Annotated in this window: 92 protein-coding genes, 4 pseudogenes and 2 riboswitches (1 of these 98 running past the window's edge); of the genes and pseudogenes, 51 read left to right on the top strand and 45 right to left on the bottom strand. The window is 61.0% G+C overall.

What is annotated here, in order from left to right; genetic code table 11:
• Both cobN and cobW read right to left on the bottom strand, forming a co-directional pair.
• Positions 1-2,945, bottom strand: partial view of a cobaltochelatase subunit CobN gene (gene cobN / locus AC07WT_RS30140; RefSeq protein ID WP_494949786.1) — the 5' portion only. Its footprint begins 856 nt before the window's first position; the window shows 2,945 of its 3,801 coding nt (coding positions 1-2,945); its start codon is at positions 2,943-2,945; its stop codon lies off the left edge, out of view.
• A 6-nt stretch (positions 2,946-2,951) separates the two neighbouring features.
• Positions 2,952-4,073 (bottom strand): cobalamin biosynthesis protein CobW, encoded by a 1,122-nt coding sequence (gene cobW / locus AC07WT_RS30135; RefSeq protein WP_494949785.1) that lies wholly within the window; start codon positions 4,071-4,073, stop codon positions 2,952-2,954.
• Between the two features lie 215 nt (positions 4,074-4,288).
• Positions 4,289-4,569: riboswitch (cobalamin riboswitch) on the bottom strand.
• A gap of 92 nt (positions 4,570-4,661) precedes the next feature.
• A riboswitch (cobalamin riboswitch) is annotated at positions 4,662-4,902 on the top strand.
• A 222-nt stretch (positions 4,903-5,124) separates the two neighbouring features.
• Between cobW and cobA the strand changes: the two genes are divergently transcribed.
• From cobA to bluB, 5 genes are read left to right on the top strand one after another with little or no spacing between them, the layout of a single operon-like run.
• Positions 5,125-5,877, top strand: a complete 753-nt coding sequence (gene cobA, locus AC07WT_RS30130) for a uroporphyrinogen-III C-methyltransferase (RefSeq protein WP_494951079.1) — start codon at positions 5,125-5,127, stop codon at positions 5,875-5,877.
• A complete protein-coding gene (locus AC07WT_RS30125) occupies positions 5,874-6,317 on the top strand; it encodes a cobalamin biosynthesis protein (protein ID WP_494949784.1) in 444 nt (147 codons plus the stop codon). The genes cobA and AC07WT_RS30125 overlap by 4 nt, the downstream gene beginning before the upstream one ends.
• Positions 6,314-6,916 carry a cob(I)yrinic acid a,c-diamide adenosyltransferase gene (gene cobO / locus AC07WT_RS30120; protein ID WP_492594290.1) on the top strand — a complete coding sequence of 201 codons (603 nt, stop codon included), beginning with the start codon at positions 6,314-6,316 and terminating at the stop codon, positions 6,914-6,916. Before AC07WT_RS30125 ends, cobO begins: the two co-directional genes overlap by 4 nt.
• A gap of 3 nt (positions 6,917-6,919) precedes the next feature.
• Positions 6,920-8,245, top strand: a complete 1,326-nt coding sequence (locus tag AC07WT_RS30115) for a cobyrinic acid a,c-diamide synthase CobB (RefSeq protein WP_494949783.1) — start codon at positions 6,920-6,922, stop codon at positions 8,243-8,245.
• A complete protein-coding gene (bluB, locus tag AC07WT_RS30110; RefSeq protein WP_494949782.1) occupies positions 8,229-8,885 on the top strand; it encodes a 5,6-dimethylbenzimidazole synthase in 657 nt (218 codons plus the stop codon). Before AC07WT_RS30115 ends, bluB begins: the two co-directional genes overlap by 17 nt.
• 10 nt (positions 8,886-8,895) lie before the next feature.
• Here the strand turns inward: bluB and AC07WT_RS30105 are convergent, their stop codons facing one another.
• The 5 genes from AC07WT_RS30105 to AC07WT_RS30085 form a co-directional block, all read right to left on the bottom strand.
• Positions 8,896-9,495 carry a DUF4136 domain-containing protein gene (locus AC07WT_RS30105; protein WP_494949781.1) on the bottom strand — a complete coding sequence of 200 codons (600 nt, stop codon included), beginning with the start codon at positions 9,493-9,495 and terminating at the stop codon, positions 8,896-8,898.
• Between the two features lie 71 nt (positions 9,496-9,566).
• Entirely contained in the window at positions 9,567-12,047 is a 2,481-nt protein-coding gene (locus AC07WT_RS30100) for a CHASE2 domain-containing protein (protein WP_494949780.1), read from the bottom strand.
• Positions 12,048-12,116: 69 nt separating this feature from the next.
• Entirely contained in the window at positions 12,117-13,571 is a 1,455-nt protein-coding gene (locus AC07WT_RS30095) for a FecR family protein (RefSeq protein ID WP_494949779.1), read from the bottom strand.
• A complete protein-coding gene (locus tag AC07WT_RS30090) occupies positions 13,568-14,329 on the bottom strand; it encodes a response regulator transcription factor (RefSeq protein ID WP_494949778.1) in 762 nt (253 codons plus the stop codon). Before AC07WT_RS30090 ends, AC07WT_RS30095 begins: the two co-directional genes overlap by 4 nt.
• Positions 14,330-14,933: 604 nt before the next feature.
• The gene (locus tag AC07WT_RS30085) at positions 14,934-18,383 is read right to left on the bottom strand and encodes a DEAD/DEAH box helicase (protein WP_494949777.1); all 3,450 of its coding nucleotides are present in this window, start codon (positions 18,381-18,383) and stop codon (positions 14,934-14,936) included.
• Positions 18,384-18,590: 207 nt separating this feature from the next.
• Between AC07WT_RS30085 and AC07WT_RS30080 the strand changes: the two genes are divergently transcribed.
• Positions 18,591-18,740, top strand: coding sequence for a hypothetical protein (locus AC07WT_RS30080; RefSeq protein WP_494949776.1), 150 nt, complete (start codon positions 18,591-18,593; stop codon positions 18,738-18,740).
• Here AC07WT_RS30080 and AC07WT_RS30075 read toward each other — a convergent pair.
• From AC07WT_RS30075 to AC07WT_RS30065, 3 genes are all read right to left on the bottom strand, one after another.
• Entirely contained in the window at positions 18,737-19,276 is a 540-nt protein-coding gene (locus AC07WT_RS30075) for a cytochrome b (RefSeq protein ID WP_494949775.1), read from the bottom strand. The genes AC07WT_RS30080 and AC07WT_RS30075 overlap by 4 nt on opposite strands.
• Positions 19,273-20,373, bottom strand: coding sequence for a catalase family peroxidase (locus AC07WT_RS30070; protein ID WP_494949774.1), 1,101 nt, complete (start codon positions 20,371-20,373; stop codon positions 19,273-19,275). The genes AC07WT_RS30075 and AC07WT_RS30070 overlap by 4 nt, the downstream gene beginning before the upstream one ends.
• A gap of 115 nt (positions 20,374-20,488) precedes the next feature.
• Positions 20,489-20,761, bottom strand: coding sequence for a DUF4148 domain-containing protein (locus tag AC07WT_RS30065; protein WP_494949773.1), 273 nt, complete (start codon positions 20,759-20,761; stop codon positions 20,489-20,491).
• 234 nt (positions 20,762-20,995) lie between these two features.
• Between AC07WT_RS30065 and AC07WT_RS30060 the strand changes: the two genes are divergently transcribed.
• The 3 genes from AC07WT_RS30060 to AC07WT_RS30050 all read left to right on the top strand — a co-directional run bounded on the left by AC07WT_RS30060 (position 20,996) and on the right by AC07WT_RS30050 (position 23,287).
• On the top strand, positions 20,996-21,733 hold the full coding sequence (locus AC07WT_RS30060; protein WP_494949772.1) for an anti-sigma factor family protein: 738 nt from the start codon (positions 20,996-20,998) through the stop codon (positions 21,731-21,733).
• Positions 21,734-21,938: 205 nt separating this feature from the next.
• Positions 21,939-22,457, top strand: a complete 519-nt coding sequence (locus AC07WT_RS30055) for a sigma-70 family RNA polymerase sigma factor (protein ID WP_115105270.1) — start codon at positions 21,939-21,941, stop codon at positions 22,455-22,457.
• Positions 22,454-23,287, top strand: coding sequence for an anti-sigma factor family protein (locus AC07WT_RS30050; protein ID WP_494949771.1), 834 nt, complete (start codon positions 22,454-22,456; stop codon positions 23,285-23,287). Before AC07WT_RS30055 ends, AC07WT_RS30050 begins: the two co-directional genes overlap by 4 nt.
• Before the next feature lie 41 nt (positions 23,288-23,328).
• Here the strand turns inward: AC07WT_RS30050 and AC07WT_RS30045 are convergent, their stop codons facing one another.
• From AC07WT_RS30045 to AC07WT_RS30020, 6 genes and pseudogenes are all read right to left on the bottom strand, one after another.
• Positions 23,329-24,384 (bottom strand): lipase secretion chaperone, encoded by a 1,056-nt coding sequence (locus tag AC07WT_RS30045; protein WP_494949770.1) that lies wholly within the window; start codon positions 24,382-24,384, stop codon positions 23,329-23,331.
• Positions 24,385-24,388: 4 nt separating this feature from the next.
• Positions 24,389-24,514, bottom strand: a pseudogene (locus AC07WT_RS30040) (triacylglycerol lipase); the annotation flags it as partial.
• Positions 24,515-24,538: 24 nt separating this feature from the next.
• Positions 24,539-24,781: a DUF6429 family protein gene (locus AC07WT_RS30035; RefSeq protein ID WP_429259590.1), complete on the bottom strand. Its 243-nt coding sequence runs from the start codon at positions 24,779-24,781 to the stop codon at positions 24,539-24,541.
• Positions 24,778-25,872, bottom strand: a complete 1,095-nt coding sequence (locus tag AC07WT_RS30030) for an IS630 family transposase (RefSeq protein WP_492596519.1) — start codon at positions 25,870-25,872, stop codon at positions 24,778-24,780. The genes AC07WT_RS30035 and AC07WT_RS30030 overlap by 4 nt, the downstream gene beginning before the upstream one ends.
• A gap of 79 nt (positions 25,873-25,951) precedes the next feature.
• Positions 25,952-26,926 (bottom strand): annotated as a pseudogene (locus tag AC07WT_RS30025) (triacylglycerol lipase); the annotation flags it as partial.
• Positions 26,927-27,031: 105 nt separating this feature from the next.
• Positions 27,032-27,958: a helix-turn-helix domain-containing protein gene (locus tag AC07WT_RS30020; protein ID WP_494949769.1), complete on the bottom strand. Its 927-nt coding sequence runs from the start codon at positions 27,956-27,958 to the stop codon at positions 27,032-27,034.
• Between the two features lie 208 nt (positions 27,959-28,166).
• Between AC07WT_RS30020 and AC07WT_RS30015 the strand changes: the two genes are divergently transcribed.
• The 3 genes and pseudogenes from AC07WT_RS30015 to AC07WT_RS30005 all read left to right on the top strand — a co-directional run bounded on the left by AC07WT_RS30015 (position 28,167) and on the right by AC07WT_RS30005 (position 30,404).
• Positions 28,167-29,078, top strand: coding sequence for an NmrA family NAD(P)-binding protein (locus AC07WT_RS30015; protein ID WP_494949768.1), 912 nt, complete (start codon positions 28,167-28,169; stop codon positions 29,076-29,078).
• A gap of 25 nt (positions 29,079-29,103) precedes the next feature.
• Complete coding sequence (locus AC07WT_RS30010) at positions 29,104-29,310, top strand: hypothetical protein (protein WP_494949767.1); 207 nt, start codon at positions 29,104-29,106, stop codon at positions 29,308-29,310.
• 829 nt (positions 29,311-30,139) lie between these two features.
• Positions 30,140-30,404 (top strand): annotated as a pseudogene (locus AC07WT_RS30005) (DUF1488 family protein).
• A gap of 136 nt (positions 30,405-30,540) precedes the next feature.
• On the opposite strand, the gene AC07WT_RS30000 reads toward AC07WT_RS30005, so the two are convergent.
• Together AC07WT_RS30000 and AC07WT_RS29995 are read right to left on the bottom strand one after the other, a co-directional pair.
• Complete coding sequence (locus tag AC07WT_RS30000; RefSeq protein WP_494949766.1) at positions 30,541-31,722, bottom strand: patatin-like phospholipase family protein; 1,182 nt, start codon at positions 31,720-31,722, stop codon at positions 30,541-30,543.
• A 30-nt stretch (positions 31,723-31,752) separates the two neighbouring features.
• Complete coding sequence (locus AC07WT_RS29995; protein ID WP_494949765.1) at positions 31,753-32,661, bottom strand: ComEC/Rec2 family competence protein; 909 nt, start codon at positions 32,659-32,661, stop codon at positions 31,753-31,755.
• Positions 32,662-33,302: 641 nt separating this feature from the next.
• Here AC07WT_RS29995 and AC07WT_RS29990 point away from each other — a divergent pair.
• The 4 genes from AC07WT_RS29990 to cap2-3 all read left to right on the top strand — a co-directional run bounded on the left by AC07WT_RS29990 (position 33,303) and on the right by cap2-3 (position 42,799).
• Entirely contained in the window at positions 33,303-36,914 is a 3,612-nt protein-coding gene (locus tag AC07WT_RS29990; RefSeq protein ID WP_494949764.1) for an SIR2 family NAD-dependent protein deacylase, read from the top strand.
• Positions 36,915-37,116: 202 nt separating this feature from the next.
• Positions 37,117-39,129: a restriction endonuclease gene (locus tag AC07WT_RS29985; RefSeq protein WP_494949763.1), complete on the top strand. Its 2,013-nt coding sequence runs from the start codon at positions 37,117-37,119 to the stop codon at positions 39,127-39,129.
• A gap of 255 nt (positions 39,130-39,384) precedes the next feature.
• On the top strand, positions 39,385-40,557 hold the full coding sequence (mblB, locus tag AC07WT_RS29980) for an anti-phage 6A-MBL system MBL-fold protein (protein ID WP_494949762.1): 1,173 nt from the start codon (positions 39,385-39,387) through the stop codon (positions 40,555-40,557).
• Complete coding sequence (gene cap2-3, locus AC07WT_RS29975; protein ID WP_494949761.1) at positions 40,550-42,799, top strand: anti-phage 6A-MBL system cap2_3 protein; 2,250 nt, start codon at positions 40,550-40,552, stop codon at positions 42,797-42,799. Before mblB ends, cap2-3 begins: the two co-directional genes overlap by 8 nt.
• Positions 42,800-42,896: 97 nt before the next feature.
• Here the strand turns inward: cap2-3 and AC07WT_RS29970 are convergent, their stop codons facing one another.
• From AC07WT_RS29970 to AC07WT_RS29955, 4 genes are all read right to left on the bottom strand, one after another.
• Complete coding sequence (locus tag AC07WT_RS29970; RefSeq protein WP_494949760.1) at positions 42,897-45,125, bottom strand: MBL fold metallo-hydrolase; 2,229 nt, start codon at positions 45,123-45,125, stop codon at positions 42,897-42,899.
• A gap of 182 nt (positions 45,126-45,307) precedes the next feature.
• Positions 45,308-46,168: a ComEC/Rec2 family competence protein gene (locus AC07WT_RS29965; RefSeq protein WP_494949759.1), complete on the bottom strand. Its 861-nt coding sequence runs from the start codon at positions 46,166-46,168 to the stop codon at positions 45,308-45,310.
• A gap of 59 nt (positions 46,169-46,227) precedes the next feature.
• Positions 46,228-47,343, bottom strand: a complete 1,116-nt coding sequence (locus tag AC07WT_RS29960) for a ComEC/Rec2 family competence protein (protein WP_494949758.1) — start codon at positions 47,341-47,343, stop codon at positions 46,228-46,230.
• A complete protein-coding gene (locus AC07WT_RS29955; protein WP_494949757.1) occupies positions 47,340-48,233 on the bottom strand; it encodes a hypothetical protein in 894 nt (297 codons plus the stop codon). The genes AC07WT_RS29960 and AC07WT_RS29955 overlap by 4 nt, the downstream gene beginning before the upstream one ends.
• A 109-nt stretch (positions 48,234-48,342) precedes the next feature.
• On the opposite strand from AC07WT_RS29955, the gene AC07WT_RS29950 reads away from it, so the two are divergent.
• Together AC07WT_RS29950 and AC07WT_RS29945 are read left to right on the top strand one after the other, a co-directional pair.
• Positions 48,343-48,654, top strand: coding sequence for a sensor histidine kinase (locus AC07WT_RS29950; RefSeq protein ID WP_494951078.1), 312 nt, complete (start codon positions 48,343-48,345; stop codon positions 48,652-48,654).
• 424 nt (positions 48,655-49,078) lie between these two features.
• Complete coding sequence (locus AC07WT_RS29945; RefSeq protein WP_494949756.1) at positions 49,079-49,291, top strand: helix-turn-helix transcriptional regulator; 213 nt, start codon at positions 49,079-49,081, stop codon at positions 49,289-49,291.
• 16 nt (positions 49,292-49,307) lie between these two features.
• Here the strand turns inward: AC07WT_RS29945 and AC07WT_RS29940 are convergent, their stop codons facing one another.
• Genes AC07WT_RS29940 through mobH form a run of 4 tightly spaced genes read right to left on the bottom strand, consistent with a single transcriptional unit; the run spans position 49,308 to position 54,847 of the window.
• A complete protein-coding gene (locus tag AC07WT_RS29940; protein ID WP_494951077.1) occupies positions 49,308-49,778 on the bottom strand; it encodes an SET domain-containing protein in 471 nt (156 codons plus the stop codon).
• Between the two features lie 29 nt (positions 49,779-49,807).
• Entirely contained in the window at positions 49,808-50,506 is a 699-nt protein-coding gene (locus AC07WT_RS29935; RefSeq protein ID WP_494949755.1) for an IncC plasmid conjugative DNA transfer DtrJ family protein, read from the bottom strand.
• 14 nt (positions 50,507-50,520) lie between these two features.
• Entirely contained in the window at positions 50,521-52,668 is a 2,148-nt protein-coding gene (gene traD, locus AC07WT_RS29930) for a type IV conjugative transfer system coupling protein TraD (protein ID WP_494949754.1), read from the bottom strand.
• Between the two features lie 22 nt (positions 52,669-52,690).
• Positions 52,691-54,847 carry a MobH family relaxase gene (gene mobH, locus AC07WT_RS29925; protein WP_494949753.1) on the bottom strand — a complete coding sequence of 719 codons (2,157 nt, stop codon included), beginning with the start codon at positions 54,845-54,847 and terminating at the stop codon, positions 52,691-52,693.
• Positions 54,848-55,458: 611 nt separating this feature from the next.
• Between mobH and AC07WT_RS29920 the strand changes: the two genes are divergently transcribed.
• The 8 genes from AC07WT_RS29920 to AC07WT_RS29885 all read left to right on the top strand — a co-directional run bounded on the left by AC07WT_RS29920 (position 55,459) and on the right by AC07WT_RS29885 (position 62,665).
• Positions 55,459-55,977 carry a lytic transglycosylase domain-containing protein gene (locus AC07WT_RS29920; RefSeq protein WP_494949752.1) on the top strand — a complete coding sequence of 173 codons (519 nt, stop codon included), beginning with the start codon at positions 55,459-55,461 and terminating at the stop codon, positions 55,975-55,977.
• Positions 55,974-57,032: a TadA family conjugal transfer-associated ATPase gene (locus AC07WT_RS29915; protein ID WP_494949751.1), complete on the top strand. Its 1,059-nt coding sequence runs from the start codon at positions 55,974-55,976 to the stop codon at positions 57,030-57,032. The genes AC07WT_RS29920 and AC07WT_RS29915 overlap by 4 nt, the downstream gene beginning before the upstream one ends.
• On the top strand, positions 57,025-57,447 hold the full coding sequence (locus tag AC07WT_RS29910) for a hypothetical protein (protein ID WP_494949750.1): 423 nt from the start codon (positions 57,025-57,027) through the stop codon (positions 57,445-57,447). Before AC07WT_RS29915 ends, AC07WT_RS29910 begins: the two co-directional genes overlap by 8 nt.
• A 23-nt stretch (positions 57,448-57,470) precedes the next feature.
• Positions 57,471-57,827 carry a VirB3 family type IV secretion system protein gene (locus AC07WT_RS29905; RefSeq protein ID WP_494949749.1) on the top strand — a complete coding sequence of 119 codons (357 nt, stop codon included), beginning with the start codon at positions 57,471-57,473 and terminating at the stop codon, positions 57,825-57,827.
• Positions 57,828-57,931: 104 nt separating this feature from the next.
• Positions 57,932-60,532 carry a VirB4 family type IV secretion system protein gene (locus AC07WT_RS29900; RefSeq protein ID WP_494951076.1) on the top strand — a complete coding sequence of 867 codons (2,601 nt, stop codon included), beginning with the start codon at positions 57,932-57,934 and terminating at the stop codon, positions 60,530-60,532.
• Positions 60,525-61,331 carry a conjugal transfer protein TrbJ gene (locus AC07WT_RS29895; protein ID WP_494949748.1) on the top strand — a complete coding sequence of 269 codons (807 nt, stop codon included), beginning with the start codon at positions 60,525-60,527 and terminating at the stop codon, positions 61,329-61,331. The genes AC07WT_RS29900 and AC07WT_RS29895 overlap by 8 nt, the downstream gene beginning before the upstream one ends.
• 13 nt (positions 61,332-61,344) lie before the next feature.
• Positions 61,345-61,620 carry a hypothetical protein gene (locus AC07WT_RS29890; RefSeq protein WP_494949747.1) on the top strand — a complete coding sequence of 92 codons (276 nt, stop codon included), beginning with the start codon at positions 61,345-61,347 and terminating at the stop codon, positions 61,618-61,620.
• Between the two features lie 10 nt (positions 61,621-61,630).
• A complete protein-coding gene (locus AC07WT_RS29885) occupies positions 61,631-62,665 on the top strand; it encodes a type IV secretion system protein (RefSeq protein ID WP_494949746.1) in 1,035 nt (344 codons plus the stop codon).
• 11 nt (positions 62,666-62,676) lie between these two features.
• Here AC07WT_RS29885 and AC07WT_RS29880 read toward each other — a convergent pair whose 3' ends face one another.
• A complete protein-coding gene (locus AC07WT_RS29880; RefSeq protein ID WP_494949745.1) occupies positions 62,677-62,931 on the bottom strand; it encodes a hypothetical protein in 255 nt (84 codons plus the stop codon).
• Positions 62,932-63,008: 77 nt separating this feature from the next.
• On the opposite strand from AC07WT_RS29880, the gene AC07WT_RS29875 reads away from it, so the two are divergent.
• The 6 genes from AC07WT_RS29875 (at position 63,009) to AC07WT_RS29850 (ending at position 69,653) form a co-directional block, all read left to right on the top strand.
• Positions 63,009-63,764, top strand: a complete 756-nt coding sequence (locus AC07WT_RS29875) for a VirB8/TrbF family protein (RefSeq protein ID WP_494949744.1) — start codon at positions 63,009-63,011, stop codon at positions 63,762-63,764.
• Positions 63,761-64,792: a TrbG/VirB9 family P-type conjugative transfer protein gene (locus tag AC07WT_RS29870; protein ID WP_494949743.1), complete on the top strand. Its 1,032-nt coding sequence runs from the start codon at positions 63,761-63,763 to the stop codon at positions 64,790-64,792. The genes AC07WT_RS29875 and AC07WT_RS29870 overlap by 4 nt, the downstream gene beginning before the upstream one ends.
• Positions 64,793-64,794: 2 nt before the next feature.
• Complete coding sequence (locus tag AC07WT_RS29865; protein ID WP_494949742.1) at positions 64,795-66,135, top strand: TraB/TrbI/VirB10 family type IV secretion system protein; 1,341 nt, start codon at positions 64,795-64,797, stop codon at positions 66,133-66,135.
• On the top strand, positions 66,132-66,557 hold the full coding sequence (locus AC07WT_RS29860) for a TrbG/VirB9 family P-type conjugative transfer protein (RefSeq protein ID WP_494949741.1): 426 nt from the start codon (positions 66,132-66,134) through the stop codon (positions 66,555-66,557). Before AC07WT_RS29865 ends, AC07WT_RS29860 begins: the two co-directional genes overlap by 4 nt.
• 639 nt (positions 66,558-67,196) lie before the next feature.
• Positions 67,197-68,069 carry an isocitrate lyase/phosphoenolpyruvate mutase family protein gene (locus AC07WT_RS29855; RefSeq protein ID WP_494949740.1) on the top strand — a complete coding sequence of 291 codons (873 nt, stop codon included), beginning with the start codon at positions 67,197-67,199 and terminating at the stop codon, positions 68,067-68,069.
• A gap of 379 nt (positions 68,070-68,448) precedes the next feature.
• Positions 68,449-69,653, top strand: a protein-coding gene (locus AC07WT_RS29850; RefSeq protein WP_494951075.1) for an IS3 family transposase whose coding sequence is annotated in 2 segments (ribosomal slippage) — positions 68,449-68,773 and positions 68,773-69,653 — 1,206 coding nt in all. Because the reading frame shifts where the segments join, the coding sequence is not laid out codon by codon here.
• A gap of 202 nt (positions 69,654-69,855) precedes the next feature.
• Here the strand turns inward: AC07WT_RS29850 and AC07WT_RS29845 are convergent.
• Complete coding sequence (locus AC07WT_RS29845) at positions 69,856-70,761, bottom strand: LysR family transcriptional regulator (protein ID WP_494949739.1); 906 nt, start codon at positions 70,759-70,761, stop codon at positions 69,856-69,858.
• Positions 70,762-71,098: 337 nt separating this feature from the next.
• Between AC07WT_RS29845 and AC07WT_RS29840 the strand changes: the two genes are divergently transcribed.
• From AC07WT_RS29840 to AC07WT_RS29810, 7 genes are all read left to right on the top strand, one after another.
• A complete protein-coding gene (locus AC07WT_RS29840) occupies positions 71,099-71,932 on the top strand; it encodes a phytanoyl-CoA dioxygenase family protein (RefSeq protein WP_494949738.1) in 834 nt (277 codons plus the stop codon).
• A 402-nt stretch (positions 71,933-72,334) separates the two neighbouring features.
• Positions 72,335-73,561 carry a pyridoxal phosphate-dependent aminotransferase gene (locus AC07WT_RS29835; RefSeq protein WP_494949737.1) on the top strand — a complete coding sequence of 409 codons (1,227 nt, stop codon included), beginning with the start codon at positions 72,335-72,337 and terminating at the stop codon, positions 73,559-73,561.
• Between the two features lie 1,026 nt (positions 73,562-74,587).
• Positions 74,588-75,760 carry an ABC transporter ATP-binding protein gene (locus AC07WT_RS29830; protein ID WP_494949736.1) on the top strand — a complete coding sequence of 391 codons (1,173 nt, stop codon included), beginning with the start codon at positions 74,588-74,590 and terminating at the stop codon, positions 75,758-75,760.
• Entirely contained in the window at positions 75,757-76,713 is a 957-nt protein-coding gene (locus AC07WT_RS29825; RefSeq protein WP_494949735.1) for a carbohydrate ABC transporter permease, read from the top strand. The genes AC07WT_RS29830 and AC07WT_RS29825 overlap by 4 nt, the downstream gene beginning before the upstream one ends.
• A complete protein-coding gene (locus AC07WT_RS29820) occupies positions 76,710-77,546 on the top strand; it encodes a carbohydrate ABC transporter permease (RefSeq protein ID WP_494949734.1) in 837 nt (278 codons plus the stop codon). Before AC07WT_RS29825 ends, AC07WT_RS29820 begins: the two co-directional genes overlap by 4 nt.
• 20 nt (positions 77,547-77,566) lie before the next feature.
• Positions 77,567-78,844, top strand: coding sequence for an extracellular solute-binding protein (locus tag AC07WT_RS29815; RefSeq protein ID WP_494949733.1), 1,278 nt, complete (start codon positions 77,567-77,569; stop codon positions 78,842-78,844).
• A gap of 286 nt (positions 78,845-79,130) precedes the next feature.
• Positions 79,131-80,315 (top strand): aminotransferase-like domain-containing protein, encoded by a 1,185-nt coding sequence (locus tag AC07WT_RS29810; RefSeq protein ID WP_494949732.1) that lies wholly within the window; start codon positions 79,131-79,133, stop codon positions 80,313-80,315.
• A 745-nt stretch (positions 80,316-81,060) separates the two neighbouring features.
• Here AC07WT_RS29810 and AC07WT_RS29805 read toward each other — a convergent pair.
• Entirely contained in the window at positions 81,061-81,390 is a 330-nt protein-coding gene (locus AC07WT_RS29805; RefSeq protein ID WP_494949731.1) for a hypothetical protein, read from the bottom strand.
• Positions 81,391-81,605: 215 nt separating this feature from the next.
• On the opposite strand from AC07WT_RS29805, the gene istA reads away from it, so the two are divergent.
• From istA to AC07WT_RS29765, 8 genes are all read left to right on the top strand, one after another.
• Positions 81,606-82,595 carry an IS21 family transposase gene (gene istA / locus AC07WT_RS29800; RefSeq protein WP_494949730.1) on the top strand — a complete coding sequence of 330 codons (990 nt, stop codon included), beginning with the start codon at positions 81,606-81,608 and terminating at the stop codon, positions 82,593-82,595.
• Between the two features lie 68 nt (positions 82,596-82,663).
• Complete coding sequence (locus AC07WT_RS29795; RefSeq protein WP_494949729.1) at positions 82,664-84,121, top strand: site-specific integrase; 1,458 nt, start codon at positions 82,664-82,666, stop codon at positions 84,119-84,121.
• Positions 84,118-85,998: an integrase gene (locus tag AC07WT_RS29790; protein ID WP_494949728.1), complete on the top strand. Its 1,881-nt coding sequence runs from the start codon at positions 84,118-84,120 to the stop codon at positions 85,996-85,998. The genes AC07WT_RS29795 and AC07WT_RS29790 overlap by 4 nt, the downstream gene beginning before the upstream one ends.
• The gene (locus AC07WT_RS29785; protein WP_494949727.1) at positions 85,995-87,878 is read left to right on the top strand and encodes an integrase; all 1,884 of its coding nucleotides are present in this window, start codon (positions 85,995-85,997) and stop codon (positions 87,876-87,878) included. Before AC07WT_RS29790 ends, AC07WT_RS29785 begins: the two co-directional genes overlap by 4 nt.
• Entirely contained in the window at positions 87,875-88,237 is a 363-nt protein-coding gene (locus AC07WT_RS29780; RefSeq protein WP_494949726.1) for a hypothetical protein, read from the top strand. Before AC07WT_RS29785 ends, AC07WT_RS29780 begins: the two co-directional genes overlap by 4 nt.
• Positions 88,238-88,547: 310 nt before the next feature.
• Positions 88,548-89,150: a Mu transposase domain-containing protein gene (locus AC07WT_RS29775; protein ID WP_494949725.1), complete on the top strand. Its 603-nt coding sequence runs from the start codon at positions 88,548-88,550 to the stop codon at positions 89,148-89,150.
• Positions 89,147-89,917 (top strand): IS21-like element helper ATPase IstB, encoded by a 771-nt coding sequence (gene istB / locus AC07WT_RS29770; protein WP_494949724.1) that lies wholly within the window; start codon positions 89,147-89,149, stop codon positions 89,915-89,917. The genes AC07WT_RS29775 and istB overlap by 4 nt, the downstream gene beginning before the upstream one ends.
• Entirely contained in the window at positions 89,914-90,138 is a 225-nt protein-coding gene (locus tag AC07WT_RS29765) for a hypothetical protein (protein WP_494949723.1), read from the top strand. The genes istB and AC07WT_RS29765 overlap by 4 nt, the downstream gene beginning before the upstream one ends.
• A 162-nt stretch (positions 90,139-90,300) precedes the next feature.
• Here the strand turns inward: AC07WT_RS29765 and AC07WT_RS29760 are convergent.
• Positions 90,301-91,211, bottom strand: a pseudogene (locus AC07WT_RS29760) (ketopantoate reductase family protein).
• 285 nt (positions 91,212-91,496) lie between these two features.
• The gene (locus tag AC07WT_RS29755; protein ID WP_494949722.1) at positions 91,497-92,981 is read right to left on the bottom strand and encodes an alkaline phosphatase family protein; all 1,485 of its coding nucleotides are present in this window, start codon (positions 92,979-92,981) and stop codon (positions 91,497-91,499) included.
• Between the two features lie 1,016 nt (positions 92,982-93,997).
• Between AC07WT_RS29755 and AC07WT_RS29750 the strand changes: the two genes are divergently transcribed.
• Together AC07WT_RS29750 and AC07WT_RS29745 are read left to right on the top strand one after the other, a co-directional pair.
• Entirely contained in the window at positions 93,998-95,128 is a 1,131-nt protein-coding gene (locus AC07WT_RS29750; RefSeq protein ID WP_494949721.1) for a porin, read from the top strand.
• A 103-nt stretch (positions 95,129-95,231) separates the two neighbouring features.
• Positions 95,232-95,600, top strand: coding sequence for a recombinase family protein (locus AC07WT_RS29745; RefSeq protein WP_494949720.1), 369 nt, complete (start codon positions 95,232-95,234; stop codon positions 95,598-95,600).
• Positions 95,601-96,015: 415 nt separating this feature from the next.
• Here the strand turns inward: AC07WT_RS29745 and AC07WT_RS29740 are convergent, their stop codons facing one another.
• The 3 genes from AC07WT_RS29740 to AC07WT_RS29730 form a co-directional block, all read right to left on the bottom strand.
• Complete coding sequence (locus AC07WT_RS29740; protein ID WP_494949719.1) at positions 96,016-96,198, bottom strand: hypothetical protein; 183 nt, start codon at positions 96,196-96,198, stop codon at positions 96,016-96,018.
• Between the two features lie 499 nt (positions 96,199-96,697).
• Complete coding sequence (locus AC07WT_RS29735; RefSeq protein ID WP_494949718.1) at positions 96,698-98,539, bottom strand: ABC transporter ATP-binding protein; 1,842 nt, start codon at positions 98,537-98,539, stop codon at positions 96,698-96,700.
• Between the two features lie 38 nt (positions 98,540-98,577).
• Positions 98,578-100,374, bottom strand: coding sequence for an ABC transporter ATP-binding protein (locus AC07WT_RS29730; protein ID WP_494949717.1), 1,797 nt, complete (start codon positions 100,372-100,374; stop codon positions 98,578-98,580).
• Between the two features lie 386 nt (positions 100,375-100,760).
• On the opposite strand from AC07WT_RS29730, the gene AC07WT_RS29725 reads away from it, so the two are divergent.
• Together AC07WT_RS29725 and AC07WT_RS29720 are read left to right on the top strand one after the other, a co-directional pair.
• The gene (locus AC07WT_RS29725; RefSeq protein ID WP_494949716.1) at positions 100,761-101,714 is read left to right on the top strand and encodes an aldo/keto reductase; all 954 of its coding nucleotides are present in this window, start codon (positions 100,761-100,763) and stop codon (positions 101,712-101,714) included.
• A gap of 57 nt (positions 101,715-101,771) precedes the next feature.
• On the top strand, positions 101,772-103,139 hold the full coding sequence (locus tag AC07WT_RS29720) for an LLM class flavin-dependent oxidoreductase (RefSeq protein WP_494949715.1): 1,368 nt from the start codon (positions 101,772-101,774) through the stop codon (positions 103,137-103,139).
• Positions 103,140-103,211: 72 nt separating this feature from the next.
• Here the strand turns inward: AC07WT_RS29720 and AC07WT_RS29715 are convergent, their stop codons facing one another.
• From AC07WT_RS29715 to AC07WT_RS29665, 11 genes are all read right to left on the bottom strand, one after another.
• Complete coding sequence (locus tag AC07WT_RS29715) at positions 103,212-104,303, bottom strand: LLM class flavin-dependent oxidoreductase (RefSeq protein ID WP_494949714.1); 1,092 nt, start codon at positions 104,301-104,303, stop codon at positions 103,212-103,214.
• A gap of 38 nt (positions 104,304-104,341) precedes the next feature.
• Positions 104,342-105,391, bottom strand: coding sequence for an LLM class flavin-dependent oxidoreductase (locus AC07WT_RS29710; protein WP_494949713.1), 1,050 nt, complete (start codon positions 105,389-105,391; stop codon positions 104,342-104,344).
• Entirely contained in the window at positions 105,372-106,205 is an 834-nt protein-coding gene (locus tag AC07WT_RS29705; RefSeq protein ID WP_494949712.1) for an ABC transporter ATP-binding protein, read from the bottom strand. The genes AC07WT_RS29710 and AC07WT_RS29705 overlap by 20 nt, the downstream gene beginning before the upstream one ends.
• 14 nt (positions 106,206-106,219) lie before the next feature.
• Entirely contained in the window at positions 106,220-106,993 is a 774-nt protein-coding gene (locus AC07WT_RS29700; protein ID WP_494949711.1) for an ABC transporter permease, read from the bottom strand.
• Positions 106,990-107,880 (bottom strand): ABC transporter permease, encoded by an 891-nt coding sequence (locus AC07WT_RS29695; RefSeq protein WP_494949710.1) that lies wholly within the window; start codon positions 107,878-107,880, stop codon positions 106,990-106,992. The genes AC07WT_RS29700 and AC07WT_RS29695 overlap by 4 nt, the downstream gene beginning before the upstream one ends.
• A 22-nt stretch (positions 107,881-107,902) precedes the next feature.
• Positions 107,903-108,682: an ABC transporter permease gene (locus AC07WT_RS29690; RefSeq protein ID WP_494949709.1), complete on the bottom strand. Its 780-nt coding sequence runs from the start codon at positions 108,680-108,682 to the stop codon at positions 107,903-107,905.
• Positions 108,683-108,692: 10 nt separating this feature from the next.
• A complete protein-coding gene (locus tag AC07WT_RS29685; protein WP_494949708.1) occupies positions 108,693-109,550 on the bottom strand; it encodes an ABC transporter permease in 858 nt (285 codons plus the stop codon).
• Positions 109,547-110,629 (bottom strand): ABC transporter substrate-binding protein, encoded by a 1,083-nt coding sequence (locus AC07WT_RS29680; RefSeq protein ID WP_494949707.1) that lies wholly within the window; start codon positions 110,627-110,629, stop codon positions 109,547-109,549. Before AC07WT_RS29680 ends, AC07WT_RS29685 begins: the two co-directional genes overlap by 4 nt.
• 30 nt (positions 110,630-110,659) lie before the next feature.
• Positions 110,660-112,300 carry a putative porin gene (locus tag AC07WT_RS29675; RefSeq protein ID WP_494949706.1) on the bottom strand — a complete coding sequence of 547 codons (1,641 nt, stop codon included), beginning with the start codon at positions 112,298-112,300 and terminating at the stop codon, positions 110,660-110,662.
• 70 nt (positions 112,301-112,370) lie between these two features.
• Complete coding sequence (locus tag AC07WT_RS29670; protein WP_494949705.1) at positions 112,371-113,903, bottom strand: amidohydrolase family protein; 1,533 nt, start codon at positions 113,901-113,903, stop codon at positions 112,371-112,373.
• Between the two features lie 167 nt (positions 113,904-114,070).
• Positions 114,071-115,162 (bottom strand): ABC transporter substrate-binding protein, encoded by a 1,092-nt coding sequence (locus tag AC07WT_RS29665; protein WP_494949704.1) that lies wholly within the window; start codon positions 115,160-115,162, stop codon positions 114,071-114,073.
• Positions 115,163-115,343 lie beyond the last annotated feature (181 nt).

Genomic DNA, 115,343 nt, shown 5'->3' with positions numbered 1-115,343 from the left:
TCGAACAGATGCATCACGTTCGCGAATGCATCGCGGAAAAAGCCCGAGACGCGCAAGGTCACGTCGATGCGTGGCCGGTCGAACGCCTCGATCGGCATGATCTCGAAGTCGGTCACGCGATGACTGCCCGGCGCCCACTTCGGCCGCACGCCGACTAGCGCGAGCGCCTGGGCGATATCGTCGCCGCCCGTGCGCATGGTCGCCGTGCCCCATACCGAGAGCCCGATCGCGCGCGGGTAGTCGCCATTTTCCTGCAAATGCCGCTCGATGAGCTGCTGTGCGGATTTCAAGCCGAGCGACCACGCCGCTTGCGTCGGAATCGCGCGCGTATCGACCGAATAGAAGTTGCGGCCGGTCGGCAGCACGTCGGGCCGCCCACGCGAGGGCGAACCGCTCGGCCCCGGCGGTACGAAGCGCCCTTCGAGACCGCGCTTCAGATGCCGCATTTCTTGCGGCCCGCATGCGTCGAGCCGCGGCAGGACGTCGGCACGCAGGCGCTCAATCACACGTTCGGCTTGCGGCAAGGTTCCCGCCGCGGGCGCCAATGCATCAGCTTCATCGCCACACGCGCCGCGCAGCATCCCGGCCGCCAACAACTCCAGACGCTCGCGCGTGTCGCCGCAGTGCCGCCACGGCGCATCACTCACGCGCTGCAAAACGTCGGGACGCGGTCCATCCCACGCCTCAGACCAATCCACCGACAGCGGATCGAACCGATGATCCATCCGCAGATCGCGCGCCAACGCATCGATCAAACCGGCTCTTTCAGCCTGCCCGTCGCCAACCGGGAAACGCCCCAACGCCAGCAACGTATCGCGCCGCTGCACGCCTTCCGGCGAACACCCGAAGGTGTGCAAACCATCGCGAATCTGCGCTTCCTTCAACTCGCACAGCCACGCATCGACGCGCGTCAGCAGCACGTCCTCGGCATCTTGCCCGTCCGGCGCCGCAAGACTCAGCTCTTCATGCAGCCGATGCTCCACGATGGTCGCGAGAATCGTGCGCCTCAAGAGCTTCGCGCGGCGCGGGTCGACCATCAGCGCTTCATAGTATTCGTCGACCTGGCGCTCGAGATCCTGCAACGGCCCATAGCTTTCGGCGCGCGTGAGCGGCGGCATCAGGTGATCGATAATGACGGCCTGCGCGCGGCGCTTAGCCTGGCTGCCCTCGCCCGGATCGTTGACGATGAACGGATAGAGATGCGGCAGCGGCCCAAGAATCAGATCGGGCCAGCACGCATCGCTCAGCGCGACGCTCTTGCCCGGCAGCCATTCGAGGTTGCCATGCTTGCCGACGTGCACGACCGCGTCGATGCCGAACTGATGGCGCAGCCAGAAATAGAACGCGAGATAGGCATGCGGCGGCACGAGATCGGCGTCGTGATAGCTCGCATAATCGCCCTGTTCGCGCGAGCGCGATGGTTGAATGCCGACAAACACATGTCCGCAGCGCCAGCCCGCGATCATGAAACGGCCGCGCCGCAGCGTCGGGTCCCGCTCAGGCGAGCCCCAGCGCGCGTTCAATGCGTCACGCGCTTCGGCAGGCAGCCGGTTGAAATACGAAAGATAGTCGTCGAGTGCGAGGCTTTGCAGCGCGGGCCGCAAGTCACGCACGACGGGATCGTTGGTGACGCCTTCGGTCAGCTTCTTCAACAGCGCGTCGCCGTCAGCGGGCAGATCGCTCAAACGATAGCCTTCGTCGCGCAGCATCGACAGGATGCCGACCACCGACGCCGGCGTATCGAGCCCCACGCCATTGCCGATGCGCCCTTCGCTCATAGGGTAGTTGGCGAGAATCAGCGCGAGTTTCTTGTCGGCGTTATCGAGCGTGCGCAGACGGCACCAGCGGCGGCTCAGTTCAGCGAGAAAATCGACACGTTCGAGGTCCGGCTGATAGCGGACCACATCGACTTCCGTGTGCGGACAACGATAGGCGAGCCCCTTGAAACTGATCGCCCGTGTGATGATGCGGCCGTCCACTTCCGGCAGCGCGATATGCATCGCGATATCGCGCGAGTTGAGGCCTTGATTGTCCTTGAGCCAGTCTTCGCGATTGCCGCCGCTCAGGATCACCTGCATGACCGGCGCGTCGCCGGCCAGCGCGAGCGGCTCGGGGTCGTCGATCGCCGACGCGGCAAACGCGGTCGTGTTCAGAACCAGCGAGACATCATGTTGCGCGCACAACCGCTGCACGACTTCCCGGCTCATCGCATCTTTCAGCGAGGTAATCGCAATCGGCAGCGGATTCAAACCCTGCGTTTCGAGCGCGGCGATCAGCGCGTCGAACACGGCTGTGTTGGCCGCCTGCAAGTGCGCTTTGTAGAACAGGATCGCGGCAACCGGCGCATCCTCGCTCCAGCGCGCCTGCCAGTCGGCCATCGTCGGCGTATCGCGCTCGGGATGGTAGAGCGTTGCGGCAGGCAACGCGCGCGGCGGTGCGGGTTCATGCCCCCAGCCGATTGCGCGATACGCAATGCAGCGCAGGAACGCCTCGGCATTCTGCGCGCCGCCTTCGCGCAGATAACGCCATAGCTGATGGCACAGTTCGGCATCCGCCGTGCTGCGCGCAAGCAGATTCGGATCTTCCTGCAAATCGCCGGAGAACATCGCCAGTGTCTGCTTCCTGCGCCCGGCGAGCGCGACCACCTGCTCGATCCCATAAGGCCAGTACGCCTCGCCGCCGAGGTGATCCACGACCACGACGCGCGCATGCTGCAGCACGTCCTCGACATAGAAATCGACCGACGCCGGTTGCCGCAAATAAGTGACATTCGCGAGCCGCACGCTTGGGAAATCGGCACCCAAACGAGGAAACACGCTGGCGAGCAGCGACAGCGTCGTATCGGCGGAGCTGAGCACCACGATATCGGCGGGCTGCTGATCGATACGGATCACGCCCTGCGTATCGTCGACAAAACCGCCCGGCGTAGTGCGCAGCAGATGCATGATCGATTACGCCTGTTGCGGTTCGGCGCTCGACACAACGCGCAATGCAGCGCCCAGTGCAGCATCGAACGCGCGTTGCAGCGTAGCCTGATCCAGGTCCTCGCCGATCAGCACGAAGCGGCTCTGCCGGCCCTCGCCGATTTCGCCGATTTCGCCAGTTTGCCAGCGACGATCGAAGTAGCTGTCGAAACGGCGCCCCACGCCTTGAATCACGAGCCGCATCAATGCACCCGGCAACGCCGCAAAACCTTTGACGCGGTAAATCGTATGCGTTTCGACCAGCCCTTGCAGCGCGGCGATCACCGCTTCACGCGACGGCGCGCTCGCGTGCACCACGACGGAATCGAATTCGTCGTGATGGTGATCGGCGTCGTCGGCCGAACCGTGGTGGTCGTGGCGCAAGTGGATCGTTTCTTCGGAGGCGGCTTCGAGGCCGAGCAACGCGTGCAGATCGAGCTGGCCCATCTGTGCGCGCACGATCTTCACTTGCGGCGGAATCTCTTCACGGATCGCGGTCTCGACAGCGGTTTGCTGTTCATCGTCGAGCAAATCCGTTTTGTTCAGAATCACCAGATCGGCCGCCGACAGCTGATCCTCGAACAGCTCGTGCAGCGGCGATTCGTGATCGAGATTCGGATCGGCCTTGCGCTGCGCGTCGACAGCGAGCGGGTTGTCGGCGAACTGGCCGCTCGCCGCGGCGGGGCCGTCCACCACCGTCACCACCGCGTCGACGGTGAAGCTGCTCTTGATCTGCGGCCAGTTGAAGGCCTGCACCAGCGGCTTAGGCAGTGCAAGACCGGAGGTTTCGATCAGCACGTGATCGATCTGCTCGCGGCGCTCGACGAGCTTTTCCATCACCGGGAAAAACTCTTCCTGCACTGTGCAGCACAGGCAGCCGTTCGCGAGTTCATACAGTTGCCCCTCGGTTTCGACGCCGTTCTCATCGCAACCGATCCCGCAACCCTTGAGGATTTCACCGTCGATGCCGAGTTCGCCGAACTCGTTGACGATCACCGCAATGCGCTTGCCGCCCGCATGCTGAAGAATATGCCGCAGCAGCGTGGTCTTGCCGCTGCCGAGAAAGCCCGTCACGATGGTGACGGGAATCCTGCGCATTTGAGTTTGCATCGTTGGGTCCATCCGAAGAAGTTGCGCGTTCACACGCCGGCGGTCCGGGTCCGTTCGGGTCGGGTTCGGGTCCGAATGCGCTCGAGCCCAGGACAAACCAGCGCCAGGCAGGCAAACACGAAAACGGAACACAGATACGACAGCGGGGACGAAAAGCGGCGTTGCCGCGGCAACAGAGAACGAGGTCATGAACGAGCCGCCGCATCCCCGCGGCGTTCATCCGTCATATTCTGGCCGGTATCCGGGCTGGCGAAAGCGCCGCTTCACCTTCCCGCGCGAGTGATTTCTCGCCCAGTGGTCATATGCCGACGCGGCCTTGCGCGTGGACATCGAAGCCGGCTCCGCGGCGCTGGAGAACTCATCCAGGCGCCGCTTTTCGCTTACCGTTGCGGGGGCAGCACAGGTTGACCCGGTCCATAGCAGGCGGGCGCCCTGTTTCCCGTTTAACTGCATGCGCACGAGCGCGCACACGAGCACCAAAGTGCGTGCGAGTGTAGGCCCGCGGCCCCGCGCCGTCAAGGAAGCGCGACAGGAAGCGCGGGCCGCGCCGGGGTCTTGCCGCGCGCGCCGGCGCGGCCCGCCGTGTGCTATCGTATGCGCGCGTTTGGTGCCCGCACATGCGTTCGCATGTGCAGTTAAACGGGAAACAGGCCGCGCTCGATTGCGCTCAACCTGTGCTGTCCCCGCAACGGTAAGCGACCTGCGGCGCTGGGTTCAATCCTGTCGCGCCGCGCATGCGTTTTCGATGCCACTGTCTGACGATTCAGGACGGGAAGGCAAAGCGCATGAGGCCGCCAGCCCGGATACCGGCCAGACGCGGAGGCGGCGAATGTCACGCCGCCGGCCGCCTGAATCCGCGAGGGACGGATGTGAAGGCGCTGAAGCACGACGTAATACGAACGCCCGCTTGCGATTTCGATGAAATTGCGGCGAGCGGCGTTGCCGTTGTGCGTAATCTGTCGCACCGCATGAGCTCTATTTCCGCCTGGGCCGTCTGCATGGCTCGCCTGTTTCCACTTGTCACGACATGGGGCGCGCCATGCACGCCGCGATGAGCCGCGCGTGGCTGATCGGCGCCGGCCCCGGCGACGTCGAACTGATGACGCTCAAGGCGACGCGCGCATTGGCGCAGGCCGACGTGGTACTGGTCGATGATCTGGTGAATCCCGAAGTGCTGCAATTCGCGCGCGCCGACGCGCTGGTCGTTCATGTCGGCAAACGTGGCGGGCATCCGTCGACGCCGCAGGCCGACATCGTCGCGCAGATGCTCGAACATGTGCAGGCCGGGCGCAGTGTCGCGCGATTGAAGGGCGGCGATCCGTTCGTATTCGGCCGCGGCGGCGAAGAGCAGCAGGCGCTGCATGCGGCGGGCATCGAGGTGGAAGTCGTCAACGGCATCACGGCGGGCATCGCGGCGCCTGCGGCGATCGGCATTCCGGTCACGCATCGCGATTACGCGCAGGGCGTGGTGTTCGTCACCGGACACGGCGCCGGCAGCGGCGAGCCGGATTGGGCGGCGCTCGTCGCGACGCGGATGACGCTGGTGATCTACATGGGCATGCGGCGGCTCAACGATATCGCCGGCACGTTGCTCGCGGCAGGCATGAGCGCCGATACGCCCTGTGCCGCGATCGAATCCGCGACACGTCCTGAACAAAGACATGCGCTCGCGCCACTTGGCGGCCTGGCCGACGCAGTCGCGCGCGCCGGTCTTGGCTCGCCGGCGATCGTGGTGATCGGCGGGGTGGCGTCGCTGGCGCTCGCGCGGGCCGCGGCGAATGCCAACGCAGCAGGGGCGCGATGAAAACGCTGACGGTCGGCATCGGTTGCCGCTTGCATAGCTCGGCTGAACAGATCGAGGCAGCCGTGCGCGCGGCGCTCGGCACTCATACACACGATGAAATCAGCGCAGTTGCCAGCATCGACGTCAAGGCCCACGAAGCGGGTCTGCTCGAATTCTGCGCACGGCACGCGCTACCGTTGAAACTGTTCAGCCGCGAGCAGATTGCCGCCTTGCCCGTGGCGGAGACTGAACCTTCGGCGGCGACACGCGAACATCTCGGCGTGGACGGCGTCTGCGAACCCTGCGCGTTGCTGGCCGCAGGTTCGAAATCCGCTGCAGCCGGGGCGCACCTCATCGTGCGCAAAACCATACTCGACGGCGTCACCGTAGCGATCGCTTCGACCGCTCACGCCGGCATCGACCCCACCCACCACGACTCCAACGAACAGGACCTTCCATGAAGACCGATCCCGAATCGCATCAGCGCATGACCGAGCGCCGGCGCGAAGGCCACGAGAAAAAGCAGGCCGCCGCCACCGTCGAAAAAGGTCTGCTGATCGTCAACACCGGCACCGGCAAAGGCAAGACCACAGCCGCGTTCGGCATGGCCGTGCGGGTGCTCGGACACGGCATGCGTCTGGGCGTCGTGCAGTTCATCAAAGGCGCGCTGCATACCTCGGAGCGCGACTTCCTCGGCGCAATCGCCAATTGCGATTTCGTCACGATGGGCGACGGCTATACGTGGAACACGCAAAACCGCGACGCCGACATCGCCACCGCGCGCAAAGGCTGGGACGAAGCGCGCCGCATGATCGAGAGCGGCGACTACCAGATGGTGATCCTCGACGAATTGAATACGGTGCTGAAGTACGAATACCTGCCGCTCGACGAAGTGCTGTCCGTCCTGAACGCGCGTGCGGAAATGCTGCACGTGGTGGTGACCGGCCGTCACGCGCCGGACGCGTTGATCGAAGCCGCCGACCTCGTCACCGAAATGCGCATCGTCAAGCATCCGTATCGCGAGCAAGGCGTGAAAGCGCAGCGCGGCGTGGAGTTCTAAGCGATGTCCGCGCCCCCCAAGGGGACTTCCTTCGGGGCGTGCCCCGCCCTGTTCATTAGCGCGCCGGCTTCGGGTCAAGGCAAGACCACGATCACCGCGGGTCTGGCGCGCTACCATCGGCGGCTGGGGCGGCGTGTGCGCGTGTTCAAGACCGGTCCCGACTTTCTCGACCCGATGATACTGGCGCAAGCCAGCGGCGCGCCGGTCCTGTCGCTCGATCTCTGGATGGTGGGCGAAGCGGCATGCCGCAATCTGCTCGCGCAAGCGGCGGCCGAAGCCGATCTGATCCTGATCGAAGGCGTAATGGGCCTGTTCGACGGCACGCCGAGCAGCGCCGATCTGGCAACCGTATTCGGCGTGCCGGTACTGGCTGTGATTTCAGCGAAGGCGATGGCGCAGACCTTCGGCGCGGTGGCCTTCGGTCTCGCGCAATTCAGGCCGCAACTGCCGTTTTACGGCGTGCTCGCCAATCGCGTCGGTTCTTCAAGGCACGCGCGGATGCTCGAAGAATCGCTGCCGCCCGGTATGCGCTGGTGCGGCTACATCGCCGGCAACGACGAAATCGAGTTGCCCGACCGCCATCTCGGCCTGCATCAAGCTGCGGAGATCGACGATCTGCACACACGCCTGGATCGAGCCGCCGATGCGCTCGCGCAAACCGCGCTGGCTGAATTGCCGCCGCCGGTCGAATTCGGCGAAGCTGTCCAGGAAGCGTTGCCGCGCCTTCTGGAAGGCAAGCGGATCGCCATCGCACGCGATGCGGCGTTCTCGTTCATCTACCCGGCCAACGTCACGCTCTTGCAAACACTCGGCGCGCACGTCGAATACTTTTCGCCGCTCGCCGACGATGCCTTACCGGACCAGACCGACGCCCTGTACCTCCCGGGTGGCTATCCCGAACTGCACGCCGCCGCGCTGGCCGGCAACACGCGCAGCGCCACGGCGATCCGCGCGCACGCGGCAGCGGGCAAACCGGTCGTCGCCGAATGCGGCGGCATGCTCTACCTGCTCGATCAGCTTACCGACACGAACGGCGCCAGCGCGCCGATGCTCGGCCTGCTGCCCGGCCACGCGACGATGCAAACGCGCTTCACCGCGCTCGGCATGCAGCAGATCGACGGCCTGCACGGCCCGCTGACCGGCCACACCTTTCACTACTCGAAGCTGACGACGCCGCTGACGCCATTGCGTTCAGCCACCCGCCCGCACAGCGACGCGCCCGGCGAGGCGGTGTTCCGCGCCGGCTCGATCGTCGCGACTTACATGCACGCTTATTGGCCCTCCAACCCGGCCTTCACGGCCGCCCTGTTCAATGGCGAAGCCTTTTAACGACTCCGAGCGCGAAGCCGTCTACCGCGCAATTTACGAACGGCGCGACATGCGCCACTTCGTGCGCGACCCGGTCGATCCCGCCGTGTTGCAACGGCTGCTCGACGCGGCGCATCACGCGCCCAGCGTCGGCTTCATGCAGCCGTGGCGCATCGCGCGCATCACCGATCCGGCCTTGCGCGCCGCGTTGCACGAGACCGTCGAAAGCGAACGGCTCGCCACCGCCGACGCCCTCGGCAAGCGGCGCGAAGAGTTCATGAAGCTGAAGGTCGAAGGCATGCTGGAATGCGGCGAACTACTGGTGATGGCGCTGATGGACGGCCGCGAGCGGCACATCTTCGGACGCCGCACCTTGCCGGAGATGGATCTCGCCTCGGTGGCGTGCGCGATCCAGAACATGTGGCTCGCCGCCCGCGCGGAAGGACTGGGAATGGGCTGGGTGTCACTCTTCGACGTCGACACGGTGCGCTCGCAGCTGCGCATGCCCGCAGGTGCACGGCCGGTGGCGATCTTGTGCCTCGGCCACGTCGATCAGTTTTACAGCGAGCCGATGCTGGAAACCGAACGCTGGGCGAGCCGCATGCCGCTCGCCGATTGCGTGTTCGAAAACCGCTGGCCGGACGATAAAGCGCCGGAATAGCGCCTGCGTTCTACTGTACGACCGGCTTCACCGATACCACGTCTGGCACGCCGCCCGCCTGATCGGCGCGCAGCTTCACGCGCCAGTCCGATGGCGCGCCGAACGGAAATTTCGCCAACGCGCTTTTCACGAGCGTCGGCATAGCGTGCAGCGGATCGGCATCGCGATCGCTGCTCATCGCGCTGACTTTGTAGACTTCATGCCCGTTCGCCCGCTCGAAAAACCGCAGCGTCAACGAGTGTTGATACGCGCGCCCGCCGAACAGCGAGACCGGCGGCTCGGCCGGACGCCCGCACGCGCCTGCCGCGCAATCCGCTGCATTGACGCCCACCGTGGCCGGCCGCGTGGCATAGGCGATCGACAGCAGATAGTGCGCCTGCTGCGCCGACGCATCGACGAAACCATGCCTCGTCAGTTCATCGCGCAGCAAGGCTTCGAATTGCGGATGATCCGCGCTGGCGTCCTGTGACGGCATGCGCGCGATCGTATAGGTGCGTTCGCCTTGCAATGCGGCGGCCGGATTCGCAGTGTGCACGTCGGCGTTCAGGCCCGTGCAACCGCTAAGAGTCGCCGCGGCCAGCGCGGCACAGATCAGTATCGATTTCACCATCTTCTCGCCTCGATAAGGTGCGTGTTCATGCTGTGCATGGGCCTGGCCGCCGGGCGTCACGTTACGGCGCATCAGCGCTGATATTCAGGCTGCGTGTCGTCGAATGCCGGCAGGCAAATCGTAAAAGCCGTCCCCCTGCCCGGCGCGCTGACCACCTCCACATCGCCGCCATGGCGCGTCACGACGGTCTTGACAAACGCCATCCCCAATCCCGCGCCGCCGACTTCGGGCCGCTCCGTCTGGTGAAAGCGCCGGAACCGCCCGAACAGACCCGCCTGCTGTTCCTCGGGAATACCGTAGCCTTCGTCGCGGATCGTACACGACACGCGTTTGGCGGCGCCCGGCGCGGCCTTCGCCGCCAGGTTGTCGAGGTGGCCGAGGCTGCAAGTGATCCGCGTATCGGGCGGGCTGTATTTGACCGCATTGTTCAGGATGTTGACGAGCGCGCGCGTCATCAGCGAACGGTCGGCGCAGATCCAGTGGCCGTCGTCGCTGTCGGTATCGTCGGTATCCGTTTGCAGCGTGATCCGCCTGGCATGGGCCTGCGGCCAGACTTCGTCGCTGGCGTCGATCATCAGCTCGGTCAGGCTTACCGGCTCGAGCACGTAGGTTTGCGATTCGGCGCGCGCCAGTTGCACGAAATCGTCGGCGAGCGTCAACGCGCGTTGTGCATAGCGTTCGATGCGCTCCAGCAAATCGTGCGCCAGCGCCGATTCGCCGCGGGCGCGCTCCATCTCCACCAGCGCGAGAATCGACGCCTGCGGCGAGCGCATGTCGTGCGACAGCAGCTGCAGCGCGTCTTCGCGCTGGCGCTCGGCCGCATGCAGCGCCGACACGTCGACCAGACCCGCGATCCAGCCGGTCGTCTCGCCCTGCTCGTTGGTGCAGTTCGCGTACCGCAGCAGATGGTCGCGCTCATTGGCGTCGCGCACCTCGACGCCCTGTGCCATCAGCGCGGCAAATTCGCCGCGCGCCGGGTCGAGCAGCGCGGGCCAATGGGCATGCGCGAACAGATTGTTTTCGGTATCGGATGCAGCGCCGCTATCGATGGTCTTCACGAGCGTCAGGCCGTCCAGCACCGTCCACATCGGCTGGCCCTCCGGCGTTACCACGCCCAGACGCGCGAAATGCGCCTTGGCCGCGTGGTTCGCGATCAGCACGATGCCGTCCACGTCGCTCACGAGGATCGGCTCGGGCATGCTGTCGAGGCTGTCCCATACGAAACGCTTCATGTCCTGTACGCGTTGCGCGGCTCGCGCCATCAGCGCCATATGCTGCTCCAGCACGTCGCCGCCGAACTCACGGCGGCGCTGCGGCGTTTCGGGCAACAGATGCGGTTCGTCGGCGAGCCGTTGCAGTTCTTCGCGCAGATAGGCCATGGTCATTTCGAGGCGCCGCCAGTTCCAGATCGGATACACGACGATCACGCCGACAATCGCCGGCACCGGCGACATCCACAACCGCACGCCGTACAGCAAGGCCGCGCTGCCGGCCGCGGCAAGCGCGCACAGAGCGCCGGTCAACAGTAGCGAACGGCGCGGCGACAACACCAGAAAACCCGCCAACAGCGCGGCGAGCGGCACCAGCGACACGGCGAACAGCAGCCACGGCTCAGCGGGCTCGATCGCGCGGCCGGTCAGCAGCGTGTCGAGCACGTCCGCGTGGATATAGACGCCGGGCAGCGGGCCCAATACACCGGACACCGGCGTGGCAAAGCGATCGTACAAGCCGGATGCGGTCACGCCGATCAGCACGACGCGTCCGCGCAGTTTTTCCGCCGGCACGTCGCCCGCGAGGACGCTCGCGAAGCTCAGCTTCGAATAGTTCTGAGCGTTCGGACCAAAGGGAATCAGAAAGCGGGCTTCGCCCTGCGGCTCGGGCGCCGCCGCGTGGCCGGCGGAAAGTTTGCGCGGGCGCTCGTACAGTTGCAGCGCGCCGCGCTCGACGGCTTGCGCGACCGGCACCATCAATTGCGGCCAGCGCGAATCCGCGTCGCCTTCGAATTGCGCGACGCTGCGCACGATACCGTCGCTGTCGACCTCGAGATTGATATGGCCGAGGCCGGCCGCGGCATGCGCGAGCGGCGCCACCGGTTCGACGGCGACGCGCTGGCCCGCACTGTCGAGCGGACTGAGCAGCATCGGCAGATAGGTGGGGCTCAAGGCGATGGCTCGGGCGAGTTGGGCGTCGTCCGGATTGGCTTCGGTGAACAGCACGTCGTAGATCACCGCGGCGGGTTTCGCCCTGGCGAGCTGTTCGAGCAGCCGTGCGTGCACGCTGCGTGGCCATGGCCAGCGGCCGAGCTGCGCGATGCTGGCGTTGTCGATTTCGACCATCACGATGTCGGACGACACGGGCTGCGCGCGCAGGCTCAGAAAGCCGTCGTAGACCAGATGATCGACACTCGTGGTCAGCCGTCCGGGCGAGCCAAGCAGAATCACGACGAGGCCAAGGCAGCCGATGCCCAGCCATTCGAACAGGAAACGGCGCCCGGCGCGCCTTCCGAGGCGCGCGCGCGGATCGAGGCTCAGGCGCGGGGATGGGGTCGGCAAGACGGTGGTTCGTTCCTGGGCTGTGCAACAGGTTTTCCGGCGGTTCTCAAGTCAGCGATTCTATCGGTGTCAGCGCGCAAGCGTGAAGGAATGGATCGAGCTGCTCTTCTCATAGAACCTGCCGTTCTCGAACTGTTCGGCGACGACCGTCCAATAGTAAACGCCGCGCGGCAGATCGCTCACGACCAGTTGCCCGCCCGTCAGATCGGTGCGATCGACGATCGGGTGGCGCAAATCTTCAGTTGTCGCCAGCACGAAGCGAAAGCGCGTCTCGACATTGGTGCGGCCGACGAACCAACGGAATTCGTAGTCGCGGCTGCCGGCGCGCTGCGCCGCCGACGCCGCCAGCCCGAACTGGCGCCGGTCGAAGCCGTACACCTGCGGCAAACCTTCGAGCCCATTGCTGTCGATCGCGGCGATGCGCACGAAATAGGTGCCGTCGGCCAGTTCGCCGAAATCCGCATGCGGCGCGCTCACCCGCAGATCGCGGATCAGGTCGAGCTGATCGGCATCGCGCGCGATCTGCACGCGGTAGGCCACCGCGCGCTCGGCCGGCAGGAGGTCGAAAGCGACCGTCTTACCGTCCTGCACCTTCGCCGGATCGGTGAGCGCCGGCGCGGGCAGCAGTTCGACCGGATCGCCGATCTCGCTGCCCGCGCGCGTGATGCTGCCAAAGTGCGCCTTGACGAGTTGCGCGGACGCCTGCAACGGCACCCCCGGCAGCGGCGCATTCGCGTGGCCGCCGACGCCGGCAGGATCGACGCCGACCGCGCCGTCCAGCACTTCCACGGCGGTGGTCTGCGCGCCGCCGTCGTACGCCACCTTGAAACGCGTGCCTCGCACGCCTGCCACCACGGAAGGCGAGTGAATCTGGAAACGGTCGTCCTTTTTGGTGGCGTGCGTCACCTCGCTGTCGACTTCGCCGCGGTGCAGTTCGAGGACCCGATCAGCCGCGCCGGTCAGCACGGTGTTCCGGAGCTTGCCGATGTCGAACATGCCTTCCTGCAACATCGATACGTGCGAACCGTCCGGCAACTCCAACGTGACAAAACCGTCATGGCCGGTGCGGATGCGGTCGCCTTCGCCGATCGTCATGCCGACTGACAGCGGGGTGTAGGGGTTCTTGCCGAACGCGCGCTCGGCCGGGCCGCTCGTCGCGATGACGCGCGCCGATTCCGGGTCCTGCCTGAGCTGGCCGGCCGGCAGCCGCAGCGCAATTCCGGCCGGCAGGCGGCGCGGCGCGGGCACGTGATTCAGGCGGCTCAGGACGGCCCAATCCTGCGGATCGCGCATATAGCGGCCAGCAATGTCATATAGCGTGTCGCCATCGTGGGTCACGTACGAGACATAGAGCGGCGCGGCGGCCGTCGCGCGTGGCTTCGACGGGCGGGACGTTTGGGCGTCGGCCAATGCCGGTGCGAAGCACGTCACGGCGGCGCTCAGACCTGCCGCCAGCACTGCGCACGCTCGGCGGCCCGGCGAGCGCACGATACCGCGCGCTGCCGTGTCGAAGGAAACCGTCACACGCCCCCCGCTTCAGGGCGTTCGTCGCTCGCGACCGGTGCGCCGGGCTCCATCCGCTCCATCCGCTCCATCCGCTCAAGCCGCTCGAGCCGATAGCCATAGCCGTAGATCGGCGTCAGACGATAGCCGTGCTCCGGGCGCAAGCCGAGCTTGCTGCGCAGCATCGACACGTGTGTGTCCATCGTGCGCGAGGGAATATCGGTGGCCTGCTTCCAGATCACATCGAGGATGTGCGCGCGCGACAGCGGCCGGCTCAGATGTTGAAACAACAGCAACGCGAGTTCGAATTCCTTCTGCGTCACGGTCACCGTCGTGCCGCGCACCACCACGTGCTTCGAGCCCAGATCGAACTCGAATTCGCCGAAGACTTCCTTCGCCGCGGCCGGCTTCAGGTGATACGCGCGGCGCAGCAGCGAACCGACGCGCGCCAGCAGCACCGCCGCCGAGACTGGCTTGACGACGTAGTCGTCCGCGCCGGTGTTGAGGATCGAGGTGATATCGGTCTCGCGGCCGCGGCTCGTCATGAACAGCACCGGCAAACGCTCGGACAGGCTTTCGCGCACCCAGCGCAGCACGTCTTCGCCGGACATGTCGGGCACGTTCCAGTCGAGCACCAGCAGGTCGAAAGTCTGGCGCCGCAGCTGCCGCACCAGTTCACGGCCCGCGCCGTACGCGTGACAGATATGGCCCGCCGCCGACAGCGTCTGGCATACAAGATCGGCCTGAGCCGGATCGTCATCAAGGACTGCAATTCTCATAGAACCCCGCAACGCGACATCGTCCTTCGTATCTGGTGGCCGGCAGGCCGGTCGATGACCGGGTTTGACGGCAGCTACGCCGTCGATCCGGCTCCTCGTTTCATCCTCGACTTCACTCTTTTTCGATTATCGGGCGCCAAGGCCCCGCGCCCTGTCCAGATCCGTCGCCGTCCTGTCTCAAAATTGGCGCCTATTTTTGCTTTTTGTCGCGTCAATAGCCACGAAGGCGAATCATCATAATCGAAAACAGCCGTCTTTCTTCCGGATGAGATTAAGCGGCGATCCGGCCCGGTCCGGTGCTGCGCGAGCCTCTCCCCTACGTTTCCCGACGTTTCCCAAGTTCTCTCTCAGGCTCTTTCCGGCGCTCCTGGATATTCAATTATCGACCGCCAGGGGTCGTACTTCGGTTTGGCTGGTCTCGCCCGCACGGTGAATGGCCCCGTCTGCCTTCTCATGTCATTCCACGTCCCGCATTCGGGAAACGAGAAATTTGACAATTTGCGAGACAGTATAAGAACTGTCTCAAAATAAATCGTTTAAAGATTGTTAGATGGATTTGATAATGCACCGCGGCTGCCCTGGCGTTTAAACCACTCGATCGACGTCATCTCCCCCCTTCAATCTCCGGCATCGGCGCGAACAATGCGTCGAGATCGTCGTCCGAGAACTTGGTGGCGCCGGCAGCGTCTTCGGACAGAATGCTGTCGGCCAGTCCCGCCTTCTGTTCCTGCAACTCGACGATCTTCTCTTCGATGCTGCCCGCCGCAATCAGCTTGTAGACGAACACCGGCTTGTCCTGCCCCAGCCGATGCGCGCGGTCGGTCGCCTGATTCTCGGCGGCGGGATTCCACCAGGGGTCGTAGTGAATCACCGTGTCGGCGGCGGTCAGGTTCAGGCCCACGCCGCCCGCCTTCAGGCTGATCAGGAACAGCGGCACCTCGCCCTGCTGGAACCGCTCGACCGGCGTGCTGCGGTCGGCGGTGTCGCCGGTCAGGATCACATAGGGAATCGCGGCTTCCTCCAGCGCCTCGGCAATCAGCGACAACATGCCGGTGAACTGCGAGAACAGCAGCACGCGCCGTCCTTCCTCGATCAGCTCCGGCAGCATTGACAACAACAGATCGAGCTTGGCCGAACGTGTCAGGCGCGCGCCCTTCTCGACCTGTTTTACCTGCTCACTCTTCTCGCCCGCCTCCCTGTCTGCCTTGATCGCCTTAACGAGGCGCGGATCGCAGCATACCTGGCGCAGTTTCAGCAAGGCATCGAGCACGATGATGTGACTGCGCGCAAGGCCTTGCGCGCTGACCGCCGCGCGCACTCGTTCCCGCATCGCCGTACGCACGGTTTCGTAGAGATCGCGCTGCGCGCCTTCCAGGTCCACCGAGCACACGATGGTGGTCTTCGCGGGCAACTCCTTCGCGACCTCGTCCTTGCGACGGCGCAGCATGAACGGGCGGATGCGCCGCGCCAGCAACGCGCGGCGCACGCCGTCGCCGTTCTTCTCGATCGGATTGCGCCAGCGTTTGGTGAAGTCTTTCTGGCTGCCGAGAAAGCCCGGCAGCAGGAAGTCGAACTGCGACCACAGTTCGCCGAGGTGATTTTCCAGCGGCGTGCCGGTCAGACACAGCCGATGCCGCGCGCGCAACCCGCGAATCGCCTGGGCGGCCTTGGTGGTCGCGTTCTTGACGTATTGCGCCTCGTCGAGAATCAGCAAGTGATAGTCGTGCTCGGCAAGCACCTTCTGGTCGCGCCATAGCAGCGCGTAGGTCGTCAGAATCAGTTCGTGCCCGCCGATCTGCTCGAAGCGCTCCTTGCGCTGCGGGCCGTTCAGCACCAGCACTTTCAGTTCTGGCGCGAAACGGCGCGCTTCCTCGCGCCAGTTGTGCACTAGCGTGGTCGGCACGACGATCAGCGCGGGACGGTCGAGCCGCCCGGCCTCCTTCTCCGCGAGGATGTGCGCCAGCGTCTGCACGGTCTTGCCGAGACCCATGTCGTCGGCCAGCACGCCGGCCAGATCGTGTTCGCGCAGAAACTGCATCCAGTTCAGGCCCTGCTGCTGGTACGCGCGCAATTCCGCTTGCAGCCCGCGCGGCACCGGCGCCTCGCGCAAGCCCGGGCCGGCCTGCAGGCGCTGCGCCAGTTGGCGGATCGAAGCTTCACCCTGAAACTGCCAACGGCCTGTGCTGTTCAACGCTTCCAGCCGGCCGGCATCGACGGCAGGCACACGCAGCGCCGCGCCTTGGGCAAGCGAGCCGCCCAACGCGTCGAACAGGTCGACCAGCACGCGCACCACCGGTTTCAGCCGGTCGGCGCGCAGCCGCAGACGCTTGTTCTCTTCCGTCTTCAGCTCGATCGGCTCGTCGTCGGCGATCGCTTCCAGCGCGCCACCGAGCCAGCGCCGGTCGCGCCGGAACAGGTCGGCCAGAAGCGGCTCGAGCCGCACATTGCGCTCGCCGACCCGGATGCCCATCTCGAGATCGAACCAGCCGTCGCCCGCCTGATGCGCCGTACCGTCGATCGCGTCGATCTCGATGACGTTGTAGCGGAATTCCGGCGCCATGCTGATGCGCCAGCCTTTGCTCACGAGTTCCGGCACGGCGTCGTTGACGAAGGCGGACCACGCGTCGGCGTCCGGCAGACCGAGCATCGTGTCGGGCAATAACCGCGAGGCGTAGACGCGGCTGGTCGGGACCCGTTGCAGGCCGGTCTTGCGCAATTCGAGCAGGCGTTTCTTTTCGACCTCGTAGCGGCGCCGGATATGAATCACGTCGCCGCCCGGCACCGGCACCAGCGTAACGCTGCTGTCCACGTTGATGCTGATGCCGTCGTAGTCGAAGCTGACGCCGGCGAGTTCCACCGCCTCGGACTTGCGCTGACCGGCTTTGCCGCCGGACGGCAGCGAGTGGCTATTGAGCGTCAGCATCGGCACCGGATCGACGTCGATCACGCGAATCGCCGACGCGTCATGCGCGGGCGGCAGCGGCAAATCGGGCGCGATCTCGCGCAGCACCGCGGCAACCAGCGGCGCTTCGGCGAGCGAGATCGGCGGCATGGCGAGGTAATCGGGCAACTGCTGGAACGGCAGCGACAACTCGACGATGCCGGCCTCGTTCGAGACGCCGTCGACATACCAGACCGGCTCGGTGGGCAGCACCATGCTGGCGCGCGGCTCGGTGCACAGCGCGGGGCGCAGCCGCTCGTCCGCAAGCGGCTCCCATTCGATCCGGCCGGGCCGGTCGGCGCCGCGCGACAGCGGTGTCGGCCCCTGATGGCCGGGCCCGGGTTTGAATTCGAAGAACAGACGCCCCGTCGCGATCAGCTTTTGCAACATTTCCGCGCCGCTCGTGCCGCGCAGAATGAACTGGCCGAAGTCTTCACGGGAACGGCCCAGCCACAGGCCGCGCAAGATAGACAGGTCCTCGTCGGAGACGAACTTCGGTTGTTTCAGCAACGCCGCTTCCACATTGCCCCACGGTTCGTCGACTTCGAAGATTGTGCCGTCCGGTTTGCAGCGCGCCTTGTACAGCACGACCTCATGGCGCATGTGGAAGTTGGACCAGTTGAGCAGATACGCCAGCGTCTGGGTACGCGCGGAACTCGCCTTCTGAGCGACAGCAGCGTCGGCCTCGGCGCGCGCACGAAAACGCTCGAGCCAGCTGACCAGTTCGGGGCGCACGCCGGGGGGCGGTTCCGGTTTTTTCCCGGCTCGCGCAGCCTGCGGATGCTCTGGTGGCCAGTGCTCGTCCGTATCGACGTTGGTCACATGGTCCATCTCTTCGTGATACTCGAGCTCCGCGAGCAGCAAGGCGGCAGCATGCTTGCAGTTGGTTCCGACTGGACAGGTGCAGTCCCCATCGGCCCAAATCGAACGCTTCCCATGATAGAAGCGCACCCGCGTGTGATAGGGGCTCCTTTGTGTGCCCTGCACGTCGGCGCTGAGCGTGTCGCCATCCCATCGCAGGTTCGTGACGGCGCCGACCGAGCGGGCTTTGGCCACTGTGTGCTCACCCAGCCAATCCGCAATCTGGTCTCGATCAAAAAAATACGACGACATCAGCGTATTCCATCCCTATATTCAGACCGGCAAGGGCGCGTACGGGCGAAAAGTCAAGGCGGCAAGCGGTGCATCCCGCCTGCCGAGGTGTTTCCGCCACGGCCTCGATTGTCCGTGGTAACCGGCCATTTTACGCGTTGGACGAAGTTGGCTGCGGAGGCGGCGCGAGCCGCCGGACGAACGGCCTAGAGCGGGGATCCGGCGGCGATGGGCTATGTCGACAATCCCGACGGCGTTGCCGATACCGCGTATCTGAACAGCGGGCGATATGCGATCGACGTCGCCGGCGATCTGCTGCCGGCTGCCGTGCATCTGAAGGCGCCTTATGATCAGCGGTCGGCGCGGGTGAAAGGTTAGCGTCCGCCCCGCGCCATACTCGAAAACACGCCGTCGCGGCGGATCAGCCCATGAAACAGCGCCGCGGCGAGATGCAGCAACACCGTCGCGAACAAGGCAAAGGCAAGCCACGTATGCCACGCGCGCAGCACCGCGAAGAGCCTGACGTCGTGCGGCGCGATCGGCGGCAAATGCAGCGGACCGTATAGCGTGACCGGATAGCCTGCCGCCGACAGCATGGCCCAACCGATCAACGGCATCGCCGCCATCAATGCATACAACACGAGATGCGACGCCTTGGCGGCGACACGTTGAGGCGCGGGCATATCGTCGGGCAGCGGCGGGCTGCCGCGTTTGATCCGCACGCTCGCGCGCAACAGCACCAACGCGAGCAGCGCGATGCCCAACGGTTTGTGAATTGCAATCAGCGTGTTATGCGCGTGCGAAACGGTCGCGACCATCCCCACGCCGATGAACAACATCGCGACGATCAGCGGCGCCATCGTCCAATGCAAGAACCGCGCGAGCGGACTGAAATGTGTGTGCGCCGCCGTCATGACCGAGCTCCGTTTGTCTGTGATGTCTGTGATTGATGAATCGCGGGGCGCAGCGCTTCTTCGCGTGTGCGGCGCTGGTATGAAAGCGCGTATGCCGCCGAGCGCGCGGCGAGCAGCGGGTCGTTCGAAGGCTGAATGCCGGCCGGCAAGATAGTCGGATCGAAGTTGACGTCGCGGCATGCGCCATCTTCCTGCGACGTCGTGCGATCGATCACCAGCGTGCCGGCGTCGATATGCCGACGATCGTCAGGCCATTGCAGCGTGGCGTCGTCGGTGGGGTCTCCCGGCTCCGCGACCGTCAGGATCAGATGCCAGCGCAACGGTCCATTTTGCAGGCGTTGATCGAGGTCGGCCTGCAAGAAATTCTTCTCGTCTTTTTGCGCGTCGGTGATCGGCGCATAGGGCGTCTCGGGCACCATCGCCCAGCGCACGGCGCGGCTATTGCCCGCGCTATCGGTAAAACGAAATGCGTTGATGCTGTAGTACGCGGCGTTGGCCAGACTCGATGACGGCGGATGCGCCTTCACCCATGCCTGAAAAGGTCTGGTCTCCGGATTCGCTGCGTAAAACGCTTTCAGTTTCGCCGGATCCGGTTTGCCGGTGGCCGCGTCGGGCTTCGCGGCAAGCAGTTGCTGATAGAACTGCTCAGGCGTATGAACCGCGAAGACGGGCGTCGAATTCATGCCCATGCGCCATTGCTCGCCGTCCTGCAACTGAAACAGCAAAGCCATGCTGCGCACCGGCGAACTGGTGTCGGGTGCGGACGGGTTGCCGCCCGGAACTGCGAAGCGGCCCGTGACCGGCGTGCGGCCACGCGCAAATACGGCCGCGTGCGAGAGCACCGCAGCGTCGCCGTTACTATCGAAATAGCCCGCTACGCACAGTCCCTTTGCATGATTGCGGCGATAGCCCGGATGCGGCTTGCCAGCCACGGCTTCGAACGTATTGATGAAACGCGGCGCGGTAAGACGCGCGGGCGTCAGCCAGCCCGCCGTATAGGCAAAGCCGCCGGCGAGAACCAGCACCACCGCGCCGATCGCGGCGAGGCGGCACGGCACGCAGACAGGTTCAGGGTTGGAAACGGAGGGTTTTGTCACGAAGACTCCTTGGCGTTGGAACAGGTTCACATGCCGGCTAACACGCGATGCATGCGAACTATTCCACTCGATAGCCGGCGCGCGCGTTCGATACGCGCGCCGGCTATCGATACGCTCAATTGACGCTGCCGGCCGGCGCGCTACTGCTTGCAACGCGGCTGGCACCGGCCGCCGCCTGAGCGGCGAGCGCTTCCTTGTGATGCTCGACCTGTTGTGCGAAGACCGGACTCACGTCCGGATACGATGCATCGGTGACGTAGTCAAGACCGTTCTGTTGCGCTTCGATCAATTCCTGGTACACCTGAGCGCGTGTCTTGCCTTGTGCAAAAGCACTCGACGAAGCGGCGAGCACGACGATGGACAACGCGGCAAATGCGATCTTCTTCATGATGAACTCCAGTGAGTTTTGTGCGGGTTTGCATGAGGGAGAACCCCGCGTTTCCAGCTTTTATTCCTGCGTCGATGCGCGAAAAAACATAGCTGGAACGCGGAATAAAACCTCGCGCGAATGGGTTCGCCCGGCATCCGGCTGTGTCGCCAACGGTTCGTCACGCGCATGGAATAAACCGGCGCGTGCAGGTGTTTGCTACTCGAAAGCTGAAATTCGACGCATGCAGGCGCCATGAACCCCATTGACTCCCACCGCGATTCGCCGCTGTCCGAAGCGGACATTCAGGCGTACGCCGACGGCATGCTGACGCCGGAACGCGCCGCCTTTCTGCGGGACTATCTGGGGAAAGATCAGGCGGAAGCGCGCCGCGTGGCGTTCTACGGCAGACTGAATACGCAGATTCAACAGGCCTTTCAAACAACTGACGAACTGGCGACGGACTGCGCAACAGGACGGCGCCATTCATTGCGCGGCTCACTTCGTCGGCTGAGGACAGCGATGCGTCACAGCAAGGCTGTGAAGACGATAGCGGCGTTCGTTCTGGTGCTGGCAACCGCCAGCGGTTGGCTCGCGGCGACCGAGGTATCCGCTCGGGCGCTCGACAACGCCGCCGTGATGGCGCTGGCGGAAACCGCAGCCGTGCAGTTCTCCGCTGCTTCGCCGACGCGAACCAGCGCGTCGGCGCCCGACCTCGCGGCGGTCGGCTTGCGGCTCGTCGACGAAAGGTCTCTCGCGCTCGGGCCGCTCCAGCGAGCCACCGAATTCGTCTATCTGAATGCGGACAACCGGCCCGTGGTGTTGATGTCCGCCCTGGCGCCGCTGGCGCCGTCGCGGCCGCAATGGGCCGCGCGCCGGATCGGCGATATCCGCCTGCTGACCTGGACGGCGCAATGGCAACGCTTCGTGGTTGCCGGCGACGCCCGCACGCACGGCCTGATGCGGGCCGCCGATGCACTGACGATGCAATGACGATGTGCTGACGATGAGCCAACTATTCGTCGCCGATGCACTGACGATGCGGTAACGATCCGATGCCCCACGACGCTCGACGGCCACATCATCGGCAAGGGAATAAAATGCGCCCACGCGTGTTCGCACCTGAAATGCGCGTGGTGGCCCAAGCGATGACCGCCCACTCGGCGCCCTACGAGAAGCCCCAGGATTGGGATGAAAAATGGATGTCCGTGACGAGTTGATGGAGCATGTGCCGCGTTTGCGGCGCTATGCGCGAGCGCTGATCAACAACCGGGATCTGGCCGACGATCTGGTGCAGGACACGCTCGAACGCGCGCTTGGCCGCACCGGCATGTTCCAGCAAGGCACCGACCTGCGCGCGTGGCTGTTCACGATCATGCATAACGTGTTCGCCAATCAGGCACGCAAGGCTTCAGTGCGCGCCGTGCACGTCCCGGTCGACGACGACAGCGTGCACGAAAGCGAATTCGCCGTGCCGTCCGATCAGACCCGTTCACTGGAAATGCGCGACCTCGACTATGCGTTGCAGCGCCTGCCCGTGGAGCAGCGCGAAGTGGTGCTGCTGGTCGGCCTCGAAGAAATGAGCTACGCCGACGTGGCGCTCGCGCTTAACATTCCGATCGGCACGGTGATGTCGCGGCTTTCGCGCGGTCGCGAGCGGCTTCGGGCATTGATGGCGGGCACGCAGCCCGGTGCGAAATTACAGGTGGTGCGATGAGCGACCAACACTTGCCGATCGGCGAAGAGGACCTTCACGCGTACGTGGACGGCACGCTGTCCGACGAGCGCCGTGTCGCGGTGGAGCGCGCGCTTGAACACAGCCCCGAATTGGCCGCGCGCGTCAGCGATTATTTCTCGCTGAATAGCATGTTCCACGAGCGCTATGACCGCGTGCTGAGCGAACCCGTGCCCAAGCGCCTGCAAGCGCGTGCGGCCGGTCGGCGCCGCTGGCGCATCGCCGCCAACTGGCCGCAGTTCGCCGGTATGGCCGCGGCGTTGGTGCTGGGGATCGGCATCGGCGTGGGCACGCATATGGGGCAGAACGTCATCGCGCCGCTCGCGAGCCGCTCGGGCTCGGACACGCACGCAGTCAGTACGGACGGCTCCGAAGGATTCGCGCGGCAAGCTGCGGTAGCGCATGTGGTTTATATGCCCGCCATCGACCGGCCCGCCGATATCGACGCGGATCACGACCAGGAGTTCGTGCATTGGCTGTCCAACCGGCTCGGCACGAACGTGCATCCGCCGATTCTGTCGAAGAGCGGTTTCAACCTGTCGGGCGGCCGCCTGCTGCCCGGCGCCGACGGACCGACCGCGCAGTTCATGTATCGCGGCCCGAACGGCGAACGCGTGACACTGTGCATTTCGCGCCGTCAGGCAAATGCGAACACCACCGCGTTCAAGCTCTATCAGGACGGACCGGTGAACGTGTTCTACTGGGTGGACGGCGACTTCGGTTATGCGGTGTCAGGCGGTATCGACCGGAAGGTGCTGCTGCAACTGTCGCATGATGTGTATTCGCAATTGACCGGCTCAGCGCCGGGCTGATTCGCCGCTTTCGCCACCTTCGCCGTCTCCGTCGTGTCGGCTCAGCTTCCCGAACCGCGATCGAGCGACGCCGCCCGCATGGCGTCGCTCGGGTTCGCGAAGAACTGCTGGCGCAATTGCGCGATCTGCGCCTCGCGCTGCTGCGGCGGCAAATCCTGTTTGTCGATCTGAGCACGCTGGGTTGCGTAGTCGGCGTAACGGGCTTGCCAGGCGTTGTCGGCTTGCTGGATCTGCACGACGCGCTCCGCCGCCTCAGAGCCGAGTGTTTGCGTGATCTGCGCGCGCAGCGCTTCTGGCGAGGCGCCCTGCTTTTGCGCCTGCATTTGTGCGCGGCTGATTGCGTCGATCGATGCCTGCTGCTGTTGTGCCCGTTCACGCGCCATGCGTATTTCCGGCGGCAATGCCGCGTCGAGCGCGGCAAGACGCGCGGTTTTCTGCGCGTCGCTCAATGAGGTATCTGACGCAATGCGCAGGCGCGCCAGATCCGTGTGTTGGCGCTGCGATTCCCTGCCGAAAAATGCTTCGTTCCAGTCGCCCATTAACCGCGTACCCAATGCATCGCGCTGATCGAGTGCGAGTTGCAGCGCGTCCAGATCCATCTTTGCGCCGCTTTGCGTCGGCGCTTGCGGCAACTGCGCGAGTGCGCTGCGATAGGCGTTGTAGCGCTGCCAGACGGCCAATGCTTCGTCGGCGGCCGGCGTGCCGTCGAGTTGTGCGGTGATCTGACGGCGCACCAATGCGTCGAGCGTGGCGGCCGAAACCTCGTTTTGCGTCGTCAGAAAGTAGTCGAAGAAATCGCGGACCGCCCGCGTGTGCGCCAGATGACCTCGGCCGTCGGTCGGCAGATGCGGTGGCGCTGAGCCGTCGAGCGAAGCCGGTAAAGCGCCCGGAGTTTGCAAGCGCGCGGCTGGGTCCGGGTTCGATGCGAGCAGCGGTTGTGCGGTACTCGCCGCGTTAGCCGAATGCGCGGCAGACACATCGCGCGCGGACGGCGCGCCGTTCAACCACAATGCGGCGCCCGCTGACAGAGCGCCCACCGCCGAAAACACCAGCCACTGACTGCGTGCACTGCCCCGCTGCCCGTCGAACCGGCGCATCCGCTCAGACGCCTTGCGTCTTCAACCGGTTCGCCTGCGTGCGGATCACCGCGACCGGGTCCGCCGCATTCGCACCACGTACGCCGAGCAACTGATTGATCTCGTCGAGATGGTTCCACTTGTAGCTAGTGTCCTGAGTTAGAAGTTCGTTGAATCAATCTTCCGCTCTATCCGAAATGACGAAATGCTGATTAAAAAGCCGCTCGGACTCGCGCAACCCTTCTTCGGTAAAGATCACGGATTTCGTCTTGTTGACCGGATCATCAATGAAGCCGCGTTCGTAGAGCCGATTTAGCACATCCCAGTCGAAACCCTTCCATGCGCGGTATCGATCATGCAGGGTCAGGTAGAGGAGTGCCAGGGCGACTTCATCAATTGCATCGGTATTGATTTTCATGGTGCTACTCCCGCGGCCTTACGAACCCGCACACAAAACCGTTCGAGGCTGGCCAGGATCTCGTCAGCCGACTTGCTCCAGGCAAACGGCTGGGGATTAGCGTTATAGGTGTCCAGGTAATGACGAATCGCGTCTTCGAGCTGACGTGTCGATCGATGCGTGCCGCGTCGAAGGTATTTTTCAGTGAGCGTGGCGAACCAGCGTTCGACCTGATTAAGCCAGGACGCCGAAGTGGGCGTGAAGTGAACATGGAAGCGAGGATGGCGAGCGAACCAGGCTTTGATCGAGGGTGTTTTGTGCGTCCCATAGTTGTCCATCACCAGATGCACATCCAGACCGGATGGCACGCTGGCTTCGATGGTACGCAGAAAGCGCAGGAATTCGCTGCTGCGATGGCGCCGATGTACCTCCCCGATCACTTCACCAGTAGCAATGTCCAGCGCAGCGAACAGCGTGGTCGTGCCGTGGCGCATGTAATCATGCGTGCGTCGCTCAGCGATGCCGGGTGCCAGTGGCAATATGGGTTGCGTGCGGTCCAGCGCCTGAATCTGGCTCTTCTCGTCCACGCACAGCACCATGGCCTTGAGCGGCGGATCCAGATAAAGCCCGACGATATCTCGCACCTTGTCGACGAACATCGGATCGCTGGAGAGCTTGAACGTTTCCTGCCGATGCGGTTGCAAACCAAAAGCACGCCAGATTCGCGTGACTGCGGTCTGCGACAATTTCATCTCATGAGCCATCGTGCGCGTGCTCCAGTGAGTAGCTCCGACAGGAACGGACTCGAGCGTCTTCGCAATGACAGCATCGACGCGCGCGTCATCGATCGTTCTCGGCGCGCCGGGCCGAGGCGCATCAAGCAGTCCGTCCAGACGGTGGATCACGAACCGCGCCCGCCACTTCGAAACCGTTTGCTGAGTGACCCGCTGTTTCGCCGCAACTGTCTTGTTATCCATACCATCGGCACAAGCCAGTACGATGCGCGCCCGCAATGCCAGGGCCTGTGCCGTCTTGCGTCGCATCGTCAGCGCTTGCAGTTGTTCGCGTTCCGATTCGCTCAGCACGAGTTCTCCTTTGGGCCGTCCGCTCATCGTTACCTCCCGTATCAAGTGCCACACAAGACACTTTAGTACGGGATTGACATCTTTCAATGAATTTCTAACTCAGGACACTAGTGCCGAGCACCTTGCCGTAGAGCGCGCTGCACACGGAGACCAGGCCGTCGTTCTGCCCCGACTGGCGGCTCACCATGACGGCGCCGGTGCCGTACAGCACGAGCGTCGACGCATCGAGGAGACTGGCCGCATCGATCGGCGCGACGCTCGTATCGGTGGCGCCGGTGATGCCGAGCAGCGAGGTCGGCTGAATGGCGCTGCCCGCCCACGAGTACAAAAGATGCGTGTTGCCGTTGACGGTCTCGGTTGCCGCGCCCGTTTGACACGAGCCCGGCGCGCCGAGCCCCGCGCTCGGATAGCGCGTGTTGTAGGCCGCGGCGTTCGCCGTGGTCAGCGTTTGGAGCGCAGCCACCGCGTCCTGATTCGTGTTGTTCGTGCTACTCGTCAGGATGCCGAATATATTTGCGAATGCACCGATGATCGGCGTCGACAAACCGGTCGGGTCTTTTTGCAACGCGTCCTGCGCGAAGTCGGCGAACTCCGAGCCGCGATGCGGCGTGCCGATGGTCGTCACCGATGCGACCAGTTCAGGCGCCACCGCAGCGACGTAGCGCGACGTCAGGCCGCCCTGACTGTGGCCGATCAGATTCACTTTCTGCGCACCGGTTGCCGCGAGCACCTGCTTCACGTAAGCGAGCAGTTGTTCGCCACGGCCGTTGGGACCGTCGTCGCTCTGGAAGCCTGACAGGTTTGCCACATACACCGTCGCGCCATGCTGCTGAAGATCCGACTGAATGCCGTACCAGTAGTCGAGCACGCCGAGGTATTTGTCGGTGCCAGTGAGGCCATGCACGAGGATGATCGGATAACGGGTTGCCGCGTAATCGTTGGCACTGATGCTCGACGTGACGGCGACCGCGCGATCGATGCCGGCTGGCGTCGCGAGTGTCAGAAGAACGGCGAGCGGGGCATTGGCGATAGCAGCGGCGATTGCCCAGGCGACGATGCGAGAACCCTTCGATTTCGACATGTAACGGCCTCCGGTTGCGAAGTCCGCGTATTTAGCTATGGAAATCGGTTGAGGGCAATAGAGCGGGAACTCCAGATTGCTGATGCTGCACTGCAGGTTGAAGGCTTATCGGGGTGTCGTGATGCGGCGGGCATTCAGCGAATTCAGATCGATGATGCTGCTTGCATCCGGACTGGATTTGACGAGCTCGCGCGGCGTCACCCCCAACAACCGATTCATCCAATGCGCCATATGGCTCTGGTGTGCGAAACCCGTATCGAGCGCGATCTGACTCGCGCTCAGCTTGCCTTCCAGCAAGAGCGTTTTCGCACGTTCGACGCGCCGCTGCACCACGTACTGATGCACCGGCATGCCGAGCGTTTCGCGAAACAGCACCTTGAAATGCGGCACGCTCAACTCCGCATGCGCAGCCAGTTCGGTGAGCGTAAGACGCTGATCCAGATGCGCTTCGATAAAGTCGATCACGCGTGCAGCCGTCTTCGGCGCGAGCGTGCGGCGCTTGTTGTCGAGCATCGGCGCGCCGCCGATCAGCCGCACGATCATCGCCGTGCACAAGCTTTCTGCGTAGAGCGGATCGGACGCATCGTCGGCTTCGAGTTCGGCGCGCAACGCCCATGCCAGATGCTGAAAGCGCGGGTCGCGCATCTGAAACTGCGGACGAAGGCCAGTTTCACTCGACATCAGTTCCAGTTGCTCGACGGTCCTGCGCGCGAAGTCTTCGGCGATCCACACGCTGAAAATCGTGCACGCGGATTCATCGGTCCACTGCCCGTCGAGCCCCGCGGGAATCACATCGGCATCGCCATGCGCCTGAATCCGCGAATAGCGGCGTTCGTTGCACATGCAACGCGCTCTCACCGGCGCGCCAACGTGCACGCCCACACGATGATGCTTGAGCGCAGGAATCCGGTGCAGACCGGCGGCGACGCTAACCAGTTCCGCGCCAAAGCCCCGCCAGCCGAGCGCTTGGCTGGAACGCAAGGCGAGGCGGGAACCGCTGTGCGGTTGCGGTAGGGGTGTCACGGCATTCATGGCGTTCCCTCGTAGATGACGGCCAATGTAGCTGCATTGTGCGGTGTTTTGCGCCGTTTCGCCTGGCTTGCTCCGACGCCTGATCTTCCGCGCCGCGGCGCCACAAAAAACCAATCATCCGAATCTGCGCATCACGATCCTTGCCCGCGCGTCTCCCCACTCGCGCGCCCCTATGATGACAGCACACCAATCCGACAAGGAGCCCACCGTGTTTGTGATTTTTGGAGCAGCAGGCAATGTAGGTCGAGTGAGCGCCGCGGCGTTGCGCCGGGCGGGCCGCAAGGTACGCGCGGTAGTGCGCAGCGAGCGGCAAGGCGAACTGCTCGCGGACATCGGCTGTGAGATAGCCCTGGCCGACCTGCTCGATCCGCGTTCGGTTGCGCGGGCTATCGAGGGCGCGTATGCCGTGCAGATGCTTTGTCCCGTGCCGCATACGGACCCCGATCCGGTCGCCACGATGCGCCGCATGATCGACGTGGGCGCCGGCGCATTGCGCGAGAACCCGCCGCAACGCGTGCTCGCACTGTCCGACTATGGCGCGGAGCACGCCGACGGCACCGGTATCACGACCTTGTTCCACTACCTCGAGACGCAACTTGCGCCCGCCGCCACTCAGCTGATCTTTTTACGCGCCGCCGAACATATGCAGAACTGGGCTCGCGTGCTGCCGATCGCGCTCGCCAAAGGTGTGCTGCCGAGCCTGCATCATCCGTTGAGCAAGCTGTTTCCGACGGTTGCCGCACAGGACGTCGGACTGCTCGCCGCCGAGTTGCTGCTCGACGACCGCCCGGCCAGGGTATCGCCACGCGTGGTCAGCATCGAAGCTGAGGAGCGCTTCAGTGCATTCGACGTTGCGCACACATTCGGCGCACTGGCTCACCGTGAAATCGTCGCACACGACATGCCGCGCGGCGAATGGGCCGCCATGCTCCAGGGCGCCGGACTCGGGGCGAACTACGCGCGCCTGATCACCGATCTGTACGACGCGCACAACGCCGGCCGCATCGACGTCGAAGCGGAAATCAGCGAACGGCGCTTCGGCGCCACGGCTCTCGCGGACGTGTTCGCTTCGATCCTGTCACGCGTGGCGGCAGTCCCCGCGGCTGCGGCGGCACGCTGAATGCGCACGTCATAGGAGAAACGGCATGTACACCTGCCCTCTGCTGCGCGTATCGAAGGCATCGCGGAATGTGGCGGCAAAACGAAGCTTCGCCACGCGCACAAACATCAGCATCCCTCGCTACGGGCTAGCGATGCTGCTGGCAAGTCTCGCGGGACTGATCGGCTGGCGTGCGCTTCGGAATGTACTCAACGCGATCCCCGACAGCAACGACGACTTTGGTTTGTTTTAAGCTGTCGTGTCGTGACGCGAACTGAATTGAAGCGCGCCGTTATACCGTCGAAATCGACGCCGCAACGCCGGTCGCCGCTTGCAAGCGGCGACCGGCGCGCTTCACCTTTAATTCACCTTTAACGCAGTTACTCGTTCTCGTCGAAGTATTGACGCGACCTTGTCCGACGGGCTCTCGCGCACAAACCTACGCCAAAGCCTACGCCGAATGATCTCGCAATTTCTTGGCCTATTGTTGTCGCATTTTAGCAACAGATGAAGGAAATCCTTGACCGCAACAGCATCACCGGGCCATCAGACGCTGTGTAGAGTGCGTTCGGACGAAATTCCCAATGAAAGGCTCGTATGCGACATGAGAGGGGCTATCGCCGCCAAACAGACGGAGCCTAGGAGGCTGCGCGGCAGACGAGTTTTGAGCTGACAGCGGGGACGCCACAGCGTCCGGCATCGCGACCGCTTTCGGTTTGGCGCGCCGACCTACCAAAGAATGGCTTGGTCGACGACGAAATTGCGTGCCCTTCAGGCAGCCAATCTTGCAGCGCATGGGGCAGCAGGAACTGCTGTTGTGGATCGTAGGGAAGATAGCTCGTCGTCATCTGCCTACAACGTTTACAACAGGCAATCCTTGGACGGCCAACGGGCATTGTCGGGGAACCACCGGGCCCGCCAAAGAAGCTTCGTGGGAGGCAAATCAATGAAGACTCCCAGTGCTCCTGCCATGCCCGGCGTCATCTCGGCGGTGCCGACGCGCGCGACACCCTGTGCAAGTTCGATGAGGAGCCGGGATCAGGCTGTCTGGCAGATGGGCGACTCGATAGGCTTCAGCGAGAATGACCTCAGCGCATCGCGCGCGTGACACCAACCACGCAGGCGTGGCCTTTTGGCTGACGCACCAAAATGGCCTCGCCGAATGCGTCATCACCATTGCGGCACTGGAAGCGTATTTCTGGCTAGCGCCGGATGCCACGGACGCCCAGATCCTTAAGACTTTCTTTAGCGGCTACGGCCGCATCCGCGCGACCGACGAGCGCAAAGCTGCGCGCACGCAGCGCAGCCCGGCTCGAACTGAATCCAAGCGATTTCGCACGGACTTGAAACCGACGATGCGTTCCGGCGAGCGCACGTCGCCAGAACTGCTTTGGGTAGCGCCCAATGCTCGCGCATCATACCGCTTCGCGACACGCTCGACCGCTGCCCTTTCGAGGAGCCCCTCGCACCGACCATCTGCAACCTACTTCTTTAGATTTGCGAGCAGGCCATACTGGCGTTCGATGTCCCCCGCGACAGCGTATCCATGGCCGGCAATCGCATCAAAAACGTCAACCTTCATCCGGGAGAGATTCGTCGGGAAATCGCGTACGAACGTAGCATTTGCCTGGTCTCGGCCGTGAATCTTCGTCCCGATGTAGGTATAGGCGCCAGCACTGCCAGATCCCTCGAGGTAGCTAACAAATGAACGCACCCGTAACGTCCGCGATTGCTCCGACATGATATCGGCGAGGCGCTTCGCCCGAAACAAGCTGAAGAAGGGTGCGCGCCCGTCGGCAAGTGGAGCGCCTGCATCCGAAACGTAGATGACGGTCCCAGCAATTTTTGGCTGCTGTTTGCCAACATCGAAATACGGCTCTAGTCCCAGATTGTCGTAGACGCCACCGTCATAAAGGTGCAGGTTCTTGTAGGGCAACGTCACCGGTTCCGCTGGCTTACCGGCATCCCATTCCTTTCGGCGCATCCATGAGAATGCTCCGGTCTTGATGGAGAGCGGCCCGATCAGTCCCGGAAAGGCCGCCGATACGGCCATCGCACTCGATAGCGCGAACTCGCCGCCGGGAGCGTAGCCGGACTTCCAGTCCCCCATCGAGTCTCGCTTAAACCGGAACCGTCGCCCGGTCTCAGCGGTCGTCCCGTTGATCGACCATTCCGGACGCGTTGGCAGGTCTTTGAGGCAATGCGTAACGCCCCAGCCCCGTAGCGATTTCGCGTTCAGATTCGCCCGGGACAACACATAGCGCCAGTTTTGTGGAAGCAACAGTTTGCATATCGCGTCGAAGGCGAGGCTACGTCGGCTCATCTGAGTACGCAGCGGTTCGTACACCTGCTCAACGAAGCCTGCGGACGATGGCCAGTTCATGTTGCACTGGTTAAAGATAAGTCCCATCAGCAGGCTGCCGCCGGATACAGTCGAGACCCGCGAAACGCGCTCCAACATACCCTGCTCTGCCAGGTACCGCAGTACACCGAGATGGAATGCCATCGCACGAGCCCCTCCGCCTGACAGCGCCAGCGCGATTTCGAGCTGACCGATTTCAGGGGCCTCGATACCTTGTGACGCCGTACCCTTTGCGAGCGCGGCCTCATTGTTGACTGTCGCCCGAAACGAAGTCAGTTCCGGCGCAATACGATCGCTATCCATATGATGTCCTCGGCGAGCGCTCTACCTGACTTAAGCGTCGAGCGTGTATTCCACTTCTACTTCGAGGGTGCCGATATAGTTGGGAAACGTGGTCCTCGATTCGTTATTGAGCTTGCTCGGCCCGACGTATGTCGAATTGGAAACGTAAAAGTGCACCTTACCTTCGACGCACTCCATGATGATGTCGCCGGCACGGTTCTGGGTGATTTTCTGATAGCCCGTGTAATAGTTCAAATGCCGCGAGGGAGCCTCGCCGATCACGATGATCTGCGGATCCAATTTCTCAAGCCACGAGTCAGGAATTTTTCCTGACTCTCGACCGTGATGTGAAGCGAAAACGATTGTGGTTTTCTCGAGCTTGATGTGATCCTCGATCTTTTCCATGAACTCCGTTTCGAGGTCACCCAACCACATCACACTTGCTCCGCTCTCAAGCTTGTATCGAATGACGGCCGACGTATTGTTATATGAGTCACCCACTTCGCAGTCTGCCAGCGCCTCCTTAAAATCGGCGTTATTGGTATCCGGCCACAGGACGCTGATGCCCGACGTGTCGCGCGTATCGTCGCCAAGATTCATCCACTTTCGCTTACAGCCTTTGTGGATATAGAACGCCTTGTCCGCGTCGTCTCGAAGCTCGCAATAGCGCGTGAACGAGTCCGTGTCCGTATCCTTGACGGCTTGATTCTTGACGACGTAGAAATTCCGGATGGGCATTTCATCATCGAGCAGTTCGATTCCCCCAAAGTGATCCTGGTCCGGGTGGGTACAGATGAAGCGAGTGATGCTCTTGCTGGCCGACTCTTTTTTCAGCTCGGCGACGATTGCGTCCTTGTTCTCATCAGTGAGATTGCAGTCGATAATCGTGAAGTTATCGCTGTTGTGCTTGATGTAGAACATGTCGCCGTTTCCCACGGAGAAACTCTTGACGATAGACATGCGCAGCTCCGGTGTCAGGTGCGAGCCCTTGTTATCAACGGACGCACGCATTCGGGTGAATTCGGCGCGAACGGGTTCTGCGCCGCCAAGTCATGTTGGTTCGGTTATCCGCTACCTGCCGGAAGCGCTCTGAATTTAGTGCCACATCAAGCAGCGTCGACTTTTGGAAGGCTTTAAGCCGACTTTCCGTTAGCCTCTCATGCCGGGAGTGCTAGCACTATATGTGGTGCCATACTGGCGGTCAATACACTATATGTGGAAATTTTGCAACTTCAGTGGAGCCGGGATCGGAAATTGCTTTTGCGTTTCTTGCCCGGCCGTGCCACGCGCAATTCCGCGCCGTCGGGCAAGGTCGCAGCCGAATACGGATTAGTCCAGTCAGCTGTTCGCTTGCGACCGACATGCCGCCACTGCGACAACTACGAATTCGTGATCTATCCGATGATCCCGTCGGCGAAGCTATGCCTGAAACGGCCGATTGAAGGGGTGCGCCTATCCATCGCGAAACCAGCAGGCCCCCTAGTGCACTCTAAAATCTCAAGCCCCTTCGAGCCCATCGACCTCGTGCGACCGTCATCTCAACGACCGGCCAGTAACCATGCGGGCAAGCAACTCGGTGCGACAAGCACCACCAATACCGGGTGTACGATACCCAAGACGATCCGAATGTCATCAAACATCCCAAGATGAATAACGAAGAAAACAATTCAATCGAAGACCTGCCGGATTACGCCGCCTTGAAGAAGTTCGCGTCGGCACTGTGGCAACTTGACAATGCATTCCACGGCGCGGCCGTTATGGTTGGCGCTGGCTTCAGCCGGGGCGCCGCGACGACAGGAGATGCTGACAAGAAACTCTCGCTCTGGGGCGACTTTTCGAGACTTCTGGCCGGCGAACTCAAAGAGAGCGCCGCCATGGATCCCCTCCGTCTCGCGGAAGTGTATTCCGCCTACTTCGGAAAGCAGAACCTGCACGACCTCATCACGAAGGAAATCAACGACCTTGGGTGGACGCCAGGCCCACTCTACAAGTCCCTTCTTGAGCTGCCGTGGTCCGAGGTATTGACGACCAACTGGGACACATTGCTTGAACGCGCGGCGCAAGACGTACATACACAGGTCTACAATGTCGTTCGTCGTCAGGAGGAACTTTCGAGTGCGCGCTCACCCCGGATAGTGAAACTGCATGGCACGGTCAACATCACCGACGAGCTGGTGTTCACGCAAGAGGACTACCGGAGATACCCCGAGCAATATGCAACCTTCGTCAACTTCGCGCGTCAGGTGTTTGTCGAAAACGAGTTGTGCCTGCTCGGATTCTCGGGTGATGACCCAAATTTTCTGCAATGGGCAGGATGGGTACGCGACCGGCTGACAACACATGTACGTCGCATATACCTTGCAGGACCGCTGAGGCTTACTTCAGCAAAGCGCAAATATCTGGAGTCCATCAACATTGCGCCCATCGACCTTGCCGAGCTCGTTGATGATTATGACGACCGGGATATCCAGCACGTCAAGGCAACTGAATTGTTTCTGGACGCATTGAAGCGGCTCGAACCGAAGTCCGCCTCGGAATGGGAGCCAATCAATTTTCATCGGACGGGGACGTCTGCGGAGGACGCGTCACGTGCCATTCGCGACGCCGAGTACGGCGCCTCTTTGCTAAAACAGCAGCTTCCCACACTTGAGGCAGATCGAAAGTCCTATCCCGGATGGCTGGTATGCCCCTCATCTGTGCGTTTCCAGATTGGGGCGCAAATCAGTGATCCTTTTCCGAACGTACACAACATCGCGAAGCTCGAGCCGGACGACAGGGCGAGGCTCCTGTATGAAATCGCATGGCGTCGCAGTGTGACATTCGAGGTCACCTTGCCTTGGATCGCAAAAGAACTGCTCAAGGCATGTGATCCAGCCGAACCAAACGGGCTGACAATAAGGCAGCAGATGGAGATTGCCCTCAAGCTGCTTAAAGATACGCGGTGGTTTGACAGCGAAGAATCAACAGCGATAGAAGAAAAGACCACCGCCATATTGCAGGCCAACGCGCGACACTGGCCCGCGATCACATCAGAGCTCAGCTTCCATCGCGCAATCGCCGCCCGCGATCGCCTTGACTACGCCTCAGTCGAAAAATTTGCTGACGATATTGTTGCTACAGACCCCGTATGGAAAATGCGGAAAGCTTCACTCCTGGCCGATGTCAATCGCTTCGAGGAAGGGGAGCAGCTGCTCGCTGAAGCGTATAGCGAATTACTGTCTCAGCACAGAAACGACAGAAACTCCATCCACGTATTCTCGCGGCTGGCATGGGCTCATTGGCTCCTTCGCGGAACTCAGATGTCAAAGGGCAGCGTCCCTTTCGAGCGCTTCCCATCGATTTACAACGATGCAAGGTGTAGTCCGGCAGACGTCGTTGATGACATAAAGGAACGAATCGCCAAAGAGCTTGATGAGCAGAACGAGAGAAACCAGATAGACGCGGCATTCGAGCCCGGCATGTTCAAGGAGAATTCGGGCGTCGTTACGATCAACCGGGACCTTCACCCCCTGCTTTTGCTTGAAGGCGTGTCGCTTAGCGCCGGCATGCCACTGCGGTGGAATGGCGTCGGATTTCTGGCTGCCCCCGCGTCCACGATGACGCGCCTTGACGACCTCGAAGATATTTACAAAATCCCGCTTTCGATCCGCGCTGCGAACAGCGATACGTCGGATTCGCTGAAGAGAACCTTCTCTCGTATCCGAATGGCCTGCATCCCCTCGAAAGAAGCAGAGCAGCTCCGACGTCAGTGCATACAGGCTGTTCGATATTGGGTTAGCAAGGTAACGAAGCGAGGTGGGTCAAGCTCTATCTCGCGCTTGCGGGTGCTTGCAGAAGTTCTGGCACGCGTATCAATACGGGCGACGCCCACCGACGCCATGGACATATTCCGGCTAGCCATGGAGCTCGGCAAAACAAAAGAACTGCGCCACCATTGGCTATTCGACGTACTGGAGCATCTGGTTGAATATACCCTGGGCAGCGTTCCTGCTGAACGACACCGGGACCTGCTGCTGGACGCCCTACTTTTCCCGCTTCACGCCGAGATCGATGGCCCGTCATTCAAGGAATGGCCCAATCCTGTCGTCTCCTTTCCCGGGAAAAGAACCCCCAACGCGGCGCTTGACAGGCGAATTGATGAAGTCATCGAGCGTATTACCCCCTGCTCCGTGACAAGCCGCCCCGCGTTAGAGCGACTCCTGCCTCTGGTCGAGCACAATTTTCTTTCGGAAGCAGAGTTACAGAAAATTGCCGGTTCAATCTGGCCAGGTGGCGCGGAAGCTGAGGCCCTACCGACGACCGGCCTTTCTCTATATGTCTTGCTAAAGTTGCCGTCACCGAACCCGGACGTTACCGGGGCACGCATCAGACAGGCTCTCTTCGGACTTACCGACGATAGATTGTTTGAGCCTGCGCTGCTTGCAGCAATTGCAAATGCGGCAATCGACAAAGCCGTACGAGAACGTCCCACTGCAAAGCAGGCAATGGCGTATTTCGACAAGCTCGTTCAGTGGCGCCCCGAACCCGTAACCAGCGACGAGATGGGGCTCGCCAGCCGTGACAGGAAACAGCGCGGCGTTCTCATTGGCCAGGTGCTATCGCGTTCCATCGTACCGGCTCTCGACAGCAACGCCCTGAGCGAGGAGCGCTTCGAACGCCTTTACTCATTCTACTCAGAGGTCGGAGCATTTTCGGCCCTGATCGGGCTTACATACTTTTATCAATGCGCGGCGAATCTGAAAGAGAAAATCGAGGCCGAAATCCGGCACGGACTTCACGACCGCGAAGCCAATGTTGTCGCCTACGCCTCACATGCTCTTCTGACGTGGCGAGAAATTGCCGGACTAGACAGCTGCACGAATCTGATTCGCCATATGATCTACGTGCTCGCCTCCGGCAGGTCCGCCGGTTTGGCCGCACTACTGTGGACCGCGCGACAGATGCACAACAACGGTTGGCTCGACACGCAAGAGATAGCGGTTTTGACTGACAGCATCCCTGTGCTGTTTGAGGAGAGGGACTATGCCGGCATACAGTATGGGAGCCGCGAAGCGGTTAGCGCATCGTCCGTTCGCGCCGCGTGTGTCCGACTGGCGCGGGATATCTTAAAGCGAAGCGAGAAGCCCGACGACGGCCTGCTCGAAATTCTGGGATCCGCGCGAGACGATCCTCTGCCCGAGGTGCGGTTCGCGGAGTCTAACGACGACGATTGACAGAACACGTAAGCCCGGGAGGCACAGTAGCACGAGCAACGTCAAATTCTGGCGTGATTTCGGGTCAGTCGGTCATGCTGTTGTTCGCGCAGTGTCCGGCTCGATAAGCGGCGAAACCCGTATAGTTCGGCGCAACAGACGATGTGCATGGGCAGCCTCTTGGGATTAGAAGACACACGCCCTTCCTTCCAACAACTTGAATATGGCATTCATCATCGACTCGTCACCTAAAGCAAAACGAAGGCGTGCAAATCCCACCGAAGCAAGATCGCGCAATCGTAAAAGACCTGAAGCACGAGAACGGGACGCAACCGCTGTTGAAATATCACTAGACGTCCTGCTCGGCCCACCCGCGCTGGTAGATGTGATCGTTGACGATCTGCCGATTACCTCACTGCCTCTCGCCAATATCCCTTGGCCACACTTTGAAGCGCTCTGCGCGCAAATCCTCAACGACGGAGGTGAAGAGAAGGTTCGTCAGGCGGTACAGTACGGACGACCGGGACAAGATCAGTACGGCATCGATATTGTCGCATACCGTATCGGTGCACAGCAGCACATCGTCGCTCAGTGTAAGCGCGTGCGGCGATTGTCAGCCGGAAGTATAGAAGATGCAGTCAACGATTTCCTGAGTGGTCCGAAGGCTAACTCCACAAGCAAATACATATTTTGTACGACGACGACACTGGGTGAAGAGACGGCTGCAGTGGATGCCTGGACGAACGCATACAACCGGCTTATCGTCGCAAACATTGAGGCAGAGCTATGGGATTCCGCTCGCCTGAATGATTTGCTGCGCACGCGGCCCGCAATCGTCACGCGATTTTTCGGAGCTGAGTGCGCGCGACGGTTCTGCGACCCGGCGTCACCATCAGGAATGTATCCGTCGCAATTCAGACAACACTTCGTAGGGCAGTTCGAGAATCAACTTGCCCTTGAACAGGTGACAACTCGACTCGACGTCAACCTCCCCTGCGAGAGATTTCCCCATTTTGGTGGAATCCTGACGTTTGCGCGTGCGGACCTGAGCGGAATCAGTTTTGCGATTAGCGCGAAGACACTCCTCACGTGGGCTCAATGGCGAGTATGGGCAACAACGAAACACGATGAGCGGCCGTACGCACAACAAAGTACCGTGCCGGGACGGTACGTTCTTTCCGCTGACGGTGTTCGGCTGACGTTAAACACCGAAGAAGTTCAAGACCTGGACTGGATTCTTTGCAAAGCGTGGGAAGGTTTCCTGCAGGCTGCCAATGAACTTGAAAAATATTGGCGCTTTCTTCGGTTTCCCCGTTCGACGCACGATGAACAAGGTTTTGTGGTGGCGCGCGTCAGTCGCGACGCCTGGAGAGCGATGCTGGATTTCGCAAATACGCATGATTTCGAGAAGGGCGGCACGTCAAGACACATTTTCGACCGCAGCGCAGGCCTTCTGAAAATTTACAACCCGAGCAGCAGGCAAACCACGGCATCAGTGCATCACCTCGTGCTAAAAGCGGTATCAGACGGTGAGATGGCTTTACAGTGGGAACAAGACAGTCTTCTCGTAACCTGGCAGCCGCCGACAGTTACGCCCGGTGACAGCAGCTTGGTCGGCCCTGTGGGATATTGGGACGTCGAGCATGCACATGAGTGGCTGGTAGATACCTTCGCGGACTGGGCAAATGACTGGGTGAAGCAGACGCAAGCGCCCGAAACCCGCACTGGCTGGTTCAGGCGGACCCAGGTTCGCCCTCCTGCCGAGCCCTTCGAGCTGCATATCGACTCCCACGCGATTCTGCCGCGACGGGATTTCCATTCGCCACGCACCGTATCTGAACTGATCGAATTCTGCACACATCTTCAGGGGCATTTCTACCTCGACAAATCGGGCGTACCCGTTAAGCGCGAAACGACCACTAATGTTTTGCAACTCGTCCTGCGGTTCCTCAGCCTAGGCGGCAAAGGAGAGAGGCGATACATTGCCGGAAAGCTGACACTTAGATCGGACATGCTGGACGGGGCAATTCCGGGTCTCATTGCTGACACCTCAAAACGCTTTGACCTCGTGGCTTGGCTCGATAATGCTCTTCGTTGCCTGATCCAGTTGCTGCGAAACGCCAAGCGCCTCACGCAATCCGATATCGACTTTGCTGTCGACCTGCTGCTGCCCGCCGCGAACAGAGTACGTGAGGATCTCCTGTGTCAGGCGTTCTCGCTGCGAGCCTCTTCATAGAATAAGCCTGGACCACATCCGCTTCCACGCGCCGGACATGCGGGAAACCGGCTCGCGCACTTCCGTCGCCCGTTTCGCAGGACAAGTTCGTGGGTAACGGGATTTTTATTGCCAAAACCTTACAATTAAATTTCGCAATCTCAAAAAGACCACAATATCTTGTGGTTGACGTTTTCACCAGTAGTTCATATAGTGGAAATAAGGAGGGTTTCCCGATTTCGATAGGCCCCTCCAGCACGCTACGAAGAGGCCACAGTGACAACAACGCATTTCGTGAAATTCTATGGCGTCGCCAATGGCGATACCGCCCAGGTGATACTCGACAACGGTCGCCGCGTGCTTTTCGACTTTTGCCATCGCGGCAATGCCGAGGATCCGGACACACCGGAGATCGATCTGAAAGCGACCCTGAAGAAGGAGCTTAAGGACGCCGACCGCGACTATTTTGACGTAGTGGCCTTTACGCACGCCGACCTCGATCACATTCAGGGCAGCACCGAATTCTTCGAGCTCCAGCATGCCAAAATCTACCACGGCGAAGGCCGGATAAAGCTCAAGGAGCTGTGGGTGCCTGCTGCGATGTTGCTGGAAGAGGCCGACAACGACCACCAGAAGGAAGAGTCCGTGCTGTTGCGCCAGGAGGCCCGTCATCGGTTGCTGAATGGACATGGCATCCTCGTCTTTTCGAAGCCGGAGGCGCTCCGGGAATGGCTTGAGCCCAAGCTCAAGGAGCGTGGCGAACGCCCGGATGCCCGGGACCATCTGTTTGTGGACGCCGGCACACTCGTCCCGGGGTTCTCGCTTGCGAGTGACAACGTGGAGTTTTTCTGCCACTCGCCATTCATCAAGCATTGCGACGACGGCTCCGACGTTATACGCAATTCCGCTTCACTGGTCTTCAACGTCCGCTTTGATGCCGACGGCCAGCGCTACGACTTTCTGCAGGTCGGTGACAGCTGCGCTGAAGACCTCGAAGACATCGTGCGCACGACGCTGTATCACAAGCGCGGGGATCGACTCGGATGGAACCTCTTTAACATTCCCCACCACTGCAGTTATCTTGCGCTGACTGAAGACGGCGAGAAAGGGGAATCGGAAACCGAGCCGAAAGAGCTTGTCAAATATCTGCTCCGGCAGGGAAAACCTGATGCGTATATTGTGAGCAGCAGCAAACCGATTCCGGATGTGAAAGAGTCTTACACGCAAATTCAGCCGCCCCACATCCAGGCCCGGAAGGCTTACGAACGGTATCTGCGCGAAGTAAAGGGCCGCAAATTCGTGGTCACCATGGAAGAGCCCAATGCACGCAAGCCCGAACCGCTCGTCTTTGAGATCGGTCGGGGCGGCGTTAGCTGGAAGAAAACGACATCAATCGGTGCTCCTGCATTGGTGCTCTCATCTCCGCCCCGCGCAGGTGCGTGTGACTGAATATCATGAACTCCCGGGTTTTTCCGAACTGCAGGCTGACGAAGAACCCGCCATTCCGCGCGCAAAGTCCCTGATCCGCGCAATCGAACGTTCCCGCGACTTTTCGCTCATCAAGGTGCTGCGCGCTACCAGCACGGATGGGCATCAGCTCGAGTGCCTCGTCGCGGACGTGGAAACCGACGACGTACCCCCAGATAACCCGCATGGGATTCTGTATCGGGAACGCGTCGCTCTTTGCGTGAGCGACAATCCCTCCGACCTTGTGGAGGTTCTTGCCTTGCGCAAGGACTTCCCGGTGCTCATGCATCAAAACCACGGCTACTACGAGGGCCCCGCAAGCCTTTGCCTATACTTCGAGTCAGCTGTTTCCGTCTTGCGCACCTGGACACCGGAAGCATTTCTTCGCCGAATTCAGTGGTGGCTCGCGCGCAGCGCTCGAGACGAGTTGCACCCCGCCGATCAGCCGGTCGAGCATCTGTTCTTCTCCAGCAACTACGAGCTTGTTCTGCCCAGGAACTACGACCAGCTACGCAACAGTGGCGAGTACCGCTTCGGGTTGAACAAGAAAGCAATTCGCGCGGACGAAGGCTTGACTTGCGAACTGGTACCCATACCAGTCGCGGCCGATCTGCCTCAGGGAAACATTACCCCCATCGAAATTGAATTGCCCCCAGTCGTCCACGGCTCAATCACGCGGGACCCCGACACGTTAGGCGCACTCGATACTATCCTCGGGCAGCGAGGGGTCGATTTCGCCTCTCTTTTGAAGGACATGGTTCGCGATCGCGTTGGAGATCGCGCGCAGAATAAACCTGCCAATAAAGAAACGACTGTCTTGTTGCTTCACATTCCAATCTGTCGGGTCGAAGGCGGCGAACCGCAGGCGATGGGGCACCGTGCCTTCTTCATACCCGTCAGCGTGCTCGATCTGGGAGTGAGCATTGGCCTGCTCACCTTCGCAAATGGGACCTACGCCCCGCACCTGGGCGGAGGCGCGGATACAGGCATCTGGAGAACGCAAGCCATATTGCCGATGGAAGTTCTCCAGAAAAACGACGCGGATCAATTTCGCCGTCAATCGGGCGTCGATAGCGCCGGGCCGAAAGCTGTATTAATCGGCGCGGGGTCGCTCGGCAGCGCGATGCTCAATCTGTGGGGCCGAGCCGGCTGGGGCACGTGGACCGTAATCGATAATGACCATGTGAAGCCGCATAACCTGACTCGTCACGTAGCGCTCGATGAGCACATTGGTCATCAGAAGGTGGACGTGGCAGCGAAGCTGCACCGTGCTGCCGTGGGTGAAGCGACTTCAGTCACACCGTTAAACGCCAACGCTCTCGATTTCGGCAACCAGGCCCTCTCTGCGGCGCTTTCGGCAAGCGAGCTGGTCATCGACGTATCGACGACACTCGACTATCCGCGTGCAGCGAGCTCCGTTGACGCATTCGCGCGCCATGCTTCGGCTTTTGTCACCCCAGATGGCAACGGTGCGGTTCTTCTCATGGAAGATACCGCCAGAGCAGTGCGTCTGCGAAGTCTTGAAGCACAGTACTACCGGGCAATAATTAACAACGACTGGGGACGCGATCACCTCGGAACAAATACGGGTACGTTCTGGAGCGGCAATAGCTGTCGCGACATCTCGCTCGCAATGCCGTACTGGCGCATTGCCACACAGGCAGGCACCTTGGCGGAACAGGTCGTTCTTCTATCTGCGCACAAGGATAGCCAAATCCGGATCTGGCAACGCGATCCCGAGCACGGTTCCGTGCAGGCATACGACGTGCATGTATGCTCCGAGCGTCAGTTGATATTCGACGAATTCAAGCTGTACATTGACACCGGAGTTGAAGCTGAACTGCGCTCCCTTCGAAAGGATGCGTTCCCAAATGAGACAGGCGGCATCCTACTCGGATACTACGACTTCAACGTCGGCGCCGCCGTGGTAGTTGCCGGGTTGTCGGCGCCGCCCGACAGCGTCTCAACGCCGACTTCATTCAAACGCGGAACAGCAGGAGTTGCAGATGCCGTCGCCGAAGCATACCGACGAACCAATGGCGTGGTTGGATACATCGGCGAATGGCACAGCCATCCGCCCGGTTGCTCGGCGTCGCCCAGCCGAGAAGATCTCGTACAGCTGGCACACCTCGCCCATGGCATGCTCGACGATGGTCTTCCTGCCGTCCAGCTGATTATCGGTGAGGAGGACGTCCGTATCCTGCAAGCCATTGCCTACGACTAAAGGCTTTGGGCGGTATTACACCCAGCTCTCCTGGCAGCATGAAAAGAGCGGATTGCGGAGCCTAACGTGGTGAGACCGTCCGGCAACGTGGACGGTCCTACCAGACAGGGATCCAGGGCGTCAGGCTTAACGCCTCCACGAACGCCGCGGGAAACTCACTTTTCCCAGAGTGCCGATTTTTCTCAAGAAAACCTTGCATGTGCGAGTATGTGGTCCATTGACCCTTATGCCTGTACGCGAGGTTGAGCATGAGGGCATCGCGCTCAGCCATTTTGAGCACCTTTTCGAAATGGGATCCAGTCCATTCCGCGTATCGTTCGCATATTATGTCGTCAGGCCACTCGTCGACATTCAACTGCCCCTCCTCCTCGCTGTCCCTGCGCAAACATATCGTCGCCGCGCCTTTGGTCCACCTTGAGTGTCTGTAATATGTGGAACACAGCCGAGCTGTGAACTCGTCAGCGAAGACCGGAACAAGAAGCGGAACGATCTCTTCGAGAATGACGTCCATCGGCAACCCGGTACGCAGGGCAATGAACGCCGCCAACATATCCCAATCACACGAATTCAGCACCGCTATTGCGTCACGCGCGTACACCGACTCAGCGGCAGGATTCGAATGGACATAAATCTTTGGGATTCCTCTTACCCATCGTATCGTGTCGTCGATATCGGCTTTCGAAGGCATCCGGTAGATATCGGATGTGCGGCCATTGCGCCACTCCGATTGCGCCACAAAGAACTTCCTGTGGCGGCGACCGAATCGCAATACCGGCCCCGGATCCGCTACAAGGGCATGCCGACCATCCTTGCGTGCCAGAATCGCGAGGTCTGTCCAGCGTTCAAGCCGATGGTCCAGTTTGGCGAGCTGCGGATTAGTCGAGCTTGTTAGCCTCGAAAGAAAGTCCTTATGATTTTGCTTGAGCTGCTTCGCAATCCAGTTGCTGTGCTTTTCCAGCTCACCCTGCGTCCATCGGACGAACGATTCACTGGGCGAAGTAACGTTCTGGTTAAGAACGACGATAGGAGTGAACGCCTGATCGCCTAACCCCTGAACGCAGGCATAGGCGTCCGCCGTGCTATTGCTGCCCGTCAATGTCAGAACTGTGACCGGCCGCTTCTCAACAGAAGACTCGCACTGGAAGACGGAAAAACATGAATCGATGTCACTAGCTGCAGGCAGCGTGCCGGCTAATGTTTCCACACGACGTACGTTTGGACAAACGAGCGATGCTCCGATCGATCGAACCACGTTCCGGAAGTTGAGTTCCGGAAGACCGTGTCGACCGCTGGCACTTACCATGACGCTGCGAGGCCTCAGCCATGCATATACGTCGTTTTGGGCATCAGAACGTCCCTCAATGAACAGCTTGCCTCCATGATGCGGTGCTTTCAATACGTCTATCCCGAGGCCAACAGGATGCTTCGCAGCAATGTAGGACCAGTTTTCCTGGTCTCCCGCAAGAACAATCCTCTTTCGATGCACGCCTCCAAGATGAACGTCTAGAACAGCGACGAGTGAGGTGTCGTTGAGAACGTGATTCCCGAAAAATTCGGGGTCGAGGCGCTGCGCGCTTTCATGCGTATTCGCGCTCCGGACCGCATCTGCATCCAGTGCGCCTGGGCGGGGCAGACCCGTAGCAAAATCGTCGGGCGAAGCCGACGATCCGGTGCGAAAGATACTGCGCAGGAATGCAAAGTCGTCGCCTTCATCGCTGGTATCGTTCAGGTCGGCTTCCAGTAGCCATTCGCTCGGTAATGGCGCTCGCATCAAAAGGTTGCCCAGTTCTTCGCCGTCGGACAGCGCCAAGGCTTCGATGAGTCGTGAGGCCGGCGATAGAATGGAAAGGACCACGCGACCGTTAACAAACCTCGAGGAATAGCCTTCGAACGGATATGAAACGGGCACCTTCGCGGCTAGCAGTGCGTCCTCCCATTCCTGTGCCCGCTCGACCGCATTGCGCACCCGGTCAGCGAAGAGCCACGCAAGACGACGAAAGGCCGGAAGACAAGGTCCGAGATACTCGCCGATCGTAATTTTTCCCTCAAGAAGTTGCGGCAAGCCACCTTGGTGGTCGTTATCCACATGGCTCAACATCACCACGTCGATATCCGGACGCCCGTCATTGCGTGGATTTTCCGCAAGATGGGTGACCAGTGCATGAGGCAAACGCTCCCCCGCATCAACGAGCAAACGAAACTGAACGGTGTCGTCGCGGACGTATTCGACTAACGTACAGTCTCCATGCCGCACGTTGTAGCTGCAGACACGAACGCTCTCGCCAGCTGCGAGATTCCGGTCGCTCACACTTTTTGCCATGATCATTCAGGGGACCTTTTTTGTTTGTGTCAAGGATGAATGCCGCGCAGCGACGCCGAAGCATGTTCCCTTGCCGACGCAGGCAGCGCGGACGCGCCGCACGCACCGATTCATGCTTCTACCTCCTGCTTCTTTCGCGGCTTACGGCCTAAGTTCCGCTCCCAGTTACCACTGTATTCGTGGTCCAATCAGGAAACGTGGCAGTTGCCGCTCGCAAAGGTAAAGATAAGCTCACCATCGTAGCGAGTCGTCAGAACGCGCCGAACATTGCCTGGACGCCTGAAGTCCGATATTCCGCTGCACTTGCTCGCGTAGTACTGTACCGTGTCCTGTGTGTCGTACTGCTTGTAGTCATCGGAGATCACGACGAGTCTCGGGCGGCATCCCCATACGTCGAACATTTCAGGACAAATGCCGTTCTGCCGTCCATGATGCGACGCGACCAGGATGTGTACGCCGCCCACGACTTCGCGAAATCGCTGGTTGGTGTTCAGCATGTGCCTGAATCCAGCGCACTCCAGGTCTCCCGGAAATAGAAATGAAAATCCGTGAATCTTGAGATGCAGAACGAGACTCAGATTATTTTCGTCAGTGAAGTACGGGTATGGATTCCAGAACCACTCGACGAACACATTGGGAAAATCCGGCGGAACTACCTGCAATGGCGTCAGCGCATAGTGACCAAGGGCATTCACGAGCGAATCGATGCCCTTCCCCATCCCATCATCCGTTTTCAGGGTCTTGACGACCTGAGCGCTCACCGTCGGGTTTCTCAGCATCCAGGCGACATTGACACCATTCTGAGCGAGGTACGGATGCCCAGAGGCGTGATCCTCGTCATAGTTGGTGATGACGAATTGCTCAAGGTATGAGACCCCGAGATTGCGCAGGTGGGAGCCAGCGTTCCAGCCCGTCGTCGAATTGTGCCCGCAATCGATGAGCATGCGCCGGCATCCATCGCCCGGAACCGGAACCGTTAACAGCGCACACGCTCCATGCTCGACGTCAAAGACCTGGAGTAATCCGTCATGAACCGGAAGACCTGCCACGTTCTCTCCGCATGAGTCGTTTCAAGTGATTACCGCTCAATCAGAGAGCCGGCAAGCGGTCAGTCATACTCCTCGACGAGCGAACTCAGCTTGATCGCTTCAATTGGTCCATACCCCTTCCTTGCTGCAAATCCGCCCCAATGCACCCGCTTGCCTCCCTGCGTTGCATGGACCCGGCCACCGCGTCGAATGAATGCATTGAGCACCATCTTTCTCGGATGTGAGCTGTCGTCTACTGGAGCCGACACGAACGCGGTAAACGTCCGCGTCCCGTCCGGTTGCACAGGGCCGATTAGTTCGTTCAGGATGGCTGGCCCTACATTGCTCCGACTGCCATGGTGAGGAACCTGCACGAAACTGAAGCTTCGTAGCGGAAAGCTGTTCGCTTTGGCATACTCGACTGCCCATGACAACGCACACACGCCCGCGTCGCCAGTCAGCAGGAATCTCCTGCCGTCAGCAATGTTGGCATAGAGGACGACACTGCTCTCATTGCTGGCCGACGTCCACGCGCCATCCCGGAGATGTTCCTCATGCCAGGTTTCCTCAATCCAGCTTTGGGTGTCACTGGCAGCGGCCTCGAGGGCTTTACCGAGAGCATCGTTCGTCGCTTGAGTCAGCCAAAATCCCGCTGTCTCAATTGCTTCCTTGTCGGGATCCGGAGTCTTGTCGAACTGCGGTAGCAAATGGAGATAGTGCCGCCTGCTGGGCGATAGCACTGTAAATGGGCCGATTCGACTGCCTTGGAACGGGTAATGGACTTTGGTACCCGCAGCCCACGCCATCCGGAGTATCTCACTTAGGATGTCGTATTCATCCTTGATCGCCTTCGTTAACCCTTCCTCCGTCCAGTTCTTGCTTGCGAAGAGGTGCCTTGCTTCCGGAGCGAGTCGCCACGGGATGTGCATCCAAAGCTTCTCGACTCTGATTTCACCAAATAGTTCGCGCATGCCCGAAGCATGATCTGCGTCCGCGTGGGTCAAAACCGCATGCGAGACGGTCACATCCTTCCCATAGTGCGCGCGAAGATGCTTGACCAGATTCTTGCCGCTATCGACTGTTCCCCCGTCGATGACCATCAGCTCGTAGCTGTCTTCTTCCCCGTAACGGACGACGATGCAATCGCCCGCGCGGCTTGCATCACCCACGGGTAGAAATTCAATTTCGCACTTCACTTATCTGATTCCCCGTTGGAGCCATTCCCTGCGGAACTGGCGGCTCTGGTTCTTCTCGCTCTCGGCGCATCGGATTTTGCATCCACCACGGAATCGGCTCGCTTCTTCGCCCGTGCGCCGGAAACTGACTGGCTCTTTTCCGGCAGCGAATTCAACGATTCAAAAAGGCGCTCGGCGTACACGTATCCAATCCGCTTGACTTGATCCTCGTTGAAATGGGCCCAGAAAAAGAGCAACGCAATGGAGACCACCAGCGTTATGCCGCCGCTTGGGCCAGGTGCTGCAAGATTCAATACATCAAAAGCAAGAGGATGAAACTGGAGCGCTTTGCTCAGTACAAGTCCGAGCAGGATTCCCAGGACACACGTGAACACACCGACCGGCCGCATGGCAAACATGTTGCGGTGAAAACCGTAGGCAATATTCTCCTTGAGCAATAGCGCATTGGCCTTTCCACGAGTCAACTCACGCAGCAAACGCGTTGCGCCTTTATAGACGTCGTCTGCGGCAACGAGATCGCGCGCTTCCTCTTCGGGCGTCGGGACCGTAATACCGAGCTTCGTTCTGATCGCATCGTGGTAGCGCTTCTTGCTGACGCTGTCCAGGAATCGGTCGCCATGACGCAAAATCAGTGTCGTTGGCATCCCGCCCCAACCTTTAACGAGTTTGTCCTCGAGTCGTTTGCCGCGCCCGCGAGTGACACTGGCAAGCGCATAGATTGCCCCGCAGCCACCTACGAGGCCGACCAAGGCAGTCAGGATTGGACTTTTGGGCCCGAAGATCCAGAGCAAGGGAACGAGAAGCGGCAACACCGTCAGCAGCCCCGGAAAAATCCGGGCTTGCTTCTGGTAGGGATCGCGCAACTGTTCGAGCACCATGTTCAGGTTCATAGCGTGGGCACGTCTTTTGACTGATGTTTTGCGCCCAGTATAAGGCAAATATTTCTTGATTATCTACCGGAAAGGTAACTTTGACCTCCTATGTTCTATCGTCAATCTGGTGGCGAATGCTGTCCAGCACGGCTGTGGCCCTGTCTGCATCGAAGCCCGTTGCGATGGTGAACGCGTCAGAATCGCCGTCTCGAGCGGCGGTCAGCCCGTACCGGCTGACGCCCTGCCTACACTCTTCGATGCGTTGACCCGCGCCGCCCCTGCGGCGGGACGCAGGCGTGCTGCGACTGGCATGGGACTTGACCTGTATATCTGCCGTTGCATTGCGAACGCCCATGACGGAAAGATCGAATTCAAATCTGATGACCGCGCCACGGTTTTCACCGTGAACCTGCCCCGGTTCGTGGCATGCAGGCGCTGAGCAGGCTGGGGCAGCCAGCTTCCCTGTCGCTCAACGCAGCACATCCCGTCTTTTCAGATTCTGGCGAAGGTGCCTGTGTCGCGCACCGCTTCCTAGTCGCGTACCACAGTCACGACATTTAGCGTGCCCCTCGTCGACCTTTGCTCGCCGTGTAACGAGGAAGAGCCCACCTCGCGCCATCCGCTGCAAGAGGCCGTTTTCTGCCCGACCCACCGATTCGTCTGCTCCTGGCTTTCCAATCGAAGGCGTGCAGCAACAAATCAGTAACCAGATGTAACGCCGACGTGTCTCGGTGCAATGGAAACGTCAACGCAATCTCCCTGCGACGCCTGCCACATCACGCTGGTGTCCAGGCGAAGCCGTTGCGCAGTAGAAGGCTTTGCGGATAATCAGCTATGACAAATGCAATCCGGAGCCGTGCGAAATGGACCAGGTCATGCGCATGAAGGACATCGTCAAAAAAATCGGTCTCTGTCGGGCGACCATCTATTCGATGATCAGCCGCGGAGAATTCCCCCGCCCTATCCGCATCGGCGAACGCGCAACCGGCTGGCGCGAATCGGAACTGGAAGCATGGCTCGCCAATCGCACTGCGGCGCGAGAGCGGTCGTCGCCGGCGCTACGCTCGGGCCGCTGACTGTCAGTCGGACACATTACGACGCGGCCACAGCCAGCATCGTGCCACGGCATTCCGACGCGCCGCACAGGCAGATATAGCTTAGCCGCGCCTCTTCGTCGGCAGACTCGTCAACGACCAGCTGGTAATCCAGAAAGAGTTCCTCGCCGGGTGCGATCGCGGTCGACGCGTGAATAAACACACGGTCCTCGATCTCGATTGCCTCGCAGTTCGCATTGCAGGAGTGATTCAACCAGCGCGCGCTGTTTTCCCGGTGCCCGCCGTCGATTACGCGCCCATCCGAGAGGCCGAAGAAATACGTGTGGCCAGTTGTGCCAGTGCTTTCATGCTGTCTGACGGCCGCCGTCCACTCAATCGTCTCACCCTTGTATTCGAAAATCCGCTCGCCCGCTTTGAGTGCCCGTAACGCGAAAACGCCCCGTCCATGCACGGGCGAGCGTCGAACGACCACACGTCTCGGAATGGCCTGTCTTCTCTCTTTTTTCATCGCCGAAGTATAGATTGGCAAATTGCAATCTACGTGTACTTCTTGAAGTACTTCGCCATGTTCCATACCGCGATCACGATCATGACCGACACCGGCCAGAAGGCGAGCCAGACCGGCAGCCGTACCGGCGCGACGAGCCAGATAACCGCAGTCAACGGGACCACGCCGAAGGTCAGTACGCGCTTCGCGTGGTGGTAACGTGTGGCCGACTCGTGCCCGCCCTGCGCGCGTCTCACGTGGCGGGCCACCAGACCGTCCGCCAGAGCAACGGCAATCGCCAGCGCGAACTGTGGAATCGTCATCGCGAGCATGGCAAAACGAACCCCGAAGAGCTTGAGCCCGTACATCGCCACCACGAGCCCTTCACGGGTCGCCCCCGAGAACGCCGGCCGCAGGTAAGAGCCGAGGCCGTGGGAAGGCAATGCACCCGCCTCCCATGCCCGAGCCGACGCATCAACGCCGGTCCAGCCGAACCAGCCCCAGTACGCGGCGTCGGCCGCTCGCTCTGCCAGCGCGGGGTCGGTCGTCTCGTTCAGGTAATAGCGCAGGAGCGCCTGCATGGCGCCCACCGGATCGTCGCCCCACAACGAGTGCGCCGCTACCAGATCGGCCACCACCGCAAGAATGCTCGCGAGCAGCAGCCAGAGTGCAACGTGGATCGCCAGATCGACAACCCAGAAAAACGATTTCACGCCATCGGCATTGCCGTCCCGTGTTTTCGTGACCATGCTCGCCTCTATCGTCAAAACCCGGCGCCTTTACCTTGCACGGCCCAAGGCCCGGAGGTCGACGCCAGCGTCCCGGCATTCGCGTCGACCGGCATGAAGCTGCGCACTGCGCCACCAATGGCATCGGGCGACACGCCGCCCGCGTCGTCAAATGGCGACACGGCCTGGACGTAGGACGCATAGCGGGAGCGCATGTCCGCCACGACGTCATCCAGTCCGGGCAGCATGATCGGGTCGTACGTATCAAGCAGCGGCAGCCGCACCTTCACGAGCTGCCCGCCCTCGATCAGGGCGAACGCCTGCCCCTTCGGCAATTGTGTCAGGTCGGCAGCCTGCAGCATCGGCACCTGCCGCACCGAAATCTGGTCGTGCGTCTGGGCCGTAAAATGCACCCCCTCGCCGCGCCGCACTGCGTCGGTTGCCGATGAGGCGAGCGTCAGTGTCTTCACGTCGACCATCGGCAACTGGTCAGTCAGGATCTTCGCGGTTGTGACGTATTTCACGCGCAGCATCACGAGCGTATTGAAATTCCCAAAAATCTGCTCGGCCTTCGCACGTGAGCCGATCTTCGCTTCCAGATCGGCGCTCGTCTGTGTATAGGCGGTCACCTGATAACCCGCGCCACCCGCCTTGTTGACCAGCGGCACGAACTCGTCGCCGACCAGCTCGTTGAACTCGTCAGCATGGATCGAGACGCGCCGCCTGGCGCCTGCCGTGCTCTGTCCGTAGCCATGGCCGTACTTGTAGATCCGACCGGCTGTCGACGTCAGATCCGCAAACATCGCATTACCCACCACCCCCGCCACCTCGAAATCCGACAGGGCGTCGAGCCCGACATAGACAATGCCGCCGCGGTCCATCACGCGGTTCCAGTCGAACACCGGCCGCGGATCATGAGGGTCGTCATAGTCGGGCGACAGCAGCTCCGATGTCCGGCCTGTGGTGAGCTTTTCCAGGAGGGGATAGAGCGATGACACCAGCTTGTCGAAATACGAGCGTTCGTTGCTGATCACCGACAGCAGGCCGTTGGCAATCGGATCGGTCCAGCCCTGTTGCCGGATCAGGTTCGCGACCTGCAGCACTTCCTGATTGCGTTGCAGTCGCATCGCCTGCTTCGCCTCTTCCTTGTCCAGCGGCTCCAGCCCATCCTCCCAGCCGGCATGATCGCGATCGAGCCAGAAACGGAAGTACCGTAATGCGAGCCCATCGATGTTCACCGCGTTCTGGTAAATCATTTCGTACGTCGGTCGGATGCCGAGCGCACTCATCGCGCGGGCCATGACGTTGACGAACCTCCACACGAAATCGCGAAATGCGGCTGACTGTCCTTCCTTTGGAAGGTTACCTGCGATGCGCGTCGCCACCTCTGTAATGCGTGAGTAGGTACCTATCGGGCTATAGCGCGCAGACCTGTCGGGATAGCCAAGGTGAAAGAACGTGAACTCGCTCTCGCGCCCGCAACGTTTTGCCTCGGCGTACATGCGAAGCAGCAGGTCGACGTCGCCTTTCGGATCGAACACGATCACAATGTCGCCGCGACGGATGTCCTGGGCAACCAGGACCTCGCACAGCCTGGTCTTGCCCACGCGGGTCGTGCCAAGCACCGCCATGTGCCCCACACGCTCCCCAATGTCAAACCAGATGTCGCGCTCGTCCGGTTCGACGCCATGCAGCGCGGGGTCGCCTCCGACCGGCGGCAATGGCGCGACCGGATTCCACCATACCTCGCGACGGGTCACACGCGCGATCCGGCTATCGGGATACCGACGCTCGTGGTCCCGCGCCCGGTCGTACAGGTCATTGCGGGCAAGCAGCCGGCGGTTTTCGGGAAGCCGCGCCTGATGCAGGCGCTGGGTGTGGATACCGCTCCACCGAAAACCACGGCCGAGAAACACCTCGTTCGCGGAGCGCGGAATCTCGGCTGCGGGGATCACATACTGCGGGAGTCTGCGCAGGTTGCGCTGGAAGCGCATCAGCCGCCATGCCTGTCGCCCGCGAACATAAGCCAGAGACAGCAGCGCGAGCGTCGTGACGCCGCCCGTGGCGGGCGTGATAAGGAAGAGCGCCGGGTGGCTCCAGAGAATGCCGGTCGCTGCGAGCGCCGCAACGCAGGACAGCAGTTCGACGGGCCTGCGAAAAAGGTTCTCGACCGGATACGCCATCGTCGTTGTCCCGGTGCCTCTATCACACGTCAGACTGCTGAGGTAAATTCGCCTCTTCCGCCACGGCTGCTCTCTGCTTCGACTGGATCATCGCGTTCGGCGGCGGCACGGGATTGAAAAACCGCTCCGGCTCGGGAACCAGCATCACAGATAGCTGCCGACCGCCAGCACCCTTGATGGTGTAGTGGAGCAGATACGAGCGGCCGGCGCCGCCTGAATCGGCCGTCACCGGATAGCCGGACTTCTGGAAATCGCGCTGGACCTGCTTCCACGGCTCCGGGCTTCGTCCATCCTCGCTCGGGGCCGGTTCGATCGCGTCGGGATGCGCCTGCGCGAAATCCCGGAAGATCGCGGGCGTGACAAGCAGCATGCCCTCCGGCACAAAATGCACACGGGCCATCGATTCGTTGTACGGCAGCCCGCCGGTAGCGACCCCGTCCTGCACCCAGGCCATGAACCGTTCGGCATTGGGCCGCGGCTGCCGCGCCCCTGCCCGGGTGGTAACGGATCCCGATGGAACCCGCGCTTTCTCGCGCGGGCGAACCGCCGCACTGACCTGATCCGGTACCGGTACATCGTCGCTCCCTCTGCCGTGAGCAACGACCGCTTCGTCATTGAGCGCGGCTGCGCTCTCGGCATCCGGCAGATACGCCGGCGCACCTTCGTTCATGGACGCAGCAACGGCATCGAAAGCGGCGCGCTCCTGCGGCCCTGGCGAGTCATCGCCTGCTTTATGGCGATCATCCCGATCCGGGTCTTCTCGCGCGGTTGACGACGCGGTGTCTGGCGCGTCGACGCTTTGTCTGACCGCCGTCGTCACCGGGTCCGCGGCTGGCGACGACGCGTGTTCGGCAGGCTCTGTTGGCGGGGCCGCTACGCGGCCCTCAGCGATGCCTGCTGATTCAGCCGTCGGGCCCGGCTCGGGGCTCACTTCGATGACCTGAACTGATCCCGCAGGCAATGCTCGCGGATAGCGGGCAGATTCGGCGTAGAGCCGATCGAGCGGAAAGCGCAGTACGGTGAAGGTTTGCTGCCAGGCGCCAATTGTCACGGTGATGGTCCAGATGGCCCCGCCACCGGGCGTAGGCACGAGCGCACCGTATTCCTGCCACGTGTCGAAGAGCCGGTTGTTGTCCGACGGAATCCCGGCCGCACCGCTCCGTTGCTCTTCATGCGCCGCGACATACGTTCGAACGGCCTCAGCCAGCGTTTTCGCCACGCACCACAGCGATTCGCCGTCGCAATAGCCGGTGGCTCCCGCACGGTTGAGCGGCACGTCGCCCTCCGCCAGAAGCCGTCGCAGTCCCTCCATTAACCGCTCGATCAGCGGCACGGCTCGCGCCGTAGCAAAGCGTGTGCGCGGACCGGCGAGCAGGTTTTCCTCAACCGAGCGGCGATCGGCGTCGCCCACGATCTTCGCGAGCGCGCTGTCTTTCGAACTGCGCTCGCCGGACAGGTATTCCGCCAGTTCCTGCAGCACCGGTGGATGCTGAGCCAGCCAACTCAACGATGCCGGTGGCACGAGGCGTTGCAGCAGCACGATGGCCAGACGCGAATGGGCGCCGTAATCGCGCTCGCCAGGCGCGGGAAAATCCACGCGATACCATTCGCCGCCCTGCCCGTTCATGCTGCCGGCCATCGGCACCCAGGGACGAACGTTATGGCCGGTCGCCAGATCAACCTTCAGGTCCGCGAGCGGCTTGCCGATGTCGTGCAGCAACGCGCCGACCAGCACCGCATAACTGCACCGCGCGCCATGCTGCATCTGGTCTTCGGGACTGGCCCCGAGCGGCAACCGGTACCCTTCACGGAAATGCAGCGCATAGCGCGCGACCTCGAGCAGGTGAATCAGCAGCCCGCCCGGTTGCGCGTGATGATGCGACTCGGACGCGGGCAGAAGCTGCACGAATTCCGTGAGTCGCTGCAGCAACGGTTCAAGGTCGCGCTGCTCGCTCTCGGGCGAGAGCCCCAGACTGCTGGCGATACGGCGCACCATTCCCTCGACGCCCGTTCGCTGGATCAGCTCCCGGTATTCCAGTACCGGAAGATACTGCGGCGAAGGCGGCACGCCGCGAGTGATGGGCGGCGCGGGCGGCGTATCTGGCGGCACCGGCGTCGTCGGCCTCACAATCGCAGAACGTTGCAACTTCAACCAGTTAACGGCATCGGCGAAAACCATGTGGAGTTCCGGCAGAACGGAGGAAGTGGATCGGCCTCAGTCACAGGACGTGCGACTCAGGAGGCACCATGGTTCAACCGTACCCACTGGCACGCAGCGCCTGCCGCAAATGGCTGCACGGGAACGTGGCGCATCGCGCAGTCATGCTGCGAACGCAGCGCTGCCTTGCAGTTCGTCCTTCGCCGGCCTTGTGCGGGCAAGGGCCGCAGCGTTTTTCTCCCTTGCTGCAGAACCCTTTTTTGCCCTTCACCGTTTGCGCCCTTGAGCGGGTGATGCGATTCCTCCCAGCATCACCCGCGGCCTTTGGATTGGGCCCTTCCCTTTGTCACGACCTTTGTTCCCCTTGCCTTTGCGGCTTTCTCTGGATGCCTTTGTTCCGCGCTGGACAGCGCACATGCTTCAGGTCCGGCTGAATGGCTGCAATTCGAATAACTGCACACCCCGCATCGTTGCCGTGCAGGCATTGCAGCCAGACCCGCACCGGCCATGCCTAAAGTGAAGCCGTCAGCCCTTCCCCCTGGGCTGACGCGCGCTGTTGACCTGCCGGGCTGCACCCCGCTCCCGGCAGGTCCTTTTTTCTGAACGCAGCCCCCCAAACGGATGAGGTCGACGTGAAGCGTGTCCCGATCATGCCCCTGTGTGCATTGCTTGTTGCCGCGACGTGCCGCGCCGACTGCCTCGACGATGCCGCGCGGTTTCACCACGTCAACGTCCGGCTGGTACGCGCCATCGCCACCGTGGAATCGGGACAGCGCGCGGGCGTGGTCCATCTCAATGATGACGGCACCATCGACATCGGGCTCATGCAGATCAACAGTCGCTGGCTCACGACGCTCTCGCGTTTCAGCGTCTCGCGCGCGGGCCTCGATGACCGCTGCACCAACGCCTATGTCGGTGCATGGATCCTGTCGCAGAACATCCGTCGCCTCGGACTCACCTGGGATGCCGTCGGCGCCTACAACGCTGGCACACATGAAAAACGCATTGCCTATGCTCGTCGCGTTTACCGTGCACTGCACGCCGCCCCGCAATCCATGGTGCAGCACCCGCAAGCTGCGGCTGTACGTCCTTCGGGATCGAGCTTCATTGCCCGTCTTTTTGAGCCCATCGGATGGGAGAACGGACGATGAGCCGGCTCACCTATGAATACGCAATCGAGGTACTGAACGATTACCTCGGTCCACTGCAATCCATGCTCGCGGATCCCGACGTGCAGGAAATCATGGTCAACCGCGCCGACACGATCTTTGTCGAGCGCAACGGCATCATCTCGTTCGTGGCTGGGTGTGAAGTGAATCCGGACGCGCTCGATCGCGCGATCACGATTCTCGCCAACGTGAACGCGAAGGCACAGACACCACTGCTCGATGCGCGGCTGCCCGGTCTTCGGCTCGCAGCCGCGAGACACCCGGTTGCCGTCCACGGCGACACACTGTCGATCCGCCGGCACGCACGCCGCCGTATCAGTCTGACCGACTATGAGCGTAGCGGTGCGTTCGACGTGCTGCCGGCCACCTCGTGCCCTTTTTCGCGACGCCGGGACGCTGCCCTGCTCGACCGGCTGGCGAGTGGTGGCGCGGCGCTACGCGAGTTTTTCCAGTGGGTCATGCGCGAGCGCATTAACGTCGCGTTCTCCGGCGGCACGTCGTCCGGCAAGACGACGCTGCTCAATGCGATGATCGATGCGATGCCGGCAGGCGAGCGCATCGTGACCATCGAGGATACAGCCGAACTGCAGGTCCACGCGCCCAACCATGTGGCACTGGAAACCAATCTCGGCATCACGATCCGTGGTCTTGTGCGCTTCTCGCTGCGCATCCGCCCCGACCGGATCATCGTCGGTGAGGTGCGTGGCGCTGAAGCCTTCGACCTGATGGAAGCGCTCAACACGGGGCACCCCGGCTCCGTCGTCTCGTTTCACGCCGACTCGGCCGATACGGCGCCGGCGCGGCTCGAATCGCTCATTCGCATGAGCGACGAAGGGCGCCTGATGACCATCACAGACCTGCGCCGGAAGATCGCCTCGACGTTCCGCTTCTTCGTGCATGCCGAGCGGCAGGGCGCGGTGCGCGGCCCCGTTGAAATCCGCGAAGTGCTCGGCGTCGAACACGACCGTTACCGCACGCGGTGTCTCTTTTCCCGCTACGCCGACCACGCCGACGTTCAGGAGCCAGTCCATGCATGACACAACCTCTATCCCCCGGGGCGTGATTGCAATGCGTCGCGCGATCTCCTTCGCCGTCGGCTCGTGCCGCGCAGTTCGCGCGGCGTGGCGAAGTGTCCTGTTGCGGCATGAGCGCCCGGTCAGGACGCTCCTTGTCGCGCTGTGGCTCGGCTCGATCCCGGTCATCGCGCACGCGGGCATCTGGAACGGGGGCCTGTGCACGGTCTACCAGGATGTGCTTGACAACGAGCTACTGGAAGTCGTGTCGCTCTCCGCCCTCGTCGGCTCGATCGTGCTGTGGCTGCTCGACGATGGCCGCAGCAACATCAAGACGCACGTGCTTCGCGGCGTGCTCGGCACGCTGGCGATCCTGAACATGCCGCTGCTGTGGGCGCAGGTCTTCAACCACGGCGCGGCCTGCACGGGCACGCTCTGACGCCGGATCTGAGGACACACGCAATGGACACGCAGCACGCCGATCACAGCGATGCAACTGGCGAACCTGACGATCCGCTGCCAGCACGCATCCGCAAGACCATGCTCGAACAGTTCCTGCTGTTCGGCATCGATCGCCGCTGGTGTATCGCCGAGGTTGCCATCGTGATCACGTTTGCCGCCGGCATGCGTAACGCGTGGGTACTGCTCGCGGTGCTGGTCACGCACCCGGTGCTGTGGCTTGCCGTGCGACGCGACCCGGACCAGATCCGGTGCTACACGAAGTACAGCCGCCAGGGCGACTACTACGAACCGCGCCAGTTGCTGCGCCAGAAGGTCAATGCCCGTCCCAACGGCTTCGCCCGGGGGATACCGTGCTGAAGCCATCTGTCGCGCTCCCGCCATTGCCCCTCTCCCCGTTCGATGCGGAATCGCTCGCGCGCGTCGCGCAGCGAACAGACGGTGACCGCCGTTCGACCGCCGAGATGGTGCCGTGGCTGTTCCGCTTCAGTGACTCGCTGATCGTCAACAAGGACTCATCGGTGATGGCGACGTATGAGTTCTCGGGACCCGACGCCGATGCGCTCTCGACCGGCCACGTGCTCGAACTCATGGACAACCTGATCACGTCGCTGCGTGACATCGCGCGGCGGCCCGTGACGATGTGGTGGACGGTGCACCGCCGCCGCAGCGCCCGGTACCTGAGCGCACCGATGCCCGATCCAATTTCGCAACGCGTTGACGATGCGCGGCGCGACACGTTCGAGCGTGGCGCGAACTATGCGAACCGTCACTTCGTCACGTTCGCGCTGGCTCCCGAGGTCGGTATCGACCGGTTCGCGGGCAAGGTCACGCACGGCATGACCCATGACCGGCTGTCCATCGTGCAGGCGCTGATTCAGGCGGTGCGCGGCACCTTCTCCGACCAGTACCTTTTCGCGTATACAGCCTCGGAACTGGCTACCGTCGTTGAGACCTTCGAGAACATCCTGTTCGGATTCGTCGCGGGCAATCCGCGGCTTGCCTGCCGTCGACTTCGCGGCGACGCACTGGGTGCATTCATGCACGCGTGCTGCTCGCCACCCAGTGACCACGTCGCTGCCGTGCCGGTACCGGATATTCCGGCACTGGACCTCGCGATGTGCGATACGGAGGTCCGTCCCGGTCACGATTACCTCCACTTCTACTCGCACGGTCGCCAACGGTTCGGGATCGCAGCCGGCATTCCGGCGCGGCGTGACTTCTGGCCCGACAGCGTGTTGCCCACGAGTCTCGACGGGCTGTTCAAGGTGCCAGGGGAGCTGACCATCAGTCACTGCTTCCGGCTCACCACGCCGACCGCTGCGATGCGCTTCATCGACAGCGTGCGCCGCTATCACGAGGGGCGGCGGCTCGACACGCGCTCGCTGCTCGCAGCCACGTTGCGCGGCGGCGATACCTCCGGTGCGCGCCAGAACCAGTCCCGCTCCACCGCCGCGGACGACGCCAACCGGCGTATCGGCAAGGTCGAGATGGCCGAAGAGATGTATGGGTACTACAACCTGTCGGTGCTTTCCTTCTCGCCTGTTTTCGAGACCACGCCGTTCGACGACGACATCACTGTCGAAGCGGCGTGGACACAGGCAGTCACGACGCACCGGGCCGTTGAAGAAGCGCTGCGCGCGGCGCACTTCACGCCGGTACGCGAAACCCTCCACGCCTTCTCGGCCTTCGCAACCAGCATCCCCGGCATGTGGCGCGAATGCGCGCGATGGTCGTTTATCGACACAGCCGCATTGGCACGCCTGCTGCCGCTGCGCGGTGTGTCGGACGGGCACCGGATCAACGCGCACCTGACGAAAGAGACCGGCACCCTCTGTCCCGCGCTGGCCGCCTTTCCGACCGAGTTCGGCACACCCTACTGGTTCACCGCGTTCCTCGCCGATGTCGGGCACATGCTGGTCTGCGGGCGCACCGGGTTCGGCAAGACGATCTTCATGCTGCTATGCGCGACGCTGTTCCGCAAGTATCCGAACGCGTGGCTATACGGGTTCGACAAGGACCTGTCGATGCGCATCCCGACGATCCTCCAGGGCGGCCGCTACCTGCAGTTTGATCATGATGCCGCCGGCGCTTCCGATGACGAACGTGCACAGATGAACCCGCTCATGCTGCTCGCGGACCTCCGGCACCGGGAATTCCTCGTCGAATGGATCGTGATGCTTGCGCAGCAACGCGGCACGTACCGGGTGACAGCGGGCGACCGCCGGGAGCTGGAAACAGCACTTGCCGCCACGCACAGCCGCAAGGACCGGCGACTGTGGCGGCTGCGTACGGTCCACGCCTCGCTGCCGGCCGGTCCGCTTGCCGACGAACTGGCACTGTGGGTTGGCTCCGCCGTCCACGCACATTATTTCGACAACGTGAGCGACAGCTTCGACAGTCGCTCGAACGCCGGCCGCTGGGTGTCGATGGCGACGGACCGGATTCTCCCAAGTCCTGCCGTCGCCCGGCCGTTCCTGTCGTACGTGACGTACCGCATCCAGGATTCACTCGAGCAGCGCCGCGCCGCCGGCATCATCGGTCCCACGCTCGTGATGCTGCCGGAAATCTGGAACCTGCTCGACGATGATGCATTCGCCGCACAGATCGGCAACTGGATCGTCACGATGCGCAAGAAGCTCGGCTGCGTATGGATGGATGCGCAGTCGCCCGAGCAGGTCTCGACCTCGAAAATCTGGCCGCAGATCCGCGACAACGTGCTCGTACGCGTATTCGTGCCGGTCGAAAATTTCACGCCGTCCGCGAAAGCGGCCTACCAGCGCGACTTCGGCCTGTCCGACGCCCAGATCCGCACGATCCAGCAGCTCGTCGCCAAACGCGACTATTTCGTTACTGAGCAAGGTGGCGCGTCACGTCGTATCTCGGTGCCGCTCGACCCCGAATCGATCGCCATCCTGCGCTCGGAGATGAGCGCCCAGCTCATGTTCGACCGGCACCTGCACTCGGGTCGCCCCGACTGGAAGGAACGCTACATCGACGAAGCGATCAGCCAGGCCCGTTCGGGGGCGACTTCGGCGTCCGGGCAGGAGGACCATCATGCGTAAGCCCACGATTCACGGTATCGCGCTCGTCGCGGCCTTCCCCCTGATCCTGCACGCTGGCGCAGTTCGCGCTGGCGGCGGCCTTGACGGGGGCGCCACCGAAATCACGCAGTTGCTGAACCATGCCGAGCTGGCTTCTTCGGTCGCCCAGCAGGCGCAGATGGTCGAGCAGAACGTCCAGGCGCAGATCACCCGCCTGCAGCAATACGTGACGATGGTCCAGAACCTGAAGCAGGTCCCCACCTCACTCATTGAGCAGACCATCGCCCCCTACCGCACGCAGCTTGCGAGCTTCCAGTCGCTGTCCACCGCGATCGCGCAACTACAGCAGGCGGCCACAGCAACGAACGGGCTCTTCGGCCGCAGCCTCTCCGAGATGAATTCAACGGGCATGTCGCCCTCGCAGTGGCTGTCGGCCTATACGTCGCTGGCCTCGACTCGCGGCGGCATCTACCAGCAGCAACTGACACAGGACATGCAGAACCTGGACACGCTCGCGCAGCGTTCGCAGAACCTGCAGCAGATCCAGTCCCAGATTCCGAACGTCAATGGCGCCGTGCAGGGCCTGCAGATGCTGAACCAGCAGTCGAACGTTCTGGCCGGTGAGATGGTCGACCTGCATGCCCTGATGCAGCGTCAGGTCGTGCAGCAGATGCAGGACCGGGTAGCGCAGCAGCAGGCCGAAGGTAACGCCGCACAATTGCTGCAGGCACGTGCAGGCGCCGCGCAGCAACTGTATCAATCGGAGAAGACCAACATCCAGGGCAGTCCCGATTTCGATCTGCTCAACGACTCGCAGTGAGCAAGGTCATCCAATGCTGATCCGGTGGGTCGTCCTGAAACTGTGTGCGACGCGAGTCGAACTGCGTCTCGTCCTGCGAATGGTGCAGGCGGTGCTGCGCCGGGAGTCGGGGGAGGAGCCCGGCGTGGTCATCCGCGACCGGCGCCTGACCCGTACGTTCCGTCTGGCTTTCCTGCTCGCCATATTGATCGTCTATATCGAGCGGCCGCAGCTTTTCGGGATGGCGGTGTTGCTCACGCCCGTCGTATGTCTGTTGCTGATAACCGGGATCGCCGGATTGTTTCGCTAGAGGTTGCTTCATGAACGTCATCACGATCCTCAACCAGATGTTCGCCAGCATGCAGGCAGCAGGCTCGACCCTGCAGGGGCTTTTCACCAGCGATGGGCTCGATCTGCTTTCCGCTCTCGGTCTGATCATGGCGACGTGGCATACGTTCATGTGGCTCCTGGCAGGCGATCTGACGGATTACCTGGTGAATCTTCTCCGGTTGGGCGTGCGGGTGATGGTCATGCTGGCCTTCCTGCTCGGCTGGTCCAGCACGGTGCACAGCTATTTCGTCAGCAACATGGATTCGATGGCCCAGCGGGTCACTGGCGCGCAGACGGGACCTGGGCAGCTATTGCAGGCTATCCAGACCGCCGCCGAGGAAATCATTAACGGCGACCGGCAGAAAGCAGCACAGGTGTGCGAACAGGTTCCCGACGTCACTTCTGACGGCGTCGTCATCCCGAACACCATGCATCAGGAATGCCACGATCCTGCACCCGGCGGCACGGGCAGTGCATCGGGCGCACTGAGCAATCTGTGGGGATTGTTCGCGAGCCTGCCGATCGCACTGCTGACTTTCCTCATGAAAGGGCTGGCGATCATCGCGCTGGTCCTGATGGGTCTGATTTTTGTCGTGGTCACGCAGATGGCGTCCTTCCTGCTCGACATCGCGTTCTGCCTGGGTCCAGTCCTGATTCCCTGGTACGTCCTGCCCGCGGGCGAATTCCTCTTCGACGGCTGGCTACGGTTCACGATTTCAGCCGGCCTGTACAAGGTCGTCGCCTGGATCCTGATGGCTATCGTCTACCAGGGCGCGCTGCCTGGAATCCAGCAGTTGAGTACCGCGATTTCGCAGAACAGCGGCACGACCGGGGTCGCTGGGTATTTCGATGCCAATTACCTGCCGATGCTCGCAATGGTCTTCGTGTGTGGCATAGGCGCTTTCATGATGTGGCAAGTGCCGGAAATCGCGCGGGGTCTCGTATCTGGAAATGCAGCAGGAAGCGCAAAGGGATTCGGTGGAGGAGTAATCGGCAGAAATCTTACTCCCCGCTTCTTGAAGTGAGGCTAACGTTGCTAACGCTGATCGATCTGCTGGACGACATACGAGGTTTGAAACTCCTCTTCTGTCTTGCGCCGATATTCCTCAGCGTCACGGAGCGACTGAGCCGCCTCCTTCGCTGTCGTTCTAGACCACGCCCAGACAAGTGCCAAGGCAGCAGCACCGAGCGCGACTGCAGCAACCAGGCTCGCCTGCGCGACGTGCGCGAGCAATGCGATCGGCAACGGGGCAAACATTGCCAATACGAGCAGAAATTTCAGCTTTTTCATGACACCACCTGCGGTCCAGACTACGTCGCTTCGAGTTTAGCACCGTCAGCATTGCTGCGGATGCCGGGGGTCCACGGATGCCCGGCCTGAATCGTAATCAGCTTCCAGCGCACCCGTCAGGATCGCCGGATACCCCAACGGAACAGCCGTCGCCGCCCAATACGGGCGACGCCGTCACCGCCTGGTTCGCCGCCTTCCAGCGCCCTCTCTGGGAAAAGCGCCTCGCGATCAAGATCGCCGCCGCCTTCGCGCTCATTGCCGCTGGCGAATGCGCAGCACTGATCGTCCAGAGCACGCACAGCGGTCCGCGTCCCTATTTCGTCGAGCATGACGAAAAGAGCGGCGCCGTGTGGGTCTCGGACCGTTACGCCGAAACGTATTCGGCGACTGCGGCGAACAGGCGCTATTTCCTGGTGAAATGGGCCTCGCGTGTTTTCACGATCGAAGCCGATAGCCAGGACACGCTCGCACGGCAGATTCCGGCTGCGTCCGGATGGACATCGGGTGCCGCGACGCGGGAGCTCGAGACCTACATCACGGTGACTGATCCTGTCGCGCAACGTGTTGTGCAGACGCCCGGCCTCACCCGCGAGTTCGTCGAGAACTCCACGTCGTTTTCGCCCGACGGCCAGGTCGCGTACCTGATCTTCACACTGGTCGAGAGCGTGAATGGCAAGCCTTCGCGACCGAAACAGATGCTGCTCACGATCAGCTTCCTGCTCGCGCCCGAGACCCTGAAATCCGGCGAAGAGAAGGACAACCCGATTGGCCTGCGCATCACCCATTTCAGTGTCACGCCCTACCTCGGCGTCAATCCGGGAGCCACGCAATGAAGCTCATCGTATCCGCCACATGCGTCGCGATGTTGCTGGGTGCAGGCATCGCGACTGCCAACGCGCAAACCGCATCGTCGGTTCCGGTCACATCGTCGCCCCTGCCACCGGGTATGCCGCCGGTGACAGAGAAGCAACCGGACGTGGCAACGCCACATGCTGCATCTTCGTCAACACCGCACCGGCGACATTCACCGCAACATGCCGCCATCAATGGTCCTTACCCAGCGCCCGATGACGCGTCACTCGTCGTGTACGACTACGATCCGGACTATTCGTACCCGGTGCTCGTGCGAACCAGTCAGGAAACACACCTCGTGTTCGCGCCGGATGAGGAAGTCACCGGCGTCTATCTGTCCGATACCGGCAAAAGGTGGCTCGAACACACGGCGCTCACAAAGCGCGACGTGTTCATCGAAGCGCGTCTGCCCGGACTTGGGAATGCCGCAACGATCATCACGACACGCCGCCGATACGAGCTCGACCTGCGCTCGTCGGACGACGGCAAGGTGTACCACCGCGTCTCGTGGCACTACCCGGATGGCGGCGCGCAGACAACGGCAGGAGAAGTCTCGCCATTCGGCATCGAATACCCTAAAAACGTGCCTGCGAACAATACTGCCGGAGGTTCGGACGGTGCAGCGGGCGACGGGCAACCGGTAACGGGCATAGCCAGGTCGGATGGCCCTCACATCGCCCTCGATCACGCGAACTTCGACTACCGCGTCGAGGGGCATGCGCCGTTCGCCCCCGTAATCGTGTTCGATGACGGGCGGTTCACTTACCTTCAGCTTCCGCATCAGGCGGAACTGCCTGCCATCCTGCTGATGGACGACAGGGGCGAAGCGGAGATTGCGAGCTTCATTCCTCTCGGCAACGACTTCTACGAGGTCCAGCAAACCATTCCGTACGGTCTCCTGCTCAAGCGTGGCAAGCAGGAGGTGCGGATCTTCAATGGCCAAGGCAAAGGCTGCGGGCTGTTCGGCTGCGATTCGGCGCGCATGAAGAACATCTACGGGAAGCCCTGATCATGACCGCCCCCGAAAACAGCGGTCACAGCAGCTCCCCGCTCACGCCTGATCCCGAGCGCCTGACCCGTGTGCGGCGCGATCTCGCGAAAATGCTGCTGGTCGCGCTAGGCTCCGCACTGGTCGCAATTGTGCTCGTCCACGCGCTGTCTCACCCGCACGAGACCGCCGCCGAGCGACGCGCGAGGGAGCAACTCGATGCTGAGGCCCGCCAGCCCAAGGCGTCACCAGATGCGCTGCGCAAACGGCTGGAGGACCAACGCAATCTCGCGATGGCTCGTGCAGGACGCGAAACGGCCAGCGCGCCGCTCGGGGGGACGCCGCTTGATGGTATCCCCAAGGGTGTACCCGGCGATGACGCAGGTCCACTTCCTCCCAGGGATCACGCTTCCGGTCAGTCGGCGGCAAACCGCGATGCCGATCACCTTGCCCTGCAACGGCAGATCGAAGCGATGCAAAGCCAGTCGCTCGTCGCGTACGAAGACACAACGCGCGACACCCAGGGCGCATCGGGACAGGCATCCAACGTCCAGGATCCGGATCGAATTGCGGCGAGTCTCACGAACCTCCCGGAACCGGCCCCCGAGTCCGGCAGCACGGCCAATGGCGCGCCTGGTACAGCGTCGTCTCCATTACAGCAGGTGAGTGTCTCGAGCGCCATCGACCGGCGCAACGCCGACTGGCTGAAGCAGCAGGGCAATAAGGCCGACGATGAGACGCCACTGGTTCCAATCCCGCTCAGGTCACCGTATATGGTACTGGGCGGCACGCCGGTTCCGACCGTCATCCTGCAGGGCGCGAAAAGCGATATGCCCGGTAGCTTCCGCGCGATGGTCGACCGCGACATCTATGACAGCATCGATGGGCACTGCAAGCTCATCCCGAAGGGCACACGCATTCTCGGCCGGACGAACAACGATGTGGCGATCGGCCAGGACCTGATGCTGATGGCCGCCACCCGAGTGATCTTCCGCCATGCGACGATGCGACTCGACGGACTGACGGCCAACGATCCTGACGGCGAGGCCGGTGTCAGTGCCGACGTCAACAACCACTTCTTCCGGATCTTCGGCTCGACGTTCCTGATCGCGGGCGTCGCCGCCTGGATCGGCCACAATCAGAACCAGTCGAACGGTACGACGATCAACGTCAACGGCGGTGTGGCCACCGACCTGTCGTCGGCCGCGGCGCAATCCCTGTCGCAGACCACGCAAACCATCCTCCAGCGCAACATGAATATCCAGCCGACGCTCAGGCTGGAGCCGGGTCAACGCATCACGTTCATCACGCAGCGAGACATGATGCTGCCACCTGGCGTTACTGACGGGAGCTGCCATCGATGAAACATGCGACCACCCTGCTTTTCGTGCCCCTCCTGCTCGCCAGTTGCCTGCTTCAGTCGGCCTGCGCCGAACCGCCCGTCGTGACGGGACCGGTCTACGACTTCGACTGGCGTGTGACGGGAGCAGCCGAAATCCGGCCGTATCAGGTGTTTGACGACGGCCAGCGGATTTACCTGCAGTTTGCGGATCCGGAGCACGTGCCGGCCATCTTCGCCGATGCGCCAGGCGGGAACGTGCTCCTGCGCTGGCATGCCGATCCACCCTACATCGTCGTCAACCAGATGGAAAACGCGCTGGTGTTCCGCGTCGGCGTTCAGCAGGCGCGGGCGGTGCGCGACGCGCCCGCTGGGCCGCCCCGCAGCGCGCACTTTGACGTTGCCAAGCCATCCGTAGTCACGCCCGCAGGCGCACCGGCGCCATGATTCATGGGCCGTGGATGCAATACCGGACCGGTACACGCAAGAGAGAGCACGGCCACCCACCTCCATTGCATTCTACGAGTGAACGTCGAAAGGCAGCACTACAAACGCGTGGCATTTTATGCAATGTGATTGCAGGTTATTGCCACGACCACCTCCTCGTTCCGGTGCAACGCGCCGCCGACGCCATGATCCTGCCACCCGAGAGATCGCGGCCTCGGCAAACGACTGACGTACCGGTCCGGGTCACGATGCGGCAAAAGCAGCGCCCTCATTAGCGCCACAACAAGGCCGAGAATCGATGCAGTGACCGTGGACGCAAAGTCGCATCTTCGCCTCCTTCATCGGTGAGGCGTCAAATATTTTGCGTTAGATACGACAGCCAGATGACACGTATCGAGCAATGCGATTGCTTATTGCCCAAATCGCGATGGAGAACCGAACTAATCTCTTCCTCGAAACTGGTGGAGTGAGTTGCATCGCAAAATCCGATGACCGCATGTGGTTTGGGCGATGCGAGGGCTGGCAGACTATCAAAACGTCGACTAGGGTTGAGGTTCTCGTCGTCGCCATTCTTGACAGCACCGCGAGCACATCCGGTCGTTTGCCGGCGTGGCGCAACCTCTTTTATGAAAATCACCCATGAGTAAAGCAAGACAGCTTCGAGATCGTATGGCCGAACGTGGCCTCGTGCATATCATGGCAGCTCACAGTCCCCTCTCCGCCGTGCTGGCCGAGGAAGCTGGCTTTGACGGACTCTGGGCCTCCGGCTTCGAGCTTTCCGCGCTATACGGGCTCCCGGACATGAGCCTGATCTCCATGACGCAACATCTTGATATGTTGCGCGCGATCGCTGGTCGCTCTTCGCTGCCTATCGTCGCAGACATCGACACCGGCTACGGCAATGCAATCAACGTCATCCACGCTATCAACGAATATGAGCGCGCAGGCGCATCCGCCGTCGTGATTGAGGATAAGACGTTTCCCAAGGTTACCAGTCTCGCCGCAAACGGGCGACAGGAGCTTCTGCGGGTTGAAGAGTTTCAAGGAAAAATCGATGCGGCCATCGACGCGCGGACGGACCCGGACTTCCTCGTGATTGCACGCACCGAAGCGTTGATTGCGGGTCTTGGTGAGGACGAGGCTTTGGAACGTGCAAGGTCATACGCAAAGTCTGGAGCCGACATGATCCTCATCCATTCGAAGAAAAAGGATCCTGCCGAAATCGAGAGTTTCACGCGCGCTTGGGATGGCGATGTACCCCTCGTCATCGTGCCGAATGCGTATCCCGAACTTGACGCGAACCGCATCAAGGCGCTCGAGAAAATCCAGATGGTGATCTACGGCAATTACGGCATTCGCGCCGCCACGACTGCCATGCAGGACGCCTTCCGACGGATTGTTGCTGATGGAGGCGTGCAGAACGTACATAAGGACATCGTTCCGGTCGAGGAAATCTTCCACCTCCAGGGAATGGACAAGGTCAAGGATCACGAGTCACGCTTTTTGCGTTGAACTCGCTCGCCACACATCTCAACATTTTCACTACCTACAAACAGCAATATGGAGCGGAATTACGCCTATGAGGGCTTTAACATTCACGTAGCAGTGCAGGCATTTGCGTCGACTCCTCCGCGGATGTTCAGAACGCCGGAAGTCGGATTCATAGCCGTCGTCACAATCACGAAACAGGACGAACGCACGCCCGTACTACCCCAGCTCCATCTGACCGAACGCAACGGTCAACGGTTTGCAAGCGAAGCCGACACCTTGTTAGCGGCTGGAACCGCCGGACGGAGGTGGGCCGGCCCCCGCGAAAACCGGACACGAGGTAACGCTTAAACTTTGAGGTAGTCTTACGCCTATGTTTAAGCCCAGCTCTAACGTGGAACCGATTGAAGTTCTGACCCAGCCCGAACAGCGCCGCCGGCGCTCTGTCGATGAGAAGCTCGCGATAGTGCGCGAGACCTTCGAGCCCGGAGCAAGCGTTTCCGGAGTTGCCCGTCGTCATCAGGTGAATGCAAACCAGGTGTTCGCCTGGCGCAAGCTCTATCAGGACGGAAGCCTGTCAGCAGTCAGTGCTGGCGAGCAGGTTGTGCCTGCATCCGACCTCGCCGAAGCGATGAAGCAGATTCGTGAACTCCAGCGACTGCTGGGCAAGAAGACGATGGAAGTGGAAATCCTCCGCGAAGCAGTGGAGTACGGCCGGGCAAAAAAATTGATTGCGCGCTCACCATTGCTGCCGGGGGACGACCGATGAAGACGGTCTGCGAAGTCCTGGGTGTGTCGCGCTCGAATCTCGCAGTGAAATCAAAGCGCGACGCTGAATGGGTTGACAGGCGCAAGACGCCCGCCCGTGACGACATGCCGCTCGTCGCGGAGCTCCAGGAACTGGTTACTGATTTGCCAACTTACGGCTACCGGCGCACTTGGGCCCTGCTACGGCGAAACCGGGACGCACAGGGGCAGCCTCGCGTTAATGCAAAACGGGTTTATCGGGTCATGCATACCCACGGCCTGCTGCTCGAACGCCGCCCGCGCCATGCCCAGTCAACGCGCCGACACGACGGCAGGGTCGCGGTGGACCGGAGCAATGCGCGCTGGTGCTCGGACGGCTTCGAATTCCGTTGTGATGACGGCTCGCCGCTGCGCGTCATCTTTGCACTCGACTGCTGCGACCGGGAGGCCATGAGCTGGGCTGCGACCACTGGAGGCTATACCGGAGACATGGTGCGTGATGTGATGCTTCAGGCTGTAGAAAACCGTTTCGATGGTGCGCTGAAAGCCGACAACGAAATCGAATGGCTCAGCGACAACGGTTCCTGCTACATTGCCGAGGATACGGTGACGTTCTCGAAAAAAGTGGGCCTCAAACCCATCACCACGCCGGTCAGAAGTCCGCAGAGCAACGGGATGGCCGAGAGCTTCGTCAAAACGATGAAGAGAGACTACGTCTCGTGGATGCCCAAGCCGGACGCGAGAACCGCGTTGCAGAACCTGGCCATCGCGTTTGACCACTACAACGAGTCGCATCCGCACAGCGCCCTGAAATATTGCTCGCCACGCGAGTTTCGCCAGCGAGCAAATTCACCAACCTAAGCGTGACTGCGTGTCCGGTCATGCGGGGGCAAGTCCAGGAGGGCTGTCGATGACCTCCTTCGCTGCTGATAAGCCCCGGAAATAAAGATGAGTCTACGACACGTGGATGGGCACATTCGGCACAACGTTGATTCTCCAAGTTGTGCTGAAGGGATAAGTCGAGGTGCTAGCGATGCACCTCGACTGTCTTCTTTGTAGTGCGCTACTGTTGCACCGGCGTCCCAAGTCTTTTGCAAAGCTGGGCAATCCAGCGACAAAAAGCGTGGGCGAGTTCGGGATGACGGCTACGGTCCGCCGCATATGCGCGATAACGCATGCCGCTTGGCGCGCGGGATCCCGGCACCACTTCCAGCAATCCCTGACCAACCAGGTCAGCAACGACAATCTCCGGCGCCACCAGCAGGCAACGTCCAGTCGTCACCGCCGGCAACGCCAGGTAATGGTGATCGTAGCGCGCCCCTGACACGATGTCTGAGGCCTTCAATTCCGTTGCCTTCAACCATGTCGGCATGATGTCGGGGCGGGAGGTAACGGCCAGCACTGGCATGCTGCTAACTACATCGAGACCACGACCCGCTATATTCCCGGGCGCACCAACGCAGACGATCTGTTCATCGTAAATGTCCCACCGGTCGGACGGTTCAGCAAGCACGAGATCGCGGGTAAGCAACACGTCGAAGTCGTCGGTAGACGACGGCATTGAGAGAGAAGTGGTGATGTCAACCAGCGCACCACCCATGTCGCGGGAAAAGTGCTGCAGGTTTGGGATAAGTAGCGTATATGCAAAAGTGGAAAGCGACGTGCGCACGACCAGCCGATGAGCCGCGTTGCTGTCACGTCGCCGCATGCGCTGGGCCGTGAAGAGAATAGTTTCGAGCGGCTCAGCTACGGCCTCGGCGAACAGGCGGCCGAATTCGGTCAGTTCGCTGAAGCGACCACGTCGCTCGATGAGCTTCGTGCCGAGATAGCTTTCGAGCACAGCGAGGTGCCGACTTACCGAACTCTGGGTGATGCCGAGGCTCCTGGCGGCTTGGGTCACACTCCGTTCACGTGAGATCTGCACGAAAGCACGTACCGCATTGAGCGACAGCCCCTCTTCGTCTGACACAGGTGCTCCTTCCGAACGGATCCATTGAAGTGAAACACGGGCGACCATCGCCATTCGCGCGAATGTTATCGCGTTTTGCGATACCTGTCATGCCTCTGCCGCACAGCAACCACAAAATTCACCTATTGATCCAAACGGCGTACAGAGAGGTAGAGCGACGCACTCCCTCTCAATAGCGAGAAGCTGCAGATGCCTAGTCACTGATACGACTTGCGCGCTGCCCTTCAGGATCCCGGAGGCCGCATCGATTTGGGCGGCCTCACCCCGCTGCACCGCGCCAAGCGCCGCGGAGTGCAGATTTTCGAGACAAATGTTTTACTACCGTCCGGGATGACAAATGCCAAAATTGTTGAGTAGTGCCCAGGTCGAGCAATATCGTACCGATGGATTCGTTTGCCCAATCGACGCTCTTTCGGCTGAAGAAGCCGCCGAGTTTCTTGCCCGCATGGAGGAACTCGAAAACCGGGAGCCCAACCTTTGGGCGCGATCAAAAGTCAAAGCACATCTGCTCCAGATGTGGATCAATGATCTGATGCGGAATCCGACAATTCTCGACGCGGTCGAGGACGTGCTGGGGCCAGATGTCCTGGTGTGGGCCACCGGTCACTTCGACAAAAAGCCCGGCGACCACGGCTTTGTCACGTGGCATCAGGATGGAACGTATTGGGGTCTTTCCGAACCGAGCGTTGTTACAGCGTGGGTCGCGTTGACACCCAGCAACCGTGAAAACGGATGCATGAGAGTCATTCCGGGGAGCCATCACCGGGGCCAATTGCCACACAGGGACACCGAAAACAAAAATAACTTGCTAAGCAGAGGCCAGGATATCGAGGTCGATGTCAACGAAGCACAGGCTGCGGATCTTGAGCTGAAACCCGGGCAGTTTTCTCTGCATCACATTATGCTGGTTCACGGCTCGGAGCCGAATTTCTCGGAAACCCGTCGCCTTGGAATCGTGATCAGATACGTTGCCGCACGTGTCAGCCAGACGTGGGGGTTCAAGGACAGCGCCACCTTGGTCCGTGGAACCGACACGTATCAGAACTTTATCCCCGAACCACATCCGCGCTCTGACTTTGATCCCGTTGCAGTTGAGTTCTACAACGAGATCGTAGCAGAGGTCCGTAACCGTAAAAACGCGATTGCGACTGACTACCAGAACAAACGCTGACTCGCGCAGCGACGCGGTCTTTTCGTGGTCGCTGGATGAATCGGTCAAGAGCCGGGTGTGTCTGATGGGATTCGTTTTTCAGGTCGCGGATAACGTGACCAGAGTCCTTTTCGACCACCCGCATTGCCATCGGCCCGAAGCCCAAGCTTGGGTCCAATGTGGTCGATCTGTGTTTTTGCACTGTTGACGTTAGCGCACATCGCTCGCACCCTCGCTGCGAGCCAACAATCAAATCACCTCGCGCGGTCGAAGCTCGCGCCAGCCCCGCGGTATGAACGCGCCTGCAAGGGTCTGCCGTAGGAGAAAAGGGCTCACCGCAGATGTTGGTCCGCCGAGGTGTGCTTTCATGTTGTATTTTTCAACCCCGCCTTTGATCTTTCGCCTTGGAACAGGTTCGCTTTAATGAATAGTCCTACCGATAGGGATTTTACCTTTCTGGCACAACGCGTGCTAAACGCAAAGCCTTCGGCAACAAAAGAGATGACGCGCCTCGCCAATCAACTCAAACGCGAGGGGCGGGACGTAATCGCTCTCAGCCAGGGTGAACCAGACTTTCCGACGCCAGAACATATACGCGAGGCTGCCAAAAGCGCAATCGACCGAAACGAATCCCGATATACAGACGTCGCCGGGACACGCAACTTACGCGAAGCGGTAGTCCGGAAGTTTGAGCGCGACAATGGTTTGAGCTACGACCCTGACGAGATTCAGGTTGGTTGCGGGGCAAAGCAATTACTCTATAACGCGCTGCAGGCAACGATCAATCCTGGTGACGAAGTTGTGATACCGACGCCCGCCTGGGTGTCGTATCCCGAGATGGTATTGCTGGCAGGGGGGCGCCCCGTGCTCGTGCGTTGTGGCGCAGCTACCGGTTTCAAGCTTACGCCAGACCAGCTCGAAGAATCCATCACGTCACGGACGAAGTGGCTAATGCTGAATTCTCCTTCGAATCCTAGCGGCGCGGTCTACAGTCGCGACGAACTGGCCGCCTTGGGCAAGGTCCTGCTGCGCCATCCCCACGTATGGGTGATGGCAGACGACATCTACGAGAAAATACGGTACGACGACACACCGTTTTCGACACCCGCCGCAGTTATTCCAGAGCTCGCAACACGCACGCTCACGATCAACGGCGTATCAAAGGCATTTGCCATGACCGGTTGGCGCGTAGGATATTGTGCCGGACCTGTCACTCTGATCAAGTCCATGAACCTTGTGCAGTCGCAATCAACGTCGCACACGAGTTCGATCAGTCAGGCCGCGTCAATCGCGGCGCTCGACGGGCCTATGGATTTTTTGGAGGGCTTTGTGGAGAACTTTCGCCAACGGCGAGACATGGTCGTCAACGCGTTGCAGGCTGTTGGTGGATTGACTTGCGACCTACCGCCAGGCGCCTTCTATGCGTTTCCCGGATGTCATGGACTGCTCGGCACATTCGCACCCGACGGTACACGCATCGAAACCGACACCGATCTCGCGATGCACATCCTACGTCATTCAGGCGTTGCTGTCGTGCCAGGGACTGCGTTCGGCCTTTCAGGTCATTTTCGGATCTCGTATGCTGCCTCACACTCTGAGCTTGTCGAAGCGATGAGGCGCATATCAAAAGCATGCTCGGCGCTGCGATAGAGAATAAAACATCTCCGTTGATCTGTCATTCGGATCATAGAGTTACTCTAGCCTTTGGAATTGGATCGCCGCCGCGCTCGACGTTGCGTATGCCATCCCGCCGCGAAGTAGCGAAAACGAAGGGGCGATCTTTTCGTCAGGGCAAACGTGGCATTGCTGAATGCGCGCGTCCATAACCTCGCAACTGATTGCCAACAGCAGGCTTGCGGCGACAATTGATTCGGGGCTGTACGATACACTACAGACACGGTCCCGACGAATAGTCGCACGAGAGTGGCAGGCGTATGCCAAGCACCGCGCCCCTCTGGAGGCTTGCATGTGGTGCTGCCACTTCGCAGCAGCGTCTACCTCGCCGCGAGACTCCGACATATATGGGTGCCCTCGGTGCCTCGCCCGGTATCAGCAACAGGGACGTCCGTATGACGTCTGCAGAGCCGAACCATCAAAAACAGAAGCGGAAAAGCGTCCAGCCAATCCGGATCGCACAAGGTCTGAGGCTCTCTCGTGCGTGGGCACGGAGCAGTCCCGGTGTGTGTTTTCGTGCTCGTCGTCAACTCGAAATCCCGCATCGCTCTACCGTGGGAATACCGCCGAGTACGGAAATGTAGCTGGCAATTCTCAATCCCCGACGTTTTACGAGCGGCAGGTGGCTCAGTGTCGCCTAGAGGACCGACACAATACGAATTCCTGCTTCATGCAAGAAATTTCCATTCGGTACTGCGCTATACAGCCAACTCTCGCAAATCGGGTCAGCGACATTTGACTGTGCTTACGGAAAACGGACGGCCAACCACGCGAATCTACAACACCCAATCTTGACGGCCCCTACACGCGCCTGCAAAGGGCAACGTGCAATCGATACGTAAGTATCGCCAGATTGCGACAGTCCATCGCATTCCTCGATATATGTCATTCCGGTGTCGTCGATTGCATCGACAATTCATGCAGCACCGGTTATGGAAATAAGCGGGCCAGTTCATGATTGGATGATCGGTCCGCGCACTTTTACCTCCATGAGGAAATTCGATGGCTGCAGTTTTGATTGACGGCGTCCGCAAACACTACGGTGCGACCGCTGTGTTGCGCGACGTCTCGCTAGCGATTGGAAAGGGAGAATTCCTCACTTTGCTCGGCCCGTCCGGCTGTGGGAAATCGACGCTGCTACGCATTCTTGCCGGTCTGGAGGCCCAGGACGGCGGCTCTGTATCAATTGCTGACCGTGTTGTCGATCGCCTGCGGCCCAAGCAGCGGGATGTCGCGATGGTGTTTCAATCCTACGCGCTCTATCCCCATCTGACCGTCGCAGCCAATATGGCCCTTCCGCTGCGCATGCGAAAGCTTTCGGCCTGGCAGCGCCTGCCACTCCTGGGACGTTTCATGCCCGGCAGCGCAACGGCTAGCGCCAGCATCGACCAGGAAGTCACGCGCACCGCAAAGGCGCTCGGTATCGGCCATCTGCTAGCGCGAAAGCCCAGCCAGCTGTCCGGCGGCCAGCGCCAGCGCGTTGCCGTCGGCCGCGCCATGGTTCGCCATCCCGCCGTTTTCCTGATGGACGAGCCCCTCTCCAATCTCGACGCCGAGATGCGTGTGCAGATGCGCACCGAGATTCATGAGCTGCATCGGCGCCTGGGAACGACGTTCGTGTATGTCACCCACGACCAGGCGGAGGCAATGACGCTCTCCGATCGTGTGGCCGTGATGCTCGACGGCCAGTTGCTTCAGGTTGCGCCCCCCGAAGTCATCTACAACGATCCCGACAGCCGGCGCGTGGCAGAGTTCATCGGCTCGCCGAAGATCAACATCCTCGACGGCGTGATACGCGGGCCGGGCGTGATCGATGTGGCGGGTTCGCTCCTTGGCGCGCACACCGAAGGATTCGAGGGGACCTCCCTCACGCTTGGCATCCGCCCGGAGGCGTTTCAGGTTGCCGACCATCCGGGCGTCGGCACACTCACCGGCGTCGTTCGCATGGTCGAACACATGGGCTCCGACCTTTTCGTCCATGTCGGCCTGGCCGGCCTTGACCGTTTGCTCGTGGCGCGGCTGTCTGCCGACCGTGCGCCGCATATCGCGGAAGGCCAGACCCTTCATCTCGGTGTGCAGCCACAGCGCGTGCTCGTCTTTACCCGCAACGGGCAGCGCCTGCGCCCTAAACCGGCAGGTGCGAGCGTGACTCCGATCCGGGAGGGGGCCCAATGACCCGCACGACCGCCCACATGCCGGACTCGGCGCACGCGCGCCCATCGTCGCAAGCCGCCCATGCCGGATTGCGCAGCCGCAATCTCGTCGAGGCGCTCGCCGCATGGGCGCTGGCCGGCCCGGCGCTCTTTCTGCTCATCGTTCTGTGTTTTTTGCCGGTGGTCGCCGTATTCATCATCGCTCTCACCGACTGGCAGTTTGGCGCCGATACACTGTCGTTCGTCGGCCTGTCAAATTTTCGGCAGATCTTCGCTGACAATGAGTTCCGCTCCTCGCTCGCAAACACCGTGATCTACGTGCTGATCGTCGTGCCGGGCACGTTGATCCTTGGACTGACCGTCGCACTGCTGATCGAGAGCGGCAAGAGCCTGCGCTCTGTCTACCGGGCCGTCCATTTCCTGCCCTTCATGGCCACGCTCGCCGCCATGGCCATTGCCTGGGAGGCGCTACTCCACCCCACTATCGGTCTCGTCAATGAAGCGCTCTCCGCACTCGGCCTGCCCACCGCAAACTGGCTGAGCGACGAGAACACCGTGCTGCCCGTGCTCGCCGTCATCGGCATCTGGCAGAACCTTGGCTATGCCATGGTGCTTTTTCTAGCCGGCCTGAAGTCGATTCCGCAGGACCTCTACGACGCTGCAGACATCGACGGCGCTGACAGCTGGCTGGAACGGCTGCGTACCGTCACCCTGCCCATGCTCGGGCCGGTTTCCATGTTCGTCATCATTGTCGTCGCGCTCAAGGCCTTCGAGACATTCGATACCGTCCAGATTCTCACCCAGGGCGGTCCTGGCTACGCTTCATCCATGCTGCTGTACACCCTTTACCGCGAGAGCTTCGAGTATCTGCACACGGGATACGGCAGCGCCGTCTCCGTTGTTTTTCTTCTGATCGTGGTCGTCCTGGCCCTCGTACAGGCGCGCGTCATGGACAAGAGGGTTCACTACCAATGAGCAACGCCCACCTTCCCCCGCCCGCGGCAGTCGCGCGCCACATCGTGCTTCTACTCACCAGCGCGCTCATCCTCCTGCCGTTCCTGTGGATGGTCAGCCTCTCCATCAAGCCCCCCGGTGAGATCTTCCGCGCCCACTTTTCGTTCTTTCCGGAGCACTGGTACGCGGTCCAGAACTACACGAAGGCCGTGACTGCCGCACCGCTGCGGCGCTACATGCTCAACGGCTTGATCGTCTGCGCGGCCATCCTGGCAATGCAGATTGCCGTCTGCGCGCCTGCGGCCTACGCGCTTGCCAAGCTCCGCTTTCGCGGCCGCGGTGTCTTCTTCTCCGCAGTGCTAATCGCCCTGCTTCTCCCGCAACAGGTGTTGTCCCTTCCGCTCTTCGTCCTCAGCTACAAGCTCGGTATCCTGAACACCTACGCTGCGCTCGTCTTCCCCTACATCGTCTCACCGTTCGGCATCTTTTTGTTCCGTCAGTTCTTCAAGACGATACCAGACGACGTGGTCCACGCCGCCCGACTCGATGGCCTGTCGGAACTCGCCATCGTCTGGAAGATCGTGGTTCCAATGGCCATGCCTGCGATCATCGCCTTTTCGATCTTCTCGGTGGTCTCGCACTGGAACGACCTTTTCTGGCCGCTCATCGCGGTGCGCGACCAAAACCTCATGCCACCACCGCTAGGCATCATGGCCTTCAGGAATTCAGAGGCCGGAAACGACTACGGTCCACTCATGGCGGCCTCGACACTCATTGTTCTCCCCCTTATTGTCGCCTTTGTCGCCGCCCAGAAGTGGTTCGTCAATGGGCTTACCGCAGGCGCAGTCAAGTAAACGTTCCGGAGAACTATCTCATGCACACAAATCGCCGTTCATTTCTGATCGCGGGCGCCGCTACACTTTCCACATTTGCTCTTGCGCCACTTCGTGCCCGGGCAGGATTACCGGATAAACTCCCGCTTCGCGTTTCTTACGTGAATTCCTATATGACGCCGTTACAGAACCAGATCGTGCGTCAATTCAACCAATTGCATCCCGACATCTCCGTCGCTCTCGCGTCCCCTGTTGAATTGTGGCAGGATCAGGTGCAACGGACGATTCTCGACAATGCCACAGGGAATGCCCCCGACGTCTCTGAACAAGGGTTTAATCTATTCGGGCAGATTGTGGACCGAGGTTTGGCCCAGCCGCTTGACTCCTTCATCACACAGGAAAAAGACTGGCGCTCGATGGGGTATAGCGCCGCGCTCTCGAAACTCGGGACATACAAGGGGAAGACCTGGGGGCTACCGGTCCGCATCTCGGTACCTATCATCTATTACAACGCCGATCTCGTGCGATCCGTCGGCGAGGACCCGAACAGATTCCCGTCCGATTGGCCCGGGCTTCTGCGCATAGCAAAGAAGATCAGCGCACTGGGCAACCGGCGCACCGGGATGTTTTTTGATTATCAGGGTGACGGCAACTGGACGTTCCAGGCATTGCTCAATCTTGATGGCGGGGAACTTGTCACCCCCGAAGGAAAGATTGGCTTCAACAACACGCACGGGCTGAGCGCCCTTACGACGCTGTCCGATATCGGACGGTCCGGCATGATCGATCTGCCTCGTGAACAGGCGCGCCAATCATTCGCCGCAGGCACTCTTGGCATGTACGTGGGTTCCAGTGCGCAGTTGGGAAATCTCCTGAAAGACTCAACAAACAAATTCTCCCTGGCAACCGCGCCGCTACCACGTACCGCAAGCAACGCCAGAATCCCCGTAGGCGGCGGGATGTGCATGCTCACGACACGCGACCCCAGGAAGCAGGCAGCAGCCTGGGAATACATCAAATTCGTGACTGGCCCGCTCGCACAAACCTGGGTGGTCGAGCAAACCGGCATGTTACCCAGCAACGACCTCCCGGCACACAATCCGAAGCTGCTCGGGCAGTTCTACAGCCACAATCCGCTTCAACTTGCAAGTCTGGACCAGCTTCCGATCGTCACCGCGTGGACCTCATTTCCAGGGCCGAATTCCGTGAAGATCAGCAACACGATCCGCGAGCATTTGAGGACCGTGCTCACACTTCAATCGAAGCCCGACGCGGCTCTTGCCGCAATGACCAAGGACGTAGAGGCACTCCTATCCTAGTCGTACAAGTCATTGCACGCCTGGATCGTAATCACCGCGCCCTGATGGCTATGGAGGTCGCTCGCGTTGAACAGAGCAGATTGCACCATGTGAGGTTCTCGGGGCGCGCATCGACATCGGCTCGTCCGTGAAAACGGCTTTTCGGCTTCGACGCAAGCGCAGCTTTTCCACACCGCAATTCGGCGCATGTCAGCCGTTTTTCGCGGGTCGCCACCACCAGACAGACGCATATCGAAACAGTCCGAGAAAGCGTCAAGATCATCGCAACCAACGGAGAGAAAGCTTCATGAGCAACGCAGCCCGCAGAGAAAGTATCATGAGTGACGCAACAACTATAGAGCAGAAGTTTCGAAAGACCGATCCCAGTTTGCCCGAAGGCTCCCTCAACCTGAGTGGAAATCTGCCGCCGATCGTCGCCGACGTTTTCGAAGATCGGTACAGACGCGCACTGTCCAAGGTGACCACGGAAGAGCGCCTTAGCTTCGTAGTTGGTTCCCACCAATTCATCGGATCCGAGAAAGACTGGCGTGCCGGCTCGACGTATGTCTCATTGCGACTCGGATCGCGTCCCGCCACGGACAGAATCGTTGTCACCAATGGCACGCAGAGCGCAATCGATCGTCTGCTGGATAGCGTTGTCGGCCGGGACGGCGTGCTCGCCGTCGAGGAACTGACCTACCCCGCAATCAAGCCCATCGCCGCAAGGTTGGGCATCAGGCTTTGCCCGGTACGTATCGATGAGGATGGGATTGTGCCGGATAGCTTTGCGGAAGTCTGTCAGCGCGAAAAGCCTCAGGCGTTCTACACGATGCCGACATTGCACAACCCAACAACTGCTACAACATCGCTTGAGCGCCGCAAAGCCATCGTTGATATTGCTCGATCGCACAACGTCCATTTCGTCGAAGACGATATCTACAGCCTTCTGCCCCTTGATGCGCCGCCTCCTTTCGCGGCACTGGCTCCAGAAATTTCCTGGTACATCCTCGGGACCGCAAAGGCCGTAGCTCCCGGCCTGAAAGTCGCCTACGTCGTTGCTCCGGACAATGCATCGGTTCGCCGCGTATTCTGGCCTGGCGTCAAGTCCACCTACTGGATGTCCGCCCCCCTGAACGCCGAGATCACATCCAACCTCATTCTTTCGGGGGACGTCAATGAGATCATCGACGCTGTCCGGCAAGAAATGGATACCCGCCATAAACTTGCTCGCGACCTTCTCGGCGACATTCCGGTCAAGACGAGCGCTGGGGCACTAAACCTCTGGCTGATGCTGCCCAAACCGGGGGCGCGCCTGGAAATTGCCAGGCTGGCTCAGGACAGGAAAGTATTGATCGGTACCGGCGATGCATTTGTAGTTGGCGATCGCCAGCCGCCGGAGGCACTCCGAATCGGCCTGGGAACAGCGCTAACTCAGGATCAACTTGCGAGCGGACTCGAAATCGTACGCGATGCCTATCGCAGCGTCCTGTGAAATAGCTCACCAGCCTGATTCCAGGGGTTGTCGAACGCTCTTCCATCGACGACACTCGATAGCATGGTATTAAAACAGTTCAATCCACAGGTGCAGATGCCTGAGGCTTGAAACGTATCCTGTATTGATGCCTGGGACACTGAAGGCAAGATCGTCGACTTGAACCGCGGCGCCCTTGCCTTCAGCTCGCCACGGTATCTCTTTGGCTCGCCATGCTAGTTCACACGCTCGTTGTGGATATCTCTCCGACTCGCAGAGTGGGAATCAATGCGACATACGCCGTGACACAGGTCGGGCGAGCCAGCCGAGCCAGCCGAGATAGTGGTCGAAACGCGGCGACGTATGGACGCAATGGCCGTGCGCAGCAAGAACAAGAACTAGCACAGGGCCGCCCGCAGAAAAAAACCGAATTCAGGATGGAATCTCGCAGCGCAGAGTTCGCCCGGCAGTAGCTGTGAACGGCGGTCGAAATCCGACACTAAACGGCGGCGTCAGATGGTGACGGCGTGACGCCGACTAAAAGTAAAACTCGTCGGAAATCGATTAGCGCACGGTGAGCGGGATGTTAATGGCGGGCACGACGTAAGGAGCCCGTAGGGCGACTGGAGGCGTGCCCGCCATCGGAGCGGGTACGTCGCATGGTAGAAAGGCGTTTGCCGAAGAAGAACAACAGGCGCAGCGCCGGCCCAACCGCCAAGTCGTGTCCGACGCTGCGCCTCCACATGGGATCCAGATAGCCGGCCTGTCAGCCGGCTGGAGAGCCGTGTGAGCCGTCAGTATCGCATTGCTCACGCGGCCCGTCGACCTCGTTCGACTCCTCCTCTTTGGCGTTCTGGAGGAACCGCCAATGCAGCCCACGGGCCGCCTGTACGCGTGCGCCTGTTGCCGGGCGCTGATCATCGTCTGCCGCCATTGCGATCGAGGACAGGTCTATTGCGGCCGCGACTGCTCGAAGGCTGTCCGTCGGGCGAATCAGCGGGAAGCTGGCCGCCGCTACCAGCGCACCCGGCGCGGGCGTACTGCGCATGCCGCCAGGATGCGCCGCTTTCGCGACACACGAAATAAAGTGACGCATCACGGTTCCACTGGCCCCGCCGCTGATGCTCTACTGGCTGCGACATCGACGACGTCGGCCAGTGGTGCAGTCACCACGATTGCCGATAGGCCAGCGACATCGAACGGGCATTGCCATTTCTGCTGCCGCTTATGCGAATTCGTGCGTCACGGGCCGTTACGCCGTCGGGTCTTCCATCACGTTCGTACTACTACGGATACGAAAGGACACGATCCATGACCATCAACGCTGAACTGGAAGCGCAGATCCTGCGCTTCTATCATGTGGAAAAGTGGCGCTGCGGCACCATTGCGCGCCAGCTGCATGTGCATCGCGGCACCGTGCAGCGTGTGCTTGCCCAGGCGGGCCTGCCACGGGTTGGCGCCGTGCAGCGGCCCTCGCAGATAGATCCCTATCTGCCCTTCATCCACGAGACGCTCGGGAAGTTCCCTTTACTCACCGCGAGCCGCCTGTATGCGATGGTGCGCGAACGCGGATACAAGGGCGCGCCAGATCACTTCAGGCACGTGATATCCATGCACCGGCCGCGCCCTCCAGCCGAGGCCTATCTACGCCTGCGCACGATTGCTGGGGAGCAAGGACAAGTCGATTGGGGACACTTTGGACACCTGCAGATTGGTCGTGCGCGTCGACCCCTGATGGCCTTTGTGATAGTGCTGTCATGGTCGAGGAAAATCTGGCTACGATTCTATCTCGATGCGCGCATGGACAGCTTCCTGTTCGGCCACGTAGGTGCCTTCGCGGCCTGGGGCGGACTCCCGAGGGTCCTCCTGTACGATAATTTACGAAGTGCCGTACTTGAGCGGCAGGGCGATGCGATCCGCTTCAACCCGCAACTGCTCGCATTTGCCAGCCATTACCGCTTTGAGCCGCGCCCCGTTGCCGTCGCGCGCGGCAACGAAAAAGGACGCGTCGAAAGAGCCATACGTTTTATACGCTCCAGCTTCTTTGCAGCCCGCAAGTTCACCGACCTTGATGACCTGAACGCACAGGCCGAGCAGTGGTGCGAGACCGTGGCAGCTGATCGCCGCTGCCCGGATGAGCCCGATATTACCGTACGCGAAGCCTTTGAGCGAGAGAAAAGCAGCCTGCTCGCACTGCCCGACAATCCCTATGAGTGTGACCTGCAGGAGCCGGTGACGGTCGGCAAGACGCCCTATGTGCGCTTCGACCTGAACGACTACACGGTATGCGCAAGTCAGTAACGATTTTCTGATACTCGCAGCCTGTGTTAAAGCGGACACCCGCACAAACACAGCAGAGGATCTGCACGATGACAGCAAGACGCACGACCATCCGGCAACTGCCGCTGACCGAGGTCGTTGACCGCGACACTCCCGGCGCGACGCCGGTCAGTATCACCACTCCCGAGGGCGGCACCATCTATCACACGGTCCCGCTCGCGGACCCCGACACCGGCAGGCGGCGCGACGCCCGTGCGCAGTGGATCGCAGGCACCTTCCCTCTCTTCCCTGTTGTCCGGCTCGCTGACGGCGCGCCGTGGGCTGAGGCGAACCTCTGGCTCATCGATATGATGGAGTCGAAGTCGTCGCCCAACATGCTCACGTTCGCCAGCATCGCAGACGACCTGGTGGCATTCCGTCGTTATCTGGATGACGAGGGCGTCGACTGGCTGACGTTCCCCGCCAACAAGCGGCAACGTCCAACCTACCGCTACAGCGCCTCGATCAGGCTGGCCGTGCAGGCAGGCGAACTGTCTGCGGGCGTCGCCAGGCGTCGTATGGGCGCCGTGGTGCGCTTCTATCGCTGGCTCATGAGCGAGGCAGGCTTCAGGCCCGCGAACGCGCCGTGGGTCGAATCTGGCCGTTTCATCGAGTTCAGGGACCAGAGGGGCTTCAGCAGCGCGATCGAGGTCAAGACCACCGACCTGTCGATAAGTGGTCGGCGCGCCGAAGACCCGTGGGACGATCACATTCAGGACGGCGGTCGCTTGCGCCCGCTCCCATCTTCCGAGCAGTCGGTGCTACTTGAATCGTTAGCCGCTCTCGACAACACCGAGATGACGCTCATTCATCTGTTCGCGCTGTTGACGGGCGCTCGCATCCAGACTGTACTGACCGTGCGCGCGAAACACGCAATGCGCAAGCCGGGTGAGTTTCAGGGCGACGACATCCGGCTCGCCTGCGGGCCGGGTACGGGCATCGACACGAAGGGCGATGTCAAGGGCGTCTTGCACCTGCCGCGCGGTTTCTACGAGCGGCTCTATATCTATGTGCACAGCGATCGGGCTCGCAAGCGTCGCCAACTGGCCGACGGTGTTGACGGCGGCGATCATCCCGACCAGCCGCTCTTTCTGAGCCATCGAGGTGCGTCGCTCTACGAGGATCGCGCGTCGCGCGCCCCGGTGAGCACTGGCCCGCGCGTACGCCGTCACCTCAAGACAGGACAGGCCGTACGCCAGTTCATCAGGGACGAACTTTTGCCCATGATGCGCGTGCGGCTCGATAACCCCAGGTACGAGTTCAGCTTCCACGACCTGCGCGCGACCTTCGGGCTAAACATGGTCGATGCGATGACGGCGAGCGAGACGAAGTACACCCGGGCGCTCGATCAGTTGCGGCAGTTGATGTGGCACGTACAGCCGTCTACGACCGAGCGCTACGTCGCTTACCGCGAGAATCGCAAGTTGTTCGACGCGGTGCAGGATGGCTGGGGCACGCACCTGTCGACGCTGGTCACGCGCACCCTCGACACTGCGGTGGCAGCATGAGCCGCCAGTACGAGGAAGTGCGCATGCCGCTCGCGGGGGGCACAACGCTCCTGCACCCGGAGCGGGCGCTGCTCAGGTGGGAAGGCGTCAGCAAACGTTCCGATATCGGTCAGATCTGCTATCTGACGCGTGACACGTCGAGCCCGCAGCGCACGCGACACACTTTCGACCACACAAGCTTCAGCAGCGAACGCGCCAGGATCGTACGTCTGCTGGTGACGCAGCTTTCCGGGCGTATGGCCTCTGGCACGAGGCGCCCGGAGACGATCTCCATGTATTCGCGCGTCGTGCTTGAGTTCGTCAACTGGGCCGACAGGCAGGGCTTGCATCAGACGCTTTGTGACGAGAAGGTTACGGCGGAGGCCGTTCATCGCTACTTCCGTGAGAAGCGCGAACAGGTTTCGCTGGGCAACCTGAAGCGCAATTCCGTCGGCACCAAGCAGCGTTATCTGTTGTCGATGCTACGTGAGTTATTCCGAAACGACGACTTCTGCGCCGATGAGAGGGTGCTACGTCGTCAACTGGATGCTTCTGTGCCGACGGCTGTGCCTGACGCCGGTGCACAAGCCGCCCTGCTCGCGTGGGCTGACGCGCTCTTTAGCAGCATCAGCATGCTGGTGCTCGACTTCGAGCCGTACCCGGTGCGCGTGACCACGGCGCGAGGTGAGAGTCTTTGCCTTGTTCCCTACAGACACCATCGTCGCGAAGGCGACGGCTCGCACAGCCTGGCTGGCTGGAATCTGGAAACGGGAGAGCCGCGCACCCGGGAAGAACTCACGATGCACATGGCTGAGGCTGGCGCTAAAAACCCTTTTAAGCGTTCGGGGGACATCGCCACGCGTGCGGCTAAACATCTTGCGGCGGCGAACAAGGACGCACAGTCATCGATCCGTCGCTCACACGCTTCGATGGCGGTCCTTTGCTTTGCAACGCTGTTTCTGGCCGAAACGGGCGTCAACCGCGCACAACTGCTGGCCATGAAGTGGAGCCCGGAGCTTGCCGCGAGCCTGCAGGATACGTCGGTTGCACGTCAGAAGTTTCGTGAGGTCAAGTACCGTGCAGGCAGGAGGGACGTTACATTCACCGTCTCGCTGGGCTTCATGCCGAAGCTCAAGGCGTATCTGGCATTGCGCGAGTATCTGGTGCAGGACGCAGACTGCGACGCGTTGTTCATGGCAGTCGGGTGTTCTTCACAGCGACGACAGCTAGTGTGTCTCTCACCCCAGTTTCTGATTCAGCTTTATGCTCGACTCGACACGCTCGGGATCGTGCTGTCGCGCATTACCGCACGCCAATGGCGCGCGGCGAAACAGGATTGGGCGGTGAGCAACCACGGCCCTGTCGTCGCCGCCAGGCTGATGGGGCACTCGGTGGAAACGGCGCTCCGCTCGTACTCGAACGGTACGGATGCCGCGCACAAGGCTGAGATGGGCGCGTTCCTCGCTTCGGTCGAGAAGACCGTGCTGAAGCCCGGCGACGACCCGGCGGGCAGCATCAGGAGCGCGGTGGGCGTCTGCATCGGGTTCCACAAGCCCGCACCGGTCGCGGACCTGATCAGCGTACAGCCTGACTGCCGCTCGACCGAAGGATGTCTCTTCTGCGACCAGTATCGCGTGCACGCCGACGCCACCGACATCCGCAAGCTGCTGAGCTGCCGTCACTGCGTCAGGCTCGCGAGCGGACGTGCTGACTCGATCGAGCAGTACGACAGCTCGTTCGGCGCGGTGCTGCGCCGCGTAGATTTCCTGCTGGATGAACTGCGTAAGCGCGACGCCGCGCTGTTCGATCAGATCGAGCAGCACGTTGATATCGAAGGCAATCTTGACGCTTTCTGGTCGGCGAAGCTCGACCAGCTCTACGAATTGGGAGTGGCATGAACAACACGCTATTCGCGCCGATCGCTGAGCGTCCCGACTGGTATCGGGTCGAAGACGATACGGTGGTCACGCACGACAAGGCCGGGAACGCTGTTTCGCTGTTTGGTAGCGACGCCTGGGACATCCAGGCATATACGATCGGACTGCGTCGCACCCACGTCCATTTCAGGGGGCACCTGCCTGACGGCGTGAGTCGCACCCTTTCAGAGGCGACTACGCGTCAGTGGAAGCAGGTGATGTACTTTCTGATGCACGAAGTGACCGATACGGTACCGGCGTCCGGTACGCTACAAGCTCGTTCAAATCACCTGAGGGCGTTCACGTTCTTTGCCGCCTCACGTCAGCTTACGCTCTACGAGGGCCTGTCCACTGTCGCTGTTGTTCTGGACTATGCGGCGCAAACCGGGATGGAGATGAAGGCCCAGATTCTTCATTCGATTCTGGTAAAGCTTCACAGTCTGGGCGTCCGGACCACAGGGCTGCGCGTACCACTGGCCCAACTGCACAAGCCTCTGCTCGAACGCTTCGCGCAGCGTGCTGGAAACTCACAACACCCTGTCATCCCGACGCGGATCTACCAGCACTTCCTGTCGGCCTGTGAGCATGACCTCAGCATCGCAGAGGCCGTCGCTGACATGCTGTCGGACTACCTCGCACGCAGGTACGCTGGTGAGAGGCCGGGCGTCTGTGCGGCACTGGTAAGGGTTGCTGCGCAATTCGGGTGCAAGGACTCCCCTCACGTTGCGTCGTTTCTTGTAGCGTCGATCGGCGCACTATGCCAGCTTGTCATCCTCTCGTTCACCGGCATGCGTGCGGGAGAAGCAGAGAACCTGCCGTACAACTGTCTGAGTGAGACCCGGCTGGATGGTGTGACGCACTACACCATCGAGGGCGTCACGACCAAGCTGTCGGGCGGTCGTCCCAGGCGCGCATGCTGGGTCACCAGCCCGCTCGCTGCCCGTGCCGTCAGGCTCGCGCAACGGTTGTCGGGCGAGGCGCACCGTGCGCACAGCGCGCAAGGCTACGCCGAATCGACGGACGGTTCGTACCTGCTGTTCTGCCGGATGGGTCTGCGTTTGGGGTACGTAGCAAACCGGGCAGCGAGTACCGTACATTACGACATCGAAGCCTTTCGTGAGCGCGTCTTTCCGACGATCACGGTCGAGGATATCGCTGAACTGAAGCACGTCGACATGCACCGCGCGTGGGAAGACGAGCCGAAGTACGCGCTCGGGCAGCAGTGGCCGTTCACGCGCCATCAGCTTCGCAGGACCCTGGCCCTCTACGCCCATCGGAGCGGCCTCGTGACGCTACCGACGCTCAAGCGTCAGCTGCAGCACATCACTCAAGAGATGAGCAGGTACTACGCCCGCGGCTCGGCGTTCGCGAAGGGCTTCATCGACACCGACAGGACCCACTTCGCGAAGGAATGGGCGGAGGCGCAACACCTGTCCGCGTACCTTGCGTATGCCGGGCAGGTGCTGTTCTCTGACGAGCGGCTGTTCGGCGGGCACGCAGCATGGACGCAGAGCCGTGCCGTGCAGTCCTCGCCTGTATCGGTTTACTCACGCGAGCAGACGGTGAGGATGTTCGGGAAGGGCGAGCTGGCGTACCGCGAGACGGTATTGGGGGGCTGCGTCAGCGTCGAGCCGTGCAAGTCAACGCCACTCGACTGGATGCGTCTGGATTGCCTTGAATCGAACTGCCGTAATCTCGTCGTCGTGCCGTCGAAGCTTCAGCGCGTGATAAAGGCGCAGCAGGTTACGGTCGCGAAGCTGCGCGCGGTCGATGAGACGAGCGTCGAATACCGTATCGAGGCGCAGACGCTGCAACGACTGCTCGATGCGCAGAAGAAACTGATCAAACCGGAGGCAGCATGAGCGGCGCCATGACCGACTACTATGCCGCCCTTGAGAGGCTGAAGAAACGCAAGGGTGCGCGTATCAACAACGACACCGTGGCGATCGAGGCGGGCCGCAAGAAGGGCAGCATCAAGAAGTCGCGCCCGCAGTTCACCGAACTGATCGCAGCGATCGACGCGGCCAACGTAGACGCCGGGCGCCCGAAGCTCGAACTCACCGAGCGTCTGAACCGCGCGAAGGGCGACGCGAAGGATCTGCAGGCGCAGCTCGACGAATCGCTGGCACGAGAACTCGCTCTGCTGCGTCAGGTGTTCAGCCTGCGCAAGGAACTGGTCGCGCTGCGTGGCGGTAGCGTCCTGCCCCTGCAGCCACGCTAGATCGGGGCGGGCGTCCCCCGCTCGAAACGGGCGCCTGGGTTGCTTCGCCTGCGTCGACCTCGTGCTCGCGAAGGTTCCCGTTACGGGTCGCCCAGGCATAGTCACACATCAAATTCGATCGTGGTCCTGTGACGCCGCTGAACGGGTCAAGGGCGGGCGCAGCCCGGCGCAGCGAACCCTTGACGCTCGATGGCTTGACACGCTCCAGCATGGTCGGACGCCCGGCTGTATCGGGCTTCCGACCATGCGAAACCTGCGGCGAAAGATGGACACTCCGACGGTTGTTCTGTCCACTTTTTCGGCTAACCAAATGGACATCCTGCAGACTGCCGATACCAGCATTTTCAAGCTGCAGGCTGATGTCCATTGTTTTTCTCTTGCGCATAATACGATCCCACATACGTCCGTGCGACGCACGCTCACGGTGCGGGCCAATCCACACCGGGTGCGCATTCTCGATGGCGCCGACGTCGTGGCCGAGCATGAGCGCAGTTACGATCGCGGCAAGCGGGTCGAGATCCGTGCGCACATTGATGAACTGGTCCAGCGCAAACGCGAAGCGCGCCATCATCGTGGCCTTGACCACCTCGCCCATGCCGTGCCGGTGTCACACACGTTGATGCTGCGCGCGGCCGAAGCCGGCGGCAATCTGGGCAATATCACCACGCATCTGCTGCGACTGCTCGACCGCTACGGCGCGCTCGAACTGCAGGCGGCCATCGAGGAAACGCTCGCCAGCGGCGCGGCCCCTCATCAGAACCCCGTGCGCCAGGCACTGGAGCGCCGGCGCATTGCGCGCCAGGCACCGCCGCCGGTATCGCTGAACCTGCCCGAACACATCCGCAGCAAAGACGCACTGGTCACGCCGCACCGCCTGGAAATCTACGATCAGCTCACGGGGAAAACACGATGACGACGAACACAACTGAGGTCCTGCAGGAGCGCGCCAGTGCGCTCAGACTGCACGGGTTGCTGGCCCACTGGTCCGAGGTGCACAGCGAGCCGTGGCTCGGGCCCTTGCTGCTGTGGGAAGAGGAGGAGCGCACGCGCCGCTCGCTGGAGCGGCGCATCCGTGCCGCGCGCCTTGGCAGCTTCAAGCCGCTGGCCGACTTCGAGTGGGACTGGCCCACGCGCTGTGACCGCGCCGCGGTCGAGGAACTAATGTCGCTGGAGTTCGTGAAGGAGAAGTCCAACGCCGTGTTCATTGGCCCGAACGGCGTGGGCAAATCGACACTCGCGCTGAATGTGGCGTACCAGGCGCTCATCCACGGCTACACGGCACTCTTTACGACGGCTGGCAAGATGTTGGGGGATCTGGCCGCCGCCGACAGCGATGCGGCGCTGCGCCGGCGCCTCAGATACTACGCTTCGCCCGATTTGCTCGTCGTCGACGAAGTCGGATACCTGGCCTACTCGAACCGTTACGCCGATCTGCTGTTCGAGCTGGTGAGCCGCAGATACGGAGTCGCAAGTACAGCCGTAACAACCAACAAAGGATTTAAGGATTGGTCGGAGGTGTTTCCGAACGCGGCGTGCGTCGTGTCGCTGGTCGATCGCCTCGTGCATCGTGCCGAGGTCATCGCCATCGAAGGCGAGTCGTATCGCGTCAAGGAGGCACGGGAGGCCGCCGAGCGACGCGCACGCAATCGCAATGCAGGCCGCCAGGAGAAAAAGCCATGAGCCGGCGCACGCACCTGCCATCGGGCCTGTCTTGCGGACTGGACTTCCTGATCGATGCCAACTGGTCGCCCCAGCAGGCGCTCGCCGTGTACGAGTTGCTCAACGATCTGCGCGCGCGCATCTGGATACGTTATGGCGAAGAGCTGATCGAGCTGATCCGCCAACAGCGATGGCCGCCTCCGGACATCAGCGACATCGGCGATCTCACGGAACCAATCTGAGTCGACTCTTACCGGCGGCCGGCACCGGCTGCCGTTCATTGTTGATCGATTTACTCGACCTTGCGCCGCCGTGTAGTGTCGGATTTACAAAGCCGCCAACAGTAGCCGCGCAAAGCCAGGCACGTTGTCTCTCGACGGGTGTATTTCCGGAGCCAGCTAAGGCTAGAGCGCTGCGTGCGCCTTGTCCTCGATGAGCCGCACGAGCGTCTGCAACATACGGTTTGCGGGCGTGGCCACGCCGAGCGCCGCACCGCGCTGCACGAGATAGCCGTTGAGGTGATCGATCTCGCTGCGCTTGCCGCGTGCGAGATCCTGCGCCGTGGACGAGTATTGGCCCGGCATGGTCTGCGCGATGCGTGTCACGGCGCTGTCCATGTCCGGCGGCAGCGTCACGCCGTCTGCCTGCGCGACGGCCATGCATTCGCCCACGATGTCGCGCATCGTCTCGCTCACGCCCGCACCCTTCACGAGACGTCCATAAGGCAATTGCGTGATCGCCGAAAGCGCGTTATACGCGCAGTTCACGATCACCTTCGCCCAGAGCGCGCCGCGCACATTGGGTGAGATTTCCGTTGGCACGCTCGCGTCGATGAGCGTGCGCGCAACGGCGTCGCTCGAGCGCGAAGGCTCGATCACCAGCTCGCCGCGGCCGTGATGGCGTACGTGGCCCGGCCCTGCCATCTCCGTGGCGACATAGACCACGGCGGCCGCCACGTCCTGCGGGATCACCGTGCGCAGACGCTCAGCGTTATCCGCGCCGTTCTGCAGCGTGAGCACGAGCGTGTCGGCGCCTAGATGCGGTTTGATCGCGTCGCCCGCGTTTTCGGTATCGGTCGACTTCACGCAGAACAGCACGAGGTCCGCGCCCGCGACGGCGGCGGCTTCGGTGCTGGCGTGAGATGCGGCGCGCCGATGCGCTCGTCGAACTGCTGCGCTTCGAGGCGCAGCCCGTCGCGCCTAATGGCCTCGACATGTTGGGGCCGGCCGATCAAGACCACATCGTGTCCCGCGCGCGCGAGCATGCCGCCGTAAAAGCAGCCTACTGCGCCTGCGCCCATGACGGCGACTTTCATTGCGTTTCTCCTGTGTGGCGTGCGTGCTTCGTTGCCTGTAATGTGCAGCGGAGTCCGCGAGCCACACGAGAAAGAGCGGGCTAACGCTACCGCAATTACCGGCAAGCGCCTATGACAATACTTCCCAAACGGGGGAGTAAAAACTCCTCGGCCGTTGCAAGTGACCGTTCACAGCCTCCGGATGTCTGCGTCGACTAGTATGCTTAGGGGCCTTGTCAGAAGACACTGCGGGTCTACCGAGGTGAGCGGCAGCTGTTCTAGCCGCCCCTGCGGATGCGGTAGACCTCAGTTGCTCTTCCCGTCTGCCGTGCCGCTCTCGACATACGTGACATCACCAACCCGAACGCGACGCAGCGTTTGCCGGAAACCACCGAGCCCGGCTTCGAACACCTCACTGCGCGCGTTGAAAACGGTCTTCGCCCCGAGTTTCAGGACCTCATGGAGAACGCGCCCTGTCATGGTCTTCTGTGGGCCAATTTCGAGAAGGTGCAGGATAGTCGGCGCGAAATCGCAGATACCGGACGGAACGGTGGACGAGCCCTCTGCGCCAAAAGCCGCCCCAGCCACGATACCGACGGCTGCCATCTCCTTCGGGTGCAACCCGCCATGAACGCTGCGGAGACGACTATTCTCATAAAACGTGCTGCCCACGAGGCCAAACGGATCGACCCGGTCGTCCGCGCGGAACGCAAAAGAAACGTCCGGCGCTCGCACGTGGTCAGCCAGAATCAGGTGATTGCCAAGGCTGCCGGGAGCAATCCCCTCTGTCTCGTTTTTCGAACGCGTGAAGACTGGTCCGCACCAGGATTCAGCAGTAATCGCTGCTACCAGACGGCAAACCTGGTCGTCGCTCGGGCTTGTCAGGTAGAGCGCCCCCACCTGCCCGGGAACAACGACAACATCCACATCGGGCCCCGGGGCGATACCAGATCTGAAGCCGGCTTCGCGCAGACCGTCAACCACCGACACCGCCGTATGACCAGTAATGTGGCCGTGATCTGAAACGGCAATGATCTGAACGCCAGCCGCGCGTCCCTCTCCTTCCCACCAGTCAAGCACGCGACCAAACTGGCTATCGCAATATGCGATGATGTCGCGGGTCGTCTCCGCACCAATGCCGTGGAAATGAGTGGTGACGTCCGGCTCCCCATAGGCAAGTATCGTCACGTCCGGCTGGTGTTTGGGCCATACGATTTCCAGGAACGCCGACGTAATCCACTCCTGCCCCACCTTATCGGGCTCGCCCTTCGGCGGGGCCGGTGGCAGGGGCCCAACTCGTGCCTCTACTTCCGCCAGCACCGCTTCCGGGGCACAAGCTTCTCGAAAATGACCGGATAGGCGCACATGGCCGAGATCGTCCGCCTTGTGGTGGAAAAGTCGCGCCGTACCTGGGAAGTTTGTCGACAGCACGGCAAGGCTTCGCCCCGCCGAGCCGAGAATCTCGCCAAGTGTCGGCACGGACATCAGTCGCCCTTCGCTCTCCAAGTCAAGCTCGCGTAGGAGCATTGCATCAGCCGTGTCGATGTAGCGGTGCGGTAAAGTTGAGCGGTCGACATACTTGTTACCTACCATCCCATGTTGGCCGGTCGTCGCTCCCGTAACGAGGCTTGGGAAACCTGTGCGGGTTTCGCTCGGGTAGACCGTGCGGTGGTTCGTCAATGCGGTTCCCATACACTGCAAACGATACAGGTTGGGCATTAGCTCAGGTGTAACCAGATCGGGACGCAGACCATCGAAACTCACGACAAGCACGCGCTTGTTTGTTTCCATTCTCGGACCTCTATCAACTTACTTCCAAGGACTTCGATACCACGAGGCAGTGACAGACAGGTATCGACATGTGTACTCGCACCGGCGCCGCGATCGGCGACTCGCCCGCATAGCATTGGCCGACGCGTGCCGTTCGAACTCGATGCGCCCCACTACGAAACAAAGGGATTTAGCCATCGGGGCCGGACAATTCCGGCGGTTTCCAGAATCAGATGCGACATTGGGAGGCACGCAGTTGGAGCAGAACGTTGCAGCGACCGCCAGGGCCGCCGTCGGTTCTACACATCAACGCTAGAGCGTGGATTGCCTGCTGGCTGACATTCACCTGTTGCCATCTATGCCCAGCACTCCACCGACAATCATCCTTGAATTCTCGGCGCAATCGACGACATTCCAATGACACATATCGCGAAATACGATCAGACTGACGCAAAAGACGATCCTACAATGCCCGCTTTGGTCTCACAGGGTATGGATCGAGCTGACGGACTGTCCTCCCCAATAGGTTTGCGACATGTTTGACACCAACCGCCCACGAGATTACTGAAACCCTGCAGCTATCGGCTACAACCTCCTTTGGTCTAAACCTCATGCGCCAACGAGACTGGACATTGCGAGCTGGCAAAGCTGTGAGATTTACGTCCTAAGCACTTTCTGCGCATTCTCGCGTCGCGCGGGCAGAATGAAATAATGCGTCACGCATCCACATTCCGGACCTGCCTATCGGATTTTTCGATATACGTCATTGCGCTGCCGCAGATGGTCTCCAAACTGCGATTCAGCATCGGCCGGGCCAACAGCCCTTTGCCGATGGCACATACGGGGCGGAACACGGTTTCCGACACCATGACACGCGTGAGCGAGCGTTCTGGCGCACGCTCACGATTTTGTAGACGCGCCGATTTGTGTTTTAGGTCGAAAGCGTGAGGCGGGAGGAAGGGCCTTGAAGTCGTAGGGAAAGATGACATTTCACCACATCATTTAATCAGCACTGCGAATATTATAGAAGTAAAACTATGAGAAAACTTGTCTATCCGGGCGTCTCGCTTGTACTTCTTGCCGTAGCCAGTTCCGCGCATGCACAGAGCTCTGTCACCATATACGGACTTCTCGATACTGGTCTCATGTATACCAGCAATTCCGGTGGTCACAGTAGCTACGCGCAGGCCAGTGGTATGGTCGCGGGCGACCGATGGGGCCTTCTCGGTTCGGAAGATCTCGGCAATGGTCTAAAGGCTGTATTCCGTCTCGAGAACGGCTTTAAACTGTCGAACGGCACCCTCGGTCAAAACGGCCGGATGTTTGGACGCCAGTCGGCCGTTGGACTGTCGGATCAGATGTTCGGCACAGTAACACTGGGCCGCCAGTATATGATCAATTACGTTGAACCATTGTCGCTAATATCGTTAAGCGGCCTGGCGGTGCACCCGTACGCTAACGATAACCTCAACGACGCGCTCTGGTTCAACAATTCGATCAAGTATCAAAGTGTCAAATATAACGGGTTGCAGTTTGGCGGAATGTATGCGTTCTCGAATTCGACCAACTTCGCTGACAGCCGCGCTTACAACTTTGGCGTATCTTACGAGTCAGGGGGCTTGACCGTTGCTTCCGACTATCTGCAACTGAACAACGGCGGGTCGAACACGAACGCAAATGGGACAGTCGCAGCCGGCGACTCGACGTTCAACGCAGGTCGCCAGCGCACCTTCGCCGCTGGTGCTAACTATGCTTTCGGCTCAGCTATCGCGGGGCTGGTCTTCACACAAACGCAATTAGACAACGCTACGGCGATTGGGGCTTCTGCTGCCGGCACCTCTGGCAACTTCCCGCTGACCCACGGTAGCGCACGGTTCACAAACTATGAGGTGAACGGTAGCTATAGGTTCGCCCCGACTTTCGTGCTATCGGGCAATTACGCGTATACGGACGCCCGTCTGAACGGAGTTAGCCCGAAATACCAGATGTTCACGTTGCAGGCGACGTATTTCCTGTCAAAACGTACGAGTGTCTACGCGATCGGTGCATATCAGCATGTTAGTAGCACGGGTAACGTACATATTCCCGTGCATCTCAACACTACCACCAGCAGTTCGTCGACCAGGTCTCAGGCAGTTATCGCGCTCGGGATAATTCAACGATTCTAGTCAATTACCTGACGGGGATCATTCCCGAAAATCTGCGCGGATTCCTTCGCGCGACATGCTTACACGGGCGGTCGCGTCACACCGCCTCTCCCGTATTAAATCCATGAAAATCGGATATGCACGCGTGTCAACGGATGAGCAGGATCTTGACCTCCAGATTTCGGCAGTAAGTGCGGCCGGATGCGATGCTGTGTTCCATGACCACGGCGTACCCGGTGCGGAATCCGCACGTGCGGGGCTCGACGCCGCATTGCAACAGGCGACAGAAGGAGACACCTCGGTCGTCTGGCGCCTCGACGGCCTAGGCGGTTCGCGTGGCAAGCTTGTCGAGCGGTTCAATGCACAGGGTGCCCAGTTTCAGTCGCCAACTGAGACAATCAGTACCATGTTCTCTTGCGGCACATTCATATTCCACGTGATGGGTGCGCTGGCGCAATCTGAGCGATCGTTAATCGGCGTGAGCGATCGTTAATCAGCGAGCGCACAAAGGCCGTGATCATGAAACAGCGTAAAACCGCAATTGATAGACGCGACTATCTTCTCAGACGCCTCGAAACGCAGCAGCTACGATAATGGGACATATCGTAAATATCCGCCCCAACCCGAAAACGCGTTTGGGCCTGAAAAGCGCGACGAAGCCGGGGCGCGTAGAAAACCACCTCCGGCCTAATTTCAGACAGGAAATCAAGTTCCCGAAAGGCGCGCTGCAAATCGCGATCCGAAATACTGCATACGAGTAGTATCGTTAAAGGTACGAATCACTTGGTCGTGGGTCTCTCCATGTCCACGACCTCGATCGGTTTTTGAACCGGACGCCCGTGCTTGTCTTTCGCCAAACGACGAGCGTCCCTTCGCGCAAGCCCGTAGGACTTCGTCAATAGCGATTCCTACTTTGACGAAACAACCGGAGTTTCCGCAGAAGTCTCTCTGGTCACGAACTCCCGGATGCTGTCCGCCAAGCGCTGCAAAGTCTGCAGGGACCCGTACACGCTCTTGTATTCCTCCCGGCCGATCCGCCCATCAAGCACGACCTGCATTCCACAATCGCGCGCCATCTTCTCCATGTCCATTTTCGTCTCCGTTTCGTACAGGAGGTTTCAACACCCCAATACTGTGTCGTTAGCGCTCGCATCGGATCGCCCACAGCACTTCCTCACGAGACAAGCTTATTTGCTTACGACTGGCGTGATACCTCAATATCGAGTGCTTTGCCGCTGCAAAACCGCTTCCTTGATTGATTTAGCGCATTTGTCAGGCATCAGGATCAAACGTTGCGCGGTTTTTAGCATCCCGTTAATGAAGGGCCATTCGGAACAGGAACCGGTCGCCGTCCCGCTGGCACCGACGGGCGGATTGCCGTTGTTTGCATCGATGAGCGGTCTTCGGACCGCATGCGATTTTAGCCCCGACCATGCTCTTTCTTGAGATTCTGCCCGGCAACGCACAGGCCCTCGGTACTACTGCCCTCCCGCGAGCAGGGTTCACGCCGTGAACGCCCACTTCGGTCTCATCTCGTGACGCCTCATTCGCTCGAAACGAGTTCAGCGATGTCAGCCTTCGCTGCGTGGATCACGAATGAAGCTGACCGTCCCTTGGAGAGACTCTGAGCGCCGGTTTGTACGAATCCGGGCGCGGCTCATTTACGATGTCATAAAACGACGTCCCGCTGCTATTGTGCAAGCGTGCGTAGAGCCCGCCTCGCTGCAACAAATCCTCATGCGTTCCTTGCTCTGAAATTTCTCCGCGTTGCAAAACAACGATTTTGTCGGCGTCTCGGACCGTCGCGAGGCGGTGGGCAATCACGATCATCGTCCGGCCGCGCTTCATCACCCCAAGCGCCCGCTGGATCTCGAGCTCGGTGAAACTGTCAATGTTTGCGGTCGCTTCATCGAGAATCAGGATGCGCGGATCGGCCAGCAACGTACGGGCGAAACTCAGCAACTGCCTCTGACCCGCGGAAAGATTGCGGCCGCGCTGGCCAAGCATCGTGTCGTAGCCGTGCGGCATCCGCGTGATGAACTCGTGCGCATGCACAGCTTTCGCTGCTGCTATGACATCCTCCCGCGATGCTCCGGGCAGACCATAACCGATGTTTTCCGCGATCGTTCCGGTGAACAGGAACGGCTCCTGAAGCACCATACCGATGGTGCTGCCAAGCGAGCCGAACGTCAGGTTGCGCACATCGAATCCGTCGATGTACACCGCGCCATCCCAGACGTCGTAAAAGCGCGCCACCAGCGCCGTGACGCTCGTTTTGCCGGAGCCGGTCGGACCGACCAGTGCAACCGTGGTACCGGCCTCGATGCTCAGGTTGATGCTTCGAAGCACGGGCGCCTCTTGACGATAGCCGAAGGTCACGTTGCGCAGTTCGATCGACGGCGCCTTGCCAGCGGGTAGGACATCGGCATCATCGCGTTCCCGGAGTGTCACGGGCACATCGAGCACCTCAAAGATGCGGTGACCTGCTGCCATTGCGCGCTGCATGACCGTATATTGCATCGACAGCGTGCGGATCGGATCAAAAAAGCGCTGCACGTAGAAAATGAAGGCGACCAGGACCCCGAGTGGCAGCCGCCCGCCCAGTACGGCCGTACCACCCGCGACCACTACAATAGCCATCGACAGACCGGTCAGGATGTCGACAAGCGGCACCATCAGTTGTGATGCACGCGACGAGCCAATCTGCGCATCCAGATTCTCTCGCGCGCGCACCGTAAAATGCTCAAGGTTGACCGATTCCCGGCAATTCTCCTGGACCGTACGAATCCCGTTGATGTTTTCGGCCAGGGCCGCGTTCACGTTCGAGGATGCCACGCGCGCGCGCATGAAGGCCTTTCGCGCCCACGGAATCCATATGGCCCGGATGGCCACGAGCACCGGCAGTACGAGCAGCGTAAGCAGCCCAAGCCGCCAGTCCATCGCCAGCAGCACCAGCACGATGCCGACCAGCAGGAAGAAATCGCCGATCGACGAGACGGAGGTTTCCATGAATTCCTGGAGTGCGTTGATGTCGCCTTGCAGGCGCGACATCAGCCGCCCCACGTGCGTCTGGTCCAGCAGGGACAGTGAGACGCGCTGCAGATGAGCAAACATCGCGCGGCGCAGATCGAAGATAACGCACTGTGCAAGGCGCGCCGCGGTCCATTCCTGGAAAAAGTTGAGCGCGGTATTGCTCACCGCCAGGGCCGCAAAGACCACCAGCACGGTATTGAATGACACTTCCGCGCTTCCGACGGCGCCGTCGACCGCATAGCGGACTGCAATAGGAATGCTCACCTGCACGGCGGTGTATAACGCGACGCAGGCAAGCGTGGCAAACAACATCAGGCGGTATGGTCGCATAAACTGCATCAGTCGCTGCACGACCCGGCCGTCGAAGTGGCTGAAGGCTACGTCCTGACGATCGTTCAAGCCGACAGACCTATCGGCAAACTGTGAGTGTCCCGTGCTCATGCACGCACCCCCGTCGTATTGTCCTTGCTATAAGCGGCCTCTTGCTGGCGGCCGTGCTGAAGCGTCCATAGGCGCGCGTAGTGCCCACCCGCCTGGAGCAGGCTCGCGTGCGTGCCACGCTCGACGATACGTCCCGCATCGAGAACCATGATTTCATCCGCATGCGTGAGGGCCGCAAGCCGGTTCGCGATCACGATTGTGGCAATCTTCCGACCGGCCTCACGTATAGACGAAATGAGTTCGCGCTCAGTCAGAGCATCGACAGCCGAGGTCGCATCATCCAGCACGAGAATCGACGGTGCGCCAAGCAACGCGCGCGCAATCGATATGCGCTGACGCTGTCCACCTGATAGCGCGACGCCACGCTCTCCGACGGGCGACGCATAGCCCTGCGCCATGCTTTCGATCTGCGGATGGATCTGTGCACGTTGTGCCGCGCTCATGATGCGCCCCATGTCGGCACTCGGATCCGCGTAAGCGATGTTGGCCTGCGCGGTCGCATCAAAAAGAAAGGTTTCCTGTTGCACGAGCGCAGCGCCACGCCTAAGCGAGGGAGTCGAGAGCTGGCGGATGTCGACGCCATCGACGCTGATACGGCCTGATGTCGCGTCGTAGAAGCGTGGGATCAGGTGCGCAAGCGTCGATTTTCCGCTGCCAGGCGCACCGACAATGCCGAGCATTTTTCCCGGCGACACCTCAAAGCTGATGTCGCGCAGCACTTCGCGCCCACCGAAGCTGAAACCGACTGACTCGAAGCGCAGCGTGGCGGGTCCAGGAGCGAGGTCAAATGCCGGATCCGCCTTCTGTGGTGACTCGGGCGCCTCGAGGATCTGAAACAGGCGAATTCCGGATGAACTCGCGCGCGCGCTCGAATTGACGATCATCCCGACCTGGCGCAGCGGCTGTTGCAGAATTGCGATGAAGGTGAGGAACTCAGTCAGCGTACCGACCGACAGGGTGCCCGCGTGCACGCGAAGGCCGCCGCTCCAGAGCGTCAGTCCCATTGAGATGTAATACGCGAAGTTCATCGTCGCCATCGAACTCATGCGAATCGTAATGCGCCGGTTCGACAGGCGTAATGCGAGATCGGAGATGCGGTCGAATTTCGCGAGCTCGAATACCTGTGACGCGCAGGCCCGGACTACCCGAACGCCTTGCAGGTTCTCTTCCATGGCGAGCGTGAGATCCGACATGAGTTTCTGCAACTGCTGCCAGCTCAGGCGCATCAGCACCCCCATGCGGGCCGCGCGCCATATCACGATGGGCACAAACGCCAGCGCCAGACAGGCGAGCTGCGCATCGTCGCTAAATAGCCGCCACGAGCCGACCCCGACCAGCATCAGCAGTGTTATCACGCGTAATGCACCGGATTCAAGGAATGCGCGGATGCCCTCAATGTCGAGCATTCCGCGCGCAATCATGTCGCCCGAATGATGCTCGTCATGAAACGTGAATGGCAACCGCTGCAGTTTGCTGAAGAACTGCAACCGCATGTCATAGCCGACGCGTTGCGCGAGGTTCTCACCCAGATAGCCTTGCAGCCCGGTCAATGCTCCACGAGCCGCACAGGCAGCGATGACCAGCAACCCGTTAAGCACAAGCGCATGACGGGCCGCCAGGACGGATGCATTGTGATCAGTCAGCAAGTGGTGCGCATGGTCGACCACCTGCCCGAGTAGCCGGGGTGTTATGAGGTTCGCGCCCGCCGCGCCAAGCGATGCGAGTACCGCACCGATGCAGCGTGCTGGATACCGCGCGGCGAGCCTTACCAGACGCCGAAGCACGCGAGGCATGCTCCTCATGTCGACGCGAGGCAGCGGAGAATCGTCAAGAGGAATTGATGAAGCGGGAAGCTGCGGAGTGCTCATGTCTATGTGCGCGGACCAGGTGGGGCGTGACGGAAACCGGGCGCAAAATGCAAGCTCCGTGCCATTAGCCCGTCACGCGCTGAAGCCATTGCTACTCAGTTCGTCGCACATTGTGTGACTTCGCTCTGGCTGCAGCCCTGCCTCGTTTGCAGCAACGGGCTCTGTGTTCTGCTCCGTTTCCACCACTCAAGAAGCTGCATTCCCCATTTGAATGCCCGCGTTGATTGATTCGCGACATTGGCGCGATTCCTGCCTTGTGACACACCGGCCCTGGTTCGACAGGTACCTCATTCAAAAACATGGGAAGCTCCGTGACTCAACGTACACTCGGCCGTTCGGGCCTCAAGGTTTCGCTGGTTGGACTCGGTTGCAACAATTTCGGCGGTCGCCTCGACCTGGATGCATCACGAGCCGTGATCGAGCAGGCGCTTGAGTCCGGCATCACTCTGTTCGACACGGCCGACGTCTATGGCAAAGGTGGCGGCTCTGAGACGATTCTTGGCGAAGTGCTCGGCGCACGCCGCAAGCAGATCGTCCTCGCTACCAAGTTCGGCACTCCGCTCGACGAAAGTGGTAAGCGCCAGGGCGCGTCGCGCCGCTACATTGTGGAAGCCGTCGAGGCGAGCTTGCTGCGCCTCAAGACGGACTGGATTGACCTGTACCAGCTGCACCGCCGCGATCCCGACACGCCGATCGACGAGACGTTGCGTGCACTCGACGATCTCGTACGTAGCGGCAAGGTTCGTTATATCGGCGCGTCCAATCTGTCGGCATGGCAGGTCGTGGAAGCGCAGTGGTTCGCGCGCGAGTTCGGCACTGAGCGGTTCGTCTCGAGTCAGGACGAATACAGCCTGCTGCGCCGCGACGCTGAGCGCGAACTGATCCCTGCGCTTAGCGCGTACCAGATCGGCCTGCTGCCATATTTCCCGCTCGCCAACGGTCTGTTATCAGGAAAGTATCGCCAGGGCGAAGCGCCGCCAGCCGACTCACGACTCGCCAACACTCCGCGTCTCGCCGACCGCTACCTCACCTCCGCCGACCTCTCGCGCACACAAGCGCTTACCCACTTCGCCCGTGAGCGTGGCCATACGCTGCTTGAACTGGCGTTCGGTTGGCTCGCCGCGCAATCGGTGGTGAGTAGCATCATCGCCGGCGCAAGCACCCCCGCCCAAATCGCGAACAACGTCGCGGCCGGCAATTCGGGCTGGAAACTAAGTGCAGTAGAGCTCGAGGAAATCGAACGGCTCCTAGGTGAGCCTGCATGACTCGTACAGCTCTTCCTTGATCACTTCCTCCAGATTCATCCACATCCAAGAGACACCATGAGTACACGACAACTGAAACTCGGCGCGTTCATCCAGGCCACCGGTCACCATATCGCCGCATGGCGCCATCCTGACTCCCAGGCCGACGCGGGTACCAACATCGACCACTACCAGGAAGTCGCACGCATTGCCGAGCGCGGGAAATTCGACATGGTTTTCCTCGCCGATAGCGTAGGCGTGCATGAGCAGGGCGACGCCGATAGCCCCGCGCGCGGCCGTTATGGACGTCTCGCCTCTTTCGAGCCGGTCACGCTGTTCGCTTCACTGTCGGCTGTCACCTCGCATATCGGCTTCGTGGCAACCGCGTCGACCACTTACGAAGATCCGTATCTGCTCGCTCGCAAGTTCGCATCGCTCGACCACATTTCGAAGGGGCGCGCGGGATGGAATGTGGTGACCACGGGCAGCGAATCGGTGGCAGGCAATTTCGGCCGCGATGAACACCTTGCGCATCCCCTGCGCTATGAGCGCGCGCAGGAATTCCTGGATGTTGCCAAGGGACTGTGGGACAGCTGGGAAGACGACGCATTTGTGCGCGACAAGGCGAGCGGCATCTACTTTGAGCCAGCGAAGCTGCACACGCTCAATCACAAAGGCAAGCATTTTTCCGTCAAGGGGCCGCTCAACGTGTCGCGGCCGCCACAAGGCTATCCTGTCATCGTGCAAGCGGGCGCGTCCGACGACGGCCGAGAGCTTGCCGCCCGCACCGCCGAGGTCATCTTCACCGCGTGGCAGACGCTCGAAGAAGCGCAGAACTTCTATCGCGACGTGAAGGGCCGGCTTGCACGTTATGGGCGACACCCCGACGAACTCAAGATCATGCCTGGGATCTCGCCGGTCGTGGGCCGTACGCAAGCCGAAGCAGAAGACCGGTACGCGCAATTGCAAGGGCTGATTCACTCTTCAGTGGGTCTGCAGATCCTGGCGCCCTATTTCCCCGACGTCGATCTGAAACAGTACGACCTCGATGGCCCGCCACCCAGGTTCAAGCAAACCACCAATGGCAACAAAAGCCGGCTGTCACTTGTGACGGAACTCGCCGAGCGCGAAAAACTGACCCTGCGGCAGCTCTACGAGCGACTGGCCGGAGCCCGTGGCCATCGTGTGGTGGTCGGCTCACCGACGGTCATCGCCGATGCCATCGAGGAATGGTTCCTGAACGATGCTGCGGATGGTTTCAACGTGATGCCGCCCGTGATGCCGGCCTCGCTCACGGACTTCGTCGATCTGGTGGTGCCCGAGCTTCAGCGACGTGGCCTTTTCCGGAAAGACTACGAAGGCGCAACGCTGCGCGAGAATCTCGGACTCGCACGCCCGGTCAGCCGATACAGCGCCGGGAATCCGGCGCGAGCATTCGCGTCCTGAGCCAGAAGCAACGAAGCCCGCTTGAGAACGTGCTTGAGCGGGCTTCCCTACAACGGTGCGATGGGGGCCCGTCTAGTGCCTGTGCACCAGCGGAACAACCTCTTCACCGACACGCAACATTTCCTCGAGGTTTGGATAGCCAGAGAAAAAGAAGGAGCTGATGCCCAGCGCGACGTATTCGCCAATGCGTTGCGCAACCTGCGCATAGGATCCGACGATCGCCGTGCCCGCGCCACCCCGTACCAGTCCGACTCCTGACCAGAGATTCGGATGCACCTCCAGTTCGCGCACCGAGTCGACCATACGACCGCCATGCAATCCGCGCATGCGAGCCTGTCCGACTGACTCCGACGCCGCCATTTGCACCTGCGCAAGCTCCACCAGTCCGGGTGGGACTTCGCGCAAAAGCCGTTCTGCTTCCTCCCACGCACGCGCTTCCGTTTCGCGGGCGATTACATGAATGCGCAACCCGTAGCGCAGGGTGCGCCCGGACTCGGCAGCCAGCGCGTCAGTGTGCGCAAGGCGCTCGCGGACCATCGCCGGCGTCTCACCCCAGAGCAGAAAGACGTCCGCGTGAGCTGCGCCAACCCGTTGCGCCGCATCGGAGGCACCCCCGAAATAGACAGGCGGACGTGTATGCAACGGCGCAGGCAGGCCGCCACCGTCGACATAGAAATACTTGCCCTCATGAAAGAGGCCCGGACCGCGCCAGGCCGCGGCAAGCACCTCCAGATATTCAGCGGCGCGCTCATATCGCGCATCGTGATCGAGAAAATCGCCATAGGCGCGCTGCTCGACACGGCTGCCACCAGCCACCGGCTGCAACATCAACCGGTCACCGCTCAGGCGCTGCAACGTGGCGACTTTCTGGGCGAGGAAGGTCGGCTGCTCGAGTCCGGCCTTGAACGACACGAGATACTTCAGGCGCCTTGTTTCGCGCGCCAGCGCGGCGGCAGTCAGCCAGCCGTCCTCTGCCATCGAGCCAGCCGGCAGCATGACAGCCTGGAAGCCCGCATGTTCCGCGCTACGCGCGACGCTGGTCAGATAGTCAATGTCCAGCGAGCGAGCACCTCGTGCAACATGCCGTACGGTGCGCACGCCACCGTTCACGAGATGTCGCCCATCACCGTTGGTCGGCAAGAACCAGTTGAAATCAATGCTCATGGAAGAATCATGACGGAATCTGATCTGATATTTCTGGCTCACGCCAGGGCCTGGTCCACGCGCTTGCCGCTGGCGGGCTGCCGTCGGACCAGGGGCGCGATTTCCTCGGAAAAGCGCAGTGCCTCCTCGACATCCGGGGAACCTGAGAGAACAAAACTTTCGACTCCAAGCTCATGGAGCGCGTCGATCTGTTCCGCAATCTCCGCGACTGATCCCGCCAGCGTTGCTCCGCCGCGCCCACGGCAAGCGTGAGCTGCTTGCCATTGCGCCTCCCTCGCCGTTTCACGCGCGATAAGATGGACCCGGCAACCCAGGCGCAATGTACGTTCTTGCGATGCAGCTGCCTCCTGGACCCGCGCAATGCGTGCGCGAAGCCGGTCCCGGGGTTCGTGCCCGAGCAGATAGATGTCGGCACGACGAGCGGCGAGTCGCTCTGCCGGTTCAGACGTACCAATGAACCAGAGAGCAGGCACCACTTTCAGCGGTTTGGCAAGCCCCGCGCCTTCGAGCTGGTAAAACTCGCCATCATGACGAAAGCCGCCACCCGGCGTGCCAAACCAGGCCGCCCGTCCTCGCCACATCGCTTCCAGCACGGTCAGGAACTCATCGGCCCGGGCGAGCCGCACATTGTGTTCGAGCTGTCCGCTGTCAGGAGACGCCGATGACCGCGCCGCCCCTGTCTCTATCAGCAGATCGACGCGGTTCTGTGTGAGCGACTGCAGAGTTTGCGTGGCCTGCGCGACGAGCGCGGGTTGTGTATTACCTGGCTGCAGCGTCACGATCAATCGTAATGTCCGTGTATCGCGCGCGAGCGCCGCGGCCAGTAGCCATGCATCGTCATGCCTGTTCCCGCCCGGCAACAGTACCCCATGAAATCCTGCGTATTCGATGACGCGCACCAGCGTAACGATGCGCTCAATGTCGTCGTCGACCGGACATCGTCGTGCCTGCCCGATGCCATCCGTTGCCCTCGTTATGTCGTCCCGACGCGGGGGCAAGCACCAGGTAAACTCCACACTCATTTGGCCTCCACGTGTCTCGTTGACCATGCTGGTGATGCGCAATGCATCATAGGGCCGCCAGCGCATGCACGGGTTCCTTCGGGCCCGACCCACTAGCCAGCCCTTTGCGCCGCCCAGCCTGATCCAGCGCGGCGAACTCACCGAGGATTTCATCCTTGATCGCAACAAACGCGGGATCGCCACGGTCGCGGGTACGAGGCAGTGGCACGTCGATGATGCGGCGAATACGTCCAGGACGTGGTTCCATGACCACTACCCTGTCGCCCAGAAAAGCCGCTTCCTCCACGTCGTGCGTAACCAGAATCATCGTGATGCCCTCTTCGCTCCAGATGCGCTGCAACTCCTCCTGCAAATAGCTGCGCGTGAGCGCGTCGAGGGCGCCGAACGGCTCATCGAGCAGCAGAATGTCCGGCCGGCCAACCAATGCACGCGCGATCGCCGCGCGTTGCGCCATCCCGCCGGACAACTGATACGGATAGGCCTTCTCGAAACCGTTCAGGCCAACCAGTTCCAGATGTTCGCGAATCCGCTCGCGTTTCGTGGCAGCGTCTACTTCGATATTGATGAGGCCCAACGCGACATTCCGTTCGACCGACAGCCACGGAAAAAGACGATGTTCCTGAAAAACGATGCCGCGCTTGCGGCTCGTGCCGGCGATGCGTTGCCCGTCGAGCTGGAGCGTACCCTGATATTCGCTGTCGAGTCCGACGATGAGTCGAAGAAGCGTTGACTTGCCGCAGCCACTCGCTCCCACGATGCTGATGAATTCGCCAGGCGCAATCGACAGCGAAATGTTATCCAGCACGGGCATCTCCTTTCCGTGCACCATGTATTGCTTGCCGAGATTGCGTATCTCGAGCGTTCCGACATGTGCCTTCATCAAGCCTCCGGTGTTTAACCTGCTCCGATATGAGCCGGGCGCCATCGCATCAGACGTTTTTCGACGAACGTCGCGAGCGTGGTCATCACAAAGCCGACCACACCAGCGAGTACGACGCCCAGAATCACGCGATCCATCCAGAAATTCTCGCGGCCCTCGGTCAGCAGGTTGCCGATTCCGTTGCCGGAGGTCATCAGGTATTCGGCGCCCAGGGTGCCCAGCCACGCGTAGATAAGCGCGAGATGCACGCCGGTAAAGATCGACGGCAACGCCGCAGGCAACAGGATCTGAACAAGCCGCTGGCGAAAACTGAAGCCATACAGGCTGCCTACTTCGAGATAATCGAGCGGTACGTTGCGAATTCCCTCCATCGTATTCAGCACAACGGGAAAGAAAGCCGACAACGAAAGAAAGGCCACCTTCGCGGCGTCGCCAAGCCCGAACCATAGTGAAATCAGCGGTATCCATGCGAAGATAGATACTTGCTTGACGGTGTGGAAAGTCGGGCCAACCAGAGACTCGGCCACACGTGAAGCGCCCAGTACGATGCCAACGATCAGTCCCACAGCCGTGCCCAACGCAAATCCAGCGGCGTCCCGCGCAAGGCTCGCGCCCAGATCTATCCACAATTGGCCGTCGCTCATCATGTGCCATGCCGTCTGGAGCACCTGCTGCGGCGGCACGAACAGTTTCTCGTCGACCCATCTGAAGTGCCAGGACGCCGACCACAGTCCGAGCAGCACGAGAGGCAGCACCGCGCCGCGCAGGGTCTTTCGCGTGACACTCATCGCGTTTGCCTCGCACCCGATTGCCTCTCACCCGATTCCCTCTCACCCCCGTGTCGCCAGTGCCGAAGCGCACGCACTTCGATCAATGCAAGGATCTTGTCAAGCAGGAAACCGAACAGGCCGACTACCACGACCGCGGCCATGACCACGTCCATCTGATAAAGCTGGCGTCCGTAGACGATAAGAAAACCCAGACCCTCGGAGGAAGCCAGCAGCTCAACCGCAACAAGCCCCAGCCACGCATGCGTGAGTCCGTAGCGCACGCCACCCCAGACCGATGGAAAGGCTGCCGGTAAGATGACCTGCGAAAACTGCTGCCAGGGATTCATGCGATAAACGCGTGCGACCTCAAGCAGCTTTCTTGACACATTTTCGATGCCTTTGCACGTGTTGACCGTCACAGGGACGAAGCAGGCCTTGGCAATCAGTACGATCTTGAGCGTCTCGCCAATACCCAGCACCATCATCAGCAACGGAATCCAGCCTAGCGAAGGGATCTGCGCGAATGCCCTGAAGGTCGGATTGAGATAATCACGCAATACGGGAGAAAGCCCCATCACTGCGCCCAGCGAAAGTCCGGCACCGATTCCGACGAGGCTACCGGACGCGATGCGCACGAGACTGATGGAAAGATTACTCGCAAGATCACCCGAATGAAGCAGGTCGAGCAAGGTCGCGAGCACAACATCCGGACCGGGCAGAATCTGCGCGGCAATCCAGTCGTGGTCCGCACTCGCTGTCCACAACGCGAACAGTGCAAGCGGGACCGGCCATGCGAGCAGCAAGCGCACTAGGGCATCGCTCACGAACGTACGCTGCCGCGGGGGCAACGTCGCGACAGCGGTGGACGCCGCCGCTTCACTTTCTGCAATAGGCAAGCTTGACATCTAAGTCTCCAGAAGGGGTGACTCAACGCGCGTCGGCGCGCCAGTGGATTACCCGGCTTTCCACGAGTGCGGCAAGCCGATTGCCGACGGCGCCAATCAGGCCGATTACGAGCATGCCGAAGATCATCAGCGCAATATCGACGGTCGACCTGCCTCGCATGACCGCATCGCCGACACCGATGCCGTTTCGGCCCAGCAGGAATTCACCACCCACTGTGGCCAGCCACGCGTAGATCAGCGCGAGATGCAGACCTGTTGCGATCTGCCGTGCCGCGGCGGGCAGAATCAGGCGGCTCGCGACCTGGCTGAACGAAAACTCATACACGCGCGCCAGCTCCAGCCAGTTATGCGGCACCTGCCTCACGCCTTCGAAAGCGCCGAGGGCGGCGGGATAGAACGCAGACAGGGCGATGAGAACAATCTTTGCGCCATCGCCTGTTCCCAGCCATGATGAAATCAAAGGCAGCCAGGCAAACAGCGAGATCTGCCTTAACACGTGAAAGGTCGGTCCGATGAACCGCCCGGTCCAGCGCGACGCGCCCATTACCACGCCGAGCACTACTCCCGCTGCGCCTCCCAGTACGAATCCAATGATGTCGCGATAAAGGCTCGCCAGCACGCCGGCGAAAAAATGGCCTGTGGCGATGAAATGCCACGCCGTGATGGGTATCGTCCAGGGCGGGACAATCAGGCGAGTGTCGAACCAGCCGCGCCAGCTCACGAACGACCAGAACGCCACCAGCGACAACGGAAACACGGCACCGCGCCAATCGCGTCGAAGGGGACCTGCCCATATGCTCATGTCGGCAACCTCAGAAGGCGGTCCGCGTACTACGCGCAAACTGCATTTCGATACGGCGCAGCGCCAGATCGAGCGCGGCACCGATGACGCCGATGACAATCATCGCGATGACGACCAGATCCAGTTGCATCAGTTGCCGGCCCCAGACCATCATGTAACCGAGTCCCTCGCTGGAAGCCAGCAGTTCTACAAAGACCAGCGATAGCCAGCCCTGCATGACGCCCTGACGAAGCCCGTTGAATATCGATGCGCGTGCGGCGGGTAATTCCAGCCGGAAAATCCTCTGGTGCGTGCGAAAGCCCAGCACCCGCCCGACTTCATGAAGCCCACTCGGGACATTGGCGATGCCGCGGAATGTGTTAATGGTGATTGGGGTCACGATTGCAATGGAGATGGCCGCGATCTTGAGCGGCTCGTCAATACCCAGGAAGATGATCAGAATCGGAATCCATCCAACCACCGGAAATTGCGACACCACTTCGAAGGTCGGCAGGAGGTACGCACTCACTCGTCTTGAAGTCCCCATCAGGACACCAAGGAGCAGGCCGCCACCACCGCCAATCAGTCCGCTCCATGCAAGACGCGACAGGCTGATTTCGATCGCTGCCGGTAAATCACCTGAAGTCCAGCTATCGATGAATGAATGCACGACCAGCATTGGCGGCGGCAAGATCTGACGCGGCAGCCAGGCACGGTCCACAGCATGCTGCCAGAGCGCCAGCAGCAGAACCGGAAGCATGCATCCCGTCAATGTATAGACCGACCGCCACGCAAGGCGTCGGGCCTCGATGTCTACAGACAGGCGGTGGCGTCGTGCCTGCAATCGCACGACTGCGGGTTGGCCGATCTCACGAGCAGCGTAGTTCATTGCGAGGCGACCTTATTGTTCTTGATGGGATTGCCGTTCGTGTCGTCCTGGTCCCAGAAGGTTTCGAGGTGCTGCTGTTTCAGTGCAGTTTCGAGATATTTCGGCTCAATCCAGCCGTTCAGGTCGACATCACCCCGCACCAGCCTGAATTTCCTGGCCTCGTCGATCGCACGTTGCAACGTCGAGCGATAGTACTCGTCGAGCAATGGAGAGTTGCGCTCCTTCAGCGTGTATCCTTTCCATTGCTGCACCCAGTCCGTGTACGAATAAGTGCCATCCTGAGCCCACAGCTGGAACTGCTTCGCGCGGTTTTGCTCGTCCGAGGACCAGTAAGCGACCTGCACAAGGCGATTCACGACGCGCTGGACGATATCCGGATACTTCTTTTCGAAATCTTCCGACACCCAGAATGTACCCACACTGCTCACCTTCGGGTCTCGCGGAATTTCGAACAACGTGCGCGAGATGCCACGCGCATTGACATCGAACGGCGAAATGATGGTGCCGTCGATCGAACGTGTGGCGAGTGAGGTTTTTGTCGTATCCGAATCCAGGCTGATCACGCGGAAATCCTTCTCCGTGAAGCCGTATTTCTCCAGCACCCGGTTGAGCGTGAGCTGCCCTGCCGTTCCCTTGAAGGTCGCAATTTTCTTGCCCTTCAGGTCGCCAATCGTCTGTGCGCTCGAATCGGACGGGACCACAAAGTACACATTGCCAAAACGGCCGAGCGCAAGAATGATGTGATGACGGATGCCCGTCGAGCGGCCAACAATCAAGGGAAGGTCGCCGTGATAGGCGAAATCGACCAGGCCGTTCGCCGCCGCTTCATTCGTCGCGGGGCCCGCACCCGGATAGAAGTTCCATTCGATCCTGATACCGTCCTTGCGGAATTCGTCCTCGAGCACGCCCTGGTAGGCAGCCGTCGCCAGAATATTGCCACTGCTGGACGGACGACCGCCCGACCCCGCTCCCGAGTAAGCGATGCGAATTACTGTCGGCTTGGCCACCGTCTGCGCGTTGGCCGAGAACCCCGTCGCGACCAGGACGACACTCATAAAAGTTGCAATCAGGCGTTTCATACTGGACTCCCGTCTTGTGTCGTACCGATTTCAAAAGCCATACTGGAACTGGGCAAGCAATGCATTCGAAGCCTTCGCACTGCGGCTCGAAGAGGTATGCTGCAGGTCGATCTGAAATTTGGTGGTCTGCGCGAAGAAGATGTTCAGACCAAGGGTATCGATGGTGGTGAGGTTGTTCGACAGGCTGGTGTTCGGGTTCCATTTGTCGAGACGGAAAAACGCCTGATACGACTTCGGCCACCAGTCGTCATACTTGGATTGCGTCTTGTAGCTGTTGATCCACTGCTGACCCCAGGTATAAAAAGCTGTCACGTACCACCCGTAACTGTTCACGGTGGTCGTGCCGTTTGCGCCTGGCGCGCCATCGCGCCCCCTCGCATACTCGGCCGTCATGCCAAACGGTGCGTGGTTATAGTAGATGTCGAAGCCGTACCGGTTACTCTCACCCTCGCCTGAAGACGTGGTGCCATTGACCAGGTTCTTGCGACCAAGGTAGACCGACGTACCGAACGTCAACTGACGCAGCCAGCTGGCGTAATCGACCGGCAGGGTGAACGCCAGCCGCCCGATAAGATCCTTGTGGTTGTTGTTGTCTGACTGGTTCGGGCCACTGCCATTGACAACGCCGAATGCGTACTGCACCAGCGCGGCACGGTAGTTCGCCGCGTAGTCGACTGAAATCCCGGCGTCGCCGCGCGCGATCAGGCCAATCTGCCGTGTGCCCACGCCCAGTCCACTCACGAACTGAGCAGAATTGATAACGGGACGCAGGCTTTCATCGGTCTGTGCTTCAAGACCGAACGGAATCAATTGCTGGCCAAAGGTCGCCGTGAGAATCGGCGTCTCAAGCCCAAACGTGGTCGGCAGGAAGCTGTACTGCAGATACACGTCCTGCGCGTTGAACTGGCTGCCACCCGGCGCCGATGACGAAATCGTGCTGCCGGAAGAGACGTTTGGCGCATATGCAAAACCCAGCTTGTAGGTCAGGTTGCGTCCTTCCGCGTAGTCGCGGTAGAGGCTGCCCGTGAGGTACAGCTGGGCTAGCGGAATATCAAAGCTGGAATTCCGGCTGGTCGACCCGCTTCCTGTGCCGCTCGTTGTGCCAGGTGTCTGCGAGGTGTATCGCGCCTGTACCGTCCCGCCGATGACCGTGTTGCGTGTCGTGCTCGCAAGTGTCGTTTGTTGCAGACGCTGCTGGTCATACTTGTAGTTCTCAAGTGAGGCACGCAGACCTTCGACGTCGTCCTTTGTCGCGTAGGGTGTGTTGCTGTCCGCAGACGTGCCGGGCGTATTTCCAGTATTTCCAGCATTTCCACCATTGGCGATCTGCGCATTGCCGCTGCCCTGATCGGTACCAGCGGGGGCCGACGCAACTTTTGGAGCACCATCGAGCGCCACGGGTCCGGACGCTGAAGCGCCCTGGGCGGCGGCACCGTGCAACGCCTGCGCGTCGACGTGTGCTTCTGCCTTTTTGTCCAGCCTCGCCTTCAGCTCCTTCACCATGACGCGAAGCTCCTGTACCTCTTTCTGCAGTTCGGCGTTACTTGGCCCATGAGTCGGACCCTGACCCGGCCCTTGCGCCTGTGCCATGCCCGCATAGCTGACCAGCCCCGCGACAACTGTCGTCCGCCACGCCGCCCGCTTTGTATCCCTCTTCTGCTGCGAAACCATTACCCCGACACTCCGCTTTCTCGATGGTGCGGGCCGTCAAAGCCCGCACCTTGTTGTGGGTGCTACGCCGTCAGGCCGCAGCGCGCTGCGCGTGTCTGGCGAGCTTGGCCTCGACCGCCGTACCCTTGAAGAAGTCCGGGTTGTTCGCGGTGTAGAACCGGTACGGGTTGTTGAACACCAGATCCTTGAAGTCGTCCCGGGTGATCACGCCCTCCTCGACCAGATCCCACGTCTGCGCGAGGGTTTCAGTCAGATCAGGCACGTCCCAGTGGCCCGAATCGGACGACCAGTAAGCGTTAAGCTTCACGCCAAGCGGATTCACTTTCGTATTGAACGCCGCGGCAACAGTACGGTCATCGGCTTCGTTACCGAGGTAGAAATGCGGGACGAAGCGGTCACGAATGTCCTCGATGCGCTCGATGCCCGCCAGCGCAAAATCATCAATCTCGTCAGGCTTTTGCGGCTGGGTGCGGCTCGCGCGCGTGATGCCGAGCGCGTGCTGCGCGATGTCGTCCTTCGTGTAGGTCTTGCCGTCAAAGAGCTCGCTACCGTAGTGCTGGTAGAGCGCATGAAGGACCTCTTCGTCGAGCAGGTCCGGGTCATAGTTATGTACGCTGTCACGATTACGCTTTTCAAAGCGATCGATCAGATGGCTATAGACGTTTGCGGCCCATGCCGAGCCACCTTCGAGCAGCCCCAGGCGCAGTTGTGGGAAGCGTCGGGTGACACCGCCGAAGAAAAGTGCCTTGGCCAGCGCCTCGTTCGCATCGGCGAAGTGGCCAATGTGGTTGTTCATGTAGTTGCTAATGGAGGCGCGACTGCTCCAGCCCTGGCTGCCAGAGTGTGTGGTCGGATTGACGCCGAGCTCGATGACCTTCGCCCAGAACGGGTCGTAATCGTATTCGCTGTCGATGCCGTAGAAGTCGAGCCAATGCGCGTGATGGCCGACTTCCGGGTGAAAGCGGAACGGATACTTGTCGGCTACCGCGCGCACGGGGCGACGGATCGCACCCGGAATCACAATCGTGTTAAAGCCCAGTTGCTTGACCGCGAATTCGGCTTCCTCGATGCCTTCCTCGGGGGTATGCAGTGGAATGGTCGCGACAGGAGACAGGCGATGACGATACGGACGATAGATATCAGCGTGATAGTGATTGATCGCGCGGGCAAGTGACCGACGCAAATCCTCCCGGCCCGAGTTGTGCGGAAACAGCGCTATGTTCGGATACAGCACCGCGTAGTCCGTGCCCTGCTCGGCAAGACGTTCGTCGAGCAGCTTTGGCAGCGAAACAGTGGCGAGGTCGTACGAATTGCGGGTCGGCAGGATCCAGAATGCCGGGCGGTGGAAGCGTCGATCCCGTCGCTCCTGCGGCGTCGAGTTGTACCACGCGTTGTTTGCGTAATTGAGCCCGCGAGCGAGGTGTGTCCGGAATTCGTCGACCACCTTCGACCCGCCATACTGGGCGATGTAATCCTCAAGCAACGGCCCAAACTCCACCGTATGCACATCGTTGTCAATGACTGGGAAATCGAGTTGCGCCTTGACAGCAGCCGAGCGCGAAGCTTTATCTCGTGCCTTCAGTTTTGCAATGATATCGCTCATTCTGGAATCCTTATTTATCAAGATGGTTTGAGGGCAAACGCAATTGGCTATAGAGCCAGTTTCGTGCCATGTATGCCTTTCCCCTGGTTTAAGGGAACTCAGCATTCAGGCGCGTACTACGTTGTTGCATGTGGAGCAGCTTGAGTGTTGTTGGTGCCCGGATCCGGTCAGCGCGTCGCAAGGCGCTGCGTCGCCCACACACCAGCGACTTCCGGCTGCTTGAGCGCAACGTCCTGGTAGTGCGTGTCGACCCATTCGGACATCGCGAACCTGCGGCGAATCAGGTGGAAACGGTACGCATCGTCGACACATTTCTGGTCGAGCGCGACGGCGTGTGCGTCGACGATCGGAGAAAGCTTCTGGGCTAGCGGCGTGCCTTGATACTCTTCCCGGAAATCAGCAAGACTTATGCTGCCTGCTTGCGCCCAGAGGTCGAAAACCAGCTCCCGGTTGCGCTCATCGGAGGCCCAGGCAGCAGCCCGCACCAGCGCGTTCACGACTCGCTGTGTTACCTGCGGATACTGCTTTGCGAAGCGTTCGGTCACGAGCACATGCCCGAGGCTGCCGATGTCCGGAGTGCTCTTCGAGTTGTAGATGATGCGGGCGACGCCCTTATCACGAAGCGTAAGCAGCCCCAGGCCACCGAACACAGCGTCGAGTTGTCCCGACCGGAATGCCGCCACCGACTCAGCGGGATCGAGGTTGACGACCTGTACATCCCTCTCGCTCAAGCCGTATGAAGCCAGGATGCGGTTTGCGGAAAGCTGGGAGGCCGTGCCTTTGAGGAATGACACCCGCTTGCCGCGCAGGTCGGTGATCGTCTGGATGGACGATTCCGGGCGAACCGCCACGTAGGCCGTTCCATAGCTGCCTGACATGAGTACGATGCGGGTATCAATTCCCACCGAACGGCCAATGATCGAGGGCAGGTCGCCGAGCGTCGTGAAATCCAGCTGATTATTTGTCAGTGCCTCATTCACTGCCGGCCCTTGCCCGCGGAAAAATACCCATTGGACATTGATGCCATCCTTGCGGAACTCATCCTCGAGGTAATGGCGCACCTGCGCGATGGCCGTCCATCCGCCAACGATGCGAGGCGGATTGCCATGTCCGGAGTCGGATACGCCAAAACGAATAACGGTGGGCGCAGTCTGCGTATCAGCGGCCTGACTGGTTAGAGCGGAAAAGCCGAGGACGAGCGCCAGCAACACGCGCGCAGTACCGCGAAGGGCGTTGCGGCTCAAAGTGAAGGAATTCATGCTGGGGTATGGGACCGTGAATTGACGAGCGCCCCATAAAGCAACTCACGTTCCATTTGAGTCAGCCACGCGTGTAGTGGCTGGTCCTACCGTTGGGTATCTTGTGAATGCTCCGAATGCAACAACAGGAACACAAAACTGTTGATGTCGGGCGCTCCTTCTTACCAGCTCGAGAAATGAA

The organism is Paraburkholderia sp. GW821-FHT02A12, from assembly GCF_059422005.1.
This window is presented reverse-complemented; position numbering and strand designations above follow the sequence as displayed.

Coding starts and splice junctions, on each gene's coding strand:
- AC07WT_RS30065 (WP_494949773.1), bottom strand. CDS start 20,761: ATGAAGAAGATCGCATTTGCCGCGTTGTCCATCGTCGTGCTCGCCGCT.
- cobA (WP_494951079.1), top strand. CDS start 5,125: ATGAGCCGCGCGTGGCTGATCGGCGCCGGCCCCGGCGACGTCGAACTG.
- AC07WT_RS30105 (WP_494949781.1), bottom strand. CDS start 9,495: ATGGTGAAATCGATACTGATCTGTGCCGCGCTGGCCGCGGCGACTCTT.
- traD (WP_494949754.1), bottom strand. CDS start 52,668: ATGGCGTATCCGGTCGAGAACCTTTTTCGCAGGCCCGTCGAACTGCTG.
- AC07WT_RS29935 (WP_494949755.1), bottom strand. CDS start 50,506: ATGGTCACGAAAACACGGGACGGCAATGCCGATGGCGTGAAATCGTTT.
- AC07WT_RS30030 (WP_492596519.1), bottom strand. CDS start 25,872: ATGAGCGGACGGCCCAAAGGAGAACTCGTGCTGAGCGAATCGGAACGC.
- AC07WT_RS30055 (WP_115105270.1), top strand. CDS start 21,939: ATGGATGTCCGTGACGAGTTGATGGAGCATGTGCCGCGTTTGCGGCGC.
- AC07WT_RS30090 (WP_494949778.1), bottom strand. CDS start 14,329: ATGAGAATTGCAGTCCTTGATGACGATCCGGCTCAGGCCGATCTTGTA.
- cobW (WP_494949785.1), bottom strand. CDS start 4,073: ATGCAAACTCAAATGCGCAGGATTCCCGTCACCATCGTGACGGGCTTT.
- AC07WT_RS29940 (WP_494951077.1), bottom strand. CDS start 49,778: ATGAAAAAAGAGAGAAGACAGGCCATTCCGAGACGTGTGGTCGTTCGA.
- AC07WT_RS29755 (WP_494949722.1), bottom strand. CDS start 92,981: ATGGAAACAAACAAGCGCGTGCTTGTCGTGAGTTTCGATGGTCTGCGT.
- AC07WT_RS29865 (WP_494949742.1), top strand. CDS start 64,795: ATGACCGCCCCCGAAAACAGCGGTCACAGCAGCTCCCCGCTCACGCCT.
- AC07WT_RS29885 (WP_494949746.1), top strand. CDS start 61,631: ATGAACGTCATCACGATCCTCAACCAGATGTTCGCCAGCATGCAGGCA.
- AC07WT_RS29810 (WP_494949732.1), top strand. CDS start 79,131: ATGAGCAACGCAGCCCGCAGAGAAAGTATCATGAGTGACGCAACAACT.
- AC07WT_RS29985 (WP_494949763.1), top strand. CDS start 37,117: ATGGCATTCATCATCGACTCGTCACCTAAAGCAAAACGAAGGCGTGCA.
- AC07WT_RS29685 (WP_494949708.1), bottom strand. CDS start 109,550: ATGAACTACGCTGCTCGTGAGATCGGCCAACCCGCAGTCGTGCGATTG.
- AC07WT_RS29825 (WP_494949735.1), top strand. CDS start 75,757: ATGACCCGCACGACCGCCCACATGCCGGACTCGGCGCACGCGCGCCCA.
- AC07WT_RS29875 (WP_494949744.1), top strand. CDS start 63,009: ATGCCCGGCCTGAATCGTAATCAGCTTCCAGCGCACCCGTCAGGATCG.
- AC07WT_RS29720 (WP_494949715.1), top strand. CDS start 101,772: ATGAGTACACGACAACTGAAACTCGGCGCGTTCATCCAGGCCACCGGT.
- AC07WT_RS29860 (WP_494949741.1), top strand. CDS start 66,132: ATGAAACATGCGACCACCCTGCTTTTCGTGCCCCTCCTGCTCGCCAGT.
- AC07WT_RS29805 (WP_494949731.1), bottom strand. CDS start 81,390: ATGCGTCACTTTATTTCGTGTGTCGCGAAAGCGGCGCATCCTGGCGGC.
- AC07WT_RS29690 (WP_494949709.1), bottom strand. CDS start 108,682: ATGAGCATATGGGCAGGTCCCCTTCGACGCGATTGGCGCGGTGCCGTG.
- AC07WT_RS29785 (WP_494949727.1), top strand. CDS start 85,995: ATGAACAACACGCTATTCGCGCCGATCGCTGAGCGTCCCGACTGGTAT.
- AC07WT_RS30020 (WP_494949769.1), bottom strand. CDS start 27,958: ATGAATGCCGTGACACCCCTACCGCAACCGCACAGCGGTTCCCGCCTC.
- AC07WT_RS29705 (WP_494949712.1), bottom strand. CDS start 106,205: ATGAAGGCACATGTCGGAACGCTCGAGATACGCAATCTCGGCAAGCAA.
- istA (WP_494949730.1), top strand. CDS start 81,606: ATGACCATCAACGCTGAACTGGAAGCGCAGATCCTGCGCTTCTATCAT.
- AC07WT_RS30060 (WP_494949772.1), top strand. CDS start 20,996: ATGAACCCCATTGACTCCCACCGCGATTCGCCGCTGTCCGAAGCGGAC.
- AC07WT_RS29750 (WP_494949721.1), top strand. CDS start 93,998: ATGAGAAAACTTGTCTATCCGGGCGTCTCGCTTGTACTTCTTGCCGTA.
- AC07WT_RS29815 (WP_494949733.1), top strand. CDS start 77,567: ATGCACACAAATCGCCGTTCATTTCTGATCGCGGGCGCCGCTACACTT.
- AC07WT_RS29830 (WP_494949736.1), top strand. CDS start 74,588: ATGGCTGCAGTTTTGATTGACGGCGTCCGCAAACACTACGGTGCGACC.
- AC07WT_RS29670 (WP_494949705.1), bottom strand. CDS start 113,903: ATGAGCGATATCATTGCAAAACTGAAGGCACGAGATAAAGCTTCGCGC.
- bluB (WP_494949782.1), top strand. CDS start 8,229: ATGGCGAAGCCTTTTAACGACTCCGAGCGCGAAGCCGTCTACCGCGCA.
- AC07WT_RS30075 (WP_494949775.1), bottom strand. CDS start 19,276: ATGACGGCGGCGCACACACATTTCAGTCCGCTCGCGCGGTTCTTGCAT.
- AC07WT_RS29680 (WP_494949707.1), bottom strand. CDS start 110,629: ATGAAACGCCTGATTGCAACTTTTATGAGTGTCGTCCTGGTCGCGACG.
- AC07WT_RS29790 (WP_494949728.1), top strand. CDS start 84,118: ATGAGCCGCCAGTACGAGGAAGTGCGCATGCCGCTCGCGGGGGGCACA.
- AC07WT_RS29880 (WP_494949745.1), bottom strand. CDS start 62,931: ATGAAAAAGCTGAAATTTCTGCTCGTATTGGCAATGTTTGCCCCGTTG.
- AC07WT_RS29780 (WP_494949726.1), top strand. CDS start 87,875: ATGAGCGGCGCCATGACCGACTACTATGCCGCCCTTGAGAGGCTGAAG.
- AC07WT_RS29765 (WP_494949723.1), top strand. CDS start 89,914: ATGAGCCGGCGCACGCACCTGCCATCGGGCCTGTCTTGCGGACTGGAC.
- AC07WT_RS29820 (WP_494949734.1), top strand. CDS start 76,710: ATGAGCAACGCCCACCTTCCCCCGCCCGCGGCAGTCGCGCGCCACATC.
- AC07WT_RS30035 (WP_429259590.1), bottom strand. CDS start 24,781: ATGAAAATCAATACCGATGCAATTGATGAAGTCGCCCTGGCACTCCTC.
- AC07WT_RS29895 (WP_494949748.1), top strand. CDS start 60,525: ATGCGTAAGCCCACGATTCACGGTATCGCGCTCGTCGCGGCCTTCCCC.
- AC07WT_RS30080 (WP_494949776.1), top strand. CDS start 18,591: ATGGGCTATGTCGACAATCCCGACGGCGTTGCCGATACCGCGTATCTG.
- AC07WT_RS29855 (WP_494949740.1), top strand. CDS start 67,197: ATGAGTAAAGCAAGACAGCTTCGAGATCGTATGGCCGAACGTGGCCTC.
- cobO (WP_492594290.1), top strand. CDS start 6,314: ATGAAGACCGATCCCGAATCGCATCAGCGCATGACCGAGCGCCGGCGC.
- AC07WT_RS29945 (WP_494949756.1), top strand. CDS start 49,079: ATGGACCAGGTCATGCGCATGAAGGACATCGTCAAAAAAATCGGTCTC.
- AC07WT_RS30010 (WP_494949767.1), top strand. CDS start 29,104: ATGTACACCTGCCCTCTGCTGCGCGTATCGAAGGCATCGCGGAATGTG.
- AC07WT_RS29700 (WP_494949711.1), bottom strand. CDS start 106,993: ATGAGTGTCACGCGAAAGACCCTGCGCGGCGCGGTGCTGCCTCTCGTG.
- AC07WT_RS29740 (WP_494949719.1), bottom strand. CDS start 96,198: ATGGACATGGAGAAGATGGCGCGCGATTGTGGAATGCAGGTCGTGCTT.
- AC07WT_RS29995 (WP_494949765.1), bottom strand. CDS start 32,661: ATGTCTATCGTCAAGAGTTTCTCCGTGGGAAACGGCGACATGTTCTAC.
- AC07WT_RS30085 (WP_494949777.1), bottom strand. CDS start 18,383: ATGTCGTCGTATTTTTTTGATCGAGACCAGATTGCGGATTGGCTGGGT.
- AC07WT_RS29675 (WP_494949706.1), bottom strand. CDS start 112,300: ATGGTTTCGCAGCAGAAGAGGGATACAAAGCGGGCGGCGTGGCGGACG.
- AC07WT_RS29890 (WP_494949747.1), top strand. CDS start 61,345: ATGCTGATCCGGTGGGTCGTCCTGAAACTGTGTGCGACGCGAGTCGAA.
- AC07WT_RS30050 (WP_494949771.1), top strand. CDS start 22,454: ATGAGCGACCAACACTTGCCGATCGGCGAAGAGGACCTTCACGCGTAC.
- AC07WT_RS29665 (WP_494949704.1), bottom strand. CDS start 115,162: ATGAATTCCTTCACTTTGAGCCGCAACGCCCTTCGCGGTACTGCGCGC.
- AC07WT_RS29730 (WP_494949717.1), bottom strand. CDS start 100,374: ATGCCTCGCGTGCTTCGGCGTCTGGTAAGGCTCGCCGCGCGGTATCCA.
- AC07WT_RS30045 (WP_494949770.1), bottom strand. CDS start 24,384: ATGCGCCGGTTCGACGGGCAGCGGGGCAGTGCACGCAGTCAGTGGCTG.
- istB (WP_494949724.1), top strand. CDS start 89,147: ATGACGACGAACACAACTGAGGTCCTGCAGGAGCGCGCCAGTGCGCTC.
- AC07WT_RS29715 (WP_494949714.1), bottom strand. CDS start 104,303: ATGAGCATTGATTTCAACTGGTTCTTGCCGACCAACGGTGATGGGCGA.
- AC07WT_RS29870 (WP_494949743.1), top strand. CDS start 63,761: ATGAAGCTCATCGTATCCGCCACATGCGTCGCGATGTTGCTGGGTGCA.
- AC07WT_RS29970 (WP_494949760.1), bottom strand. CDS start 45,125: ATGATCATGGCAAAAAGTGTGAGCGACCGGAATCTCGCAGCTGGCGAG.
- AC07WT_RS29745 (WP_494949720.1), top strand. CDS start 95,232: ATGAAAATCGGATATGCACGCGTGTCAACGGATGAGCAGGATCTTGAC.
- AC07WT_RS29910 (WP_494949750.1), top strand. CDS start 57,025: ATGCATGACACAACCTCTATCCCCCGGGGCGTGATTGCAATGCGTCGC.
- AC07WT_RS29695 (WP_494949710.1), bottom strand. CDS start 107,880: ATGTCAAGCTTGCCTATTGCAGAAAGTGAAGCGGCGGCGTCCACCGCT.
- AC07WT_RS29955 (WP_494949757.1), bottom strand. CDS start 48,233: ATGAACCTGAACATGGTGCTCGAACAGTTGCGCGATCCCTACCAGAAG.
- AC07WT_RS29835 (WP_494949737.1), top strand. CDS start 72,335: ATGAATAGTCCTACCGATAGGGATTTTACCTTTCTGGCACAACGCGTG.
- AC07WT_RS29795 (WP_494949729.1), top strand. CDS start 82,664: ATGACAGCAAGACGCACGACCATCCGGCAACTGCCGCTGACCGAGGTC.
- AC07WT_RS30115 (WP_494949783.1), top strand. CDS start 6,920: ATGTCCGCGCCCCCCAAGGGGACTTCCTTCGGGGCGTGCCCCGCCCTG.
- AC07WT_RS29915 (WP_494949751.1), top strand. CDS start 55,974: ATGAGCCGGCTCACCTATGAATACGCAATCGAGGTACTGAACGATTAC.
- AC07WT_RS30125 (WP_494949784.1), top strand. CDS start 5,874: ATGAAAACGCTGACGGTCGGCATCGGTTGCCGCTTGCATAGCTCGGCT.
- AC07WT_RS29905 (WP_494949749.1), top strand. CDS start 57,471: ATGGACACGCAGCACGCCGATCACAGCGATGCAACTGGCGAACCTGAC.
- mobH (WP_494949753.1), bottom strand. CDS start 54,847: ATGGTTTTCGCCGATGCCGTTAACTGGTTGAAGTTGCAACGTTCTGCG.
- AC07WT_RS30000 (WP_494949766.1), bottom strand. CDS start 31,722: ATGGATAGCGATCGTATTGCGCCGGAACTGACTTCGTTTCGGGCGACA.
- AC07WT_RS29775 (WP_494949725.1), top strand. CDS start 88,548: ATGGACATCCTGCAGACTGCCGATACCAGCATTTTCAAGCTGCAGGCT.
- AC07WT_RS29710 (WP_494949713.1), bottom strand. CDS start 105,391: ATGCGCTGGCGGCCCTATGATGCATTGCGCATCACCAGCATGGTCAAC.
- AC07WT_RS29840 (WP_494949738.1), top strand. CDS start 71,099: ATGCCAAAATTGTTGAGTAGTGCCCAGGTCGAGCAATATCGTACCGAT.
- AC07WT_RS29900 (WP_494951076.1), top strand. CDS start 57,932: ATGGTGCCGTGGCTGTTCCGCTTCAGTGACTCGCTGATCGTCAACAAG.